The organism is Streptomyces avicenniae (assembly GCF_000719135.1).
GTDB lineage: Bacteria > Actinomycetota > Actinomycetes > Streptomycetales > Streptomycetaceae > Streptomyces > Streptomyces avicenniae.
On record NZ_JOEK01000010.1, the window covers coordinates 1 to 113,410 of the forward strand.

Genomic DNA, 113,410 nt, shown 5'->3' on the forward strand with positions numbered 1-113,410 from the left:
GCGACTACCTCGAACTCCACGGCCTGTCCGTCCAACTCGCCGAAGCCCTCGCCGAGTACTGGCACGCCCGCGTCCGCACCGAACTCGGCATCGCCGACAACGACCCCGCCGCCCTGGCCGGGATGTTCCGCACCGAGTACCAAGGCTGCCGCTACTCCCTGGGCTACCCCGCCTGCCCCGACCTGGAGGACCGCGCCAAGATCGCCGCACTCCTCGAACCCGAACGTATCGGCGTCACCCTCTCCGAGGAGTTCCAGCTCCACCCCGAACAGTCCACCGACGCCCTCGTCCTTCACCACCCCGAGGCGAGCTATTTCAACGCACGCTAGCCCGTCGCTGCTCCGTTCGGATCACATGGTCCGAGGCGGTGCGACCAGCGCCGACGTAGACTGATCGATCCGGTACAGGCCGGTCGTCCCACCCAGGGGACGGCCGGCCTTCTGGCCCCTTATGGAGGTGCGCGCGGATGACAAGCTCCTTTCCCGCCCTCGACACCAGAGCTGCCCACGGGTCCGGCCCGCAGGCCGTCCTGCTCGACATGGACGGCACGCTGGTGGACACCGAGGGATTCTGGTGGGACGCCGAGGTGGAGGTCTTCGGCGCCCTCGGACATGTGCTCGCCGAGGAGCACCGCGACATCGTGGTCGGCGGCCCCATGGCCCGCAGCGCCGGATACCTGATCGAGGTCACCGGCGCCGACATCGCCCTGGACGACGTACGCGACCTGCTGAACGCCGCCTTCCTCCGCCGCCTCGAACGCGGCGTGCCCCTCATGCCCGGCGCCCGCGACCTGCTCACCGAGCTGACCGCCCACCGCGTCCCGACGGCCCTCGTCTCGGCGTCCCACCGCACGGTCATCGAGCGGATGCTGGTCTCCCTCGGCGCCGACCACTTCGCCGCCACCGTCGCGGGCGACGAGTTGGACCGCACCAAGCCGCACCCGGACCCCTACCTCGCCGCCGCGGCCCGTCTGGGCGCGGAGCCGGGACGCTGCGTCGCCATCGAGGACACCCCCACCGGCGTCGCCTCCGCCGAGGCGGCGGGCTGCCGCGTGATCGCCGTGCCGTCCATCGCCCCCATCGGCGCCGCGCCCGGCCGGTCCGTCGTCGGGTCACTCGAAGAAGTCGATATGGCGTTCCTGCGCTCCGTCGCCGCCGCCCCCGCCCCGCGCGGCATCGGCGGCACGGCCGGAGCGCCCGTCCATCCGTGACGCTCCCCGGTGGCGCCCGCCGATCACCCGTCCGTTAGTGTCACGCAACGTGATGCCCCGACCCGTGTGGCCCGTCCCGCTGTCCGCGGCCCTCGCCGCCGTCCTCCTCCTCACCGGCTGCTGGTGGGACGGCGGCGAGGGCGGCGAGGGCGAGGCCGTGGTCATGGGCACCACGGACCCGGTCCGCACGCTCGACCCGGCCGCCGCGTACGACCCGGGCTCCTGGCTGCTCATCGGGAACGTCTTCCAGTCCCTGCTGAGCCTGCCGCCCGGCGGCACCGAGCCGCAGCCGGAGGCGGCCGACGCGTGCGGCTTCACCGACCGTGTCAGCCGGCGCTTCACCTGCCGTCTGCGCCGTGACCTGACCTTCTCCGACGGCGCCGCCCTCACCAGCCACGACGTCCGGTACTCGTTCGAACGGACCCTGCGCATCGCCGCGCCGCACGGCCCCGCCGCCCTGCTGTCCGCCGTGGAGCGCATCGACACGCCCGACGACCGCACCGTCACCTTCCACCTCAGCCGCCCCGACGCGACGTTCGCCCAGAAGATCGCCACCCCCGCCGGGGCGATCGTGGACCACCGCTCCTACCCGGCAGGCTCCCTGCGCACCGACGGCGGCACGGACGGCTCCGGCGTCTACACGCTGGAGAGCCACGACGACGCCACCGCCGTCCTCGCCCCCAACTCCCGCTACCAGGGACCGGCCGACCTACGGAACTCCGGCATGACCGTCCGCTTCTACCCCGGGGACCCGGCCGCTCTGCGGGACGCCCTCACCGCGGGCACCGTCGATCTCGCCCACCGCGGCCTGACCGCCACCGACCTCGCCGCACTGCGCGACGAGGGCCGCCTCACCTCCGTCACCGGCAGCGGCCTGGAGACCCACTTCCTGGTCCCCGACCTCGGCGGCCCCCGCACCGGCGACCCGGCCGTGCGCCGCGCCCTCGCCCTCCTCATCGACCGCGACGCCCTGGTGGAGGACGTCCTGCCGGACACCGCGGAACCCCTCCAGTCCCTCGTCCCGGCGGGCATGCTCGGCCACACCACGCCCTTCCTCGACCGCTACGGCGACCACCCCGACCCGGAACGCGCCCGCGAGGAACTGCGCGGCGCCGGTCACACCGAGCCGGTCCGGCTCACGCTGTGCGCCCCGGACGGCTCCGACCCCGACGCGACGGCCGCCGCCGACCTGATCGCCGCCCAGTTGGGGACGGACGGCCTGTTCGCCGTCACGGTGCGGGCGCTCCCCGCCGCCGACCTCACGGACGCCGCGGCGGACGGCGACTGCCCCCTCGCCCTGCGCGGCTGGAGCCCGGACTACCCGGACCCCGACAGCTTCCTCCAGCCCCTCGTCGGCGCGGGCGGCATCCTGCCCACGCCCTACGACGCGCCCCACGTCACCGACGACCTCGTCCCGGCCACCGAGCGCGCGACGGACCGCGAGCGCGCCGCCGACGGCTTCGCCGCCGTCCAGGAGGCCGTCGCCGAGGACCTGCCGCTCCTCCCGCTGTGGCAGGACCGGCAGCAGGCCGTCGCCGCCCGGGGCGTCACCGGCCTGCGCTGGGCCCTCGACAGCGCCACGGCGTTCCGCTTCTGGGAGATCGCCAAGGACACGGACCGACGCTAGGGCGACCCCTGTGAAGACGGGCCCTAGCTGCCGGGCCGCACCAGCCCGCTCTCGTACGCGAACACCGCCGCCTGCACCCGGTCGCGCAGCTCCAGCTTCGTCAGCACATGCCCCACGTGCGTCTTCACCGTGGTCTCGCTGACGAACAGGTCGGCGGCGATCTCCGCGTTCGACAGGCCACGGGCCACCAGCTTCAGCACCTCGACCTCCCGCTCGGTCAGCCGCCCCAGCGCGTCCGGCACCGGCTCCTCGCCCGAGGGCAGCCGCTCCGCGTACATGTCGAGCAGCCGCCGCGTCACACTCGGCGCGAGCATCGCCTCGCCCGCCGCCACCACCCGGATGGCCTGCACCAGCTCCGCCGCGGGCGCGTCCTTCAGCAGGAAGCCGCTCGCGCCCGCCCGCAGCGCCTCGACCACGTACTCGTCCAGGTCGAACGTCGTCAGCACCAGCACCTTCGCCGGGCCGTCGTGCCCCGGGCCGGTGATCTGCCGCGTCGCCTCCACGCCGTCCATGCGCGGCATGCGGATGTCCATCAGCACGACGTCGGGCTGGAGCGCCCGCACCTGCTCCAGCGCCTGAAGCCCGTCCCCCGCCTCGCCGACCACGGACACGTCCGCCTCGGCCTCCAGGATCATGCGGAAACCGGTGCGCAGCAGCGGCTGGTCATCGACGAGCAGCACGCGAATGGGCATGGGCCGACCTTCGTTCCAGGGACGCCGAGGGCGCGGAGCGCCGCCGACCATTCTCGCTCACGCCTCCGCGCGCGGGTCCGCCGCGCCCTCCTCCACCGGCGCGCCCTGCTCCGGCAGCAGCGGCAGCGCCGTCTGCACCGACAGCGGGTACGGCGGGGGAGTGCCGCCGAACTCCGGGCAGCGCGCCTGGTGGTCGCACCATCCGCACAGCTTGCTGCGGCTCGGCCGCCAGTCCCCGGTCTCGGTGGCCTGCCGGATCGCGTGCCACAGCGCGACGAGCTTGCGCTCCACGCCCCGCAGGTCGGCCTCCTCGGGGTCGTACGTCAGGATGTCGCCGCTGCCCAGGTAGACGAGCTGGAGCCGCTTCGGCACGGCGCCCCGCAGCCGCCACAGCACCAGGGCGTAGAACTTCATCTGGAACAGGGCGCCGTCCGTGTACCGCGGCCCGGGCGCCTTCCCCGTCTTGTAGTCCACGATGCGGACCTCGCCCGTCGGCGCCACGTCCACCCGGTCGATGACCCCGCGCAGCCGCAGCCCCGACTCCAGCCGGGTCTCCACGAACAGCTCGCGTTCCGCCGGTTCGAGACGCGTCGGGTCCTCAAGGGAGAACCAGCGCTCCACCAGCTCCTCGGCGCTCGTCAGCCACTCCGCCAGCCGCGCCGCGTCCATCCCACCGGCGGAACCGCCCCCGGCCCCGCCCTCGCCCTGCCCGCCGTCGCCCTCCGCGGCGAAGAGCGCCGTCAGCTCAGGGCGCCGCGCGAGCAGCCGCTCCCACTCCCGCGCGACCATCGCACGCGCCCGCGGTATGGCCCGCTGACCCGCCGGCGCGTCGAACACCCGCTCAAGCACCGCGTGGACGACCGTCCCACGGGTCGCCGCCGCGCTCGGCTCCTCCGGCAGTTTGTCGATGACCCGGAAGCGGTAGAGCAGGGGGCACTGCATGAAATCGGCCGCCCGTGACGGGGAGAGGGAATCCGGCGGCCTGGCGATGGGAGCGGTCATGGAGCGAACCCTACGGCGCGTCACTGACAGGTAGCCGCTTACCATCGACGGGGAGCCCGCGTGCACGACGGCAGCGCATGTCCGAACAGCCGTGCGGGCGGCCCACGGCGACGAGGGGAACTGGTGGCAGACTCCGAGAGCGACCCGACGACGGACCCGGGCGACGGCCGGAAGGCGAAGCCCACAGGTCCCACGGGCGCGCCCTCGCCCGGTGCCCAGGAGGACGCACGGCCCGGCCGGGGAGCGGGCGGCGGCTTCCTCATGGGCCGGATCCTCGGCGTGCCGATCTACGTGGCGCCCAGCTGGTTCCTGGTGGCCGCGCTCATCACCTGGTTCTTCGGCAACCAGCTCGACCGCGTCCTGCCGGAGCTGGGCGGGGGGCGCTACCTCGTCTCGCTCTTCTTCGCCGTCGCGTTCTACGCCTCGGTCCTCGTGCACGAACTGGCCCACACCGTCGCCGCCCTCCGCTTCGACCTGCCGGTGCGGCGCATCCAGCTCCAGTTCTTCGGCGGTGTCTCCGAGATCGAGAAGGAGTCGCAGACCCCCGGCCGCGAGTTCGTCCTCGCCGGGGTCGGCCCGCTGCTGTCCCTCGTCCTGTCGGGCGTCTTCTACGCGGGCATGCTCGTCACCGAGTCCGGCACGATCCCCGGCGTCCTGCTGGCGGGCCTGATGATCTCCAACCTCATCGTCGCCGCCTTCAACCTCCTCCCAGGACTGCCGCTCGACGGCGGCCGGATGCTGCGCGCCGTCATCTGGAAGCTGTCCGGCAGCCCCATGACCGGCACGGTCGCCGCCGCGTGGACCGGCAGGGCCCTCGCCGTGGCCGTCCTCGTCGGGTTCCCGCTGGCCACCTACGTCGGGACGTCGGGCGACCGCGAGGCGTTCAGCGGCATCGAGTCCCTGACGGACGCCCTGCTGGCCGCCATCCTCGCCGCCATCATCTGGACGGGCGCGGGCAACAGCCTGCGCATGGCCCGCCTCCGCGAACGGCTCCCCGTCCTCAACGCCCGCACGCTGACCCGCCGCGCCGTCCCCGTGGCCGCGGAGACGCCCCTGTCCGAGGCCCTGCGCCGCGCCAACGAGGCGGGCGCCCGCGCCCTCGTCGTCGTGGACCAGGACGGCGACCCGCTCTCCCTCGTCCGCGAGGCCGGGATCGCCGAGGTGCCGGAACACCGCAGGCCCTGGGTCCAGGTCGGCACGCTCGCGCAGGACCTGGGCGAGGGGCTGCGCGTGCCCGCCGACCTTGCGGGCGAGGGGCTGCTCGACCACCTGCGCGCCACCCCGGCGAGCGAGTACCTGGTCGTGGAGCGCACGGGCGAGATCTACGGCGTCCTGTCCACCAGCGACGTCGAGCGCGCCTTCATCGACGCGATGGCCCGTCCCGCCGCCCCCGCCCACCGGCCCGTGGACTGACGGACCACCCGCGTGGACTAGGCTTGCCGCCATGTCCGAACCGACCGGTGCCGCCCGCCGTCGCGGGCCCTTCCAGGTCGGGGACCAGGTACAGCTCACCGACCCCAAGGGCCGCCACTACACGTTCACGCTCGAAGCGGGGAAGAGCTTCCACACCCACAAGGGCGCCTTCCCGCACGACGAGCTGATCGGCGCCCCCGAGGGCACGGTCGTCCGCACCACGGGAAACGTCGAGTATCTCGCGCTGCGCCCCCTGCTCCCCGACTACGTCCTGTCCATGCCGCGCGGCGCCGCCGTCGTCTACCCCAAGGACGCGGGCCAGATCCTGGCCATGGCCGACATCTTCCCCGGCGCGCGCGTCGTGGAGGCGGGGGTCGGCTCCGGCTCGCTGAGCACCTTCCTGCTCCGCGCCATCGGCGACCAGGGCATGCTGCACTCGTACGAGCGACGCGCCGACTTCGCGGCCATCGCCCAGGAGAACGTGGCCCGCTACTTCGGCGGCCCGCACCCGGCCTGGCAGGTGACCGTCGGCGACCTCCAGGACCACCTGGACGACGCCGACGTGGACCGCGTCATCCTCGACATGCTCGCGCCCTGGGAGTGCCTGGACGCCGTCACCAAGGCCCTGGTGCCCGGCGGCATCCTGTGCGCCTACGTCGCCACCACCACCCAGCTGGCCCGCACGGTCGAGACGATCAGGGAGCACGGCACGTTCAACGAGCCGAGCGCCTGGGAGACCATGGTCCGCACCTGGCACGTCGAAGGGCTCGCCGTCCGCCCCGACCACCGCATGATCGGGCACACCGGCTTCCTCGTCACCGCCCGCAGGCTCGCCGACGGCGTGGAGCCGCCGCGCCGCCGTCGCCGCCCCGCCCCCGGCGCGTACGGCGCGGACTACACGGGGCCTGGCTCCGCGTCCGCCTGACGGCCCCGCCCGGCCCAACAGGCCGACCGGACCCCGCCGTTCCGCCGTTCCGTGAGATGTGGCACGATGCCGGTCACCTGCCGTCGCGCAGGCCCGGCACGGTGTCACCCCCTCACGACGTCCAGGAGTCCTCCGCGTGCAGCTCCCGGCAAGCCCGGCCGACCCGACCGCCTCGCGCACCCGCCCGTTCCACTGGGTGACGACCGCCCTGGCACTCGCCGCGATCACCGCCGTGGCCGCCCTGGTCGAGCCCTCCGGGGCGACCGCCCGCCCCGGCGGCCAGGACGCGGCGGGCCCGGTGGACGGCGCCGCGCCCGAGCCGGGCGCACCCGTCGCCGGACCCGACCCCGAGGGCGCCGCCTACCCCCTGGACTGCGGGCCGCTCGACGTGCTGGTCACGGACAGCGCGCAGACGGACCTCGACGGCGACGGGCGCCGCGAGACGCTCGCCGTCGTCCGCTGCGACGCCGGTTCCGGCACCCCGCCCAACGGCATGTACCTGCTCACCCTGCCCGCCACCGACGGCGCCCCCGCGACGGTCGCGGCCACCCTGGTGGACCCGGCGGAGCGGATGACCGTGGAACGGCTCGAAGCCGAGGGCGGCACCGTCTCCGTCCGCCTGCTGGGCTACTCGTCGGACGAGGTCCCGCGCTGCTGCCCCGACCTGGTGCGCGACGTGGACTGGCTCTGGGAGGACGGCCGGCTCGCGCTGCGCCCGCAGCCCGCGCCGAACAGCGTCTGACGCGCCGGGCCCGCGGGCGGCGCCGCCCGCGGGCCCGGCCGCGCCGTCAGTCCGCGTCGGGGCCGTGGATCTCCACCTGGTCGGCCACCCGGCGGACGTGGATGCACGCCCCGGGGCAGTCCTTGGCCGACTCGGCGACGTCGCGCAGCAGCGGCAGCGGCACGCGGGCGGTCGCCCCAGGGGCCGTCAGCAGCTCCGCCTCGGTGCCCGCCGGGACGGGCGGCTTCACATAGGCAAGCCCGTCGATGTCCAGCTCGAACACCTCAGGGGCGTACTGCGCGCAGATCCCGTCCCCGGTGCAGAGATCCTGATCGATCCAGACCTCGATCTCTTCGGTGTCGTTCGGCGCGGTCATCTGGCCTACCGTTCTTCCTGGGCGTGAGTCAAAGAGAGCCATCCCTTGCGGGTGTTGACCACTTACGACCATACAGCGACCTGCTTTCCCGCAGCGCAGGGTGGGTATTCCCTGGCGTGAGGGAGTGCGCAAGGGTGAAGATCGGACACACCCCGACCGTCTTTGTGATCTAGGGGTTTCGAACTGCACCGGTCCAGGTAGGGTCTGGAAGCGTCCAGCTCCCCTTGGAGGAGGTGAGGACCGTGGTATCCCAGAACGACGACAGCAACCGCGGCGTCCGACCCGGGAGGGGTCCCGACGACCCGGCCCGGCAGATCGCCGACCTTGAGCAGGAGATCACCGTCCTGCGCCGAAAGCTGGCCGACTCCCCGCGACACACGCGCATCCTGGAGGAACGCGTCGTCGAGCTGCAGACCAGTCTGGCGGGTGTCTCCGCCCAGAACGAACGGCTCGCGACCACCCTGCGGGAAGCCCGTGACCAGATCGTCGCGCTCAAGGAGGAGGTGGACCGGCTCGCCCAGCCGCCCTCCGGCTTCGGCGTCTTCCTGCTCGCCAACGAGGACGGCACCGCCGACATCTTCACCGGGGGCCGCAAGCTCCGGGTGAACGTCAGCCCGAGCATCGACCTCGGCGACCTGCGGCGTGGCCAGGAGGTCATGCTCAACGAGGCGCTCAACGTCGTGGCCGCCATGGAGTTCGAACGTGCCGGCGAGATCGTCACCCTCAAGGAGATCCTGGAGGACGGCGAGCGCGCCCTGGTGGTCGGCCACACCGACGAGGAGCGGGTCGTCAAGCTCGCCCAGCCGCTGCTCGACGCCACCCTGCGCGCGGGCGACGCCCTGCTGCTCGAACCCCGCTCCGGCTACGTCTACGAGGTCGTGCCCAAGAGCGAGGTCGAGGAGCTGGTCCTCGAAGAGGTCCCCGACATCGACTACACGCAGATCGGTGGTCTCGGCGGTCAGATCGAACTGATCCGCGACGCCGTCGAGCTGCCCTACCTGCACCCCGACCTGTTCAGGGAGCACGAGCTGCGCCCGCCCAAGGGCGTCCTGCTCTACGGCCCGCCCGGCTGCGGCAAGACACTCATCGCCAAGGCCGTCGCCAACTCGCTGGCCAAGAAGGTCGCCGAGGTCACCGGCAAGCCCGCGGGGAAGAGCTTCTTCCTCAACATCAAGGGCCCCGAGCTGCTGAACAAGTACGTCGGCGAGACCGAGCGGCACATCCGGCTGGTGTTCCAGCGGGCCAGGGAGAAGGCGAGCGAGGGCACCCCCGTCATCGTCTTCTTCGACGAGATGGACTCCCTCTTCCGCACCCGCGGATCCGGTGTCAGCTCGGACGTGGAGAACACCATCGTCCCCCAGCTGCTCTCCGAGATCGACGGCGTGGAGGGCCTGGAGAACGTCATCGTCATCGGCGCCTCGAACCGCGAGGACATGATCGACCCCGCGATCCTGCGCCCCGGCCGCCTCGACGTCAAGATCAAGATCGAGCGCCCGGACGCCGAGGCCGCGCGGGACATCTTCTCGAAGTACCTCACCCCGCGGCTCCCGCTGCACGCCGACGACCTCGGCGAGCACAACGGCAGCCGTGCCGCGGCCGTCGGCGGCATGATCCAGACCGTCGTGGAACAGATGTACGCCGAGACCGAGGAGAACCGCTTCCTTGAGGTCACGTACGCGAACGGCGACAAGGAAGTCCTCTACTTCAAGGACTTCAACTCCGGCGCGATGATCCAGAACATCGTGGACCGCGCCAAGAAAATGGCCATCAAGGATTTCCTGGACCACCAGCAGAAGGGCCTTCGCGTCTCCCATCTCCTGTCCGCCTGCGTGGACGAATTCAAGGAGAACGAGGACCTTCCCAACACCACCAACCCCGACGACTGGGCCCGGATCTCCGGCAAGAAGGGCGAGCGGATCGTCTTCATCCGCACCCTCGTCACCGGAAAGCAGGGCGGCGACACCGGCCGTTCCATCGACACGGTCGCCAACACCGGCCAGTACCTGTGACCGGCCACCACCGGTAGACGGGCGGCATCCCGCACAGGCACGCCCGCACACGTCGTCCGGCTGCGGGGCACGCGAAGGCGTGCCCCGCAGCCGGTGCATTCCGAGTCAGTCCTGATCCGCGACGGTCCTGATCCCGGGACGAGTCCAGAAGGAAACCGGCGGCGATCCGCGCGCCGGGCCCGGTGTCGCCTACGCTCGTCAGCGAAGGACGGCACCGGGCCGGTGCCGGTGCGCCGCCGGGCAAGGAGGGCCGCATGACAGTACGGCGAGTGATGGGCATCGAGACCGAGTACGGCGTCTCCGTCCCCGGCCACCCGAACGCCAACGCCATGCTCACCTCCTCCCAGGTGGTGAACGCCTACGCGGCGGCCATGCACCGCGCCCGGCGTGCCCGCTGGGACTTCGAGGAGGAGAACCCGCTGCGCGACGCCAGGGGCTTCGACCTGGCCAGGGACAACGCGGACGCCAGCCAGCTGACCGACGAGGACATCGGCCTGGCCAACGTCATCCTCACCAACGGCGCCAGGCTCTACGTGGACCACGCGCACCCCGAGTACAGCTCACCCGAGACGACCGGGCCGCTGGACGCCCTCCTGTGGGACAAGGCCGGTGAACGGATCATGGCCGAGGCCGCCCGCCGGGCCGCCGAGGTCCCCGGCGCCCAGCCGATCCACCTGTACAAGAACAACACCGACAACAAGGGCGCCTCCTACGGCACCCACGAGAACTACCTGATGAAGCGCGAGACGCCGTTCTCCGAGATCGTGCGGCACCTCACGCCCTTCTTCGTCTCCCGCCAGGTCGTCTGCGGCGCGGGCCGCGTCGGCATCGGCCAGGACGGCGGCGAGCACGGCTTCCAGCTGAGCCAGCGCGCCGACTACTTCGAGGTCGAGGTCGGCCTGGAGACGACACTCAAGCGGCCCATCATCAACACCCGCGACGAGCCGCACGCCGACGCCGAGCGCTACCGCAGGCTCCATGTCATCATCGGCGACGCCAACCTCGCCGAGGTCTCCACCTACCTCAAGCTGGGCACCACCGCGCTCGTCCTGTCGATGATCGAGGACGGCTTCATCACCGTCGATCTCGCCGTGGACCAGCCGGTCCGCACGCTCCACCGCGTCAGCCACGACCCCGGGCTCACCCAGCTGGTGACGCTGCGCAGCGGCCGGACGCTGACCGCCGTCCAGCTCCAGATGGAGTACTGCGAGCTGGCCCGCAAGTACGTGGAGGAGCGCTGGGGCACCGACGCCGACGCCCAGACCGCCGACGTCCTCTCCCGCTGGGAGGACGTCCTCAACCGGCTGGAGAACGACCCGATGAGCCTGGCCGGCCAGCTCGACTGGGTGGCCAAGCGGGAGCTGATGGAGGGCTACCGCCGCCGTGACGGCCTCGGCTGGGACGCGGCGCGCCTGCACCTCGTGGACCTCCAGTACGCGGACGTCCGGCCCGACAAGGGCCTGTACAACCGGCTGGCGGCCCGTGGGCGCATGACCAGGCTCCTCGACGAGGAGGACGTCCTGCGCGCCAGGATCAGCCCGCCGGACGACACCCGCGCCTACTTCCGTGGCCGGTGCCTGGAGCAGTACGCCGACGACGTCGCCGCCGCCTCCTGGGACTCCGTGATCTTCGACCTCCCCGGCCGTGACTCGCTGCAACGCGTGCCGACCATGGACCCGCTGCGCGGCACCCGCGAGCACGTGAAGGACCTCCTCGACCGCTGTCCGACGGCGGACGATCTCGTCCGTGCCCTCTCCGGCGGCTGATTTCCCGCCGATCCGGGAATCATCAGGGTGGTCCCCTGACGTTGAGGGTGTTCCGGGGGAAATCCCGCGGGGAAAGTCCCCCGGGTATCCCCGGGAAAAGTGAAAGGGCCGATGTCAGCCCCGCCTAGTAGGGTCTGATCGTGACACGTCGAAGCTGAGCAGGGGTGAGGGAGATGGCGACCAAAGACACCGGCGGCGGCCAGCAGAAGGCGTCGCGCAACAGCGAGGAAGTCGAGGAGCAGTCCCAGGACGCGGAGGTCTCCGAGGAGCTCAAGGAGCGCCAGGAGGCCCTGACGGACGACGTGGACTCGGTGCTCGACGAGATCGACGAGGTGCTGGAGTCCAACGCTGAGGACTTCGTCCGCAGCTTCGTCCAGAAGGGCGGCCAGTAGGCGCCCCCGCCGCGCCGCGCGGCTTCCGCGGCCGATGTGGATCACCACCGCCGGACGGGTAGGGTCCGTGCCATAGCCTGCCGCTGCCCCGGCCGCACCGCCGGCCGGGGCGGCGGACCGTCCTCCACATGGAAGGAACCCTGTGGCAGCCAACTCCCACGAGCAGGGGCGACTCCCGGCGGCCTTCCTCCGGCCGGGCTCCTCCTCGTTCCTCGACTTCCTGACCGACCACGCCCCGGAGCGCCTGCCGGGACACCGCGCGCTGCCGCCGGTCGAGGGGGCGGTCGAGGCGGTGCACGGCACCACGATCGTCGCCGCCACGTTCACCGGCGGCGTCGTCCTCGCCGGTGACCGCCGCGCCACCATGGGCAACATGATCGCCCAGCGCGACATCGAGAAGGTCTTCCCCGCCGACGAGTACTCCGCCGTCGGCATCGCCGGTACCGCCGGGCTCGCCGTCGAGCTGGTCAAGCTCTTCCAGCTGGAGCTGGAGCACTTCGAGAAGGTCGAGGGCCACACGCTCTCCCTCGAAGGCAAGGCCAACCGGCTGTCCACCATGATCCGCGGCAACCTCGGCATGGCCATGCAGGGCCTGGCCGTCGTCCCGCTCTTCGCCGGGTACGACCTGGAGCGCGGCGCGGCCCGCATCTTCTCCTACGACGTCACCGGCGGCCGGTCCGAGGAGCACGGCTTCGCGGCCATCGGCTCCGGCTCGCTGTTCGCCCGCGGATCCCTGAAGAAGCTGCACCGCCCCGACCTGTCCGAGGAACAGGCGGCCACCGTGGCCGTCCAGGCGCTCTACGACGCCGCCGACGACGATTCCGCGACCGGCGGACCCGACTTCGCACGCCGCATCTACCCGATCGTCACGGTCATCACCGAGGACGGCTACCGCCGCCTCGGCGGGACCGAGGTCGGCGAGATCGCCCGCGCGGTGTACGACGGGCGGCTCCAACTGCCCGACGGGCCGCAGGCCCCGGCTGTGTAGATTGCGGTGCCGGGCCCGTCCGGCACCGGGCGAAGCGCCAGATCCCGGAATTCCCACGGACGTCGAAGGGACGAGTAGCCGGTGTCCACACCGTTCTATGTCTCACCCCAGCAGGCCATGGCGGACCGCGCCGAGTACGCCCGCAAGGGCATCGCGCGCGGACGCAGCCTGGTGGTGCTCCAGTACGCCGACGGCATCGTGTTCGTCGCCGAGAACCCGTCGCGCGCCCTGCACAAGGTGAGCGAGATCTACGACCGCATCGCCTTCGCGGCGACCGGCAAGTACAACGAGTACGAGAGCCTGCGCATCGGCGGCACCCGCTACGCCGACCTGCGCGGCTTCACCTACGACCGCACCGACGTCACGGCCCGGGGGCTGGCCAACCTCTACGCGCAGACGCTGGGCAACATCTTCTCCAGCGCCGCCGAGAAGCCCTACGAGGTGGAGCTTCTCGTCGCCGAGGTCGGCGAGACCCCGGAGGACGACGAGATCTACCGCCTGCCGCACGACGGCTCGATCATCGACGAGCACGGCTCCGTCGCGGTCGGCGGCAACGCCGACCAGATCAGCAGCTATCTCGGCCAGCGGCACCGCGAGGGCATGGACCTGGGCGAGGTGCTGCGCCTCGCGGTGGACTCGCTCACCCGTGAGGCGGGCGGCGGCGAGCGTGAGCTGACCGCCGATCAGCTGGAGGTCGCCGTCCTCGACCGGACCAGGCCGCAGACCCGCAAGTTCAAGCGCGTGCCCGTGCGGCAGCTCGCGTCCCTGCTGGAGCGGAACGGTTCTTCCGAGGCCGCGGCCGAGGACACGTCCGACAGCGCCACGGACGACACGAGCGGCGACTGACGCACGCCGCGCCCCGGGGAGCCCGCTCCCCGGGGCGCGCGCCTGTCACGCGGGCTGCGGCGCCTGGGCCGTCGAGCCGCGCGTGGCCAGCGTCACCGGCAGCACCGTCGTCCCCCGCCGCTCACCGGCGAGCACCGCGAGCAGCGCCCGCAGCCCGGCGGCGCCCAGCTCCTCGGCGGGCAGCCGCACCGTCGTCAGCTCCGGCTCCACCGCCGTGGCGAGCGCCAGGTCGTCGAAGCCCGTCACCGACACGTCCTCCGGCACCCGCAGGCCCAGGCGGCGCACCGCCTTGCACGCCCCGGCCGCCATCGTGTCGTCGTCGCAGACCAGCGCCGTCGGGCGGGGGAGCGCCGACAGGGCGCGCTCGGCCGCGGCCAGCCCTCCCGCGACGCTGATCGGGCCGCGCTCCGCCGCGACCAGACGCGCCCCTGGGACGGCCGACAGCCCGGCACGCAGGGCGCGTTCCCGCACCTCGAACGTCCAGGACGGCACGTCGGCGGCGACGTGCGCCACATGCCGGTGGCCCAGCGTCAGCAGATGGTCCGTCACCAGCCGCATCCCGGCGCCGATGTCGGGGTTGACGGTCGCGCCCGCCGGACCGTCACGCGGCTCGCTGTCCAGCATGACGAGCGGCAGCCCGTCCCCGCTCAGCTGCGCCAGCGCCTCCACGGCCATCGAGGACGCCAGGACGCCGTCCAGCGTCGCCCCGGCCGAGGCGAAGGGGTCGGGGGCCGCGCCGACGCCCTCGGGCGAGGGGTAGAGGACGACGCCCACGTCCGCCTCGGCCGCCACCCGCGCCGCCCCGGCGTGCACGCGGGCGAAGAACTCGTTGGTCAGCGCCGGGACGACGACCAGCACCGTCCGCGTCCTGCCGAGCCGCAGGCTGCGGGCAGCGAGGTTCGGCCGGTAGCCCAGCTCGCGCGCCGCGGTCCGCACCTCCGCCACACGGGCGGGGGAGACGCGTCCGCGCCACTGCTCGCGCAGCACCAGCGACACCGTCGCCTGGGACACCCCCGCGAGCCGCGCGACGTCCCGGCTCGTGGGCCGGACGGCGCCGTCACGGCCCGCGTCGCTCCCCGTCTCGCCCACAGCCTCCGCGCCTCCCTGCCGGTGTCCTGAATCCGCCGTCCACCAGAACGCTCATCGTACGTACAATCGACGACGTTATACGTAACACGTCACCTCATCGACCGCTCCGACGATCCACCGACAGGGGTTTGCACATGGCCACGGGCTACGGGGAACTGCTGCGCGTCCGCCATGTGACGCGCCTGCTCGTGGGCACGCTCATAGGGCGCCTGCCGAACGGCACCGCGCCCCTCGGCATCGTCCTGTTCGTCCGCGCCGAGGGCGGCGGCTACACCCTGGCCGGGCTGCTCGCCGCCGTGTACGGGGTGGCCACCGCCGTCGGGCAGCCCCTGCTCGGCCGGCTCGTGGACCTCCACGGGCAGCTGCGCGTCATGCTGCCCGCCGCCCTGGTGTCCGCCCTCGGCATGATCGTCTTCGCGGCCGTGGGCACCGACCCGGCGCCCCTGGCATGGACGGCCGTCGCGGTCGCCGGTCTCGCCACCCCGCCGCTCGAAGGCGGCCTGCGCGCCCTGTGGCCCACCGTCATCCGGCACGGCGGCGGGGTGCAGCGTGCCTACGCGCTCGACGCCGTCGCGCAGGAGGTGATGTTCGCGGGTGGGCCGCTCGTCGTCCTGCTGCTCGTCGCCGCCTGGTCCGAGGCCGCCGCCCTGCTGGTCGTCAACCTCATCGGCGTCCTCGGGGCGCTCTCCGTGGTCCTGTCCGCCCCGTCCCGGCGCTGGCGCGGCGCCGCGCGGGAGGCGCACTGGCTGGGCGCGCTGCGCTCACGCGGGCTGCTCGCGCTCCTCGCCTGCTTCTTCTTCGTCGGCACCGCCCTCGGCGCCATCTCGGTCGCGGACGTCGCCTACGCCGACGGCCACGGGGACCAGCTGATCGCCACCTGGCTCACCTCGGGGCTCGGCGTGGGCGCCCTGCTCGGCGGCCTGGTCTACGGCGCCGTCCGCTGGAGCGGGCCTCCCGAGCCACGGCTGCGGCTGCTGGCCACCGCCCTGGCCGCCGGATACCTGCCCCTGGCGCTCGTCCCCGACAGCCTGGTCGTCATGACGCTGCTCAGCGTGCTCTCCGGGGTGTTCCTCGCACCCCTGCTGGCCTGTGCCTTCGTCGTCATCGACCGGCACGCGCCCACCGGCACGGTCACCGAGGCGTTCTCCTGGCTCGTGACCGCCTTCGGCGTCGGCGCCGCCGCGGGCACCGCCGTCGCCGGGCCGGTCGTCGAGCGGGGCGACGCCGCCGCGGGCTTCGCCGTCTCGGGCGCGGCCGGGTGCGTCGCGCTGCTGGTGCTGCTCGCCTCGGCGCGCGTTCTCGCAGTTCCCGGGCGCCCCACCGGTCCTGGCGGGGAAACGCGAAATGATCGAAACGCCGCACTCGAACCCGGTTTCAGAAGTAAGCATCAGGCGTAATGTTCAGTCATGGATCGCCGAATCTTCGGGTTGGAGAACGAGTACGGGGTCACCTGTACGTTCCGCGGTCAGCGACGGCTGTCCCCGGACGAGGTGGCGAGGTACCTCTTCCGCCGCGTCGTGTCATGGGGGCGCAGCAGCAACGTGTTCCTGCGCAACGGCGCCCGGCTGTACCTGGACGTCGGCTCGCACCCCGAGTACGCGACGCCCGAGTGCGACAACGTCACCGAACTCATCACCCACGACAAAGCGGGTGAACGCATTCTCGAGGGACTCCTGGTGGACGCCGAGCGCCGCCTGCACGAGGAGGGCATCGCCGGCGACGTCTACCTCTTCAAGAACAACACCGACTCCGCGGGCAACTCCTACGGCTGCCACGAGAACTACCTCGTGGCACGGCACGGCGAGTTCTCCCGCCTCGCGGACGTGCTGATCCCCTTCCTCGTCACCCGCCAGATGATCTGCGGCGCGGGCAAGGTCCTCCAGACGCCGCGCGGCGCGGTCTTCTGCGTCAGCCAGCGCGCCGAGCACATCTGGGAGGGCGTCAGCTCGGCCACGACGCGCTCCCGCCCCATCATCAACACGCGCGACGAGCCGCACGCCGACGCCGAGCGCTACCGCAGGCTCCATGTCATCGTCGGCGACTCCAACATGTCCGAGACGACCATGCTGCTCAAGGTCGGCGCCACCGACCTGGTGCTCCGCATGATCGAGGCGGGCACCGTCATGCGCGACCTCACGCTGGAGAACCCCATCCGGGCCATCCGCGAGGTCAGCCACGACACCACGGGCCAGCGCAAGGTCCGCCTCGCGACCGGCCGTGAGGCGTCCGCCCTGGAGATCCAGCAGGAGTACTACGAGAAGGCCCTCGACTTCTGCGAACGCCGCGGCATGCGCACCGGCGTCACCGAGCAGGTCCTCGAACTCTGGGGCAGGACGCTGGAGGCGATCCGCGCCGAGGAACTCGACAAGATCAACACCGAGATCGACTGGGTCATGAAGTACCAGCTCATCGAGCGGTACCGCGCCAAGCACAACCTGACCATGTCCCACCCGAGGGTCGCGCAGATAGACCTCGCCTACCACGACATCCACCGCCGCCGCGGGCTCTACTACCTGCTGGAGCGCAGGGGCCAGGCCCAGCGGGTGTGCAACGACCTGAAGATCTTCCAGGGCAAGTCGGTCCCCCCGCAGACGACGCGGGCCCGGCTGCGCGGCGACTTCATCCGCCGCGCGCAGGAACAGCGCCGCGACTTCACCGTGGACTGGGTGCACCTCAAGCTCAACGACCAGGCCCAGCGGACGGTGCTGTGCAAGGACCCGTTCCGTTCGGTGGACGAGCGCGTCGAGAAACTGATCGCCGGGATGTGACGGTTCCGGGCGCGCGCGGCCGGAACGCGCGCGCCCGGAGGCCGTAGGCTGGGGCGGACCAGCGGGTTCCGCCCCGACACGCCCTCGACGCCCCGGTTGGACATATGACCCCCACCCCACGAGCGAGCCGCCTCGTCGCCGCCCTCGCCGTACCCGCCCTCCTCCTCGGCCTGGCCGCCTGCGGCTCGGACGACAGCTCCGACGACTCACCCGAGACCCCCGCGGCCTCGGGGCCGGTGGCCACCGCCTCCGGCGAGTTCGGCGAGGAGCCCGAGCTGGTCATCGAGGAGGACGCGACCGTCGGCGACGACGTGATCAGCGACGTTCTCGCGCCAGGTGACGGCGCGGAGGTCGCCGAGGGCGACTACCTGCGCCTCGACGCCGTGGCGCAGACCGTCTCGGACGGCCGCGAGCTGGTCAACACCTGGGCCGACCCGAACGAGGCCGCCGCCGGTTCCGCCCCCGAGCTGCCCGACGGCCTGCGCCGTCAGGTCATCGCCCAGGCCGGGGTGGACTCCGTCTTCCTCGCCGCGGTCACCGACCCGATGGTCGGCGCGACGGTCGGCAGCCGCGTCCAGGTGCAGGGGCCCGCGGCCGATCTCCTCGGCCAGGGCGCCGCGAGCCTCGGCCTCCCGGAGGACGAGGGCGTCGTGTGGGTCTTCGACATCGTCGGCGCGACGGCCGTGGACCCGGGCGCGGGCGCCGAGGGCGAGCAGGCCCCGGCGGAGGACGGCCTCCCCGCGGTGGAGGCCGTGGAGGGCGAGGGCCCGACGATCACCATCCCCGAGGGACAGGACCCGCCCGCCGAGCTCCAGCAGCAGATCCTCATCGAGGGGGACGGCGCCGAGGTCGAGGCGGGTCAGGCCCTCGTCGTCCAGTACACCGGTGTGAACTGGGCGGACGGCGAGCCGTTCGACTCCTCGTGGGACCGTGACGCCCCCTCCGCCTTCCAGATCGGCACCGGCCAGGTCGTGGCGGGCTGGGACGAGGGCCTCGTCGGCAAGCACGTCGGCGACCGCGTCCTGCTGGTGATCCCGCCGGACCTCGGTTACGGGGAGCAGGGCAACCAGTCCATCCCCGGCGGCTCCACCCTCGTCTTCGTCGTGGACATCGTCGGCGCCGTCTGAGCGTCGCACGGCGAGCCGCATCTCCCGCGTATCCTGCGGGTTCGAGCAAGCGCGCTAGGAGTGATCTTCACGTGAACATCGACAAGCCCGAGGTGGACTTCCCCGGCGGCGAGCCCCCGGCCGACCTGGAGATCAAGGACATCTGGGAGGGCGAGGGCGAGGTCGCCCAGGCCGGCGCGCAGGTGTCCGTGCACTACGTCGGCGTCGCCTTCAGCACCGGCGAGGAGTTCGACGCCAGCTGGAACCGCGGCACGCCGCTGCGCTTCCAGCTCGGCGCGGGACAGGTCATCCCCGGCTGGGACCGCGGCGTCCAGGGCATGCGGGTCGGCGGTCGCCGTCAGCTGGTGATCCCGCCGCACCTCGCCTACGGCGACGCGGGCGCCGGGGGCCGGATCAAGCCGGGCGAGACGCTGATCTTCGTCTGCGACCTGGTCTCGGTCTGATCTCCACAAGCGGTACCGTGGGCCCATTCCCCTTACGGGGGACGGGCCCACGGCGCTTTCCGGCGCGGGCGCGACTCGGGCTCGCGGACGAGAAGGGGCGGCGCGCGATGGCGATTGCCAAGGCCGAGCGGCTGATGAACCTGGCCCTGTGCCTGCTGGGCACCGGCCGCCCGCTGAGCAAACGCGAACTGCGCGACTCCATCGAGGCGTACCGCGAGGTCGGCTCCGAGGACGCCTTCAACCGCATGTTCGAGCGGGACAAGGACGACCTGCGCGAGCTGGGCCTCGTCATCGAGACCGTCGAGAGCATCGACGGCGACACCGGCTACCTCGCCCGCCGCGACCACAACCAGCTCCCGCCCCTCACGCTGGACGCCGAGGAGGCCGCCGCGCTCGGCCTGGCCGCCCGCGTCTGGCAGCAGGCGCGCCTCGCGGGCGCGGCGAGCGGCGCCCTCCAGAAGCTGCGGGCCGCGGGGATGCCGCTGGCGCAGGAGGAGCTGGAGGCGTACAGCGCCATCGAGCCGCGCGTCCCGGCCGGTGAGGCGGCGTTCGAGCCGCTGATGATCGCCTGCCGCGACCGGCGCCCCGTCACCTTCGACTACCGCAGGTCGAACGCGGCGCGGCCGGTGAGCCGTCAGGTCGAGCCCTGGGCCCTGGAGTGCTGGCGCGGCCACTGGTACCTCGCGGGCTGGGACCGCGACCGGCAGGCGGAGCGCGTCTTCCGCCTCTCCCGCATCACCGGCCGCGTCAAGTCCCGTGCGGGCGCCTTCACGGCCGAGGTGCCCGACCACGTCGCCCTGCGGGAGTCCGTCGCCCGCTGGGCCGGTGAGACCCCCACGGGACAGGCCCGCATCCGGCTGCGCACCGGCGCGGGATACCCGCTGCGCGCACGGGCGACCGCCGTCACGGAGGCGCCCTCGGGCGCCGGGTGGGACGACCTGGAGATTCCCTACGGGCACGGCCTCGGCGCCTGGCTCGCCGAGTTCGGACCCGACGTGATCGTGCTGGAGCCCGCCGAACTGCGGGCCGACGTCATCGACCGGCTGCGCGCCGTCGCCAAGGGCTGAGGAAGGACGCCGCCATGGCCACCACAGCCATCGACAGGACCCGCAGGATGCTGTCGCTCGTCACCTATCTGAGGGAACGCCCCGGCGCGCGGGTGGACGAGGTCGCCCGCGCCTTCGGGATCACCGAGGACGAGCTGATCTCCGACCTCAACGTCCTGCCCATGTGCGGGACCAGCTTTCGCGGCGGTGACCTGCTCGACATCGACACCGACGGCGAGCACATCTGGTGGTACAACGCGGAGGCCGTCGGCTCCGGCACCGGCCAGCCGCTGCGGCTCGCCGCCGACGAGGCCACCGCCCTGCTGGTCGCCGCCCGTGCCGTCGCCACCCTCCCCGGTCTGCGGGACGGCGACCGCGACGCCCTGCTGCGGGCCACGGCCAAGCTGGAGGCCGCGGCGGGCGAGGCGGCCGGGGCCAGCTCGCGCCTGTCGGTCACCTTCGAGTCCGAGGGCGGCGTCTTCGCCGACGTGGACCGGGCCATCACCGAACGGCGCCGCCTGCGCATCCGCTACTACTCGCCGGGCCGTGACGAGCTGACCGACCGGGAGATCGACCCCATCCGGCTGTTCGCCGTCGGCCACACCTACGTCGAGGCGTGGTGCCACCGGTCGGAGGCGCGGCGTACCTTCCGCCTCGACCGCGTGGCCAGGATCGAACTGCTCGACACCCCCGCCGACCCGCCGCCCGTCGAGCCGCGTGACCTCAGCGAAGGTCTCGTGCAGCCCGCGCCGACCGACCCCGAGGTGGTCGTCGAGGTGGGCCCAGGCGGGCGCTGGGTCGCCGAGTACTACCCGCACGACTCCGCCGAGGAACTGCCGGACGGCGGGCTGCGCGTCACGCTGCGCACGCCCGACCCCGCCACGCTGCGGCGGCTGGCGCTGCGGCTCGGCGGGGACGGCCGGATCGTCGCGCCGTCCGCCCTCGCCGACAGCGCGCGGGAGGCGGCCCGTGCGGCGCTCGACCACTACGCGACGGCGGCGGGGGAGGGGCGCTGACGTGTTCTGGCCGATGTTCCAGTTGACCCTGGCGTTCCTCGGCGTCGCCGTCCTGGGCGTCCTCGGGGTCCGCGTCGGCGTCGAGGCCCGTCGTTTCGCCCGCGCCGTGGCCGCCTCGTCCGAGCGGATCGGCGCCGCGGCCGAGACCCTCGAACGGTCCGCCGCACCCCTCGTGGCCAGGGGCGGAGCCGTTCACCGCACGTTCGGCCGTGCGTCCGGGAGGGACGGGGACGGCGAATAGATCGTCGCGCAGGCATTGATTTGTGTTCACCCCCGCGAGTTAAGATTGCCACTCGTGCGGCCGGTCCGGAATGTCGAGGTCCCGCACGGCAGCCGAATCCCCCGGAAGAAAGAAGACGAGACCATGGGCTCGCTCTCCGCATGGCACATCCTGCTCGTCGTCCTCGTCGTGGTGGTCGTCTTCGGCTCCAAGCGCCTGCCCGACACCGCACGCGCGCTCGGCAAGTCCCTCCGCATCCTGAAGAGCGAGACGGCGGCCATGAAGAACGACGGCCGCGCCGCCGACACGGCCGAGACCGCCGCCTCCCCGGCCGAGCAGCCGACCGCCGCCCGTACCATCCAGGCCGCCCCCGGTGACGTCACCAGCGCCCGGCCGGTCGAGGAGCCCAGGAGCACCACCCAGCAGGGCTGACGCCCGGCCGCCGGCCGGGACGTGTTCGGAGTGAGTGTGGTCAGGCGGCTCGGCGGACACCGGCCGCCGTAGGAGATGAGGACCTGGCGTGCCCAAGGCACCGCAGAAGACCAAGGACCCCGAGGGACGGATGTCCCTGACCGAGCATCTGCGCGAACTGCGCAACCGGCTCGGGATCTCGGTCGCCGGCATCCTGGTGGTCACCATCGTCGCGATGTTCTTCGCCAAGGACATCATGGACTTCCTCTCCGATCCGGTCCCGGTCTGCGAATCGTTCGAGGACCCCGCGGCGCGCGACCGCCGCTGTGCCGTCCTGGCGCAGAACGGTCTGACCGTCCCGTTCGGCACCTACCTGAGGGTGTCGCTGCTCGTCGGCCTCATCGCGGCGTCCCCGATCTGGCTCTACCAGGCGTGGGCGTTCATCGCGCCAGGGCTGCACAAGAACGAGAAGAAGTACACGCGGGCCGTCGTCGCCGTGGGCGTGCCGCTGTTCCTGGCGGGCTCCGCGTTCGCGTACTGGCTGCTCGGCCGCGCCGTGCCCGTCCTGCTGAGCTTCAGCGCGCCTGGGGCGCAGAACTACGTGTCGATGGAGGAGATCCTCGACCTGACGGTCAGGATGGCGCTCGCCTTCGGTCTCTCCTTCGAACTGCCGCTTGTGCTGGTCCTGCTGAACCTCGGCGGCATCGTCTCCGGCAAGCGGATGCTCAGCTGGTGGCGCTGGATGGTCGTCGGCATCGCCATCTTCGCGGCGGCCATCACCCCGACCGACCTGATGTCGATGGTGGCCCTCCAGGTGCCGGTCACCGCCTTCTACTTCATCGCCTGCGTCATCGCCGTGCTCAACGACCGGCGCAAGGCACGCAGGGAGGACGAGGAGGAGTTGGACGACGACGAGGCGTCGCCGCTCGACCTGACCCCGGCCGCCGTCGAGCCGGTGGAGCGGGTCTCCTCCTCCCGGCTGGACGACAGGCCCTCGCGCCTGAACGGCTTCGATGACATCACCTGACCCGCGCGCCCGTCCGCGACGGGACGCGCGTGGCCGGTGACACGACCGTCCTGGTCAACCCGGCGGCGGGCCGGGGGCACGGCCGCTCCGCCGCCCGCCGGGCCGTCGGCGCCCTGGAGGCGGCGGGACTGACCGTCCACACCCTCGTCGGCCAGGACGCCGCCGACGCCCTCCGGCTGGCCCGCCGCGCCGTCGCGGACGGCACCCGCGCCCTCATAGCCGTCGGCGGCGACGGCGTGGCCTCGCTCGCCCTCCAGGCGGTCGCCGGGACGGACACGCCGCTCGGCCTCGTCGCCGCGGGCACGGGCAACGACCTCGCGCGCGCCTGCGGCCTCCCGATCGGCGACCCGGCGGCGGGAGGCCGCGTCCTGGCCGCCGCGCTGACGGCGGGCGCGTACCGGCGCATCGACCTCGGCCGCATCGGCGGCACCTGGTTCGGCGGCGTGCTCGCCACCGGCTTCGACTCCCGCGTCACCGAGCGGGGCAACCGTATGAGCCGCCCGCGCGGCAGGCTCCGCTACGACCTGGCGACGCTCGCCGAACTGGCGACGCTGCGCACCCTCCCGTACCGCATACGGCTCGACGACGGCCCGTGGCGCGAGATGGACGCCACGCTCGTCGCCGTCGGCAACGGGTCGAGCTACGGCGGCGGGCTGCGGATATGCCCGGCCGCCGCGCTGGACGACGGGCTGCTCGACGTCACGGTCGTCGGCCCGTGCAGCCGCACGACGCTGGTCCGCGTCTTCCCGCGCGTCTTCCGGGGCACCCATGTGTCGCACCCGGCGGTCACCGTCCACCGGGCCGCGCGCGTCACCCTGGAGGCGCCGGGCGTCACCGGCTACGCGGACGGGGAGCCGGTGGGGCCGCTGCCGCTGACGGCCCGCTGCGTCCCCGGGGCCCTGCGGCTGCTGGCGCCCCCGCCGTGAGCCCAGCCCGCCGGTAAAGATCGCCGCACTGTCACAGGCGGCCGGTAGGCTCGACCGCACAATGACCGACGACATGTCCCCCGCAGAGCGTTACTCCGCCGCTCGCAGGCGAGCCATCGAGCAGGCCACCGCGCTCACCCCGTTCCGTGAGCTGTACGACTTCGAGCTCGACGCGTTCCAGATCGAGGCGTGCCAGGCCCTGGAGGACGGCAAGGGCGTCCTCGTCGCCGCCCCGACCGGCTCGGGCAAGACGATCGTCGGCGAGTTCGCCGTCCATCTCGCCCTGACCCAGGGCGGCAAGTGCTTCTACACCACGCCCATCAAGGCGCTGTCGAACCAGAAGTACACCGACCTGGTCAAGCGCTACGGCGCGGACCAGGTCGGCCTCCTCACCGGCGACAACAGCGTGAACTCCGACGCCCCGGTCGTCGTCATGACCACCGAGGTCCTGCGGAACATGCTCTACGCCGGTTCCCAGGCGCTGAACGGCCTCGCCTACGTGGTCATGGACGAGGTGCACTACCTCTCCGACCGCTTCCGCGGCGCGGTCTGGGAGGAGGTCATCATCCACCTGCCGGAGTCGGTGACGCTGGTCTCCCTGTCCGCGACCGTCTCCAACGCCGAGGAGTTCGGCGACTGGCTGGACACCGTGCGCGGCGACACCCGCGTCATCGTCTCCGAGCACCGGCCGGTCCCGCTGTGGCAGCACGTCCTGGCCGGGCGCCGGATGATGGACCTGTTCGAGGAGTCGGGGGACAAGCGCGAGGTCAACCCGGACCTGCTCCGGCTGGTCCGCTCCGACCAGGGGCGCGGCTGGGGCAGGGACCGCGCCCGTGGCGCCCGTGACCGCAGGCGGGAGGCCGACCGGGAGCGTGAGCGGCGCCAGCGGGCCCGCGTCTTCACGCCGAGCCGGGCCGAGGTCATCGACCGGCTCGACTCCGAGGGCCTGCTGCCCGCCATCACGTTCATCTTCAGCCGCGCCGGGTGCGAGGCCGCCGTCCAGCAGTGCCTCCACGCGGGGCTGCGGCTGAACGACCCGGCGGCCCGCGTCCGGGTGCGGGAGATCGTCGAGCGGCGCACCGCGGCCATCCCCGACGAGGACCTGCACGTCCTCGGGTACTTCGAGTGGCTCGAAGGGCTGGAGCGGGGCATCGCGGCGCACCACGCGGGGATGCTGCCCGCGTTCAAGGAGATCGTCGAGGAACTGTTCGTCCACGGGCTGGTCAAGGCGGTCTTCGCCACCGAGACGCTGGCGCTCGGCATCAACATGCCCGCGCGCTCCGTCGTCCTGGAGAAGCTGGTCAAGTGGAACGGCGAGCAGCACGCCGACGTCACGCCGGGCGAGTACACCCAGCTGACCGGCCGGGCCGGGCGGCGCGGGATCGACGTCGAGGGGCACGCGGTCGTCCTGTGGCAGCAGGGGATGGACCCGGGGGCCGTCGCGGGCCTGGCCGGGGCGCGGACCTATCCGCTGCGGTCCTCGTTCCGCCCGTCGTACAACATGGCGGTCAACCTCGTCGCGCAGTTCGGGCGGCACCGCTCCCGCGAGCTGCTGGAGACGTCCTTCGCGCAGTTCCAGGCGGACCGGGCGGTCGTCGGCATCGCGCGCGAGGTGCGCAAGAACGAGGAGGGCCTGCTCGGCTACCGCGAGGCCATGACCTGCCACCTGGGCGACTTCGACGCGTACGCCAGGCTGCGGCGTGACCTGAAGGACCGTGAGAACGAGCTGGCCAAGCAGGGCGCGGCCCAGCGCCGCGCCGCGGCGGCTGCCTCCCTGGAGCAGCTGCGACCCGGCGACATCATCCATGTGCCCACCGGCAAGTTCGCGGGGCTCGCGCTCGTGCTGGACCCGGGTTCAGGACCGCCCGGTGGGCGTCCGCGCGGCCCGCGCGGCGGCTTCGACCCGTACGAGGGGCCCCGTCCGCTGGTGCTGACGGTGGAGCGGCAGGTCAAGCGGCTCGCGATGATCGACTTCCCCGCGCCGGTGGAGCCGCTGGACCGGATGCGCATCCCCCGGTCGTTCAACCCGCGCAGCCCGCAGTCGCGGCGCGACCTCGCCTCGGCGCTGCGCACGAAGGCGGGGCACCGCGACCCCGGACGGCACCGCAAGGAGCGCGCGAGCGCCGCCGACGACACCGAGATCGCGCGGCTGCGCGCCGCCATCCGCTCCCACCCCTGCCACGGCTGCGACGAGCGCGAGGACCACGCCCGCTGGGCGGAGCGGTACCACCGGCTGCGCCGTGACACGCGGCAGCTGGAGCGGCGCATCGAGGGCCGTACCAACACGATCGCCCGCACCTTCGACCAGGTCTCCGCGCTGCTCACCGAGCTGGGCTACCTCCAGGGGGATGAGGTCACCGACGACGGGCGGCGTCTCGGCCGTCTGTACGGCGAGCTGGACCTGCTGGCCAGCGAGTGCCTGCGGGACAAGGTCTGGGAGGGGCTCGACCCGTCCCAGCTGGCCGCCTGTGCCTCCGCGCTCGTCTTCGAGGCGCGCAACGCGGACGACGCCGCCGCGCCCGAGGTGCCCGGCGGTGAGGCGCGCCGCGCGCTCGGGGACATGGTGCGGATCTGGGGGCGGCTCGACGCGCTGGAGGAGCAGTACCGGATCAGCCATGTCACGGGGGTGGGGCAGCGGGAGCCGGACCTCGGGTTCGCCTGGCCGGTCCACCGCTGGGCGCAGGGCGAGGGGCTCGACGTCGTCCTGCGGGACGCAGGGATGCCCGCCGGGGACTTCGTGCGCTGGTGCAAGCAGGTCATCGACGTGCTCGGCCAGATCGCCAACGCGGCCCCGGCGGGCGGCACCGTCGCCAGGAACGCGCGCAGGGCCGTGGACCGGCTGCTGCGCGGTGTGGTGGCGTACAGCTCGGTGGGCTGACCGCCCGCCGGGGGTGCGGGGTCAGCGGACGTCGGGCGCGTCGGCCGCTGCGCCGACCTCGGCCAGGAGCGCGAAGCCGTACCGGTCGAGGGGCGCGGCGCTGGCCGACAGGAGGACGACACCTGTCCCGGCGGCGCGGTCGAGTCCGAGCCAGGACCTGAAGCCGCCGGTGCCGCCGTTGTGCCAGGTGACGTCCCGGTCCTTCATGCGCACGGTGATCCAGGCGGCGCCGATGCGGGCGCCGGAACCGAAGGGCGCGACCGGCTCCAGCGCGGCGACGCCGGGGGCGCTGCCGTCGAGCAGCGCCGCCGTGAGGCGGGCCATGCCGGTGAGCGTGGCGCGTACGCCGCCGGCGGGGCCCACCGCCTCGCCGGTCCACGGCTCCCGTGGCCGCCCCCGGCGGCTTCTTCCGGTGAGGGCGCCCGGCCTGAGCTGGTCGGCCGTCGCCGGTACGTAGAAGTCGTCGCAGCCCAGGGGGTCCGTGACACGCCGCCTGAGGAGAGCGGCGTAGGGGGTGTCGGCCGCCGCGGCGAGGGCGTGGCCGAGCAGTTCGAAGCCGAGGTTGGAGTAGCGGGGCCGCGGCTTGCCCAGCGGGACGCCCCTGGCCTGGTCGAGGAGTTGGTCGAGGTCCTCGCCGTAGGGGTTCGTGCCGTGCCGCCACAGGGCGAGCGTCCTGCGCGTGGGGTGGGCGGAGCGGGGGAGCCCCGGCAGGCCGGAGCGGTGGGTGCTCAGCGACTCCAGTGTCACCCGCGCCGCCGGGGCGTCGCGCAGCGGCAGCAGGTCGCCCAGCGTCGTCCCGTCGCCGATCTCGCCGCGCGTCCGCGCCTCGGCGTACAGCAGGCCGGTGAGGCCCTTCGACAGCGAGCCGATCTCGAAGTCGCCGTCGGGCCCCGTGCCGCGGTACGCCGTCGTGAGGTTCCCCGACGAGACGACGGCCGCCGCGGCCACGGGGTGGCGGGAGCCCGGCAGGGCGCCGAGCCAGGCGGCCGATCCGTCCTCGACACCCGCCGCGCCGGTCATGACCGGCCCCCCAGCAGGCCACGGCCGCTGTGCTTCTTGTGGACGGCCTGTTTCGAGACACCCAGGGCCGCCGCGATCTGCGGCCAGGTGGCTCCCTCGTTCCGTGCGCGGCGCACGAGTACGGCCTCGGCGCGTTCGAGTTCGGCGCGCAGCCGTGCCATCGCCGCCAGGGCCACCAGCGGGTCCCTGTCGGCCGTCGCCGCGGCGATGCCGGTCAGTCCTTCGTCGCTCATGCGGTCAACCGTAGTTGACCGCCACCGCTGTGGTCAACCTTGGTTGACCGCAGGTCGGTCCGGTCGGCGCTCCAGGGTGCTCAGCAGGCGGGTCAGTGAACCGCCCAGGCCCCAGCGGGCGTTGAGCGTGTCGAGGGCGGCCGGGTCGCGTGGCGTGGTGGGCAGGGCCGGGTCGTACGCGGGCAGGGGCAGGCCGGTCGCCACCCGGACGACGCGCGGGGCGACCTCCAGGTAGGCGGCGGCGGCCGTGAGCCGTTTGCGCTGGGCCGGGGTGAGCGGCGCCGCCGGGTCGTCCAGGGCGGCGGCGATGCCCGCCAGGTCGCCGAACTGCGCCAGCAGTCGCGCGGCGGTCTTCTCGCCGATGCCGGGGACGCCGGGCAGGCCGTCGCTCGGGTCGCCCCGCAGCAGGGCGAGGTCGGCGTACCCGGGGCCGTCCACGCCGTACCGGTCGCGCAGCGCCGTCTCGTCGAAGGCGGTCAGCGTCGCCATGCCCTTGACGGGGTAGAGCACGCGCACGCCGCGCCGGTCGTCGATGAGCTGGAACAGGTCACGGTCGCCGGTGACGATGTCCACGGGACCGGCGGCGGCGACGGCGAGGGTGCCGATCACGTCGTCCGCCTCGTGCTCGGGCACGCCGACGCGGGCGATGCCGAGGGCGTCGAGGACGGCCTCGATCACCGGCACCTGGGGGGAGAGCGTGTCGGGCACGGTCTCGGCGTCCGGGCCCTCCCCGTGCGCCTCGGCGACGCGGTGGGCCTTGTAGGTGGGGATCAGCGCGACGCGCCAGGCGGGGCGCCAATCGGCGTCCATGCAGGCGACGAGGTCGTCGGGCCGGTGGTCGGCGACGAGGCGCGCGATGAAGTCGAGCAGGCCGCGCACGGCGTTGACGGGCGTGCCGTCGGGGGCGCGCACGGACTCGGGCACGCCGAAGTACGCGCGGAAGTAGAGCGAGGCGGTGTCGAGCAGCATCAGGCGTCTGGTCACACCCCGGATCATGCCGCACGCCTCGGACATCCCACGGGCACCCCCTTGGCCAAAAAAATAGTTTGATAGGCTAAGTATTAACGTTTTCTTGACGCATGCTTGACCCACCATCTGCGTGTCGAGCTGCCCGGACGCCGAGGAGGAGACATTTCCATGCCGACGACCCCGACGCCCCCTGCCACCACCGTCAGCGGCGGGTGACCGTATGGGACACGCCGACACGCTGCTCGCGATGGGCGGCGCCTTCGTGGCCGCCGCGTTCCTCGCCCGTCTCGGCAGCCGCATAGGGCTGCCGACGATCCCCCTGTTCATCCTGGCCGGGATACTCCTCGGCCCGAACACCCCCGGCTACGTCCTCCTGGAGGACCCGCACGACCTGGAGATGCTCTCCGCGCTCGGCCTGGTGCTGCTGCTGTTCTACCTGGGCCTCGAATTCCACATGGACGACCTGCGGACCGGCGGCAGGAAGATGGCCGTCGCCGGATCGACGTACCTCGCGCTGAACGTCGGCGCGGGGCTCGGGTTCGGGTTCGCGCTGGGCTGGGGCACCTCCGAGGCGCTGGTGCTCGCCGGTGTCCTCGGCATCTCGTCCTCGGCCATCGTCACCAAGATCCTCGTGGACCTGGGGCGCATCGGCAATCCGGAGACGCGTCCCATCCTCGGCATCATCGTGGTGGAGGACATCTTCCTCGCGCTGTACCTCGCCGCCCTCCAGCCGATCATCTCCGGCGCGGACGGGGTCGGGGCGATGCTCACCGACATGGGGAAGGCGTTCGGCTTCCTGGTCGTCCTCGCGGTGGCCGCGCGCTGGGGCACCGGCGTCATCGGCAGGCTGTTCGCCACCAAGGACAACGAACTGCTCGTCATCTCCTTCCTCGGCGCCGCCGTCCTGGTCTCGGGGATCGCCGAGACGTTCGGGGTCGCGGACGCCATCGCCGCGTTCATGGTCGGCCTGATCCTGGGCAACACCGGCTCGGGCGACCGCATCCGCGAGCTGGTCCATCCGCTGCGGGACGCGTTCGGCGCCATCTTCTTCTTCGGCTTCGGCCTGTCCATCGACCCGGGCGACCTGCCGTCGGTCATCTGGCCCGTGCTCATCGCGATTGTCGTCACGGTGACGATGAACCTGCTCGCCGGTCTGCTCACCGCCCGGATCTACGGCTTCGGTGCCGGGCCCACGGCCAACGTCGCGACGACGCTGCTGGCCAGGGGCGAGTTCGCGCTCATCCTGGCGACCATGGCGGCGGCGGCCGGGCTCGACGCGCGCCTGTCGCCGTTCATCGCCGGATACGTGCTGATCCTCGCGGTCGTCGCGCCGCTGATCGCGGGCCGCTCCCACTGGCTGGCGCGCGTCCTGCCGGGCCATGGCCCGGAGCCGTCGCCGCCCGCCGCCGTCGGCGAGGCCGTGCCCGAGCCGGACACCGAGTGCGGCGCGGAACCCGAGCCCTCGGCCACGAGCCGCTGAGGACGGGCCCGGGGCGCCGTGGCAGGGGAGGGGGCCCTGCCACGGCGCCCCGGGCGGCGGCGCATCATGGGGGAAAGGCACCGAGCGGACTGCGGGGACGGGCATGGGTGAGACGAAGGTGGACGGCATGCGGCTGGACGTCTGGTCCGACGTGATCTGCCCGTGGTGCGGGCTCGGCAGGCACCGGCTCGCCGAGGCGCTGCGCCGGTTCGAGCACCGGGACGAGGTCACCGTCGTCCACCGCTCCTTCCAGCTCGACCCCTCCGCCCCCGTCGGCACGACGCTCCCGGTGGCCGAGGCCCTGGCCGCCAAGATGGGCGCCTCGCCCGCCCAGGCCAGGGAGATGACCTCCCGGGTCGAGGAACTGGCCCGCGCCGAGGGGCTCACGCCCTACGTCGTCGGCGACAACGAGACGGGCAGCACCGCCCTCGTCCACGAGTTCCTGGCCCACGCCGGTGCGGAAGGGCAGCACGCCCAGGCGTGGGACGCGGTGTTCGACAGCTACTTCGGGCGCGCCGAGTCCGTCTTCACCGTCGAGGCACTGGTGTCCCTCGGGGAACGCCTCGGCCTCGACGCGGCGGACACCCGCGCCGCCCTCACCGACCGCCGGTACCGCGCCCAGGTCGAGGCCGAGGCGCGGCACGCCGCACGGCTCGGCGCGACCGGGGTGCCGTTCACGGTCATCGACGAACGCTTCGCCGTCATGGGCGCCCAGGACGCCGACACCCTGCTCGACGTCCTGCGGCAGGCGTGGGCAGCCGCGCACCCCGAGGCGCGCCCGGTGGTGGTCGCCGACACCGCCGAGGCGTGCGGGCCCGACGGCTGCGCCGTGCCGGACGACCACGCGGCGCACGGCTGACGCGCCGTCAACCGCGCCCGCCCGTACCGGATCCCGTGCGGAAAGCCCGGTTCCTCACCGGACGCGCGGTTCGGCGCCCCCGCAGCCCTGAGGCGGACTGGCCGGTCAGGGCACTGCTGTGAGAAATTCACTCCATCGAGGGCACGACGTACCGGGGGAACGTACGCGTGCCGGGGTGGACAAGGAGCGTGACGAACATGGCGACGCCTGCCGGCTGGTACCCCGACCCCGGTCACGCGGGGCCGCCCCCACCCGCCGAGCGCTGGTGGGACGGGCAGACGTGGACCGCCCACACCCGCCCGCCGGACGCGACGATCCCGGCCCCCGCGCCCGTACCACAACCGACGTACGCGCAACCGCCGATCGGCCCGTACGCCGCCGCCCCGCCCTACGGCTACGGCTACCCGCAGGGCCCTCCGACGCCCCGCACGCCGCGCAGCCGCTCCGTCGTCGTCCTGGCCGCCGTCCTCGTCGTCGCCCTGGTCGTCGCCGCCGTCGGCTACGTGACGCTCTCCGGCGACGGAGACGGTGACGGCGGCCGGGACGAGGCGGACGGCACGCGGGGCACCGTGACCACCGCCCAGGCCGGTGGCGTCGCCCTGCCGCTCCTCGACGGCTGGACCGAGGCCGACGTCGAGGGGGGCGTCATGATCAGCGCCGACCCGTACCCCTGCCCCGGGGACACCGAGCAGCAGTGCATCGGCGGCGCCGCCTCCCTCGGCGTCCTGCCGCAGGCCACCGACAGCCCGGAGGAACTGGCGCGCGCCGACATCGAACTGCACGCCGAGGACGGCTACGGCTCCGACGAGCTCTACAGCGGCGTGACAGGCGTCGAGGAGACCGACGCCGAGGAGGTCACCGTCCTCGGCCAGGACGGATTCCGCGTCCGGGCCAGGGTTGAGACCGGCGTGGGGATGGACGCGGTGGTCGAGTCCGTCGCCTTCCCCGCGCCGGACGGCAGCGGACTCGCCCTGCTGCGCCTCGCGTTCGACGTCCGGGACACCGCGCCGCCGGTCGAGGACATGGCGCGCGTTCTGTCCGGACTGCGCGCGTCCGGCTCCGGGCCCGGTACCGAAGTATGAGGTGACAACCGTAAAGTGACCCCGTCAAGCGTCGGCAGCGGACGCCGGGGGCCGGGGAGTGGGCGGATGAACACCGAACAGGGCCCGTGGCGTTCGGAGTCACCGCGGCCTCTCCCACCCCGCCCGGCAGCCCCGCCCGCCACCACCCGGCCGAGCGTACCGGCGTCCCGCCAGGCGCCGCTCCCCGCCGACCGGCCGGACGACGCCCCTCCGAGACCGGCCGTCCCCCCACCGCCCGCCGTACCGCCGCCGCCCGCGGAGCCCCCACCCCCCGGCACGTTCGGCCCCGTCCTGCGCTCCGGCACGCTCCGCCTGCCCAGCCGCACGCTGCGCATCGCCGGAGTCGTCGCCTGCCTGGTCCTCGGCACCGGGCTGCTGGGCGGCGCCGCCGCGGGCACCTGGCTCGGCCCCGACGCCGCCGCCGACACCGCGGCGCACCTCTTCACCGAGAGCCGCGACCTGTGGCGCGACCTCCCCGTGGACGACCTCTTCCCGCCCGAGATCACCGGCGAGGGCGCTGGCCCCGGCGGCGCCGACCGCACGTGGACGCGCATCGCCGTCGCGCCCGACAGCGGCTGCGCCGACGCCTTCGACCCGCTCCTCGCCGACGTCCTCGAACCCGTCGGCTGCCACCGCCTCGTCCGCGCCACCTACACCGACGAGACGCAGACCACCGTCACCACCGTCGGCCTCCTCTTCACCACGGCCGACGCCGCGGACATGGCGGCCCTCGAAGCCCGCTTCACCGAGGAGGACCTCGCCGCACGCCCCGACCTCCTGCCCCGCCCCTACGCGGCGCCCGGCACGGCCGCCGAGGACTTCGGCGACGCCCAGCGCGCCTCCTGGTCCGTCCGCGTCGCCACCGAGATACCCGTCGTCCGCTGGACCGTCACCGGCTTCGCCGACGGCCGCGCGTTCCCCGACCCCGAGCCCGCCGCCGAGGCCACGGCCGAGGACGCGGACAGCACCGTCGCCCTCGCCGGTCTCGGCCACGACGCCCAAGGGCTGGCGGACGCCCTCGACACCCGGCTGCGCGAAGCGGCCGACCGGTACGCCCCGGAGCCGCGATGACCCGCCCCGCCCGCCTCGCCGCCGCCCTGACGGCCGCCGCCGTGCTCACCCCGGCCCTCGCCGTCGCCACCCCCGCCCGCGCCGACTCGATCCGCGAGCAGCAGCAGTGGGCCCTCGACGCCATCCACGCCCCCGACGCCTGGGAGACGACACGCGGCGAGGGCATCACCGTCGCCGTCCTCGACACCGGCGTGGACGCCGACCACCCCGACCTCGCCGGAGCCGTCCTCCCGGGCCACGACCTCGTCGGCCTCGGCGCCTCGCCAGGCGACGACACCTGGGCCGCGCACGGCACCGCCATGGCCGGGATCATCGCCGGACGCGGCCACGGCCCCGACAACGGCAGCGGCGTCATCGGCGTCGCCCCCGCCGCCCGCATCCTGCCCGTCCGCGTCCTGCTGGAGGACGACGACCCGGAACGCGACGAGGCACGCCGCACCCGCACCGGCGCGCTCGCCGAAGGCATCCGCTGGGCCGCCGACCAGGGCGCCGACGTCATCAACCTCTCGCTCGGCGACGACAGCGACTCGGCCCGCCCCGACCCCGAGCAGGACGCGGCCGTCCGCTACGCGCTCGACCAGGGCGCCGTCGTCGTCGCCTCCGCGGGCAACGGAGGCGACGAGGGCGACCCCGTCTCGTACCCCGCCGGATACCCGGGCGTCATCGCCGTCGCCGCCGTGGACCGCAGCGGGGCCACCACCGACTTCTCCACCCGCCGCTGGTACACCACGGTCAGCGCCCCAGGCAAGGACGTCATCGTCGCCGACCCGGACGGCCGCTACTACGCGGGATGGGGCACGTCCGCCGCCGCCGCGTTCGTCTCCGGCTCCGTCGCCCTGCTGCGCGCCGCCTACCCGGACCTCACTCCCGCGCAGGTGCGTGACCTCCTCGCGGACACCGCCCAGAACCCGCCGCCCGGCGGGCGTGACGACACCTTCGGCAGCGGCGTCGTGGACCCGGCCGCCGCGATCGAGGCCGCGGCCGAACTCGTCGCCGCGCCCCTCGAACCGGCCGCCGAGCCCTACACCGCCCGCTACTTCGGCCCCGGGCCCCGCCCGGTCACCGGCGGCGACACCTCCTGGCTCGCCCCGGCCGCCGGGGCCGCGGGCACGCTCTTCATGGTCGGCGCCGCCGTGCTGACGGCCCGCCTCCGCCGCAGGACGGGCGCGCCGTGGTGGCGGCCCGACCAGTGGTGAACGACCCCTGGCGGGCTCAGACGCCGCTACGGCCCGCGCCGTCCGCGGCGAGCGCCCGCACCGCCGCCTCCGACACCGCCTCCACGGCCGCTATCCCCGCCTCGCGCGACGCGTGACCGTCCGAGACGACCGCTATCAGATACCGCTCACCGCCGGACGTCACACGGCCGATGCTGTTGATGTCCCACAGGCCCGTCTGCGTGCGCGGGAGCCAGCCGTTCTTCAGCTCGAACGCGTCCCCGTCCGCCGCCGCCGACACGCCCCACCGCTGCCCGTCGGCCACGCTCTCCATCAGGCCCCTGATGTAGAGGCGCGACTCCGCCGTCAGCGCCGAGTCCGTGCCGTAGACGGCCGCGAGCAGCGCCAGCTGGTCACGGCTCGTCGTCTGCGTCAGCCCCCAGTGCCCCCCCGGGCCCCCCGACGTCTCGACCAGACCGAGACGCGCGTTCGCCGCGTCGAGCCCGTCCGCGCCGCCTATCGTCTCCCACAGCGCGTCGGCCGCCGGGTTGTCGCTCTCCCGGATCATCACCTCGGCCTGCCCGCGCTCCATCGGCGTCAGCGCGCGGCCCTCGTCCTGCGCCCGCAACAGCAGCGCGGCCAGGATGTCCACCTTCGCGATGCTGGCCGTGTCGAAGTGCTCCTCGCCGTACACGGCGCTGCGCCCGCTGCCGAGCGCCCGCACCGAGACCGACAGACGCGCCCCCTCGGCCGCGCCCTCCGCGAGCAGCGGGGATATCTCCCGGGCCAGGCGCAGGTCGGACACGACGGCGGACTGGACGTCGTCGTCGGTCACGCCGCGGGAGGGCGGCACCTGCACGTGGTCCAGCCCGTCACCCGGCCCCGACCCGCCGTCCAGCGTGTCGGCAGCCTCCGCCGCACCCACCGTGGACCGCACCGCCTCCCGCGCCGAGTCGCTCGCGGACACCCCCGCGAGAAGAGTCGTGGCCAGCGCCGTGTTCAGCACCAGGGCAGGTGTGAACCGGCGTGGCGCACCAGGGGACTTCCTGCTCATGAGCGCACGGTATCCCGCACACCTGCCCGAGTCATCTCCGCGCACGTGAAGAACGCGTAACCAGGGGTGACGAACCCCACAGACCGTACGGCCGCCCGTGCCCCGCCCGACCCTGCGGCGGCACCCCCCGCGCCACCCCGGTTACCCTCGCCGCGTGGCACTCAAGAACATCCCCCAGCCCGCCTTCGCCGGTGACGACGGCTCCGCCGACCCCACCGTGCGCGACGCCCTCGACGCCTGGTCCCGCGACCCCGCCGCCGAGCCCGCGCTCCTCACCGCACTGGCCGACGCCCGTCTGCTCGTGCCGGTCGTCGCCGTGCTCGGCGAGGCGGAGGAGGGCCCCGACGGGCTGCGCCGCGAGAAGCACAGCGACATGGCCGTGCTCACGCTCGCCCTGCCGGACGGCCGCCGCGCCCTGCCGGTCTTCACCGCCACCGCCACGCTCGCCCGCTGGCGCCCCGACGCGCGGCCCGTCGCCGTCACCACAGGGCAGGCCCTGCGCGCCGCCGTCCAGGAGAACGCGGGCGCGCTCGTCCTCGACGTCGCGGGCCCCGTCACGTACGAGCTGTCGGGGCCCGCCCTGCGGGCGGTGCTCACCGGCGCCGCCGCCGACCCCGGCGCGAGCCCGGCCGCCACCGAGGCCGTCGCCTCCGCCGTCGCCGCCGTCCTGCGCGCCGAGCCCGCCGTACGGGCCGCCCGCCTCGTCCCCGGCGGGCAGGCGGACGGCACCCTCGCCCTCGCGCTCGACCCCGGCGCGCCGACGGGGGAGGCGGCCACCCGCCTCGCCCGCGCGCTCGCCGCCGACACCGTCCTGCGCGTCCATCTCGTCCGCGGGCTCCAGCTCGCCGTCCTGCCGCCGGGGGCGCCGTTCCCCGGGGAGCCGACCTACCGCAGGGAGTGAGGGAGGCGCGCGCCGTTCACCCGCACGGCCGCGCCGAGGTGCGACCCGCCCGGCGCCGCCCGAGACTGCCACAGAAACCAACTGTCGGCAGCAGGAGGGCGCCATGTCCACGGAGACCGAAGCGCAGCCGCTCGCGGCCGAGCTGGTCGGAAGCATGTTCCTCGTCTTGTTCGCCGTCGGCTCGGCGGTCCTGGCCGGTGAGTTCATCGGCAGCCTCGGCATCGCCCTGGCCTTCGGCTTCACCCTGCTCGGCGTCGTCTACATGTTCGGGACGCTGTCCGGGGCGCACATCAACCCGGCCGTGACGCTCGGGATGCTCCTGGCGGGACGCATGGAGACGCGCACGGCCGTCGCCTACTGGATCGCCCAGTTCGTCGGCGCGGCCATCGGCGCGGCGCTGCTCTTCCTGGTGGCCAAGCAGGTGCCAGGACTCGGCACGCACGCGGCCTTCGGCAGCAACGGCTTCGACGACCGCTCGGCCGTCGGCCTGTCGCTCGGCGGCGCGTTCGTGATCGAGGCGCTGCTCACGTTCCTGCTCGTCTTCGTCTACCTGTCCGTGACGCACGGCGTCACCGTGCGGTCGTTCGACGGCATCCCGCTCGGCCTGACCCTGGCGCTCGTGAACCTGGTGGGCATCCCGCTCACCGGCGCGGGGGTGAACCCGGCGCGCAGCCTGATGCCCGCGATCTTCGCGACGGGCTCGGCGCTGTCCCAGGTGTGGCTGTTCATCGTCGCCCCGCTGGTGGGCGCGGCGATCGCGGTGGTGGTGCACCGGATCGTGCACGCGCAGGACGAGGAGTGGCTGAACGACTGGTCGTGGCTGCGGACTAGCCGATCACGGGACCGGTGAGCTTCTCGCCCGGCCCCTGGCCCGGCGCGTCCGGCACCGCCGACGCCTCGCGGAAGGCGAGCTGGAGCGTCTTCAGGCCGTCCCGCAGCGGGGCGGCGTGGTACGAGCCGACCTCGGGGGCGGCGGCCGTCACCAGCCCGGCGAGGGCGATGATCAGCTTGCGCGCCTCGTCCAGGTCCTTGTGCTGCTCGCCGTCCTCGGCGAGGCCGAGCTGCACGGCGGCCGAACTCATCAGGTGCACGGCGAGGGTCGTGATCACCTCGACGGCGGGCACGTCCGCGATGTCGCGGGTCAGGCCCTCGACGTCGGGGGCGGCGTGCGAAGGGTCGGCGGAGGCGGCGGTGTCGCTCATGCGCACCACCTTAAGCGCTGCCCCACGTCCCCCGGGCGGCGTACGGTGGCCGCCACGGACCAGGGCGTCTCCCACGGACGGCCCCCACGCCGGGCCGGGCGCGGGGGCTCGCCCGGTGGTGTAATCTGGAAGGGACCGGCCGGACACTCGTGTGCCCGGCCCGCAAGTGGAGGCTCCACGCTCCCACCTCACCGGCCCCCCGGGTCGGTAGGTCACTGGTCGAGATCGCGCCCCGCGTCCACGCGGCGGTGCTCCCGGTCTGTTGGAGCCCCGCATGCGTGCCGTCCGGGGCGTTTTTTCATGCCGCGCGACCTGATCTGGCCGTGCGGCGGCGATGGCTCCAGGCGGCGGCCCACACGAACGATCCGGCACGGCTGTCCGCCAGGCATCCGTGCGGCGCAACCGAGGAGGCCCCATCAGCGCCGAGCCACGTATCAACGACCGGATTCGCGTCCCCGAGGTGCGACTCGTCGGTCCCAGCGGCGAGCAGGTCGGCATCGTGCCGCTTGCTAAGGCCCTGGAGCTTGCCCAGGAGTACGACCTGGACCTGGTGGAGGTGGCGGCCACCGCCCGCCCGCCGGTGTGCAAGCTCATGGACTACGGCAAGTTCAAGTACGAGTCGGCCATGAAGGCCCGTGAGGCGCGCAAGAACCAGGCGCACACGGTCATCAAGGAGATGAAGCTCCGGCCGAAGATCGATCCGCACGACTACGACACCAAGAAGGGTCATGTCGTCCGGTTCCTGAAGCAGGGGGACAAGGTCAAGATCACGATCATGTTCCGCGGTCGTGAGCAGTCCCGCCCCGAGCTGGGCTTCCGGCTGCTTCAGCGGCTTGCCGAGGACGTGCAGGATCTGGGCTTCGTGGAGTCCAACCCCAAGCAGGACGGCCGGAACATGATCATGGTTCTCGGCCCGCACAAGAAGAAGACCGAGGCCATGGCCGAGGCGCGGGAGGCCCAGGCCATCCGCAAGGCGGAGCGCCAGGCGGCCGAGCGTGAGCACCAGCAGGCCGAGCGCGAGCAGCAGCAGGGCAGGGCGTCGGCCTGACGACGGGTCGGCACGCACGCCGCCGCCGCGGGGGACCGCGGTGGCGCCGCAGGTAACAGGACGAGGAGAGAACGGCGACATGCCGAAGAACAAGACGCACAGCGGTGCCGGTAAGCGCTTCAAGGTCACCGGCTCCGGCAAGGTGATGCGCCAGCGCGCCGGTCGCCGTCACTACCTGGAGCACAAGTCCTCCACGCTCACCCGCCGCCTCGCCGGCACCACGGAGACGGCTCCGGCCGACGCCAAGAGGATCAAGAAGCTTCTCGGCATGTGAGACGGGCGCGACCGGCGGCACCACCGGCCGCCGCGCGCCCCGCACCGACCGGGACCCATCCGTTTCCGGGCCGCGCGCACGATCCGCGGCCCCGCTGCAAGGAGTACACACGTGGCACGCGTCAAGAGGGCGGTCAACGCCCACAAGAAGCGCCGGGCGGTCCTTGAGCAGGCCAGCGGTTACCGCGGCCAGCGTTCTCGGCTTTACCGCAAGGCGAAGGAGCAGGTCACCCACTCCCTCGTCTACAACTACAACGACCGCAAGAAGCGCAAGGGCGACTTCCGGCAGCTGTGGATCCAGCGGATCAACGCCGCCGCCCGCGCCAACGGCATCACGTACAACCGCTTCATCCAGGGCCTGAAGGCCGCTGAGATCGAGGTGGACCGCAAGATGCTCGCCGAGCTGGCGGTGAACGACCCGAACGCGTTCGCGGTCCTGGTGGAGACGGCCCAGAAGGCCCTGCCCAGCGACGTGAACGCCCCCCGGGCCGCCGCCTGAGCCGACGGCTCCCGCGTCATCGCTCGTCCCACGGACCCGCAGGCCAGGTGGCCTGCGGGTCCCGTGCTGTCCCGCCCCGACCTGCCCGGCCGCGTCCGACCCCGCAGGTTCCGTATCCCGAGAAGGTGAGCGCGTGCCCATGGGTCCAGCCGCCGAGCTGATCTCCCCCCGCTCCCCGCGCGTCACCGCCGCGAGGCGGCTGGCGAAACGCAGCTTCCGCGGCAAGGAACGGCGCTTCCTCGCCGAGGGGCCGCAGGCGGTCCGGGAGGCGGTCGGGCACCGCTCCGGGGGGCGGCCGACCCTCGTGGAACTGTTCGCCACCCCCGAGGCCGCCGAGCGGCACGGCGACCTCGTGGGTGCCGTGCGCGCGCAGGGCGTCCCCGTCCACCTCGCGGACGACGACGTCGTCGCGGGGATCTCGCAGACGGTCACGCCCCAGGGGCTCGTCGGCGTCTGCCGCTTCCTCGACCTGCCGCTCGACGACGTCCTCGCCGCGCGTCCGCGCCTCGTGGCCGTCCTCGCGCACGTCCGCGACCCCGGCAACGCCGGGACGGTCCTGCGCTGCGCCGACGCCGCGGGCGCCGACGCCGTCGTCCTCACCGACGCCTCGGTCGATCCCTACAACCCGAAGGCCGTCCGCGCCTCGGTCGGCAGCCTCTTCCACCTGCCGGTCGCCGTCGGCGTGCCGGTGGAGGACGCCGTCCGCGGCCTGGCCGCCGCAGGGGTGCGGGTCCTGGCGGGTGACGGCGGCGGCGACCGCGACCTCGACGCCGAGCTGGACGCCGGGACCATGGGCGGCCCGACCGCCTGGATCTTCGGCAACGAGGCGTGGGGGCTGCCCGAGGAGACACGGGCGCTGGCCGACGCCGTCGTCCGGGTGCCGCTCCACGGCCGCGCCGAGAGCCTGAACCTCGCGACCGCAGCCGCCGTCTGCCTCTACGCCTCCGCCCGCGCCCAGCGCGCCCCCGGCGGCTGCCGCGCGACCGGCTGAACCCCCGCCCTACCGCCCGTCCCCGGCGCGGGCGCCCCGCACACGGGGAGCCCTGGTACGCCCGGTCCTAGTAGGCTGACCGGCACTGGGAGAGGGGCTCACGGGGATGCATTCCGCTGCCGGTGCCGGGGAGTCGGACCTCCGGCCCGATGATCTTCCCGACGGACTCGTCGTCGCCGACGGTGACGGCCTGGTCACCTGCTTCAACGCCGAGGCCGCGCGGCTCACCGGCCGCCCGGCGTCCGGAGCGCTGGGCACACCCATCGAGCACGCGCTGCCCCTGGAGGACCCCGAGGGCCGCCGCTGGTGGCGGCTGACCGACCCGTACCACGGCCTCGCCACCCGCTCGGGACAGCCGGAACGCAACCTCGTCCTCCCCGACGGGCGGGAGGTCCTGGTGGCCGCCCGCTACGTCCGCGCCCGCCCCGCGGGACCGGTGCGCCGCCTCGTCGTCACCCTGCGCGGCACCGAGGCCAGGCGGCGCTCGGAACGCCACAACGCCGAACTCATCGCCACCGTCGCCCACGAACTGCGCTCCCCCCTCACCTCGGTCAAGGGCTTCACCGCGACCATGCTCGACAAGTGGGAACGCTTCACCGACGACCAGAAGCGCCTGATGCTCCAGACCGTGGACGGCGACGCCGACCGCGTCACACGCCTCATCACCGAGCTGCTGGACGTCTCCCGCATCGCCTCGGGCCGCCTGGAGCTGCGCCGCCAGCCCGTACGCCTCGACGAGGCCGTCCGCCGCCACGTCACCACCCTGGTCAACGGCGGCTGCCGCCCCGACCGCTTCGCCCTGCACGTGGACGGCCGCCTGCCCGGCCTGTGGGCGGATCCGGACAAGATGGACCAGGTCCTCGGCAACCTCCTGGAAAACGCGGTGCGCCACGGCGCCGGGACCGTCACGATCGAGATGCGGCCCGTCCCCGCCGCCGAGACGCGACAGAACCAGGAAGGAACCGCCGTCACCGTGAGCGACGAAGGCCCCGGCATCCCGGAAGAGGTCATGCACCGCGTCTTCACGCGCTTCTGGCGCGGCGGCGACCGGGCGGGCACCGGGCTCGGGCTGTACATCGTCAAGGGCATCGTCGAGGCCCACGGCGGCACGGTCACCGTCGGCCGCTCCGACCGGGGCGGCGCCCGCTTCCGATTCGTCCTGCCCGCGGGCACCCCGGCGTTCTTCTCCTGAAGGCCGCCCCCACCGGTCCCGCGGGCCGCCACCGCGTTCTGAAGTCACCACGCACCCGCTTAGACTCGGTCACCGGGCACCCCGGGGCGCGCAGCGGGGCGTCAACCACACGGAAGCACGGGAAGAGATGTCGGCACCCAACAAGTCGTACGACCCAGTCGAGGTCGAGGCACTGAAACCGGAACGGATCGACGCCGCGCGGGACGAGGCGCTGGCGGCGATCGCCGCCGCCGACGGCCTCGACGCGCTGCGCGAGGTCAGGACCGCCCACTCCGGCGACCGCTCGCCGCTCGCCCTCGCCAACCGCGAGATCGGCGCCCTGCCGCCGCAGGCCAAGGCGGACGCAGGCAGGCGTGTCGGCCAGGCCAGGGGCGCGGTCTCCAAGGCGTTCGCCGCCCGGCAGGAACAGCTGGAGCGCGAGCGGGACGAGCGCGTGCTGGTCGAGGAGGCGGTGGACGTCACGCTGCCGTGGGACCGCGTGCCCGCCGGTGCCCGCCACCCCCTCACGACCCTCTCCGAGCGCGTCGAGGACATCTTCGTCGCCATGGGCTACGAGGTCGCCGAGGGGCCCGAGGTCGAGGCCGACTGGTTCAACTTCGACGCCCTGAACATCGGCCCCGACCACCCGGCCCGCACCACGCAGGACACCTTCTTCGTCGCCGACGACCGCGAGGGCGCCGCCCCCGACGCCTCCGGGCTCGTCCTGCGCACGCACACCTCGCCGGTGCAGATCCGCTCCATGCTGACGCGCGAGCTCCCGCTCTACCTGATCTGTCCCGGCCGCGTCTACCGGACCGACGAGCTGGACGCCACGCACACGCCGGTGTTCAACCAGGTCGAGCTGATCGCCATCGACGAGGGCCTGACCATGTCGGACCTCAAGGGCACCCTCGACCACATGGTGCAGTCGCTCTTCGGGCCAGGCACCCACACCCGGCTGCGCCCCAACCACTTCCCCTTCACCGAGCCGTCCGCCGAGATGGACATGCTGTGCTTCCGCTGCCGCGGCGCGTCCGTCGGCAACCCGGACCGGCCCTGCCGCACCTGTTCCAGCGAGGGCTGGATCGAACTCGGCGGCTGCGGCGTGATCAACCCGCGCGTCCTGGTCGCCTGCGGTATCGACCCGGACAGGTACAGCGGCTTCGCCGCCGGTTTCGGCCTGGAGCGGATGCTGATGTTCCGCCACAACATCGTGGACATGCGAGACATGATCGAGGGTGACGTCCGCTTCACCCGGCCGTTCGGGATGGAGATCTGATGCGCGCCCCGCTCTCCTGGCTGCGCGAGTACGTGGACCTGCCGGACGGGACCACGGGCCGTGACGTCGCCACCCGCCTCATCGCGGCGGGGCTTGAGGTCGAGACCGTCGAGCGCCTCGGCGACGACCTCACCGGGCCGCTGGTCGTCGGCCGCGTCCTGGCCGTCGAGGAACTGACCGGCTTCAAGAAGCCGATCCGCTGGTGCCAGGTCGATGTCGGCGCCGCCAACGGCACCGGCGAGCCGCAGAACATCGTCTGCGGCGCCACCAACTTCCGCCCGGGCGACCACGTCGTCGTCATCCTGCCGGGCGGCGTGCTGCCCGGCGGCTTCGCGATCTCCGCCCGCAAGACCTACGGCAAGGTCTCCGAGGGCATGATCTGCTCCGCCCGCGAGCTGGGCCTCGGCGACGACCACGACGGGATCATCGTCCTGCCGCCGGGACACGAGCCGGGCACCGACGCCATCGCCCTGCTGGAGCTGGTGGACGAGGTCCTCGACATCGCCGTGACCCCCGACCGCGGCTACTGCCTGTCGATGCGCGGCCTCGCCCGCGAGACGGCCACCGCGTACGGCCTGCCGCTGCGCGACCCGGCGCTGCTCGACGTGCCCGCGCCCAACGCGGACGGCTACCCGGCCCGCGTCGAGGACCCCGAGGCGTGCGACAGGCTCGTCCTGCGCGGGGTCACCGGGGTGCGGCCAGACGCCGTCTCCCCGCTGTGGCTCACCCGCCGCCTCCAGAAGGCCGGGATGCGCCCCATCTCCCTGGCCGTGGACATCACCAACTACGTGATGCTGGAGATCGGCCAGCCGCTCCACGCCTACGACCACGCCCGCCTCAGCGGCCCGATCGGCGTGCGGCGCGCGACCGCCGGGGAGCGGCTGACGACGCTGGACGACGTCAAGCGCGTCCTCGACGCCGAGGACCTCGTCATCACCGACGACTCGGGCCCCGTCGCGCTCGCGGGCGTCATGGGCGGCGCCGACACGGAGATCGCCGAGACGGCCGAGCAGCCGCTCGTCGGCCAGCCGCAGGGCACGACCGGGATCGTCCTGGAGGCCGCGCACTTCGCGCCGGTCCCCGTCGCCCGCTCGGCGCGCCGTCACAAGCTGGCCAGCGAGGCGTCCCGCCGCTTCGAGCGCGGCGTCGATCCCGAGGCCGCGCCCGCCGCCGCGCAGCGCGCCGTGGACCTGCTGGTCCTGCTGGCGGGCGGCACCGCCCACCCCGGCGTCACCGAGGTCGGCGGCCCGGGCACGCCCACCCGGATCACCGTCCCCGCCGACCACCCCGACGCGGTCGCCGGTGTGACGTACGGCCGCGAGACCGTCGTACGGCGCCTCCAGGAGGTCGGCTGCACGGTCACGGGCAGCGACGTCCTGACCGTCACCCCGCCCAGCTGGCGGCCCGACCTGACCGACCCGAACGACCTCGCCGAGGAGGTCATCCGGCTGGAGGGCTACGAAGCCCTCCCGTCCCGGCTGCCCAGGCCCCCGGCCGGGCGCGGGCTCACCGGACGCCAGCGGCTCCACCGCAGGACCGGCCGCGCCCTGGCGGGCGCGGGCTACGTCGAGGCACCGAACTACCCGTTCACCGGCCCGGCGCAGTACGACGCGCTCGGCCTGGCGGCCGACGACCCGCGCCGCAGGACCGTCCGTCTCGTCAACCCGCTCGACGACACCGAGTCCGGGCTGCGCACCACGCTGCTCCCCGGCCTCCTGGAGGCCCTGCGCCGCAACCACGGGCGCGGCGCGCAGGACCTCGCCCTCTTCGAGACCGGCCTCGTCTTCCTGGCGGAAGGCGACGAGCCCGCAGCCTTCCGGCCCGCGGTGACCGCCCGGCCCTCCGACGAGGAGATCGCCGCGCTGAACTCCGCGCTGCCCCGGCAGCCCCGCCGGGTCGCGGTCGTCCTGGCCGGGGGGCGCGAGCAGAACGGCTGGTGGGGCCCCGCCCGCCCGGCGACCTGGGCCGACGCGGTCGAGGCCGCCCGTACGGTCGCCCGCGCCGCGGGGGCGGAACTCCACGTGGAGAACGCCACGTACGCCCCCTGGCACCCCGGGCGCTGCGCCGCCCTGTCGGTTGACCTGGACGGCGAGCGCACGCTCGTCGGCCATGCCGGTGAGCTGCACCCGCGCGTCGTCAAGGCCCTCGGGCTGCCCGACCGTACCTGCGCCATGGAGGCCGACCTCGACCTGCTGGAGCGGGCCGGGGCCGGGGTCGTGGAGGCGCCGCGGATCGCGTCGTTCCCGGTGGCGACCCAGGACGTGGCGCTGGTCGTGGACGCCGACGTGCCGTCCGCCGAGGTGGAGGCCGCGCTGCGGGACGGCGCCGGTGAACTGCTGGAGTCCCTGCGGCTGTTCGACGTCTTCACCGGTGAGCAGCTGGGCACGGGACGCAAGTCCCTCGCCTACGCGCTGCGGTTCCGCGCCGCCGACCGCACGCTCACAGCGGACGAGCTGACCGCCGCGCGTGAGGCGGCCGTCGCCGCGGCGGCGGAGCGCACGGGCGCGAGCCTGCGCGCCTGACGCACCGTCACGACGCCGCCCCGCCGGGCCTGTTCCGGCGGGGCGGCGGCATGTCGGGCGGGGGAAGGCCCCGTCCCGGCGCGGGGCGTGCGGAACTAGAGTGACCTCCGTGGCCGTGGCCCTGTCCGCGCCCGTACGCCCGGGGGAGCCGACGCCGTCTCGCCCGCGGGCCGCAGGCCGCAGGCCGTACGTCCGACCGTTCACCCGCGCGTCCCGGAGGGTCCGCCCATGACCGAGTCCCGCACCATCCTGATCACCGGCGCCACCGACGGCCTCGGGAGAGCCCTGGCGCTCGACCTCGCGGCCGACGGCTTCCGCCTCGTCCTGCACGGCCGGGACAGGGGGCGGCTCGACCGGCTCGCGGCCGAGGTCGCCGGGCTCGGCGCGCCCCGGCCCCGTACGGTCCTCGCGGACTTCGCGGACCTCGGCCAGGTCCGCCGGATGGCCGAGGAGGTGCGGGCGGGCACCGGCCGTCTCGACGTGCTGGTGAACAACGCGGGCATCGGCGGCGGCGAGCCCGACGGCGTGACCCGCCGTACCAGCGTGGACGGCCACGAGCTGCGCTTCGCGGTGAACCACCTGGCCGGATTCCTCCTCACCCTCGAACTCCTGCCGCTGCTGCGGGACTCGGCCCCCGCGCGCGTGGTCAACGTCGCCTCGCTCGGGCAGCACGCGCTCGACTTCGACGACCTCATGCTGGAGGACGGGTACGAGGGGGCACGCGCCTACCGGCAGAGCAAGCTGGCCCAGATCATGACCGGCTTCCACCTCGCCGCGCGGGTGCCCGCCGACGAGGTCACGTTCACCAGCCTGCACCCCGGCACGTACATGCCGACCAAGCTGGTGCGTGACTGGATCGGGCGCAGCGTGGACAGCGTGGAGTCGGGTGTCGCGGCCACGCGCCGCCTCGCCGTCGGGGACGAGGTGGCCGGGGTGACGGGGCATTTCTTCGACCGCACAGAGGACGTGCGGGCGAACGAGCAGGCGTACGACGCCGCGGCGCGTGAGCGCCTGTGGGAGCGCAGCGTGCAGCTCACCGGAGCCCCGCAGCTCGTCTAGCCCGTGCCCCGCGGCGAGGTGACGCGGGGGCGGACGGGGGCAGGGGGTCGGGGCCGCGCGCCCGGCCCGGCCCCCGCTGCCGCCGCGCCGCCTCACGCGCGTGGACGCGGAACGGGCGTCAGGCACCCGCCGTATGCAGCCGCGGAAGGCGTGGTGCGGACTGTGCGGGCACGCCGTCAACCGGCGGGCGGCATCGACGTTCTCCGGTCCGATCGTCCCGAGCTGTGGCGAGGAAGTCATGGCGTCACTCTACGAACACGCACTGACAGCGACGGGTCACGGCAAGGGCCGGGCCGCGGCGCGGGTGGTGAGGGGGCGCATCAGGTCGCCGTACCGGGAGAGCCTGGCGGGCAGGTCGGGCAGCCGGACGTCCAGCTCCGCAGGGTCCGTGCAGTCGGCGACCTCCTCCCAGGTCAGCGGGGCGGAGACCGTCGCCGTGGGCCGTGCCCGCAGCGTGTACGGGGCGGCCGTCGTCTTGCGCGCGGCGTTCTGGCTGTGGTCGATGAAGACCTTCCCCGGTCGCTCCTGCTTGGCCATGACGGCGATGGCCAGTCCTGGCAGCCCGGCCGCCGCCTCGACGGCGACACCCTTCGCGTACGCCGACGCCCGTTCCGAGGGCACGGGGCGCAGCGCGCACAGCAGGTGCAGCCCCTTCGAGCCCGACGTCTTGACGTACGCGGTGAGGCCGTCCGCCGCGAGCCGGTCGCGCAGCCACAGCGCGACGCGGCAGCACTCCACGACCGTCGCGGGCGCGCCGGGGTCGAGGTCGAACACGAGCCGGTCCGCCGTCCCCGGCGCGGGCGTCCGCCACTGCGGCGTGTGCAGCTCGGCGACCAGGTTCGCCACCCACACGAGGGCGGGCAGGTCCTGGACCATGAGCTGCCGCAGCGTCCCGCCCCCCGAGCGGGGGACCTCCGTGGTGTTCACCCAGTCGGGGGTGCCTGGCGGGACGTTCTTCGTGAAGAAACGCTGCCCCCGCGGGCCGTCCGGGTAGCGCAGCAGGCTCAGCGGCCGGTCCCTCAGATGGGGGAGGAGCACGGCGCCGTGCGAGGCGTAGTGGTGCAGCACCTCGCCCTTGGTGGTGCCGTCCGGATAGAGCACCTTGTCGAGGTTGGACAGCGGCAGACGGCGGCCCTCGACCGTGACGACAGGCATACCCTGAGAGTGCACGAAAGGGGTGAACGTTGCGAACCATCTGGAAGGGTGCCATCTCCTTCGGTCTGGTCACCATCCCCGTCAAGGTCGTCAGCGCCACCGAGAACCACGCGGTCTCCTTCCGCCAGATCCACACCGCCGACGAGGGCCGCATCCGGTACCGCAAGGTCTGCGAACTCGACGGCGAGGAGGTCTCGGGCGAGGAGATCGGCAAGGGCTACGTCACGGCGGACGGTTCGCTCGTCCAGCTCACCGACGACGACCTCGCCCTGCTGCCGCTGCCCAGCGCGCGGACCGTGGAGATCCTCGGGTTCGTGCCGGTCGGCAGCATCGACCCGTACCAGCTCGACAAGTCGTACTACCTGACGGCGGACACGGGCGCGGCCAAGCCGTACGTCCTCCTGCGCGAGGCCCTGCGCCGCGCGGACAAGGGCGCGATCGCCAAGCTGGCGATGCGCGGCCGGGAGACGCTGGCGCTGGTCCGTGCCCTGGACGACGAGGTGCTCGGCATGCACACCCTGCTGTGGCCCGACGAGATCCGCTCGGCGTCCGGCCTCGCGCCGACCGAGCGGGTCACCGTGCGGGACGCCGAACTGGACCTCGCCGACACCCTCATGGACACCCTCGGCGAGGTGGACATGGCGAGCCTGCACGACGAGTACCGCGAGGCCGTCGAGACGCTGGCGGACGCCAAGCTGGCCGGTGTCGAACCGGAGCAGGCGAAGGAGGCCGAGGGCGGACGCGGCAAGGTCGTGGACCTGATGGCGGCGCTGGAGGACAGCGTCCGCACGGCGCGCGCCGGGCGCGGCGAGGACGACGACGGGGCCGGGGCCGGGGAGGACGCGACGGTGCACCCGATCGGCGGCGAGGGGGGCGGGGACGGCGAGGACGAGGGGAAGCCCGCGCGGAAGCGCGCGCCCGCGAAGAAGGGTGCCGCGAAGAAGACGGCGGCAGGGAAGTCGGGGGCCGCGAAGTCGGGGACCAGGAAGGCCGCGGCGAAGAAGGCCCCCGCCAAGAAGACCGCCGAGAAGAAGTCCGCCACGCGGCGCCGGGCCTCCTGACGGCGCGAGCCTGACCGCCCGCGCGCCGTCAGGGGTACGCGTAGAAGCCCGCGCCCGACTTCCGGCCCAGGTGCCCCGCGGCGACCATCCGCAGCAGGAGCGGCGGCGGCGCGTACAGCGGCTCCTTGTGCTCCTGGTACATCGACTCGGCGATGGACGCGACCGTGTCGAGCCCGATCAGGTCCGCGAGCTTCAGCGGGCCCTGCGGATGGGCGCAGCCCAGCTCCATGCCCCGGTCGATGTCGTCCCGGCTCGCCGCCCCCGCCTCGAACATCCGCACCGCGGAGAGCAGATAGGGGACGAGCAGCCCGTTCACCACGAAGCCCGACCGGTCCTGTGCCCGGATCGCGTGCTTGCCCAGCACCTCCGTCACGAGCCGCTCCGCCCGCTCCACGGTCTCCTCCGACGTCGTGAGCGCGGGCACCAGCTCCACCAGCCGCTGGACCTGCGCCGGGTTGAAGAAGTGGACGCCGAGCACCTGTGCGGGGCGGCTCGTCGCGACGGCCAGGTTGACCAGCGGGATCGCGGAGGTGTTGGAGGCGAGGATCGCGTCGGGGCGGGTCACGACCTGGTCGAGGACGTGGAAGATCTCCGTCTTCACCTGCTCGTTCTCCACCACCGCCTCGACGACCAGGTCACGGTCCGCGAACTCGCCGAGGTCCGTGGTGAACGACAGCCGCTCCAGGGCCGCGTCGCGCTGCGCCGCCGTCGCCTTGCCGCGCTCGACCGCGCGGCCCAGGGAGTTGACCAGCCGCGTGCGGCCCAGTTCCAGCGCCTCGCCCGTCGTCTCGGCGACACGGACGTCGAGTCCCGCCCGCGCGCACACCTCCGCGATGCCCGCGCCCATCTGACCGCAGCCGACGACGCCGACGCGCGTGATCCCGTCCGCCGGGGTGTTCCCCTGGCCGTTCCCCAGGCCGTCCACAGGTGTGCCCCTTCGCTGTTCGTCCCGTTCGTCCTTGCAGGAGACCGTACCCCCGGCGCGCGGGCGGGGGGAGCCGGGGCGTGCCCGGCCGGTCGGGAGGATGTCCTCGCCTTGAGAGGTGTGTCACCCGGGTAGGACGCGGGCAAGTCCGTCACGCTGTGCGGAGTACACGTCACCTCATGGATTGACAGGGGGAAGTGATGCGCCACTTCACGCGTCGCAGTCTCGGCTTCTCGGCCATCGGCACCGTGACCGGACTGCTGACGCTCCATCAGGCGGAGGCGGCCGACCGGTTGCGGCGGCCGGTCACGGCGGACGCGCGCGGCGCGGCACCCGCCGTGGACCAGACCCGCGGCATGTGGATCGCCACCGTCACGAACATCGACTGGCCGCGCTCCACCGGCCTGTCGGCCGACGCGGCACAGGCGGAACTGGACGCGCTGCTGGACGCGGCGGTCGCCAGGGGGCTCAACACCGTGGTGCTCCAGGTGCGTCCGACCGCCGACGCCTTCTGGCCCTCGCCGCACGAGCCGTGGTCGGAGTGGCTCACCGGCGTGCAGGGGCGCGACCCCGGCTGGGACCCGCTGGGGTACGCGGTGACCGAGGCGCACGCCCGAGGGCTGCGCCTGCACGCGTGGTTCAACCCGTACCGCGTCGCGTTCCACGACGATCCGGCGCGGCTGGCGGCCGGGCATCCGGCGCGCGAGAACCCGGGGTGGACCGTGCGGTACGGCGGGCGGCTGTACTACGACCCGGGCATCCCGGCGGTGCGGGCCTTCGTGCAGGACGCGATGGCGGACGCGGTCGAACGGTACGCGATCGACGGCGTGCACTGGGACGACTACTTCTACCCCTACCCGGTCGCGGGCGAGGAGTTCGACGACGACGCCACGTTCGCCGAGCACGGCGGCGGGTTCACCGACCGGGGTGACTGGCGGCGCCACAACATCGACCTGCTCGTGCGGGAGATGGCGGCGCGGGTCCAGGAGATCAGGCCGGGCGCGGCGTTCGGCGTCAGCCCGTTCGCCGTGTGGCGCAACAGCTCGACGGATCCGCGGGGTTCTGACACGCGCGGCGGGGTGCAGACGTACGACGACCTGTACGCGGACGTGCGCACCTGGGTCCTCGAAGGCTGGATCGACTACGTCGTGCCGCAGGTGTACTGGCACATCGGCAACGAGGCGGCGGACTACGCGACGCTCGTGGAGTGGTGGTCGGACGTGGCGGACGGCACCGGCGTCGAGCTGTGGATCGGCGAGGCCGCCTACAAGGCGGGCGACCCGGCGCAGGGCGCCGCGTGGCAGGACCCGGCGGAGCTGTCGCGCCACCTGACGCTGTGCGCCGACCATCCCCAGGTGAGCGGCAACGTCTTCTACTCGGCCAAGCACGTCGCCTCCGACCCGATCGGTGCGCTGAGCCGCGTCTACGAGGACCACTACCGGCCGCGTGCGTGACGACGCGTACGCGGCTGCCCGTCAGTCGCGTGCGCGCTGGGTGTCGGCGATGCAGAACGGGACGCCCAGTACCAGGCCCAGGGTGGAGGCTGGAGGGTTTTCGCCGCGCAGGAGGACCGACCACAGCAGGGTGAGCAGGGGCTGGGCGAGTTGGAGCTGACTCGCGCGGGTGATGCACGCGAGGGCCAGCCCGCGGTGCCAGAGGGCCAGCCCAACGATGCTCGCTCCTACGACCAGCCACAGCACGCCGACCACGGCGCGCGGGAGACTCAGCAGCAGCGCCCATGCGTTGACCTGCCAGCCGGGGAGTTCCCGGGTCAGCCGGGCGCCCTCACCGTACGCGGCGGCGCGGATGACAACGCCGCAGAACAGGTACAGGTCGCCGGTGGTCGGCGTGCCCCCGCTCTGCGCGGCGGTGAAGCCGACCACCAGCGCCGCGCCCGCCACGGCCGCGACCCAGAAGGCGGGGGAGGGGCGGTGGTGGGCGCGCGCCGTCGCGTAGCCGACCGTGGCCAGTGGCAGGAGTCCCACGAGGGCGGCGGCGTGGGAGGTGTCGGGGGTCCGGAGCGCCAGCGTGCTCAGCAAGGGGAAGCCCGTGACCGACCCGGCCGCCGCCGCGGCGGCCTCGCGCGTACGGCGTGCAGGCAGGCACGGGCAGGTGACGCTGACGGCGGAGCGGACGGGCGAGATCCCCCGCTCCATCGACGCGGACGGCGTCCTCGCCACCCTCGCGTCACCGCCCGCCGGGGCCGTCGAGCTGAGCGGCGGTCACCTCCCGGCGGCGCTGCGGCCCGAACATGCCCTCGCCGGACGGCGGCCCGGCGCCTGGGACCGGCCCCCGGTCGAAGGGCTCGCAGAGCTGCGCGCCCTCGCGTCCCCAGGTGCACCCCGCCCTCGTGGAGTCACCGGTCTATCCGGGCACGCTGGCCGTCGCCCGCGCGTCCGGCCTGCGGCCCGTCCCCGTGCCGGTGGACGCTCAGGGCATCCTGCCCGATCCGCTCCAGCGGGCGTTCGCCGCGAGCGGCGGGTGCATTCGTCGTCGAGGACGACTACGCGCGCCTGCTCACCCACGAGTACGCCCCGCCCCCGCTGGCCGCCGACGACCCCGAGGGCACCGTCGTCCACATCCGCTCGCTCGCCAAGGCCACCTCGCCCAGCTTCCGCGTCGGCGCCGTCGCCACATGCGGACCGGTCGCCGAGCGGCTGCGCGCCATCCAGACCGTCGAGAGCTTCTTCGTCGCGCGTCCGCTCCAGGAAGCAGCGCTCGACCTCGTCGGCGGACTCTCCTGGCCGCGCCACCTCAAGGCGGTCGCCCGCGAACTGCGGCTGCGGCGCGAGGCGCTGCGCTGGCCACCGGGACGCCTCCGGGCGTGACCCCGCCGCTTCTGCCGCACGGCGGCTTCCACACGCGGCTCCGCCTGCCCGACGCCACCTGACGTGCGGCCATCATCTGTCGGCTGAGCCCGGCGGCGCGTCCCTGCCCGAGAACAGCACCAGCAGCAGGCCACCGGCGAACAGCAGCAGGACAGGCCAGGCCGGATGCCCGCCCGGCGCGAACCCCACGGCTGCGAAACGCGCCAGCGCGCCCGCCGCCACGGCCGTGCCCACAGCGAGCAGCACGGGGGATCGGCGCCGTAGCGTGCCGATCCCTGGGGGCAGATGTCGCAGGGGGCGTTCCGCCCACAGCACGACGCGTACAAGCGGCAGCAGCAGTACGGCCAGTAGCGCGACCCAGCCGACACGCAGGGCCAGCCACGCACCCGAGCCGATGGACGGCTGCGGCACGATCCCGGCCGGGTAGAGCGCCACCGCGACGGCGATCACCGGGGCCATGTGCCACAGGTACAGCGTCATCACAGCCGTGTTGGCGCGGGAGACGCGGCGCCAGAGGACAGGCCGGGTGAGGAGCCGGGCCAGCGCGGGCTCGGCCGTCAGCAGCAGACCGGTCTGCGCGGCGGCGAACGCCAGCAGTGCAACGGACGGCGGGGACGTGTTCTCCACCCGGGTGCCCGCACCGATCATCGCCACAGGGAACGGCCCCCAGACCAGCAGCGCCGTCAGCAGTGCGACGCCTCCCGCGCCCAGCGCCGCGCACCGTGCGCGGGGACGCGTCAGTGACCCGTCGTGCCACGCGAAACCCCACAGGTACATCGCCCCCCACACCAGGAGGTAGTTGGCGCCGCCCACCACGGGCACCCCGGGGCCCACCACCAGGACGTCCACCACCACCGCGACCCCCGCCACCAGCGCCGCGAAGCGCAGCCCCCACCGCAGATGCAGCGCGTACAGCGCCGGGGTGAGCGCGATCAGCACCAGGTACACCGGCAGGAACCACAGGTGCAGCGCGACGAACCAGCCCGCCTGCCTCAGTTCGTCCCGCTGCGCCACCCCCGTGGCCGCCACCACGCAGACGACCCCCATGGCGACCACGACATAGACGGCCGTCGGCCACAGCAGCCCCAGCACACGGACGCGCACCCACGCCGCCCCGCGTTCACCTCGCTGCCGCCGCGCCGACCACGAGACGGCGTTCGCGTAGCCGCCCACCACGAAGAACACCGGCATGACCTGGAGCACCAGCGTCACCCACGGCGCCCAGCCCACGTACCGCAGCGCGTCCCGGCCGGAGAGGCGGCCGTCGTGGTACGTGACGTCCGTCAGCAGCCAGTGCCCGACGACCACGGCGCCGATCGCGGTCACCCGCAGCAGGTCGGCCGGTCTGTTGCGGCCCCTGCCACTCGTCACGACGCCTCCGGTGCGACGGGCGCACGTGCGCGCGCAGGCCCCCGTCCAGTGCACCGCGCCGAGGCTCCCGCGGCGAGTGCGCCGCCCCCAGGAGGGTGACGGGCGGGGACCGTGGCCCGTGTACGCGCAGGTCACACGGTGTGTGCGAGAACTTGCGCGAGTTTTACGTCAGCGCTGTAGTCGCCTTCATCGAATGCTCGTACGATCCGTCCATGCTGGTCACGCTCATCGCCGCTGCCCGCAGTGCACCCCTGCTCGACACCCCCTTCGGCGACGACCGCCCGCTCGACATCACGGCCTGGCAGGTACTCGAACGCGCCATCCCCGCGCTCGTCCCCCTGACCGCCGCCGAGCTGCGCTACTGCTCCCCGACCCCGGCCAGCCGCCAGACGGGCGACGCCCTGGGCCTCGCCCCGCTCGCCCAGCCCGCGCTGCGTGAGTGCGACATGGGCCGCTGGCGCGGCCTCACCCTGCGCGAGGCCACGGGACGCGAGCCCGCCGCCGTCGAGGCGTGGTTCGCCGACCCCCGTTCCGCACCGCACGGCGGCGAGCCGCTGCTCTCGTTCGTCTCCCGCGTCGGCGGCTGGCTCGACACGCGCCCGATCGACCACGACGGGCACGTCGTCGCCGTCGCCGAGTCGTCCGTCATCCGGGCGGCCATGCTCTACGCGCTCGGCGCGCCACCGCAGTCGTACTGGCGCACCGAGGTCCATCCGCTGTCGGTCGTCAGCCTGACCGGGGGGCGGGGGCGCTGGAGTCTGCGCATCGGGTGACGACCGGCTCGCGCGCGTCGGGGGCCGTGTCCCCGTAGAGCGCGGTCACGGCAGCCGCGGCGTCCGCCAGCAGCCGCCGCGCCTCGGGCGGGTCGAGGACCTCGACCTCCGGGCCGAACTGGAGGAGCTGCCGGATCGCGCCGGGCGCCTCGTACGCCAGCGACACCGCGCACCAGCCGTCCTCGTCCGGGGCCTCCGGCCGCTCGGTCACCCAGGCCGCGGCGATCCGCAGGAACAGGTCCACGCGCGAGTGCCGCACCCGGGCACGCACCCGCAGGGCGGCGTGACGTTCCTCCACGCGGCGACGCAACCCCTCCCACGCGTCGGCCAGCTCCACGCCCACCCGGCGCTGCACCGGGGCGTCCAGCACCCTCGCCGCCCGCACACGGTCCGCGCGGAACAGGCGCGCACGCCGCCGCCGGTCGGCGACCAGGTACCACACGCCCGCCTTGGCCACGAGGCCGTACGGATCGACCGTGTACGTGACGGCCTCCGCCGTACCGCTGTGCTGGTAGCGGATCCGCAGCCGCCGGTCGGCGAAGACCGCGTCGAGCAGCGCCCCGAGATCCGCCTCGTCGTCGCTGCGCCCTCCCAGCCAGCGCTCGGGATCGACGAGGATGCGCCTGCTGGTCAGCTCGGCGGCGGGCCGGTGGGGGCCGGGCAGGGCCGCCATCACCTTGCGCAGCGCCGAGCCGAGCGCGTGGTCGAGGCCGAGGGCCGCGTGCGTCCGCCCGGCCGTCAGGACGAACAGGGCGCGCGCCTCGTCCTGCGTCAGCCCCGTCACGTCGGTGCGGTAGCCGGGGAGCAGCGCGATGCCGCCGTGCCGTCCGCGCTCCGCGTACACCGGCACACCGGCGGCCGACAGGGACGCGACGTCGCGGTAGATCGTCCGTACGGAGACCTCAAGGCGCCGCGCCAGCTCGGCGGCGGACACCTGCCCCCGGGTCTGGAGCAGCAGGAGGACGGACAGCAGACGGTCGGACTTCACGCCACCAGGATGCCGTACACAAAGCTGACGGGAACTGTCAGGTTTCGCGGGGACGCTGGTCCCAGTTCCACCACCAGTGAAAGGCCGTGAACCGCTCATGAACGATGCCGTCCCCGCACTCCGCGCCCGCGTCGCCGGGCCCGTCCTGACCCCGGGGGAGGAGGGCTACGACGCCGAACGCGCCGGGTTCAACTCCGCCGTGGACGACCGGCCCGCCGTCGTCGTCGGCGCGACGGGTCCTGACGACGTCCGCGCGGCCGTCGCGTACGCCAGGGACGCCGGGCTGCCGGTCGCCGTCCGCTCCACCGGGCACGGCGCGGGCGTCGCCGCGGACGGCGCCGTGCTCATCACGACGCGGCGCATGACCGGCGTCCGCGTCGATCCCGAGCGCGGCGCCGCCCGCGTGGAGGCCGGTGTGCGCTGGGCCGAGGTCGCCGAGGCCGCCGCGCCGTACGGGCTCGCGCCGCTCAGCGGCTCGGCCCCGGGTGTAGGCGTCGTCGGCTACACGCTCGGCGGCGGCATGCCGCTGCTCGGCCGCACCTACGGCTGGGCCGCCGACCGCGTGCGCGCGATCGACGTCGTGACGCCTGACGGCCGCGCACGGCACGTCACGCCCGGCAGCGAACCCGACCTGTTCTGGGCCCTGCGCGGCGCGCGGGACAACTTCGGCGTCGTCACCGCCCTCGACATCGAGCTGCTGCGCCTGTCCACCCTGTGGGGCGGCGGGCTGTACCTCGACGCCTCCGCGCCCGGCCGGGCCGCGGCGCTCACGGACGCCTACCGGCGGTGGACGGGCGACGTGCCCGAGGAGATGAACTCGTCGCTCGCCCTCGTGCCGCTGCCCGACGTCCCCGGGCTGCCCGAGCCGCTGCGCGGGCGGTACGTGGCCCACATCCGCATCGCGTTCGTCGGCGAACCGGCCGCGGGGGAACGTCTCGTCGCCCCGCTGCGCGCGCTCGGCCCCCTGCTCATCGACTCCCTGGCCGAACTGCCCTACACCGCCGCGGGGTCGATCCACAACGATCCCCCCACGCCGATGCCGTGGAACGGCGACATCGCCCTGCTCGACGGCCTGGAGGAGGCGGACGTCGCCGCCGTGACCCGGCTCGCCGGCCCAGAGGCGCCGCTGCCCGTCATCACCGAACTGCGCCACCTGGGCGGCGCCCTGGCCCGGCCGGGCGCGGCCCCGAGCGCGGTCGGGCACCGTACGGCCGCCTGGTCGCTCGGCGTCCTCTCGCGCGTGAGCCCCGCGACCGAGGAGGTGGCGGGGCAGGCGCACCGCGCGGTCCTGGACGCGGTGGCGCCGCGGACGCTCGGACGGTTCCTCACCTTCATGGGGTCGGGGCGCCTCGCCGCGCCCGACGCCGTGCGGACCGCGTACGAGGCGGGGACGTACGACCGGCTCGGCGCGCTCAAGGCCGCCTGGGACCCGGGGAACACCTTCCGCCTCGGGCACCCGGTGACCCCGGGGAGCTGACCGGCGGCGGGCGCGGGGCAGCGCTCTGGCCGGGGCGGCGCGTACGGCCGTATTCTTGTGCGGAGTTCGCCTGTATGTCCGGGTGGGCTCCCCACAACTGAATGCGTGTACGGGGGAGGGAAGCCGGTGCGAGTCCGGCGCTGACCTGCAACCGTGAGCGGCTGCCCGGACGGGCGCCGCGAGTCGGGACACTCACCGTGCGACGCGGACTTCTCTCACTGTCATGGATTGCAGCGCGGAGCCCTCGGCCACCCGGCCAGTCGGCCCCTGGCGCCTCGTACCTCCCGTACGACGACGCGTCAGGGGCCCGCCGTGCCAGGGCACCCGGGCCGCCCCGGCTGCCCAACGGGAAAGGCACGCGATGTCCCGCGCCACCGTCAGAGCCGTCGTCGTCGGCGTGCTCGTCGCGGTGCTCCACCTGCTGCTGCCCCTCCCCGCGACCGCCGGGGGCGGCCCCCTGGCGGCGCGGCCCTCGGCGGCCGGGACACCCGGCTTCTGCCCGGGCGACTCGGGCGTCAGCGTCGTCGTGGACTTCCGCGAACTGGGCGGCGGGCGCGTCGTCCGCTGCGCCCCCGGCCGCCAGGAGGACGGCCTGAGCGCGCTGCGCAACGCGGGCTTCGACGTCGCGGGGACCGCCCGTTGGGGCGACTCGTTCGTCTGCCGGATCAACGGCCGCCCTGGCGCGGACAGCGAGGCGTGCGCCGACACACCGCCCGCCACCGCGTACTGGTCGTACTGGCACGCGGAGAACGGCGGACCGTGGCGCTACAGCCAGCGCGGCGCGCTCAACCGGACGCCGCCACAGGGGAGCATCGAGGGCTGGTCGTTCCAACTCGACATGGGTGAGGGGCAGTCGGCCGCGCCGGGGGTCGCGCCGTTGCGACCGGACGCGCCCACCACGCCGCCAGGTGACGGCGGCGGCGACGCGCCCGGTGCCCCGTCCACACCGCAGCCTCCGCGGGACCCGGCACCCGACCCCGACCCGGGCCAGGACGCGGGCGGCGACCCCGCGCCGTCCGGCGCCCCCGAGGAACCGGACGAACCCGACCCCACGCCCGAGGAAGAGCCGACGACGCCGCGCCCCGAGTCCACCGCTTCGGCCGAGCCCACCCCGGGCCAGGACCCCGACGCCGGCGGCGCATCCCCCACCACTCCCGAGGAAACGCCCGGATGGGCCGGGGAGGACACCGCCTACACCGACACACGGGCCGACGACGCCGGTTCCTCCGGCCCCTCCCCACTGACCCTCGCCGTCCTCGGGCTGCTCGCCGCGCTCGGCGCGGGGGCCGCCGTCACCGCCCGGCGCAGGCGCCGCGCCGCCTCACCGGCCGACGACGCGTGACCCGGACCGGTCAGCTGCCGCGCGCGCTGCACCCGGGCGCGTGGTGGCTCTGGGCGATCGGCCTCGCCGTCGTGGCGGGACGGACGACCAACCCCCTCCTGCTCGCCCTGCTCCTCGTGGTCGTCGGACACGTCGTCGTGCGCCGCCGCACGGACGCGCCCTGGGCGCTCTCCTTCCGGATGTACCTGATCTTCGGCGCCGTCATCGTGGTCCTGCGCGTCGCCTTCCGGATCGTCCTGGGCGGCGGCCAGGGGGAGCACATCCTCTTCACGCTCCCGGAGATCCCCCTCCCCGACGCGGCGGCGGGCATCCGGCTGTTCGGGCCGGTCGCCGCCGAGGAGATCCTCGGCGGCCTCTACGACGGACTCCAGCTCGCCACCATGGTCGTCTGCGTCGGCGCGGCCAACGTCCTCGCCAACCCCAAGCGCATGCTCAAGGCGATGCCAGGCGCCCTCCACGAGATCGGGACCTCCGTCGTCGTCGCCCTCACCGTCGCCCCCCAACTCATCGAGAGCGTGCAGCGCGTCCGCCGCGCCCGTCGGCTCCGCGGCGCGCGCGAACGGGGACGACGGGCACTGCGCGGCATCCTCATCCCGGTGCTCGAAGACGCCCTGGCGCGCTCCCTCGCCCTGGCCGCCGCCATGGCGTCCCGGGGCTACGGCCGGACGGGACCAGCCACCGGGCGCGCCCGCCTCACCGTCGGCACCCTCGTCATCGGCGGCCTGCTCGGGATCGCCGTCGGGCTCTACGGCATCCTCGACACCGGCGCGCCCGGCTACCTCGGGCCGCCGATGCTCCTCACCGGCACCGCCGTCGCGATGCTCGGCTTCGCCCTGGGCGGGCGGGGCGTGCGCCGGACCGGGTACCGCCCCGACCACTGGCGCACCGGGGAACTGCTCACCGTCGCCGCCGGGCTCACCGCCGCCGCGCTCATGCACACGGCGTCCAGGACCGACTCCGCCGTCCTGTTTCCCGCCCTCTCCCCTCTGAGCTGGCCCGACGTCACGCTCCTCCCGCTGCTCGCCGTCCTCGCCGGGCTGCTGCCCGCCTACCTGTCGCCGCCCCCGCCTCCCACACCGGCGGCCGGGCCGCCGACCCCCGCCTCCGCCCCGGACACCGCCGCACCCGCCGCACACCCGCAGCACAAGGAGGCCGCCGCGTGATCCGCTTCGACCAGGTCGGCTTCACGTACCACGGCGCGCAGACGCCGACCCTGACCGGCGTAGACCTGCGTATCGGCGAGGGCGAGCTGTGCCTCGTCGCGGGACGCACCGGTGTCGGCAAGTCCACACTCCTGGGCGCCGTCAACGGACTCGTCCCCCGCTTCACCGGCGGCCTGCTCACCGGCACCGTGTCCGTCGCCGACCGGTCCACCGCGTCCGCTCCGCCCCAGGAGTTCGCCCACCTCGTCGGCACCGTCGGCCAGGACCCCCTCGCCGGGTTCGTCACCGACACCGTCGAGGAGGAACTCGCCTACGGCATGGAACAGCTCGCCGTCCCACCCGCGACGATGCGCAAGCGCGTCGAGGAGACGCTCGACCTCCTCGGCATCGCGGACCTGCGCCACCGCGCCCTGCGCACCCTCTCCGGCGGTCAGCAGCAACGCGTGGCCATCGGCTCCGTCCTCACCGCCCACCCTCCGGTCCTCGTCCTCGACGAACCCACCTCCGCCCTCGACCCGACCGCCGCCGAGGAAGTCCTCGCCGCCGTACTACGGCTCGTCCACGACCTCGGCACCACGGTGCTGATCGCCGAACACCGCATGGAACGCGTCCTCCAGTACGCGGACCGCCTCCTCCATCTCCCCGGCGACGGCACCGTCCTCGACGGCACCCCCGCCGCTCTCATGCCCGCGCTCGCCGACGCGGACGTCGCCCCACCCGTCGTCCACCTCGGGCGCATCGCGGGCTGGCACCCGCTGCCCCTGTCCGTGCGCGACGCCCGCCGCCACGCACCGGCACTCCGCGCCCGGCTCGCCGACCACCGGCCACCCGCGCCGCGCCACAGCCCCGCTGAACCCGAGCCCCTCCTCACCGCTCGCCGGATCACCGTCACCTACGGCCGCACCGTCGCCGTGCGCGAGGTGGACCTCACCCTCCACACCGGCGAAGTCACCGCGCTCATGGGCCGCAACGGCTCGGGCAAGTCCTCCCTCCTGTGGGCCCTCCAGGGCTCAGGCCCCCGCCGCTCCGGCACCGTCACCGTCTCGGGAAGCGACGGCGACCCCGGTCACCTGCCCGCCCACCGCGCCAGGTCACTGGTCGGCCTCGTCCCGCAGAGCGCCGCTGACCTGCTCTATCTCCAGACGGTGGACGCCGAGTGCGCCCAGTCCGACCAGGAATCGGACGCCGCCCCGGGCACCTGCCGCGCTCTGCTGGACCGGCTCGCCCCCGGGGTCCCCGGCGACCGTCACCCGCGCGACCTCTCGGAGGGCCAGCGGCTCGCCCTGGTCCTGGCGATCCAGCTCACCGCCGCCCCGGCCGTCATGCTGCTGGACGAGCCCACCCGCGGCCTCGACTACCGGGCCAAGCGCGCCTTCGGCCGCGTCGTCCGTGACCTCGCCGCCCGAGGACACAGCGTGGTCACCGCGACGCACGACGTCGAGTTCGTCGCCGCCACCGCCGACCGCGTCACGGTCCTCGCCGAGGGGGAGACCGTGGCCGACGGCCCCACCGCGGACGTCGTCTGCTCCTCCCCGTCGCTCGCCCCCCAGGTGGCCAAGGTGCTCCGCCCCCAACCGTGGCTGACCCCCGACCAGGTCGCCGCGGCCCTCACCCCGGTGGAGGCGCGCCCATGACCACACCGGCCACGCCCGCACAGCCCGCGCTCAACCAACTCGCCACCACACAGCGGGTCAACGTCCTGCGGATCGGACCGCGCACCGCCGTCGTCCTGACCCTGGCCAGCCTCATCGGGCTCGCCATGTTCTGCTGGCCACTCCTCTCCCCACCCGAACCCCAGGCCATCGCCCACAGCGGCCACGCGCCGCTGCTCTTCGCCCTCCTCCTCCCCGTCGTGCTCGCCGTCGTCCTGGCCGAGATCACGGAGGGCGGCCTCGACCCGAAGGCCCTCGCCCTCCTCGGCGTCCTTGCCGCAGTCAACGCCGCCCTCCGCCCTCTCGGCGCGGGCACCGCCGGTATCGAGACCGTCTTCTTCCTCCTCATCCTGGCCGGGCGGGTCTTCGGCCCGGGCTTCGGCTTCGCGCTCGGCACCCTCTCCCTCTTCGCCTCCGCCCTGCTGACCGCCGGTGTCGGGCCCTGGCTCCCGTTCCAGATGATGGCGGCGGGCTGGGTCGGCCTCGGCGCCGGTCTCCTCCCACGCCGCGCGCACGGCCGCGCGGAGATCGTCCTGCTCTCCTGCTACGGGGTCGTGGCCGCCTACGCCTTCGGCCTGGTGATGAACCTCTGGTTCTGGCCCTACGCCACCGGCGACGCCACCGAACTGTCCATCGACCCCGAGGCGGGCATCCTCACCAACCTGCACACCTTCGGCATCTACACCCTGATGACCTCCACCCTTGGTTGGGACACCGGACGGGCCGTCACCACCGCCGCCGCCATCGCCGTCCTCGGCCCTGCCGTACTCACGACACTGCGCCGCGCAGCCCGCCGTGCCGCCTTCGACGCCCCCGTCACCTTCGCGACCCCACCCACCGGGGCCGAGCCGCCTACCGAGCCGTTCCCCGTCGCACCGACGACCTCCGCCGCCCCGTCCGTGCCCATCACGACGACTGCTGCCTCACCTCCCCGGGCCGCGGCCCGCCCCGCCCACCGTCCTCGCCCGACCCCTCCCGCACGGTCTCCCGACGCCGGTTGACGCCCCGCGACAGCTCGGCGCGCCGAGCCCGGCCGCACGGCAGCACTCCGGGCCGCCCCTTCCTCCCACACCGTTCCGCCCCGCCGGGTGCGGCGCATCCGGTCCGTGTGACCTCGTCCGAAGGGCAGGCCCGCGGGAGGGGCACCGACGGAGCGGGAGCCGGTACGTTCCTGGGGGCTTCGCCCCACTTCTTCACCGATGTCTTCATGCCGTCGAGTCTGCCGGTTACCCAGCGTGTCCGTGTGAAGTTATCCACAGCTGGGCCGGTAAGGAAGACAGTCTGATGAGCGGGGGCGAGGCGGCGGGCCAGCCGCCCTTGCGATCGGCCAAGGAAGGCCCCGGGCCGGGCCCGGCCGCGCCCCCGCCTCCGTGCTGCCGGGCAGCCCGCCGTGCGACCCGACGCCCCAGGTCAGTGCCATGATGCGGTTGGTGGGGGACGGCCCTCGTCGCGACGCCGGACCGCCCGCCGGGGCGTGAACGCCTTCCTCCTCGTCGCGACGTCAGTTCCGCCCGGTACCCTGCCCGGCATGACAGGACAACCGAGCACGCCGGCGGGCTGGTACGCAGATCCACAGGGCACCCCGAACCAGCTCCGCTGGTGGGACGGGAGCACGTGGACCGACCACACCCACGCCGGAGCGGCGTCAAAGCAGCCAGGCACCCCCCAGGCCCAGCCCCAGCAGGCCCCCCAGCCGCAACACCCGTCCCAGCCGCCGCACGCCGCCCCCGGCTACGCGCAGCCGCAGGCCCAGTCAGGCATCGGCGCCGCACCCGCCGGTGTGAGCGGCGGCTCCCTGTTCACCGAGCCCGTACTCGTCGTGAACCAGAAGACCAAGCTGATCGAGGTCACCAACGAGTACAGCGTCTTCGACCAGCACGGCCGGACGATAGGCACGGTCACCCAGGTCGGCCAGAGCACCCTGCGCAAGGTCGCACGTGTCCTGACCAGCTTCGACCAGTTCATGACGCACCGGCTGGAGATACGCGACGCCCACGGGCAGCCCCAGCTGATGCTCACCCGCCCGGCCAAGTTCATCAAGTCCCGGGTGGTCGTCGCCCGCCCCGACGGGCAGCCGGTGGGCGAGATAGTCCAGCAGAACGCGATCGGCAAGATCCACTTCTCGATCGAGGCCGGTGGCCAGAAGATCGGCGCGCTCCAGGCCGAGAACTGGCGCGCGTGGAACTTCAGCGTCACGGACCACACCGGCGGCGAGGTGGCCCGTATCACCAAGACCTGGGAAGGTCTGGCGAAGACGATGTTCACCACGGCCGACAACTACGTCCTCCAGATCCACCGCCAGCTGTCCGACCCGCTGCTGAGCCTCGTCGTCGCCACCGCCCTGACCGTGGACACGGCCCTCAAGCAGGACTCGCGGGGACTCGGCTGACCGGTGCCGCCGACTGGCCCCACCCGGCCGACCGCGCCCGCCCCCCTCCACGAGCGCCGGTCGGCCCCGCCGCGCACCTGGCTCCCGCGAGGGCCGCGCCCCCTCGGACGCCCCCGTTCCTGCCCTGACGGCGGTGTGACCGGATGACCGGGGCAGGCGCCGGTCCATGCCGCAGGACGGCCCGCCGCGGTGACTGCCGCCCGCACGGTCGGAGCCCCACGGCAGATCGTGCACGCACTCCACGGTGAGAGGTCGCGCCACGACGCACGGCGGCTGACAGCGCGGCCCGGCACGCCCGCTGCGGCACGTGCGTACCCGCGCGCCCGGGCCGCGGTGGCGATCGAGGCGCGCACCATGTCGAGAGCCGTCGGCGGGGGGCAGGCCGTCCACCGGGGGCAGGGCTCGGCGCAGCCGTTGTACTCCGGCATGCCACCCGTGACGGGGGCGACGCGTGGGGCGCCTCGTGCCGGACTCACCGTCCGGCCCGGAGGCCGGGCTGCCCGAACCGGCGTGCCGATTTCTCGACATGGCGGCCCCCGGCGGCCAGCCCTTTCCGGTTCGCCAACCGAAGTCGTCGGCCTGAGAACCGTCAGGAAGGCGACCGCGATGACGAGGGCACCCGCCGCACCGCGTCGAGCTCACGCCCCGATCCGACCTGGAAGGACCGCTCGGGGAGTACGACGGCCCTTGAGCGCCGCCGTAGAGCAGCCGAGGCCCGTCGTGCCCGTTCCGTGACGCGATCAGCACCGGCCCCCCACCCGCGGGCCCTAGCGTTGAGTCCATGATCGTATGGCTCAACGGCACCCACGGGGCAGGCAAGACGACGACCGCCGCACTCGTGCAGCAACTGCTCCCGGACTCCCGGGTGTTCGACGCCGAGAAGGTCGGCGAGACACTCATGGACATCACGCCGGGGCTGCCCGAGACGGACAACTTCCAGCACTGGCCGCCGTGGCGCCCGCTCGTCGTGGAGACCGCCCGCCGCGTCCTCGACTACACCGGCGGCACCCTGGTGATGCCGATGACCGTCCTGGTCGAGCAGTACTGGCGCGAGATCAGCGCGGGTCTCGCCCGGCACGCCGTTCCGGTGCGGCACTTCGTCCTCCACGCCGACCAGGAGACGCTGAGAAGCCGGATCGAGCGGGACACCGTTCTCGGCCCCAACTCCCCGTTCCGCCTGAAGTACCTGGAGCCCTACGCAGAGGCGGCCCGCACGTGGCTGCACGCCGAGGCCGAGGTCGTCAACACCACCCGTCTCACGCCCGCCGAGGTGGCCCAGGCGATCGCCGAGGCCGTCAAGGCGTGAGGCCCGCGGGCCGCCGCGCCCGCCGTGCCTCGCGGAGAGCTGCCCAGGCGTCCGCGAGGGCGCCGACGTGGCCGAGCTTGTCCGGGTTGTTCACCGTGTGGATCGTCCAGAGCCGCCCGTCGCCCACGCCGAGCGCCCACGCGCCGAGGACCCCGCCCTCCCGGTCGCGGAGGATCGCGCCCGGCTGCCCGTTCACCTGCCTCGGCTCCACGACGCCGCCGCCCCCGACGACCAGCGGCACGAACGCCCCGAGCACCCGGCCCACCCGGTCGGCGCCGAGGACGACATGCCGGAACCGCGGAGCCTTGCCGCCGCTGTCACCGATCATCGTGACGTCGGCGGCCAGCAGCTCCGTCAGCGCATCGACATCGCCCTCCCGGAACGCTCCGAAGAACCGTTCGGCGAGCCTTTCGCGCTCCTTCCGATCGGCCTCGAACCGGGGACGCCCGGCCTCCATGTGACGGCGGGCCCGCACCGCGAGCTGGTGGCACGCCGCCTCCGACCGCCCCACGGCCGACGCGATCTCGGGGAAGCCGAAGGCGAACACGTCCCGCAACACGAAGACCGCCCGCTCCAGCGGGGTCAGCCGCTCCAGCAGGAGCAGGGCCGCCATCGACAGCGAGTCCGCCAGCTCCGCCGACCGCGCCGGATCCTCGTACGGGTCGGTCAGCAGCGGTTCGGGGAGCCACGGCCCGACGTACTCCTCGCGGCGTACGCGGGCCGAGCGCAGCACGTCGATCGAGATCCGGGTGACCACGGTGGACAGGAACGCCTTCGCCGACCCGGGCCGGGTGGAGGTGGCCTGGTAGCGCAGCCAGGTCTCCTGGACCGCGTCCTCCGCCTCGGCCACGCTGCCCAGGATGCGGTAGGCGATCGAGAACAGCAGTGGCCGCAGCTCCTGGAACTCCTCGGTCTTCGTCACGTCGGCTCCTCCTCGAAGCTCCCCCACCGCCGCCCCCGCCGCACGACGCTGCCCTGGGACCGCCGTCACCAGGGCACCGGGCCCTCCTCGCCGAAGAAGCCGGCGGTCGGTCCGTCCGCCCCGAGGGTGGCCAGGCGTACCACGACCGCCGCGCCCCGCGCGACCGTGAGGAAACCGGTGTGGTTGTTGCTGTCCGTGGCGACGTACCCGGGGGCGGCGGCGTTGACGAGAACACCGTCCTTGCGCAGTTCATCGGCGTACTGCACGGTCAGCGCGTTGAGGGCGCTCTTGGACGGCGAGTACGCAGCGGACGGCAACAGCGCGGCGAAGGGTCCGTCCGGATCACTGGCGAGGGTGAGCGACGCGGCGTGACTGCTGACGTTGACGACGCGCGGCGCCGGTGACCGCCGCAACAGCGGCACCATGGCGTTCGTCACCGCGATCACGCCGAAGACATTGGTCTCGAAAACCTCCCGGACCATGTCGAGGTTGACGGAGCTGGGTATCTGGTCGTGGGCGTCCTGCGGCGAGATCTGTCCTGAGCCGGTGACACCGGCGTTGTTGACCAGTACGTCGAGGTGGCCGAAGCGCTCCTCGACCTGCCGCGCGGCCTCACGGACGGTTGCCTGGTCGGTGACGTCCAAGGTGACCGCGTATGCGTCGCCGCCCGCCACGCGCAGCGCCGCCGCGGCCTCCTCGCCGCGCCGCGGGTCCCTGGCGCCGACCAGGACCGTCATGTCCAGCGCGGCGAGTTGCTCGGCGATCCCGCGGCCGATGCCCTTGTTCGCGCCGGTGACCAGCGCGACCCTCCGGTGCGCGGTTCTCCCGCTCATGACAGGCTCCTTGTCGTCGAGGTCGTCGAGGCGAGTTCTTCTCCGAACCGCCTTCGCGCCTTGGGACGAGACGGCCCGGCCGGTTCTGACATGTGGAGTGGGGAACGGGACGGCCCGGCCACGCGTCCAGGCGAGGGGTCCTCCGTTCGGCTGATTGCATAAAACTGTCGAGTTGCGTATAGTCATGCCATCGGTGACGAGGAGGCGATGACCGTGCGTGCTGCGGTGGCGGGAGCGAGTGGCTACGCGGGAGGCGAGATCCTGCGTCTGCTGCTCCAGCATCCGGAGATCGAGATCGGCGCGCTCACGGCGAACGCCAGCGCCGGGCAGCCGCTCGGCGTGAGCCAGCCCCATCTGCTGCCCCTGGCCGACCGGGTCCTGGAGTCCACGTCGGCCGAGACCCTTGCCGGGCACGACGTCGTCTTCCTCGCCCTGCCCCACGGCCAGTCCGCCGCGGTGGCGGAGCAGGTGGGAGACAGCGTCCTGGTGGTGGACTGCGGCGCCGACTTCCGCCTCACGGACCCCGCCGACTGGGAACGCTTCTACGGCTCCCCGCACGCCGGTACGTGGCCGTACGGGCTCCCCGAACTGCCCGGCGCGCGCGAGCGCCTGCGCGGCACACGGCGCATCGCCGTCCCCGGCTGCTACCCGACCGCCGTCAGCCTCGCGCTCTTCCCCGCGTACGCCGCCGGTCTCGTCGAGCCCGAGGCCGTCGTCGTCGCCGCGTCCGGCACGTCCGGCGCCGGACGTGCCGCCAAGCCCCACCTCCTCGGCAGCGAGGTCATGGGGTCGATGAGCCCGTACGGCGTCGGCGGACTGCACCGGCACACGCCGGAGATGATCCAGAACCTCTCCGCCGTCGCCGGGGAGCGCGTCACCGTCTCGTTCACGCCCACCCTGGCACCCATGCCACGCGGCATCCTCGCCACCTGCAGCGCCAAGGCGAAGCCAGGTCTGACGGACGCCGCCCTGCGCGAGGCGTACGCCAAGGCGCTGGCCGACGAGCCCTTCGTCCGGCTGCTGCCCGAGGGACGCTGGCCGACCACGGCCGCCGTCGTCGGCTCCAACGCCGCGCTGCTCCAAGTGGCGTACGACGAGACCGCGGGCCGCGTCATCGCGATCAGCGCGATCGACAACCTCACCAAGGGCACCGCGGGCGGCGCCCTCCAGAGCATGAACGTCGCCCTCGGGCTGCCGGAGGACCTGGGCCTGCCGCTCACCGGGGTCGCCCCGTGAGCGTCACCGCCGCGCGGGGCTTCACGGCCGCGGGCGTCACCGCCGGGATCAAGCCGGACGGCGTCCCCGACCTGGCCCTCGTCGTGAACGAGGGGCCGAGCGCGGCGGCGGCGGGGGTCGTCACCGCCAACCGCGTCAAGGCCGCCCCGGTCCTGTGGACCGAGCAGGTGCTCGCCGCGGGCCAGGTGACCGCCGTCGTCCTCAACTCGGGCGGGGCCAACGCCTGCACCGGCCCGCTCGGCTTCCAGGACACCCACGCCACCGCCGAGCGGGCCGCCGTCGCCCTCGGCCTCAACGCGGCCGAGGTCGCCGTCGCCTCCACCGGCCCCATCGGCACCCGCCTGCCCATGGACCGGCTCCTGCCCGGCATCGACAGCGCCGCCGCCGCCCGCTCCCCGCACGGCGGGGAGAAGGCCGCCATCGCCATCAAGACCACCGACACCACCCACAAGACGGCCACCGCGGACGGCGACGGCTGGACGGTCGGCGGCATGGCCAAGGGCGCGGGCATGCTCGCCCCCTCCCTCGCCACCCTGCTCGTGGTCCTCACCACCGACGCCGCCCTCGACGCCGCAGCCCTCGACCGCGCCCTGCGTGCCGCCACCCGTACGACCTTCGACCGCATCGACTCCGACGGCTGCATGTCCACCAACGACACCGCCCTCTTGCTGGCGTCGGGCGCCTCCGGGATCACGCCCGACGAGAAGACGTTCGCCGAGGCGGTGCGCGCCGTCTGCGCCGACCTCGCCCGCCAGCTCGTCCAGGACGCCGAAGGGGCGTCCAAGGACATCCGCGTCGAGGTCACCGGCGCCGCCACCGAGGACGACGCCGTCCAGGTCGGCCGGGCCGTCGCCCGCAGCAACCTGCTCAAGTGCGCCGTCCACGGCGAGGATCCCGCCTGGGGCCGCGTCATGGCGGCCATCGGCACCACGTCGGCCGCGTTCGAGCCCCACCGGCTGGCGGTCGCCTTCAACGGCGTCTGGCTCTGCCGCGACGGCCACGCCACCGACGACCCCGGCCCCGTGGACATGCGCTTCCGCGAGGTCCGCATCACCGCCGACCTCGGCGCGGGCGACGCCTCCGCGGAGATCCTGACCAACGACCTGACCGCCGACTACGTCCACGAGAACGGCGCCCACTCCTCATGACCGCTGCCGGTTCCACCCGCAAACACACCGCGCTGCCCAAGGCCCGCATCCTCATCGAGGCACTGCCCTGGCTCACCCGCCACCACGGCCGGACGGTCGTCATCAAATTCGGCGGCAACGCCATGGTGGACGAGGAGCTGAAGGCCGCCTTCGCACAGGACGTCGTCTTCCTGCGCCACGCCGGACTGCGCCCCGTCGTCGTCCACGGCGGCGGCCCCCAGATCAACGCACAGCTCGACCGGGTCGGCCTCGTCTCCGAGTTCAAGGCCGGACTGCGCGTCACCTCACCCGAGGCCATGGACGTCGTCCGTATGGTGCTCGCCGGTCAGGTCCAGCGCGAACTGGTCGGACTGCTCAACCAGCACGGCCCCTTCGCCGTCGGCATGACCGGTGAGGACGCCCACCTGATGACGGCCACCAAGCGCTACGCCGACATCGACGGCGAACGCGTGGACCTCGGGCGTGTCGGGGACATCACCGCCATGGACACCGGAGCCGTCGAGGCGCTCCTGGCGGACGGCCGCATCCCGGTGATCTCCTCCATCGCCCGGAGCCAGGACGACGACCACGTCTACAACATCAACGCCGACACCGCCGCCGCCGCCATCGCCGCGGGGCTCGGCGCAGAGACGCTGATGGTCCTCACCGACGTCGAGGGGCTGTACGCCGACTGGCCCGCGAGCGACGAGGTGATCAGCCGCCTGACCGTGAGCGAGCTGGAGACACTGCTGCCCGACCTGTCCAGCGGCATGGTGCCGAAGATGGAGGGCTGCCTGCACGCCGTACGGCACGGCGTGCGCACCGCCCGCGTCATCGACGGCCGGGTGCCCCACGCCATCCTGCTGGAGATCTTCACCGACGAGGGGGTCGGGACGATGGTCGTGCCCGACGACACAGGGACCGCCGCGCCGAACGCGACGACCGAAGGGAAGCCGTCATGAGCAACGAGTTGCTGACCGCGCGCTGGCGGGGCGCGCTGATGAACAACTACGGCACCCCGCGCGTCCCCCTCGTCCGCGGCGAGGGCGCCAGGCTGTGGGACGCCAACGGCACCGAGTACATCGACTTCCTCGCCGGTATCGCGGTCAACTCCCTGGGCACCGCCCACCCCGCCGTCGTCCGCGCCGTGACCGAACAGGTCGGCACGCTGGGCCACGTCTCCAACCTCTTCATCGCCGAGCCCCCCGTCGCCCTGGCGGAGCGGCTGCTCGCCCTCGCCGGCCGTCCCGGGCGCGCGTACTTCTGCAACTCGGGCACCGAGGCGCTCGAAGCGGCCTTCAAGCTCGGCCGCCTCACCGGCCGCACGCACATGGTCGCCGCCGAGGGCGGCTTCCACGGCCGCACCATGGGCGCGCTCGCCCTCACCGGCCAGCCCGCGAAGCAGCAGGGCTTCCACCCGCTGCCCGGCCCCGTCACCCACGTCCCGTACGGCGACACCGACGCGCTGCGTGCCGCCGTCACCGAGGACACGGCCCTGGTCGTCCTCGAACCGGTCCAGGGCGAGAACGGCGCCGTCGTCCCGCCGGAGGGCTACCTGACCGCCGCCCGCGAGATCACCCGGGCCACCGGCACGCTGCTCGTCCTCGACGAGGTCCAGACCGGCATCGGGCGTACCGGGCACTGGTTCGCCTGCCAGGCCGAAGGCGTCGAGCCCGACGTCATCACCCTCGCCAAGGGCCTGGCCGCGGGGATGCCGATCGGAGCCGTCCTCGCGTTCGGCGAGGCCGCCGACCTGATCGGCCCCGGCGGGCACGGCTCGACGTTCGGCGGCAACCCCGTGTCCTGCGCCGCGGCGCTCGCCGTCATCGACACCATCGAGTCGGAAGGGCTGCTGGCACGCGTCAAGCAGACCGGCGAGCGGCTGCGCGAGGGAATCTGGAATCTCGGCCACCCCCTCGTGGACAGCGTCAGGGGAGAGGGCCTGCTGCTGGGTATCGTGCTCACCGAGCCCGTCTCGGCCCGCGTGCAGCAGACCGCGCAGGACGCGGGCTTCCTCGTGAACGCGGCGGTGCCCGACGCCGTCCGGCTCGCCCCGCCGCTGATCATCGGCGACGCCGAGGTGGACGCGCTCCTCAGGGCCCTGCCCGGCATCCTCGACCGGGCGGACGCCGCGGCCCGCGCGGCGGACGGCAGATGACCCGAAGGGGGAGCATGAGCGACGCACGGCAGCCGACGGGGGAGCCCACACGCCCGGCGGTACCGCAGACCCGCGCGGCCCGGCACCGCAGGATCGTGGACATCCTGAACCGGCTGCCGGTCCGGTCACAGAGCCAGCTGGCCAAGCTGCTCCTGGACGACGGACTCAGCGTGACCCAGGCGACCCTCAGCCGCGACCTGGACGAACTCGGTGCCGTCAAGATCCGCAGCTCCGAGGGTGAGCTGATCTACGCCGTGCCGAGCGAGGGCGGGTTCCGCACCCCCCGCGCGCCGCTCGGCGAGTCGGCCAAGGAGGAACGGATGGCCCGCCTCGCCGGTGAACTCCTCATCTCCGCCGAGGCGTCCGCCAACCTCGTCGTCCTGCGCACCCCGCCGGGCGCCGCCCAGTTCCTCGCCTCGGCCATCGACCAGGCCGAGGTGCACGAGATCCTGGGCACGATCGCGGGCGACGACACGGTGCTCCTCATCAGCCGCGACCCGGTGGGCGGCCAGTCCCTGGCCGACCATCTGCTGCGGCTGGCGCAGAAGGACAAGGACCTGACGGACGAGCACGACCCACCCGGCAGGAACGCCCACTGACGCCCGTCACCCGACCCCGGCGGCGCCGGACGGACGGCCTGCCCCGTCCGTCCGGCACCGGCGTCAGTGGTCGCGCCTGGCCGCCAGCCGTGCCAGCGCCGCCAGCGTCCCGGCCGCGGGCTCCACCGGCGCGGCCGACGCCAGACTCTCCAGCGCGAGCCGCAACTCCTCGTCCGCGGACTCCTCGGCCCAGGTCCGCCCGCCCGCCTCGTCCACCAGGGCGGCGAGCGCCGTCACCTCGACCGGGTCGGGCGCGCTGTTCCGCTCCCGCGGCGGCTTGGCGTACAGCTCCGCGAGGCGCCGCCCTGCCGCCGTGTCCGAGTCGAGCGCGGCGACGACCGGCAGCGACTTCTTGCGGACCGCGAGGTCGGCACCGGCCGGTTTCCCCGTCACCGCGGGGTCGCCCCAGATCCCCAGCAGGTCGTCGGCGAGCTGGAAGGCCATGCCCAGATGGGTGCCGAAGCGCCGCAGCGCCTCCACCTGCCGCTCGCTCCCGCCGCCCCACAGCGCGCCCAGCGCGCAGGAACAGCCCAGCAGCGACGCCGTCTTCCGCTCCGTCATGGCCAGGCACTCGGCGAGCGACACCCGCTCCCGCTCCTCGAAGCCGATGTCCGCCTGCTCACCCTCGATCAGCTGGGTCGTCGCCTCCATGAGCCAGCGCAACCCGGTCACCGTCCGCGGCTCCGCCACCTCGTCGCACAGCACGCGTCCCGCGTGCACCAGCAGGGCGTCACCGGCGAGCAGCGCGGCGGGGGAGCCGAAGACCGTCCAGGCCGTCGCCCGGTGCCGCCGCGTGGTGTCCCCGTCGAGGATGTCGTCGTGCAGCAGCGAGAAGTTGTGCACCAGCTCGACCGCGACGGCCGGGCCGACGGCGTCCTCCGCCCGGCCTCCGACCGCCTCCGCGCTGGTGACGACCAGTGCGGGCCGCAGCGCCTTGCCCGCGGAGCCCTCGGAGGGCAGACCCGCCCCGTCGGTCCAGCCGAAGTGGTACGACGCGACGCGGGCGAGGGGATCAGGCAGCTGCTCCACCCAGTCCCGCAGTGCCGGGTCCACCAGCGTGCGACTGCGCCGCAGCGCCGACTGGGCTGCCTGCCCTACCCCGGCGTCCGGTGCTGTGGTCATGACGTGCGCCCTCCGCTTCTGGACCGGGTGTTCGCGGCCCAGGCGACAGCTTGGCCGCTCCGCCGGTGCGCCGGAACGGCGCATCCCGCGACCCTTCTCACGCCCCTCGCGCCTCCGTCACACGCCTGCCCGGCCCGGCCGAGCCCCTGACCAGCGCGTCCCTTCCCGCGGCGCGTACGCGAACACGGCGCATCGTACGGCTGAAAATCACCCGTACGGGTGAGCTTGTCCGTCAGATCGGCGGCTGGTGCAGGCCGAAGCGTGACCCCTGGTCGTCCCGGCACAGGACGAAGCGGCCGAACCGTGCCTGCGTGCCGGGATCGCCGTCGAGCGCCGTGCTGTCCACGGAGCCGCCGAGCGTCTGCACCTTCGTCAGCGCCGCGTCCATGTTCTCGACGAGGAAGAAGACGACCGGCCGCGCGCCCTGGTCCCCGCCGTGGAGCCCGCCGGGCACCCCGAGCCCCGAGATCATCACGCCGTCCTGCGCGGGGCCGGGCGCGAAGCTCCACCCGAAGAGCCCCGCGTAGAACGTACGGGCCAGCGTGACGTCCGCCACGCCCAGCTCGACGAACGCGACCTCACCAGGCATGCGAAGGTTCCTCTCCACCGACGGCTGCGCGGACCTGAGTCACCATAACCAGCGGCACGTCCACCGGTCCGCGGCGCGCGCGGCGGGCCGCGGGCCGATCAGCCCGGGGGCGTCGGAGGCAGGGGGAGCGGCAGGGCGGGGAGACCGTCGAGGCTGGTGGCGATGTGGTCCTTGCCCTGGAAGTACGCGTCCAGGGTCTCGTCCGTCTCCCGGGAGAAGCGCGAGGCGTGCAGGGGACGGTCGGTCTCGTACGTCATGAAGGGGACGGCGAAGCCGCAGGAGTCGCGGATCAGTTCGGCGGTGACCACGATGATGGCGCGCAGGCCGTGGTCGGCCGGGTCGATGCCGGAGAAGTGCTTGAGCAGGTCGGCCCAGCGGGGGTCGTCGCGGAACACCGGTTCGCCGGTGCCGTGCACGCGGACGATGGTGGGCGGTCCCTCGAAGGCGCACCACATGAGGGTGATCCGCCCGTTCTCGCGGAGATGGGCGATGGTCTCGGCGTTGCTGCCCGCGAAGTCGAGGTACGCGAGCGTCAGGTCGTCCAGGACGGCGAGCGAGCCCGTCAGGCCCTTGGGCGACAGGTTGACCGTGCCGCCGCCGTCCAGCGGTGCGGTGGCCGTGAAGAAGATGCGCTGTGCCTCGATGAAGCTGCGGAGCCTGCCGGATATGCCCTCGTAGGTCTTCCCCATGAGGCGATTATGCCCGCACACCGGTCCGGATTGACGAATCATGCGGACTCCTGCATACTTATTCGCGACAGTGCATGGATGCCGAGGAGACAGCCCGTGACCGACCGCGTCGTACGCGTGCCGCCGTGACGCGTGACAGTGCCCTCGCCTTCGCCGAGGCGACCCAGAACGTGGGCGGTGACCTCACGACGACCCCGCACGGGGGGCGCGCCGTCGCCACCGGCCGTCGCTCCGACCCGTCCCTCTATGATTTCGGTCTCGCCACCTACGACACCGGCGACACCTCCGACCAGTCCCTTTCCAAGGGTTTCATCGAGATCTTCGGCCTCTCCGGCAAGATCGCGGCCAAGCGGGAGCAGACCCGATGAGCGGTTCCGACGTACGTCTCTGGGGCGGCAGGTTCGCCGACGGACCAGCCGCCGCGCTTGAGGCACTGAGCGCGTCCGTCCACTTCGACTGGCGCCTCGCGCCCTACGACATCGCCGGATCACGCGCCCACGCGCGTGTCCTGCACGGCGCCGGGCTGCTGAGCGCCGACGAGCTGGCGGCCATGCTGGCGGGCCTCGACCGGCTCGCCGCCGACGTGGCGGACGGGTCGTTCACCGGCACCGTCGCCGACGAGGACGTCCACACCGCGCTGGAGCGCGGCCTGCTGGAGCGGCTCGGCCCGGGCCTCGGGGGCAAACTCCGCGCCGGACGGTCGCGCAACGACCAGGTCGCGACGCTCTTCCGCATGTACCTGCGCGACCACGCGCGGATCCTCGCCGGTCTCGTCGCCGACGTGCAGGAGGCGCTGATCGCGCTGGCCGACGCCCACCCCGGCCTCGCCATGCCCGGGCGCACCCACTTCCAGCACGCCCAGCCGGTGCTGTTCGCCCACCATGTCCTGGCGCACGTCCAGGCACTCTCCCGGGACGCCGAACGGCTCCAGCAGTGGGACGCGCGCACCGCGGTCTCGCCCTACGGCTCCGGCGCCCTGGCGGGCTCGTCGCTCGGTCTCGACCCGGAGGCCGTCGCCGCCGACCTGGGCTTCGAGGGCGGCTCGGTGGCCAACTCGATCGACGGCACGGCATCCCGTGACTTCGTCGCCGAGTTCGCGTTCATCACCGCCATGATCGGCGTGGACATCTCCCGCATCGCCGAGGAGATCATCGTCTGGAACACGAAGGAATTCTCCTTCGTGACGTTGCACGACGCGTTCTCCACCGGCAGTTCGATCATGCCGCAGAAGAAGAACCCGGACATCGCCGAGCTGGCGCGCGGCAAGTCGGGGCGGCTGATCGGCAACCTGACCGGCCTCCTCGCCACCCTGAAGGCCCTGCCGCTCGCCTACAACCGCGACCTCCAGGAGGACAAGGAGCCGGTCTTCGACTCCTGCGACCAACTGGAGGTCCTGCTGCCCGCGTTCACCGGCATGCTGGCCACCCTCACGGTCAACACCGACCGGCTCGAAGCGCTGGCCCCCGCGGGCTTCTCCCTCGCCACCGACATCGCCGAATGGCTGGTCAAGCAGGGGGTGCCCTTCCGCGACGCGCACGAGATCGCCGGCGAGTGCGTCAAGAGCTGCGAGGCCGAGGGCATCGAGCTGGACGAGCTGACGGACGAGCAGTTCGCCAAGATCTCCCCGCACCTGACGCCCGAGGTCCGCACGGTGCTCACCGTCCAGGGATCCCTGGCGGCACGCTCCGCGCGGGGCGGCACGGCACCCTCCGCCGTCGCCGTGCAGCTCGGCGAGGTGAGGAACGGCCTGGCCCGACAGCGTGAGTGGGTCGCCGCGCGCCCCTTGGCGGTCATCCCCGGCGCCTGAGCCGACCCGGGCGGCCTGTGTCACTCCACGGGGTAGCGCAGGCCGATCCGGTCGCGGACGGCGTCCAGGGTCCGCATCACGGCCAGCGAGCCGTCGAGCGGCACCAGCGGCGACTCCGTCTCGCCCGCCCGCAGGCAGCGTGCCACCTCGGCCGCCTCGTGGACGAACGAGTCGGCCGGGCCCGTCCCGGTGAACTCCTCCGGGTCGCGGCCCTCCCGGTGCAGCGTGAAATGCCGGGGGTGGAAGAACCCGCGGGAGAAGGTGATGCGCCCCGCGGACCCCGTCACGACGGCCGTCCGCGCAGTGTCCGCGATCAGCGAGCACGTCAGCGCGGCCATGGGCCCCGACGGGTAGCCGAGCAGCACCCCCGTGTGGGTGTCCACGCCGCCGCGCAGCCGCGCCCAGGCGGTGATCTCAGAGGGCTCGCCGAGCAGGAGCTGCGCGAACGCGACCGGGTACACGCCGAGGTCGAGCAGCGCCCCGCCGCCGAGCGACGGATCGAGCAGCCGGTGCGACGGGTCGGGCGGCAGGTCCACACCGAAGTCCGCGTGGACCGCGCGTACCTCGCCGATGGCGCCCTCGCGCACCAGCTCGGTCATCCGCCGGACGGCCGGGTTGCAGTACATCCACATCGCTTCCATCAGGAAGACGCCGCGGTCCCGCGCCACGGTGACCAGCGACTCGGCCTGCGCCGCGTCGAGGGTGAACGGCTTCTCGCACAGCACCGGCCTGCCCGCGTCGAGGCACAGCCGCGCCGCGTCGTGGTGGGCGCTGTGCGGCGTGGCCACGTACGCCACGTCCACGGCCGGGTCGGCGGCCAGTTCCGCCCAGCTGCCGTACGCCGCCGGAATGTCGTGCTCGGCGGCGAAGGCGGCGGCCTTCTCCCTGGTCCGCGAGGCCACGGCCACCACCTCGGCGTCCGGTTCGTCCGCCAGATCACGCGCGAACTTCGCCGCGATCCCTCCCGTCGCGATGACGCCCCATCGCACCGGACGCCCCGTCAGATCCCCGGTTCCGCCGTTCACACGCTCTCCTTCGCACGGCCCCCTGATGGTCCGTGGTGCTGATTGTCAGTGGGTGCTCCTACAGTCTCGATCATCGTAAGGAAACGCGATCACCAGGAGTCACTGATGGGGTGGATCAGCGCGGGCGACTACGACGTCGCCCTCGATGACGGGGGCAGGGTCATCTGCCGCAACAAGGCGGGACGCCGCTTGAAGTCCGTGCCGGGCAAGCTCGCCGACGACCCGGCCGTCGTCCAGCTCCGCCAGCTGACCGAGTGGCTCGCGCGCCACGAGCGCGAGTGCGTCGCGACCGTGGAGCGCTGGATGATCCGCTCCCTGCCGGTCCCCACCGACGTGCTGGTCCGCGTCTGGCCCGACCCGGCCTGGCAGGCGGCGCTGCGCGACCTGGTCGTCACCGACCCGTCGGGGAGCGTCGCCGGGTTCCTGCGCGGCGCCGACGCGGAGCGCGGCGTCGGCCTCGTGGACCTCGACGGCGACACGGTGCGCACCACGGCGTCCGTCCTCCACATCCCGCACCCCGTCCTCCTCGACGACCTGGAGGAGCTGCGGGAGTTCGCCACCGAGCTGGACCTGCGCCAGGGCATCGGTCAGCTCCACCGTGAGGTGTGGCACCGCGAGGAGACCAGCCCGGACGCCACGGCCGTCACCACCTACGCGGGCGGCCGGTACGCACAGCTGCGGTTCCTCACCGGCCGCGCCGTCTCGCTCGGCTACCGGGTGCGCGGCGGCCAGGCCGTCTGCGCCGTCCACGAGGACGGCCGCACCCTGGAGGCCCGCGTCTGGCTGGGCGACTTCGACGGCTGGTCCGAGACCGAGACCGGCGCGCTGACCTGGAACACCACGGACGGCACCCGCGTACGCCCCGCCGAGACCGGGCCGGTCGCCTGGTCGGAAGGCATGCGGATGGCCGCCGCCCTGTACGCCGGCCGGGACACGGAGACCACGGAGGACGCACGATGAGCACCACCCCTTCCCTCGACGCCGGAGCGATCCTCCCCCCGGACACGCCGGACGCCACGGACGGCGCCGCGGGCGGCACGGGCAACGCGGACGCCCTCACCGCCCGCACCTACCGTCACCCCGCGCTGGAGGAGCGCGCCGTGGTCCGCCTCGTCGCGGAGACCCTCGGCGAGGCCGAGGACCTGGCGCTCGGCTACCTCGGGCTCGCCCGCGACCCCGACACCCCCCTCGTCGGCCGGGTCAGGCGCGAGACGCTCGGCTTCCCCGCCTGGGCCCTCGTCAACGACCCGGCCAACGGCCACCACGCCCTCGCCCTCGTCCAGGACATCGAGCGTCTGTCCCGCATGGCCGCCGCCCGCGCCGGGGCCGCCAAGGACGCCTTCGAGGCGCTGGGCGACCAACTCGGCAGGTCCGCGCCGCACTTCCTGCCGACGTTCTACGAACAGGCCGCGCGCGTCTTCCTCGGCCACGACAACACCCGCTACGCCGCGACGTTCTTCGGCAAGGCGCGCGCCGCCGAGCGCATGCACGGCCTGGAGGTGGACGAGGAGCGGCACCGCGCCGTCTTCCTGGAGTTCGCCTACGCGGGCGCCCTCACCGTCAGCGCGCTCAAGGAGCACGTGCGGGACCTCGTGCAGCGCCTCGACCCCACCGAGGCGTGGGAGCAGTTCCGCCGCCTCACCGTCGAGCGCTGCGCCGCCGGGCTGCCGCCCTACTCCTCGCTGCCGGGGGACGTCCGCAAGCTGCTGCGCGCGACGGGCCTCGACGTCGCGGCGGAGGAACGCGCCCTGCTCGGCGAACTGCTCGCGTCCCCCGCCATCGACTGGGCCCCGCGCACCTTCTGGACCGGCTACCACGACCACCTCGCCGCCCTCGCGGCCGAACAGCCGGAGATCCGCGCCCGGTTCCTCACCATCACGCCGTCCGGCCTGGCCTCGGGCGAGGAACTGGGCGACGACGTCTGGCTCGCCCTCCTCGCCGCCACCGGCGCCGACGCCCTGCTCACCGGCGACGCCCCGGCCTCCGGCACCGCCGCGGCCGACGACCCCGCCGACAGCCCGGCGGACTGGCTCGGCCGCTGGGCCAAGCACCTCAGCTCCGGGTGGCGCTCCCCGCGCCGCTCCGCGCGCACCTACGCCCTCGTCCGCCGCATGGCGCCCCGGCTCCGCGCCGACGGCCGCCGCGTCGTCGTGTGCAACGGCCGCCGATGGGGCGCCGGTGTGGACCTCGAACTCCTCGACGTCTGCCTCACGGAGGGCATACCGGTCGCCGACCCGCCGCAGGACCTGAACCTGTCGCTCGACGGATGGTTCGACGCCCCGGCCGACGAACGGCGCGACCTCACCGCCGTCGTCGCCGACAGCCGATTCGTGTCCCTGCTGCGGGAGGCGGTCGGTCAGACGGGCCGCGACCACCGCAGCGATCGGCAGAAGATCGTGGCCGCGCACCCCGTGCTCCGTGAGCTCCTGCGGGACTGGCTCGGCGCCGCGGCGGAGACCTTCCTCGCGGCCCGCGGGCTGCCGTCCGCCCGCAAGGCCATCGACACCCTGCTGCCGTTCGCGCCGGTGGCCGCCGACGTCGCGCCCGACGTCACCGCCGCGCTGGCCGCCCACGACCTCGCCCCCCTCGTCACCGCCACGCTGCGGACCGGCATCGTGGACGAACTGGGCTGGCCCGCCCTGGAAGAGGCCCTGCGCCTCTTCCCCGAGGCCGACTTCGGCAGGGGAGCCAAGAGCCTGGTCGTCTGCGAGGCGTGGCCCGCCCTCGTGGTCGGCAACGTCCTCAAGGCCGTCGTGGTCGGCCCCGACCGCATCCTGTTGGAGCACGACGTCCGCATCCCTGACCAGCTGAGCTGGGAACAGCCGTCCTTCCACTGGACCGACGGCGAACTGCTCGTCACCTGGTGGCACGACGGCGCCCAGCGCGCCTACTGGTCGGCGCGCCCCACCGAGATCTTCGAACTGACCGCCGGGAACGCACGGAACAGCGGCTCGGACGTCTCCCTGCCCCTCCCGGACGGCGGGCGCACCACCGGCGGCCGTCCGTTCCGCGCGGGCGACACCGCGATGGGGGCGCAGCGCCGGGTCGCCGGTGACGGCACGGGCTTCTGGCGGCTGGAGCACCACGACGGCGCACCCGCCACCTGGCACGAGTTCGACCCGGCCACCGGCGAAGGCGGCCGCGCGTCCCTGCCCGCGTTCTTCGCCCAGGGCATCGCCGAAGGCGGCAGCCTCCACCCCGACCTCTGCTCACTGATGCCGTTGGCGCCGGGGTACGAGCACACGCCGCTCGGCACGGACGGCCGCCTCCTCGGCGCCTGGGTACGCAGGGACGAGGACGCCCCGACCCTGACCGCAGGGAGCGTTGACGGCCGCACCGCCACCGTCGGCGGCGCGCCCACCGGCCGCTCCCAGCACCCCCGCGTCCTGCCCGTCGGCCGCCTGGGCCTGCCGGGCGACGCGTCCCCCGTGCTCCTCGCGGGAGCGACCGCCGGTCTGGCGCCCGACGGCGCCGACCTCTCGCGCGACATCACGGCCACATTCGAACCGGCCAAGAAGGGCGGCCAGTTCGCCGCCGGGACGCCGCTGGTGCCCCCGCTGACCTTCTGGCACGCCCTGCTGCCCAGGGACGAGGCCGGTTCCGGCGTCCTGCGCGCCATGACGGACGAGACGGCCCGGCGGCTGGTGTCGGCCGTCTCCGCCGCGGGCGACGAGCAGGACCGTCTGCTGCGCGAAGCCGCCGAGGCCGGGCGTGAACGCCCCGCCGAGGAGAGCGCCGCCGCACGCGCCGTCGCGCTGGACTCCGCCGTCACCTCCGTGCTCGCCGGGGTGAGCGACCCCGCGCTGCGCAAGGGCCTCGCGGGGATCGCCGCCTTCGCCGAACGGCTGGACGCCTCGGTGAAGCGGCTCGTCAGCCCGGCGCCCGACGGCCCCGGCACCAGGGTCGCGTCGATGTTCGAGGACCACGAGCCGCCGCACGGCACCAACGCGACGCTCCACGCCGCCCTCGCCGGGCTGTCCACACCGGGCGGGTACTGGACCAGTGGCTCCTGGTCCGTCATCCAGCAGATCCTGGCCACCTCGCACATCCTGGCGGGCAAGCCGACCACCGGGAAGCCGTTGCCCGCGCGCCTGCTCGCCGAGACGCTGCCCGGCGGCTGGACCACCGACGCCGCCACGGCACCGGCCGGGAGCCACGACTGGCCCGGGACGCTCGCCCACCTCCCCGCGCTCGCCTACCGCGCCACCACCGCCACGCTCCCGGACGAGGAGCGCGAAGCCCTCCTGCTGCTGTTGACCGCGTTCGCGGACGGCCCGCTCAGCGGCGACAGCCCGCTCCGCGTCGTCGAGCTGACCACCCCAGGCACCACCCACACACGCGGCGGCCAGGTCCTGCGCCACGGCGAGCGCACCGTCGTCGTCCTCGGCACGCGCACCGTGAACCGGGCACAGAACAGGACGACCTGGTTCGCGCTCGACCACGACCCCGCCGCCGCCTTCGGCGCCGTGGCCCACTTCACGGTCGGCGCGGAGCAGATCCTGCCCGCCAGGCCGTCCGGGGAGTGGCTCGGCGAGATCGTGCGGCTGATCCGGCGCAACGGCCCCGCGCCGTGGGACCCCGAGGCCGCGACGCGGCTCGCCGGGGCCACCGGCCTCGGCCCGGCCCAGGCGGCGCTGCTCCTCGCCGCCCTGCCCGCCGAGACCCCGGCGCCCCTGCTCGCGGTCCTCGGCACCAAGGCGGGCGTCACCGGCGTGGCGGCGCAGCTCCTCCAGGCGCTCCCCGCCGAGGCACCCGGGGAGGTCGTGGCCGCCCTGCTGCCCGAACGGGCCGAGGACCTGTGGCGGACCGGCGCGGACACGGACGCCGCGGCCCGCGTCTGGCGCACCCGCCTCGGCGACCGGCACCTCGTGCCCGAGGACGTCGCGCTGGAGATGCGGCTCAACGCCACGGCCGCGGCCGTCCTCAACCCGACCCTCACCCGGTGGCTCAGCCGCACCACCCGTCAGACGCTGAACACGCACAGCCGTCCCACGCCCGACGACCCCTCGGCGCTCCCCGCGTACGGCATCGTGCCCGTCGCCGTCGGCTCGCTCGCGGCACTCGCCTACGCCCTGCCCGACACCCACCCCGTACGGGCCGCCCTGCCCGGCGCCCTCGACGCGCTGCGCAACCGGCTCGCGGACCCCGGGCTCGTCATGGACATCGACATCGAGTGGACCGAGAAGGGCGGTCCCACGGCGAAGCAGCTCCGCGAGATCCACGGCCTTCCCGAGGACGGCGGCGCGGGCACCGACGGGATGGTGCGCATCGGCGACGCCTTCGTCGCCTTCCCCTGGTACGGCTCCACGGAGGCGACCTGGCTGCGCCCGGCCGGAGTGAAGGGCCCCGACGACCCCGCGCTCGGGCTGATCGAGGGCATCGTCGGCCCGCGCTGCCGCAGCCATCTCATCGCCCTGCGGGCGCTGCTGGGCGACGACCTGTCGCGCGCCGTGCGCGCGGGCACGGACGCCGCCGGGGAGGGGTACGCCCAGGACCCCGCCCGCAGCGTGCCCGGCCTCGTCGCCGAGGTCGCCGCCGCGCACGGACTCGGCGACGACGCCGCCGTCCTCTACCTGCAACTGCTCGCCCTGCCCGACCCCACGGACCGCAACCGTGCCCGCTGGACGGGCTGGCGCCCCGCGCGCGCCAAGCGCGCCGCCGCCGAACTGGCCGAGACGCCGCTCGTCGTGACGGCGCAGCGCTCCCGCGCCGGACGCCGCCTCTTCCTCCCCGGCGGCTGGGCCGACCTCAAGGCCCCCGCCCTGCCGGTGGAGACGTGGAAGGGCGGTCTCTACCCCCTGCCCGCGACGGCGCGCGCCGTCCCGCACATCCCCGTCGCCGAGCTGTTCCACCGCGCCTGGCAGCGCGTGGGCGACGGCGACGCCCCCGCCTACGAAGAACTCGTCACCCGCGCCACCAGGAAGGCCCGCCGATGACCACCGCCCCTCACCCGGCCGCGACCGCCGCGGCCCGTCAGATCACCCCGCCAGAGGAGCGCTACGCCGACGAACTCGCCTTCCTCGCCGCGTACGACACGGGCCCCCGCCCGCCCGGCTGGCGGCTCACGCCCCGCGCCGTCGTCACGTTCGTGATGGGCAGCGACGGCCGTACGCTCTCCCTGCCCGACCCGGCGGACGCCCCCGCGGGCACGGCGGCGCGCGCCGAGATCAGCGCCAAGTTCGTCGGGGACCGCGCCCTGGTCGAACGCTGCGTCATCACCCTGGCGGGCGAACGGGGCCTGCTGCTCGTCGGCGAGCCCGGCACCGCGAAGTCGATGCTGTCCGAACTGCTCGCCGCCGCCGTCTGCGGCACCAGCGGGCTCACCGTCCAGGGCACCGCGGGCACCACCGAGGACCAGCTCAAGTACGGCTGGAACTACGCCCTGCTGCTCGCCCAGGGCCCCACGCGCGAAGCGCTCGTGCCGTCCCCCGTCCTCACGGCGATGACGACGGGCGCCGTCGCCCGCGTCGAGGAGATCACCCGCTGCCTGCCCGAGGTGCAGGACGCCCTGGTGTCGCTGCTGTCCGAACGGCGCGTCGCCGTCCCCGAGCTGGCGGGGAGCGACCACGCCCAGCTCCACGCCGCGGGCGGCTTCACCCTGATCGCCACGGCCAACCTCCGCGACAAGGGCGTCTCCGAGATGTCCGCCGCCCTCAAGCGCCGCTTCAACTTCGAGACCATCGGCCCGATCGCCGACCCCGACGCCGAGACGCGGCTCGTACGCCGCCAGTCCCGCGCGGCCGTGGCGCGGTCAGGCGCCCCGTACCATGTGGACGACGCCGTCCTCGAAGCGCTGGTCACGGCCTTCCGCGACCTGCGCGAGGGCCGCTCCGCCGAGGGCTGGGAGGTCGAGCGGCCCAGCACCGTCATGAGCACGGCCGAGGCGGTGTCCGTCGCCGGTTCCCTGGCGCTGGCCGCCGCCTACTTCCCCTCGGAACGCGACGTCCTCGGCCTGCTCCCCGGGCACCTGCTCGGCGTCGTCCGCAAGGACGAGCCCGCCGACGCCGCCCGCCTGCGCGGCTACTGGGACGCCGTCGTGCGGCGCCGCGCCGAACAGGGCGCCGCTACCTGGCGCACCCTGTGGGACCTGCGCCCCGTGCTGGAGGACTGACCGGCCATGACCGCCCCACCACAGCAGCTGCCCGACGGCGTGACGGTGCCGGAGGACGCCCTGCGCGACCTCACCGATCCGGACGGCCCCTACCTGATCGGCGTCCGGCACCACGCGCCGTCGCTCGCCGCGGCCGTGCCGCACCTGCTGGACGCCGCCGCGCCGGACGTCCTGCTCGTCGAACTGCCCGCCGAGCTCCAGGACCGGCTCGGCTGGCTCGCCCACGACGACACGCGCGCGCCCGTCGCCCTGGCGGCGGTGCCGCAGGGCGAGGCGAGCCCCGACCCGGCGTTCTACCCGTTCGCCGACTTCTCCCCCGAGCTGGCCGCCCTGCGCTGGGCGGCCCGCCGGGGGGTCCCCGCCGTCGCCGCCGACCTGCCGCTCGCCGACCCGGCCTGGCGGCGCCCACCCGGCGGCCACCCGCCCGAGTCGCCCACGGACGCGACGGCCCGCCCCGGGCTGCGCCACGCCCTGCGCGCCCGCCTCACCGGCCGCGCGGGCGACGACCTGTGGGACCGGCTGGTCGAGGTCGGCGCCCCCGGCTCCCCGCCGGAGAGCCTGCGCCGCGCCGCCCTCCTCACCGGCTGGGCCCTGCGCCACGACGCCGCGCACGGCCACGGCGTCGAGGCGCTCGACCTGCGGCGCGAGCAGTGGATGCGCCAGCGCATCGCCGAGGCGACGGCGAAGGGGCAGCGCGCGGCGGCGGTCGTCGGCGCCTTCCACACGCCCGCCCTGACGCCGCGCGCGATGAAGGGGCACGACGCCCCGGAGCCGGTCCCGGCCGCGCCGTGGACCGTCTCCCTCATCCCGTACACCTACGCCCTCCTCGACGCGCGCTCCGGCTATCCGGCGGGCATCCGCGACCCGGAGTGGCAGCAGCAGGTCCTGGAGGCGTCGGGCGACCCCGCCGCCCTCCACGACGCGCTGACCCGCACCGCCGTACGGATCTGCGCCCGCCTGCGTGCCCAGGACCACCCGTCGGGCCCGGCCGACGCCGTGGAGATCACCCGCCTGGCCACCGACCTGGCCGCCCTGCGCGGCCTGCCCGCCCCCGGACGCGGCGAGCTGATCGAGGCCGTGCAGACCGCCCTCGCGCAGGGCGAGCCGCTGGGACGCGGGCGCGCCGTCTCCCGCGCGCTGGAGGACGTCCTCATCGGCACCCGCACGGGCAGCCCCGCCCCTGGCGCCCCGCGCGGCGGCCTGGCCCCCGCCGTCGAGGCCGAGCTGACCGAACTCGGCCTGCCCGCCCCGCCCGACACGCCGTCCGAGGCGCGCGACCTGCGCCTCGACCCCGCCCGCACACCGCTGGACCGCAGGCGCGACGTCCTGCTGCGCCGCCTGGCCGTCTGCGGCGTCCCCTACGCCGAGGAGCAGTCCGTCACGGGCCCCGGCGGCACCGAGGCCCTGACCACCCGCTGGCAGATCCGCTGGACCCCGGCCACCGCCGCGATGCTCGCCGCGGCGACCGTCCGTGGCGTCACCGCGGCCCAGGCGGCGGAGGGCGCGCTGCGGGAACGCCATCGCGCCGAACGGGACGCGGGCGGCCCCACGGCGTCCCAGGTCCTCACCGGTCTCGGCCAGGCGGCCGGGTGCGACCTCGGCACGCTCACCGCAGAACGGCTCGGCGAGCTGCGCGCCGTCCTCCCCACCTCGGGCACGCTGCCCGAACTCCTCGCCGCCCTCGCCCTCCTCGACCGCCTGACCGCGGCGGGCCGCGTGCCCGGCGACGCCACCGGCCCGCACGGCACCGCCGAGCTGCTCACCACGGCGGCCGTCCGCCAGATCGAGGGCCTGACCGGCTCCACCGATCCTGCCGACGCCCACGCCCTGGTCGAACTCGCCCATCGCGCCGACGTGTTCGGCGGCCTGCGGCTCACCACCGAGCTGGCCGCCCTCGCCGCCGACGGCTCCCCGCTGATGCGCGGGGCCGCCGGAGCCGTACGCGTCCTCCTCGGTCACGGCACACCGGAGGCGCTGGGCGACCTGGTCGCCTCCTGGGTGGACGCGGCGACCACCCCGGCCGCGCGCACCGCGCTCACCGGCCGTCTCACCGGCCTGCTCACCGCCGCGGGGCCGCTCCTGGAAGCCGCGCCCGCCGCGCTCGCGCCGCTGCTCGACCGGATCACCGACCTGCCCGACCGGCAGTTCCTCGACCGGCTCCCCGCCCTGCGCGGCGGCTTCGACACCCTGAGCCCCGCCGCCCGCGACCGCCTGCTCGCCGTGGTCGAGGACCGGCTGGGCGACCGGATCGCGCCGCTCGCCGCCACCGACGCGGCCACGGCGGAGCGGTGGACCCGCGCCGACCTCACGGCACGGGACGCCCTCGCCGCCCTCGGCCTGCTGCCCGCCCCCGCCGACCCCGTCCCGCGCGACGCCTCCCCGCACGAAGCCTTCCCGAAGGACACGTCCCCGCGCGCCGCCGAGACGCCGCCCGCCGCCGAGTCCGCGCTGCCGCCCGCCGACCGCTGGCGCCTCGTCCTCGGCCGCCGCTCCGACCAGCTCTCGGCCGGAGCCGCACCCCTGGCCACCGCGCTCGACGAGCTGTACGGCGCCGGTCGCGGCGAGGGCGCGCGCGGCGACCTCGGTCACGGCCGGGGCGGCGGCCGGGAGGCCCCGTTCCCCGGCATCCGGGCGTGGTCGGACGAGCTGGCCGCCCTGTTCGGCCCCGGCATCCGCGAGGAGGTCCTCGCCGCCGCGGCCGAGGCGGGACGGCCCGACGCGGCGCTCGCCCTCGACCCCGAGCACGTGCGCCCGTCCGTCGAACTCCTCCACACGGTGCTCCAGCACGCCGGAGGGCTGCCCGAGGCGCGGCTCGCCGCCCTGCGGCCCCTGGTCCGCCGCCTCGTGGACGAGCTGACCCGCGAACTGTCCACCCGCCTGCGCCCCGCCCTGACCGGCACCACGCTGCCCCGACCCAGCCGCAGGCCGGGCGGCGCCCTCGACCTCGCCGCCACGCTCCGGGCCAACCTGCCCACCGCACGCCGCGAATCCGACGGCACGGTCCGCATCGTCCCCGAGCACCCCGTGTTCCGCACCCGCGCCAAACGCTCCGCCGACTGGCGGCTGATCATCCTCACCGACGTCTCGGGCTCCATGGAGCCCTCCACCATCTGGTCGGCGCTCACCGCCTCCGTCCTCGCCGGGGTCCCCGCGCTCAGCACGCACTTCCTCGCCTTCTCGACCGAGGTCGTCGATCTCACGGGCCACGTGCACGACCCCCTCTCGCTCCTCCTCGAAGTGCGGGTCGGTGGCGGCACGCACATCGCCGCCGCGCTCCGCCACGCCCGCACGCTCGTCACCGCCCCCTCCCGCACGCTCACCGTCGTCATCAGCGACTTCGAGGAGGGCTACCCCCTCGGTCCCCTCCTCGCCGAGGTCCGCGCCCTCGCCGACACCGGCGGGCACCTCCTCGGCGTCGCCGGGCTCGACGACGCGGGCAGACCCCGCTACTCCACGGCCGTCGCCGGGCAACTGGTCTCCGCCGGTATGCCCGTCGCCGCCCTCAGCCCTCTCGAACTCGCCCGCTGGGTAGGGGAGAAGATCCGATGACCGGCACTCCGCCGCTGCCCCCCGTCGCGCCCGCCGTGACCGCCGCCCTCGTCGGCGCGCTCAGCCCGCGCCTGCGCAAACGCCTCGACGCCGCCGCGGCCAAGCTCACCGCCCGCCCCCTCACGCGCGACGGCGACACGGTCCGCGTCCAGGTGGACGACGAGACCGCGCTCGCCCTCCACGCCCCCACGGGGTCGGTGCTCTCGGCCGACGACATCCGCTGCGACTGCCTCCTCGCGCCCGCCTGCGTGCACCGGGCCGCCATCGCCACGGCCGCCCCCGTCGCGGACGACGCCCCGCCGCAGGCCCCGGGGGAGTCCGCCGCCGCACAGCCCGCCACCGGCCCCGGCACCGCCGAGCCTCCCGGCGGGACGGTCACACCCGAGCAACTTGCCGCCGCGCAGGCCCTGTGGAGCGCCGCCGCCTCCGCGCTCGAAGCCGGGATCGACGGCGCGGGCGCCGTCCTCCAGGCCGAACTCCTCGGCGCCGCCCACACGGCACGCCTCGCCGCGCTTCCCCGCCCCGCCACAGCGGCCATCACCGTCGTCGGGCGCCTGCGCGCCGCCCGCGCCGCCGACCCCGCCCACCGTCTCACCGACCTGACCACGGCCCTCGGCGAACTCCTCCACACGACCCACGGCCTCGCACGCCCCGAGGCCCCCGACGCCGCCGCACTCCGCGGCACCGCCCGCAGGACGTACAACCCCGGCGGATCCCTGCGCCTCTACGGCCTGTTCACCGAGCCGGTACGCGCCGACAGCGGCCACGCGGGGGCCGTCACCTGGACGGCGGACGCGGACGGCCGCCTCTACAACGTCCCCGACGTCATGCCGGGCGGCGCGGAGCGCGCGGCCACCGCCGTCACCCGCACGATCCGGCTCGGCGACACCGCCCTCACCCACCGGGAGCTGTCCCGCGCCGGACTCTCCCTCTCCGGCGCGACCGTCACCCCGGACGGACGCCTCGGCGCCGGAGCGGCCGTCCGCGCCGTCCGCGCGACCGGGGCCGCCTGGGACGAGGAGCCGCTCGCCCAGCTGTGGTCGGCGCCCCCCGCCGCCCAGGCCGCCCGCGCCCTCGACGCGCTGGCGCTCCCCGAGCCGCAGCGCCCGCCGGGCGCCGACCTGCTCTTCCTCGACGTCACGGTCGTCGGCGCCCTGCGCGAGACCGGCCGGGAGGTACTGCTCGCCGACTGCGGCGGCCTCGGCGTACGGCTCGTCGCGGCCGACGACCACCCCGCCCTCGCCCACCGCGACAACCTGCGGCTGCTGGCCATGGTCCCCGGCCTCGCCCTGCGCGTCGTCGGACGCCTCGTCCCTGCGGCGCACCCCCGGCTGCGCCTCCTGGCGGTCGGCCGCCCCCCGGGCCACGAGACCGTCCTGCGCACGCCCCCCGGCTCGGGCCACACGGACCTGGGCCACGACCGCCTGCAACGCGGCGACCTGCCGCCGGGGCGCCCCGTACCGGCGGGAACAGTCGTCCACGAGCCCGCCGAGGCGCCCCTCCACCTCCTGCGCCGCAGAACGGACCAGGCCGCCGCGGCGGGCCGCCGCACCCTCGCCCTCCCCGGCCGCGACGGCGGCGACGGCCGCCGCCTGCGCACGGCGGGCCTGCGCACCGGCGCCGCCCTCCTCGACGAACTGCACCGCGCCGCCGCCGACCGGGGCCGGGACGTCTTCGGGCGCCTCCTGCCCGCCGACGCCGACCGGTTCGCCCGCGCCTGGCTGGCCGTGGCGCTCTACACCGACAGCGCCGCCAGGACGCTGTGCGCCGCCGCGTGGCACGGGCCAGGCGGGCAGGAGGGCGCCGACTGACGCCCGACAACTCCTTGCGAGGCCCCCCGGCGGCCCACCAGCATCACCCCCATGCCCCCACCGCCCACGCCCCCCGCGAACCCCCCGACCGAGCGGTTCACGACCGTGCGCGGCGTCCGCCTCGCCCACCTCGACCACGGTGGTCCCGGCACGCCGCTCCTCGCCCTGCACGGCCACTTCGGCCGCGCCCGTACGTTCTCCCCACTCGCCGCCGCCCTCGCCCCGCACCGCCGCGTCATCGCGCTCGAACAGCGCGCCCACGGCCACAGCGGGAGCGACGGCGACGTCACCCCCGACGCGTACGCCGACGACGCCGCCGCGTTCCTGCGCGCGCTCGGCCTCGGCCCGGTGGACGTCCTCGGCCACTCCATGGGCGGTGTCACGGCCTTCCGGCTCGCCGCACGCGCACCCGACCTCGTGCGCACCCTCGTCGTGGAGGAAGGCGGCGCCGACAACCGGCCGCCCCTGGTCCCGCACCCCGTCCTCGACACCCGCGCCTGGCCGCGGCGCGCCCCGTCCCTCGACGCGCTGCGCCGCGCCATCGCGGCACAGGGCGTCCCCGACCCCGCCTACTTCCTGGAGAGCGCCGTCGAACACCCCGACGGCTGGGGCCTGCTCCTCGACCACGACGAGCTGTACGCCTCGCAGACCGCCCTCGTCGGCGACCACTGGCCCGACTGGCTGGCCTCCTCCTGCCCCGCCCTGCTGCTGCACGGCCGGGCGAGCACCGTCCTGCCGACCGCGCTGGCCCGCGAGATGGCGGCCCGCCGCCCCCGCACCCTTCTGCGCGAGTTCCCCGCAGCGGGACACTGGCTGCACGACGACGACCCCGACGGCTTCGCCCACGCGGTCGCCCGGTTCCTCGACACCGCGACGACGGCCGCCCCGCCCCCGGCCCGACGGGTACGGTGAGTCCTCCCTCCGCCCCACCCCACCGGCACCCGAGCAGCGCAGAGGTCACCGCCATGGCGTTCTCCCGTTTCCGCCCCGATGCCACCCCCGCCGCCCGCATCGGCCTCGGCCTCGCCGCCGTCGGCCGCCCCGGGTACATCAACCTGGGGCGTGACGGCGACCTCCCCGCCGACCGCTCACCGCAGGCCCTGCGCGCCCGCGCCCACGCCCTGCTCGACGCGGCCCACGCCCACGGCGTCCGCTACGTGGACGCCGCCCGCTCCTACGGCCGCGCCGAGGAGTTCCTCGCCGCCTGGCTGGCGTCCCGCCCCGAGGCCGCGCGCGACATGACGGTCGGCAGCAAGTGGGGCTACACGTACACGGCCGACTGGCGCACGGACGCCGCCGTGCACGAGATCAAGGACCACTCGGCCGCCGCGTTCGACCGGCAGTGGTCCGAGAGCGAACACCTCCTCGGCGGGCACCTCGACCTCTACCAGATCCACTCCGTCACCCCCGCGAGCCAGGTCCTGGCCGACCAGGAGGTCCGCTCACGGCTGGCGCGGCTCGCGGCCGGGGGAGTGACCGTCGGCCTGTCCACGAGCGGCCCCGACCAGGCGGACGCCATCCGCGCCGCGCTTGAGGTGACGGTGGACGGCCGCCCGCTGTTCGCCACCGTCCAGGCGACCTACAACGTGCTGGAGACGTCGGCGGGCGACGCGCTCGCCGAGGCGCACGACGCGGGCCTCACCGTCATCGTCAAGGAGGCGCTGGCCAACGGCAGGCTGGCGGGGGACGTCGCCCCGCGCGAGCTGCACTTCGTCGCCGAGGAGACCGGCACGACCCCCGACGCGGTCGCCCTCGCCTTCGTGCTGAGTCAGCCGTGGACGGGCCTGGTGCTGTCGGGCGCGGCGAGCACGGGCCAGCTCGCGGCCAACCTCGCCGCCGCCCGCATCCGTCTCGACGACGGGCAGCAGAACATGCTCACCCGACCGGCGCAGCCGGGGGCCAGCTACTGGCACGCGCGCGCCGACCTGCCCTGGCACTGACGGCGCGGCGGCGCGCCGCCGCCTCGGCTCAGGCGGCCTTCGCCTTGGTGGCGTACATGTCCACGTACTCCTGGCCGGACAGGCGCATGACCTCGGTCATGACCTCGTCGGTGACGGCGCGCAGCACGTAGCGGTCGCGGTCCATGCCCTCGTAGCGCGAGAAGTCCAGCGGCTGGCCGAAGCGGACGGTGATGCGGCCCCCGCCGATCCTCGGCAGCCCCTTGCCGCCCGGCTGCACCCGGTCGGTCCCGATCATCGCGAACGGCACGACCGGCGCGCCGGTCATCAGCGTGAGGCGGGCGATGCCCGTACGGCCCCGGTACAGCCGCCCGTCGGGCGAGCGCGTGCCCTCGGGGTAGATGCCGAACATCCGCCCCTCCTCCAGGATGCGGCGCCCGGTCATCAGCGCGGCGACGCCGCCGTGCCCGCCGTCCCGGTCCACCGGGACCATGCCGACCGCGGTGAAGAACCACGCCATGGCCCGCCCCTTGAGGCCACGGCCGCGGACGTACTCCTCCTTGCCGATGAAGAAGACCTGGCGCTTGCTGATCAGCGGAAGGATCACGGAGTCGATGAACGTCAGGTGGTTGCCCGCGAGGATCACCGGTCCCTCACCGGGGACGCGCTCGATGCCCTCGACCCGGGGGCGGAACAGCAGCTTCAGCAGCGGGCCGACCAGCACCTTGAGCAGGATGAATCGGGACAACTTCCCCTCCGGGTCTTTCCGTGTGTCGCGGGACACCGTGTGCCACCAGGACGATACTCGCGCTTCGGGTCGCCTCGCGCACGGGGTTCACACACCGGATACTCAGATTTGATCTGACGTGTCCGGAACGCCCCGGTTCCGCACGGTCCGTCCGCGTGTCCCGCCCCGGGGTCCCGGCCCGGCGGGGACACCCCCACGGAGGCGCACGGAGACAGCATGACACCAGACCGGACCGCCCGCCGCGGCCCCCGCCGCCGGGCCGTGCTCGGGGCCGCGCTGGCCGGGACCGCCGTGTCCCTCACCGCCGCCCCCGCCGCCGATCCCGCGGACGCCACCCGGCGACGGCCCCGCGCCCCGCGCGACGGCGGCCTGCCCGACCTGCGCGCCCCCGCCGTCGTCGCGCACCGCGGCGCCTGCGGCTACCGCCCCGAGCACACGGCGGGCGCGTACCGCCTCGGCCTCGACCTCGGCGCCGACATGATCGAACAGGACGTCGTCCCCACCAAGGACGGCCGCCTCGTCTGCCGTCACGAGAACGAGATCGGCGGCACGACGGACGTCGCCGACCACCCCCGGTTCGCCGACCGCCGCACCACCAAGACCGTGGACGGCGCACGCGTCACCGGCTGGTTCACCGAGGACTTCACGCTCGCCGAGCTGAAGACCCTCCGTGCCACGGAACGCCTCCCGGACCGCCGCCCGCACAACACGCTCTACGACGGCCGCTGGTCAGTCCCCACCTACGACGAGGTCCTCGACTGGGCCGCCGAGCAGGGGGAGCGGCGCGGGCGGCCCGTCCGCCTGTGCACCGAGACGAAGCACTCCACCTACTTCCGCTCCCTCGGCCTCGGCGTCGAGGAACCGCTCGCCGACCTCCTGCGCCGCCACGGCCTCGACCACGCCGACTCCCGGGTCGTCCTCCAGTCGTTCGAACCGGCCAGCGTCCGGCGCCTCGCGCGCCTCGTGGACAACCCCCGCATCCTCCTGCTCGCCGAGGCCGACAGCCGCCCCGCCGACCTCGCGGCGGACGACGACCCGCGCACGACCGCCGACCTGATCACCCCCGAAGGGCTGCGCCGCATAGCCCGCTACGCGCAGGGCATCGGCCCGACCCTCGACCTCGTCGTCCCGCGCGGCGACGACGACCGCCTCGGGCGCCCGTCCTCCCTCGTGGACGACGCCCACGACGCCGGGCTCCTCGTCTACGGCTACACCCTGCGCAACGAGAACGCCTTCCTGCCCGCCGACTTCCGCCGCGGCGACGACCCGCGCGGCCACGGCGACGTCTTCGGCGCCGCCCGCGCCTACTTCCGCACCGGACTCGACGCCGTCTTCGCCGACCACCCCGACACCGCGCTGCTCGCCGCGGGGGACTTCAGGCGCCGTGCCGAGTCATGAATCTCACAGGCGAGTTGGCCGCTCACCATTCCCCCCGCCCGCGCACTCCAGCACAATGCTGACGGCGCAGGTCCCGGCCCGCGCCGTCAGGGCTGTCGCCGACCGGATGCGCGACCCTCAACTCCACGCCCGGTCGGCCCATACACCTCGCTTGGGAGGCGTGCACACACCATGGGCATGAGCGTCACGATCGACAGGGCGTCCGACGCCGACGCCGAGCAGATCCTCAAACTCCAGTACCTCTGCTACCAGCCTGAGGCCGAGTTGCAGGGGGACTACACCATCGCTCCACTGACCCAGACGCTGGCCGAACTCCAGGCCGAGCTGCGCGAGACGTGCATTCTCGTCGCCAGGCTCGGCGCCGAGGTCGTCGGCTCGGTACGGGGCACCGTCGATGCCGACGGGACCGCCACCGTCAGCCGCATCATCGTCCACCCCCGGATGCAGCGCCACGGCCTGGGCGGACGGCTCCTCGCCGCCGTCGAGGACCGTCTCACGGCCGAACGCGCCGCCGCCCGCTACCGGTTGCGCACCAGCCGCCGCGGCGCGGAGAACCTGCGGCTCTACCGCAGGCTGGGGTACGTGCCGGTGACCACCGAGGACGTCGCGCGCCACCTGGGCCGGGTGACCCTGGAGAAGGAGGTCACGCTGGCCGCCACGGCGTAGCATCCTTTCCGTGCCGAGGGCCCGCCGACCGCGAACGGCGGGCCCTCGGTCGTACGCCCACGCACGACCCGGCCACGCACCGTTCCGCTACGCCGCGGCCCGCGCCCTGCGCAGCCACAGCAGCCCCGCCACCGGCAGCAGCAGCGGCAGGAACAGGTAGCCGTAGCCGTACCCCGACCAGACGGTGGTGTCGGGGAACTCCGACGAGTCGAGCAGCGTCCACGTGCCGACGACCAGCACGCCCGCCAGCTCCGCCGCGCAGCAGCCGAACGCCAGCCGCCGCGCCCGCTCGCCGCCGCGCACCAGCGACACCGTGATCAGCGCGTACACCACGGCCGCCAGCGCCGAGAGCAGATACGCCACCGGCGCCTCGTCGAACCGCGCCGACAGCTGGTAGGCGGAACGCGACGCCGCCGCCACCGTGAACACCCCGTAGACCGTCACCAGCAGACGGCCAGGGCCCGTCCGCAGCCCGGCGCGCCCCGCCGCCGTCGCCCGCTCAGCCACCGCCGACACCTCCGGCCCACACGTCCGCGACCCTGATCTGGAGCGCGGCGAGCACGAGCGCCCCCGCCGCCACCGTCGCCGAGCCCCAGCGCGTCCGCTCGCCCAGCGAGACGATCGCCACGACCGGCAGGCACAGCGCCACCGCGACGAGGTAGGAGACGAAGACGGCCGTCCCGTCCCCCGCGGGCCGCTCGCCCCGCGCCAGCTGCACCAGCCCGACGGTCAGCTGCGCCAGCGTCAGCAGCAGCACGATCCCCATGCCCAGGTAGTGCCAGTCCTTGACGGCCTGGTTCCGGAAGGCCGCGTAACCGCACCACGCGGTCAGCAGCAGCGCGGCCACGGCGACCGCGACCGTCAGCGGGGCAATCATGCCGCCGACTCTACGACGCGCCCCCACGCCGCCCGCCCCCGGGTCCCGCGCCACCCCCGCCGCCCGACGTGGCGTTGGCCACAGCGCCCCGACCTGGGACGTAACCGGGCCGGAACGTCTGTTTTACTTGACGCCATGACCACGACGAGCACGCGTCAGCAGACGACCGAGGCAGCTGTCATGCCCGGTGCTCGTTGTCTGTGTCGAATGTGCGACCGCTGAGGGACCGCCGCTTCTCCTGCGTCACCGGCGCGTGACCGCTTCCCGCGCCCGCCCTCGCACCTTGCCCCCGTACGCACGGCCACGCCGTGCCCCGGTGCGCATCCGCACGCCCGCCGGGGTCCCGACAGTGACGGAATCCAGTGATCACCACCACGGACCTCACCAAGGTCTACCGCTCGCGTGACCGCGAGGTCACCGCGCTCGACGGCGTGAACCTCCACGTACGCCCCGGCCAGGTGTTCGGCGTCATCGGACGCAGCGGCGCCGGGAAGTCCACCCTCATCCGCTGCCTGAACCTGCTGGAGCGCCCCACCTCCGGCACCGTGACCGTGGACGGACAGGACCTCACCGCGCTCGACCGCCGCAGCTCGCACCGCGCGGGCCGTCCCCTGCGCGAGGCCCGTACCCACATCGGCATGATCTTCCAGCACTTCAACCTCCTCACCTCCCGCACGGTGCGCGGCAACGTCGAGCTGCCCCTGGAGATCCTGGGCCTCGGCCGCCGCGAACGCGCCCGCAAGGCACTCGAACTCCTCGACCTCGTCGGCCTCGCCGACAAGGCACGCGCCTACCCGAGCCAGCTCTCCGGCGGCCAGAAGCAGCGCGTCGGCATAGCCCGTGCCCTGGCGGGCGACCCCAAGGTGCTGCTCTCCGACGAGGCGACCTCCGCGCTCGACCCGGAGACCACCCGCTCCGTCCTGCGCCTGCTGCGCGACCTCAACAGGCAGCTCGGCCTCACCGTCCTGCTGATCACGCACGAGATGGACGTCGTCAAGGCCGTCTGCGACTCCGCCGCCCTGATGGAGGGCGGCCGGGTCACCGAGTCGGGCACCGTCGCCGACCTGCTGGCGACCCCGGGCTCCCGCCTCGCGCACGAACTGTTCCCGCTCACCGGTTCGCCCGCCCCCGGCGGCACGGTCGTGGACCTCACCTTCGACGGCGAGTCCACCGGCAGGCCCGTCATCTCCCAGCTGTCCCGCACGTTCGACCTCGACGTCTCCATCCTCGGCGCCGCCATGGACACGGTCGGCGGCCACCAGGTCGGCCGGATGCGGATCGCGCTGCCCGGCGACGCCGCGCAGACCGCCGCGGCCGTCGCGTTCCTGCGCGACCGCGGCCTCACCGTCGAACTGCCCGCCGTCACCGCCGACACCCCCGTGTCCGCCGACGCCCCCGCGACCGCCCCCGGCGAAGGAGCCGTCCGATGACCTGGGAAGAGATGCGGCCCCTGCTCGAACAGGGCATCGTCGATACGCTCTACATGACCTTCTGGTCCACGCTCATCGCCCTCGCGGGCGGCCTGCCGCTCGGCGTCCTGCTGGTCCTCACCGACCGCGGCGGCCCGCTGCGCAACGTCGTGGTCAACAAGGTGATCGGCGTCGTCGTGAACATCGGCCGCTCCCTGCCGTTCATCATCCTGGTCGTCGCCCTGATCCCCCTGACCCGCTCGCTCGTCGGCACCGCCATCGGCCCCACGGCCGCCATCGTGCCGCTGGCCATCGGCGCCATCCCGTTCTACGCGCGGCTCGTCGAGACCGCCGTGCGCGAGGTGGACCACGGGCTGATCGAGGCGGCGCACGCCATGGGCGGCGGCACGTGGACCGTCGTCCTCAAGGTGATGCTGCCGCAGTCGCTGCCGTCCCTGGTCGCCGGACTGACCACCACCTTCGTCGCCGTCATCGGCTACTCCGCCATGGCGGGCGCCGTCGGCGGCGGCGGCCTCGGCAACCTCGCCCTCGTCTACGGCTACCAGCGCTTCGAGGAGGGCTTCACCCTGGTCACGGTCGCCGTCCTGGTCGTCATCGTGACGGTCTTCCAACTCCTCGGCGACGGCGCCGTCCGTCTCCTCACCCGCCGCGAACGCGCCTCCTCATGACGCCGCCGCGCCCCGACCCCACGGAACACCCCACCCGCACACGACCCGCGAACCCCGCGGTCACGTCCCGTCGAAAGGCACTTTTCGTGCGTACCTCCGTCAGAACCACCGCTCTCGTCTCCGCCGCCACCGCCCTCGCGCTGGCCCTCACCGCCTGCGGCACCGACTCCGACCCGGAGACCGCCGACGCGGACAGCGGCGAGACCCCCGCGGCGTCCGAGCCCCTGACCGTCGCCGCCAACCCGGTCCCGCACGCCGCGATCCTCGAATTCGTGCGGGACAACCTGGCGGAGGAGGCCGGACTCGACCTGCGCATCCAGGAGTTCACCGACTACGTCCTGCCCAACACCGCCGTCGAGAGCGGCGAGGTGGACGCCAACTTCTTCCAGCACAAGCCCTACCTGGACGACTTCAACGCCAACCAGGGCACCCACATCGTCCCGGTCATCAACGTCCACCTGGAGCCGCTCGGCCTCTACTCCAACACCCTCACCGACGCCGCCGAGCTGGCCGAGGGCGACACCGTCGCCGTCCCCAACGACGCCACCAACGAGGGCCGCGCCCTCAAGCTCCTGGCCGACAACGGCGTCATCGAGCTGAACGAGGGCGTCGGCGCCGACGCCACCCTCGCCGACATCGCCGACGACCGCGGCCTGGAGTTCCAGGAACTGGAGGCAGCCACCCTGCCCCGCGCCCTCGACGACGTCGATGCCGCCGTCATCAACGGCAACTACGCGCTGGAGGCGGACCTCGCGCCCGCCGAGGACGCGCTCGTCCTGGAGGCGGCCGAGGGCAACCCGTACGCCAACTTCCTCGCCGTCAAGGAGGGCGCGGAGGACGACCCCCGCGTCCAGCTCCTCGCGGAACTCCTCAACTCCGACGAGGTGCGGCAGTTCATCGAGGACACGTACGACGGCTCCGTCGTCCCGGCCTTCGGCACCCCCGCCGCCTGACCCACGGCAGCACCACCCCACCGGGCCCCGGCACACGCCGGGGCCCGGCGCCGTGTCCGCCCCGGCCATGCTGCATGCTGTCCCCTCAGACCCCAGGCCATGGAGAGATGACGCATGACTCGCACCTTCCCCGACATCTCCATCAGCACGGAACGCCTCGTGCTGCGCCCGTTCGAGGAAGAGGACATGCGTGAACTCGTGGACATGATGAACGACGAGCTGACCGTCGCCTGGACGTCCGTCCCCCACCCGTACACGCTCGACGAGGCGCGCCTGTGGACCACCCGCGTCGCCCCGGCGGAACGGACCGGTGGCCGCGGCATCGTCCTCGCCGTCATGGAACACCTCACCCACCGCCTCGTCGGCGTCGTCCACCTCAGCAACACCAACTGGCGCGCCCGCTCCAGCGAGGTCGGCTACGTCGTCGGCCCCTGGGCACGCGGCGAGGGGTACGCGGCCGAGGCCGTCCTCGCCGTCGTCCAGTGGCTGTTCGGCGACCAGCGCTTCGAACGCCTCGAACTGCGCACCGCCGCGGGCAACACCGCCTCCCAGCAGGTCGCCCAGAAGATCGGCTGCATCAGCGAGGGCATCCTGCGCAACGCGGCCATAGTCCGCTCCCGTACCGAGGACGGTGGTTGGACCGACATCCGCACCGACCTCATCGTCTGGGGCCTCCTGCCGGAAGACCTGGAGGACGCCCCGGTGGCCTGATCCCGCGCGGTACGCTCGTCCCGCACCCCCCCACCACCCGCGACGAGTCCGGGAGCTATCCGACCATGGCCGACCGCGTCACCGTGATCGGGTGGGACGGCACCCCGCTGGCACCCGGAGCGCGCGCCGCCCTGCGCGCCGCCACCCTCGTCGCCGGCGCGCCCCGCCACCTCGACCTCCCCGACGTGCCCCCGCGCGCCGCGCGCGTCCCCCTCGGCAGCGTGGCCCTCGCGGCGCAGCACATCGCCGCCCACCGCGGCAGCGCCGTCGTCCTCGCCGACGGCGACCCCGGCTTCTTCGGCGTCGTCCGCGCCCTGCGCGACCCGGCGCACGGCCTGGAGGTCGAGGTCGTCCCCGCCGTCTCCGCCGTCGCGACCGCCTTCGCCCGCGCCGGGATGCCCTGGGACGACGCCCGCGTCGTCGTCGCCAGCCGCCGCACGCTGCGCCGCGCCGTCAACGTCTGCCGGGCCCACCCGAAGGTCGCCGTCCTCACCGCGCCCGGCGCGGGACCGGCGGAGATCGCCCTGCTGCTCGGCCCCGTGCACCGGACGTTCGTCATCTGCGAGGCGCTGGGCACCGACCGCGAACGCGTCTCCGTCCTCACCTCGGACACCGTCTCGCAGCGCCAATGGACGGACCCCAACGTCGTCATCGTCATAGGCGGCGGCGGCATCGCCCGGCGCGGCACCGAGAGTTGGCTCGCCGGTGAGGACCCGGGCGTCCGCGCCGAGCCGCGCGGCTGGGGCCTGCCGCCCGCCGCCTACCTCCCGCCCGCGCAGCCCGGCCCGCGCCCGTCCGGCCCGCCGCGCACCGGCGCCCCCGCGCACGACGACCCGGGGAGCAGCCCGCGCCTGCGCGCCCTTCACCTCGCCGCGCTCGGCCCGCGCTCCGGCGACCTGCTGTGGGACGTGGGCACGGGCGACGGCCTCCTCGCCGCCGACGCCGCGCGCCTCGGCGCCGCCGTCGTCGCCATCGACCGCGACGGCCGCGCCTGCGCCCGCACCGAGGCCACGGCGCGCCACCTCGGGGTGAACATCCATGTCGCGCACGGCGCCGCGCCCCAGATCCTCCGTGACCTGCCGGAGCCGGACCTCATCCGCGTCGGCGGAGGCGGCGACCGCGTGCTGACCGCCTGCGCGGACCGCCGCGCGGCCCGCATCGTCACGCACGCCACCACCCGCGACGAGGCGGAGGCGGCGGGCCGCGTGCTGTCCGGCGCCGGTTACACCGTCGAGTGCACGCTGCTCCAGACCGTCGAGTTGACGACGGACGACTGGGCAGAACGCGAACGGGCCGTCGTCTTCTCCCTGTCGGGCGCCAGGCCCACCGATCCGCGCCGCCCGCACACGCACCCGTGACCAGGTGACGGTCCCATCCCGGGTAGGCTGATGGACCGTTGTGCCGTCGGCGGACCTGACGTGTTCGTCCGACATGTCCGGGGTGGGAAGGAGCACGTGCGATGGGCGAGGTGGACGCGTGACGGAGCCCGGCCGACTTCCCGACGGGGGAGTGCAGGAGCAGCCGGGCGGCGTGCCCGGACTAGGGGATCAGCCGGTGATGTCCCCGGCGCCGTTCCCCTTCCCCGGCGACCCGGACGAGGCGGCCGAGGCGGAGGACCAGGAGGACGAGGACCTGCTCATGCCGGGGACGACCGGCGCGTGGGGCGAGGCCGCGGCGGGACCGCGTCCCGTGACCCAGGCGGTCCCGCACCCCGTGGCCGCGCGGCCCTCGGCGACGCCGACCGAGCCCGAGTACCTGGACGTGGCCGCCGCCGAGGCGGCGCAGGCCGGATGGCAGCAGCCCGTCGAACGGCTGCCTGAGCACGAGGCGGTCCCCGTGGCGGCGCCCGAGCAGGCCGCCGTGCCCGTGCCCGTGCCGCTCGCGGCCGTGCCCGAAGTCCCCGCGGAGCAGCCCGTCCTGGACGCGCCCGTCACGCCGGAGCCCGTCGAGCCCCCCGTGCCTGCCGAGACCCCTGTGCCCGTCGCGCCCGTCGTGGCACCGGCCGAGCCCGTGGCGTCCGAGCCCGTCGCGCCGGAAACCCCGGCACCCCTCGCGCTGGTCCCCGAGACGGCCGCGCCCGAAACGCCCGTCCCCGTCGCAGAGGTGGCGGCCGTCGCTGACGTGGCGGTCCCCGAGGCACCGCTCCCCGCCCCGGCCGAGACGCCCGTCCCTGCCGAGGCCACCGCCACGCCCGAGCCCGAGCCCGTCGCTCCGCCCCCGGCGGCCGAGGAGGCACCGGCCCCCGAGGCCGTCCCCGACGCCGCGCAGCCGGTCGTCGCGCACGAGGAACCGGCCGCGCAGGCCGTGCCCGCCGCGCAGGACGCGCCCCCCACCGACGCCGAACCGCCCGCGCCCGCACCGGAGTCGGCGCCGCCCGTCGCCGAACAGCCGGAGCCGCAGCCGGAACCCGCGCCCGACCCCGAGCAGCCGCAGCCCGCGCCCGTCGCCGAACTGCCCGCTCCCGCGCCCGACGCCGAGCCCGCCCCGGTCCACGACCCGGCCGCGCAGACCGTCCTGCTCCCCTCGCCCCGCGCCCCCGAGCCCGCCCCGCAGGCCGCGCCCCCGCCGCCCGCCGCCGCGCCGCCCGCCCCCGGCTACTCCGAGCCCGACCGCGACGCCGTCCACCGCGTCATGCGTGAACGCCGCGACGTCCCCGACGGCTTCCGCCCCGACCCCATCCCGGACGACGTCCTCCTGCGCGTCCTCGAAGCGGCCCACACCGCCCCCAGCGCGGGCCTGTCCCAGCCCTGGGACTTCGTCATCATCCGCTCGCCCGAGACCCGCCGCGCCGTCCACACCCTGGCCGGGCAGCAGCGCGACGCCTACGCCAAGTCCCTCCCCAAGGCGCGCGCCAAGCAGTTCAAGGAGCTGAGCGTCGAGGCCATCCTCGACACCCCCGTCAACATCGTCGTCACCGCCGACCCCACGCGCGGCGGACGCCAGACCCTCGGCCGCAGCACCCAGCCGCAGCTCGCGCCGCACTCGTCCGCCCTCGCGGTCGAGAACCTCTGGCTCGCCGCCCGCGCCGAGGGACTCGGCGTCGGCTGGGTCGGCTTCTTCGACGAGCGCGAACTCGTCCGCGCCCTCGACCTCCCCGGCCACCTGGAGATCGTCGCGTACCTGTGCGTCGGCTACGTGGACGCCTTCCCCGGCGACGACCGCGCCCCCGACGCCCCCACCCGGCGGCCCCTCTCCTGGGTCGTGCACGAGGAGTCGTACGGCCGCCGCGCCCTGCCGGGCGCCGAGCCGCACGACCTGCTGAGCGAGACCCTCGCCGAGATCCGCCCGCTCGACGCCCAGGCCCTCGGCGAGGCGTGGGAGCGCCAGAAGCGCATGACCAAGCCCGCCGGGGCGCTCGGCGCGCTGGAGATCATCTCGGCCCAGCTGTGCGGCCTGTCCCGCAGCTGCCCCCCGCCCGTGCCCGAGCCCGCCGCCGTCGCCGTCTTCGCGGGCGACCACGGCGTCCACGCCCAGGGCGTCACCCCCTGGCCCCAGGAGGTGACCACCCAGATGGTGGCCAACTTCCTCGGCGGCGGCGCGGTCTGCAACGCGTTCGCCAGCCAGGTCGGCGCCGAGGTCTGCGTGATCGACGTCGGCGTCCGCGGCGAACTGCCGCCGGGCGCCGGGCTCATGCCCCGCCGTGTCAGGGCGGGCACCGCCGACTTCACGGCGGGTCCCGCGATGACCCGCGAGGAGGCGCTGCGGGCCGTCGAGGTCGGCATCGAGACGGCCCGCGACCTCGTCGCCGCCGGGAACAGGGCCCTGCTCACCGGCGAGATGGGCATCGCCAACACGACCGTCTCCGCCGCCCTGGTGGCCGCCTTCACCGGCGCCGACCCCTCCGAGGTCACCGGCCGCGGCACCGGGATCGACGACGAGACGCACGCCCGCAAGGTCGAGGTCGTCCGCCGCGCGCTGCAACTGCACCAGCCCGACCCCGCCGACCCCCTCGGCACCCTCGCCGCCGTCGGCGGCCTGGAGCACGCGGCGCTGACCGGCTTCATCCTCGGCGGCGCCTCCCTGCGCGTCCCGGTGATCCTGGACGGGGTGACGGCGGGCGCCGCCGCGCTGGTCGCCCGCGTGATCTCGCCCGAGGCCGTCGCCGTCTGCATCGCGGGTCACCGCAGCGCCGAGCCGGGACACCTCGCCGCGCTGACGGCGCTCGGCCTGCGCCCGCTCGTCGATCTCGACCTGCGGCTCGGCGAGGGCACCGGCGCCCTGCTCGCCCTGCCCGTCGTGCAGAGCGCCGCCCGCGCCATGCGCGAGGTCGCCACCTTCGACTCGGCGGGCGTCACCGACAAGAACTGACCCGCGCCCCCCGCCGTAAGGTGGGGGGAACCGAGCCGCTCCGACGCCGCAGCGGCGTCCGGCCTGCCCCGAGCCGTCAAGGAGCCGCACCACCGATGTCCGACCACTCCGCCTACCCCGTGGGCCTGCGCCTCGCGGGCCGCCGCGTCGTCGTCCTCGGCGGCGGCACCGTGGCCCAGCGGCGGCTGCCCGCGCTGCTCGCCGCGGGCGCCGACGTCCTCCTGGTCGCCCCGGCCGTCACCCCCTCCGTCCAGGCCATGGCCGAGGCGGGGGAGCTGCGCTGGGAGCGGCGCGGCTACCGCCCGGGCGACCTCGCCGACGCGTGGTACGCCCTCGTCGCGACCGACGCCCCGGAGGTGAACGCCGCCGCGTCCGCCGAGGCCGACGAGCGCCGCGTGTGGTGCGTCCGCAGCGACAGCGCCAAGGACGCCACGGCCTGGACGCCCGCCACCGGCCACAGCGACGGCGTGACCGTCGCCGTCCTCACCGGCCGCGACCCCCGCCGCTCCGCCGCCGTCCGCGACGCCGTCGTGGAGGGGCTGCGCGACGGCTCCCTCGCCGCCCGCCCGCACCGCGACCGGCTCGCGGGCGTCGCCCTCGTCGGCGGCGGCCCCGGCGACCCCGACCTCATCACCGTCCGGGGCCGCAGGCTGCTCGCCGAGGCGGACGTGGTCGTCGCCGACCGCCTCGGCCCGCGCGACCTCCTCGGCGAACTGCCGCCGCACGTCGAGGTCATCGACGCGGCGAAGATCCCCTACGGCCGTGCCATGGCGCAGGACGCCATCAACGACACGCTGATCGAGCACGCCCGCGCGGGCCGCCGCGTCGTCCGTCTCAAGGGCGGCGACCCGTTCGTCTTCGGCCGCGGCATGGAGGAGGCGTCCGCGCTCGCCGCCGCCGGGGTCCCCGTCACGGTGGTGCCCGGCGTCACCAGCGCCATCGCCGTTCCCGCCGTCGCGGGCATCCCGGTGACGCACCGGGGCGTGGCGCACGAGTTCACCGTCGTCAGCGGTCACGTGGCGCCCGACGACCCGCGCTCCCTCGTGGACTGGAAGGCGCTCGCCGCCCTGCGCGGCACCCTCGTCGTCCTCATGGCCGTCGAGCGGATCGGCGCCATCGCCGACACGCTGATGCGCCACGGCCGCCCCGCCGCGACGCCCGCCGCCGTCGTCCAGGAGGGCACGACGCCCGCCCAGCGCCGCGTGGACGCGCCACTGTCCGAGATCGCCCGCCGGGTCGCTGACGAGGGCATACGGCCGCCCGCCATCGTGGTCATCGGCGACGTCGTGGCGGTGACCGCGTGACGACCACACCCGTCCCCGTCCCGGTGTCCGACGCGGCCGACCCCCGGCTGGCCGACTACACGGCGCTGACCGACGTCGCCCTGCGCCGCCGCAAGGAACCGGCCGAGGGCCTGTTCATGGCCGAGGGCGAGAAGGTCATCCGCCGCGCCCTGCGCGCCGGTTACCCGATGCGCTCCATGCTGCTGACGCCCCGCTGGGCCGACGCGATGCGGGACGTCGTCGAGACCTCGGGCGCGCCCGTGTACCTGGTCGAGCCCGAGACGGCGGAACGCGTCACCGGCTACCACGTCCACCGCGGCGCCCTCGCCGCCATGGGCCGCAGGCCGCTGCCGACCGCCGCGGAACTGCTGGCAGGGGCCCGCCGCCTGGCCGTCCTCGAAGCCGTCAACGACCACACGAACGTCGGCGCCGTCTTCCGGGGCGCCGCCGCCCTCGGCCTCGACGGCGTCCTGCTCTCCCCGGACTGCGCCGACCCGCTGTACCGCCGCTCGGTCAAGGTCTCCATGGGCGCCGTCTTCTCCCTGCCCTACGCGCGCCTCGACCGCTGGCCCCACGGCCTCGGCGACGTCACGGCCGCCGGTTTCCGCCTGCTCGCGCTCACCCCCGACGCGCGCGCCCGCGACATCGCCGAGGTCGCCGCCGAGTGCCGCACGGAACGGGTCGCGCTCCTGCTCGGCGCGGAGGGCGACGGCCTCACCCCCCGGGCGCTCGCGGCGGCCGACACCCTGGTCCGCATCCCCATGTCGCACGGCGTGGACTCGCTGAACGTCGCCGCGGCGGCGGCCGTCGCGTTCTACGCCGTCACCGCCGCCTGACCGGCCCGCGCCCCGCTACACCGGCCCCTGGCAGCCCTGCGCGGCGGCGATGCCGAGCGCCACGAACAGCGTGACGGTCACGAACACCACGAGCCGCTGCCGCAGCAGCCGCCTGTCCACACCGCGCTTCCGCGCCCCCGGGCGCGGTCTCGGCCTGGGCCGCTCGGGGCGGCGCGGCCCCGGCGCGGGCGCGGGACGGTCGGGCCGCACCCGCGCCGCCGCCGGTACGCGCTGCCCCACGCCGCGTGCCTCACGGGTCGCGATCTCCTTCAGCCGCAGCGACAGCTGGAGGGTACTCGGCCGTTCCTTCGGCGACTTGGACAGGCAGGAGCGCAGCAGGGGCGCCAGCGCGGCCGGGACGCCGTCGAGTTGCGGCTCCTCGTGCACCACCCGGTAGAGCATGACCTCGGAACTGCCCTGCCCGAACGGCGAGTCGCCCAGCGCCGCGTAGGCCAGCGTCGCGCCGAGCGAGAACACGTCGGAGGCCGGGGTGACGCCCTGTCCGCGCACCTGCTCGGGCGCCAGGAAGCCGGGGGAGCCCACCGCCGTGCCGACGTGCGTGAGCGTGCTCGCCCCGGTGGACCAGGCGATGCCGAAGTCGATGATCCGGGGGCCCTTGGGCGACAGGAGGATGTTGGAGGGCTTGAGGTCCCGGTGGACGACGCCCGCCTCGTGCACCGCCACCAGGCCCTCCGCGAGCGCCGCACCGATCGCGGCGGTCTCGGCGGCGGACAGCGGCCCGACCTCGGCCACCTTGTCGTGCAGCGAGGGGCCCGGCACGTACTGCGTGGCGAACCACGGCTTCGGCGCATCGAGATCGGCGGCCACCAGCCGGGCCGTGCAGCCGCCGCGGATGCGCCGCGCGGCCGACACCTCCCGGGCGAACCGGGAGCGGAACTCCTGGTCCTCCGCGAGATCCGGCCGGATCACCTTGAGTGCCACCCGCTGTCCGCGCCGGTCCGAGCCGAGGTAGACCACCCCCATGCCACCCGCGCCCAGGCGCCGGTGGAGCCGGAACGCGCCGATGACTCGCGGGTCCTCGCGCCGGAGCCGCATCATCGCCATGTCCACCTCGCTGCCCCGTCCTTGTGATGAGCCACAGCTTACGGACTGTGCGGGCCGAGCAGTGAGAAGGCCGCGCGCGGGGATGTCACCGGTCGGCGCGCGTGGCGCCGGGAGCGGCGCCGACGGGGGGCGACGAGCCGTCCCCTGGGGGAAAACCCGGGCTCACGTCGCGGCACCTCCACCCTGGGGTGTAGCCCCGTGCCCCGGCATCCTCCTGCGGGAGGCCCCCAGGTCGGTACGCCGGGCTGACGCCGGGTGCGGCCCCCGCCGCCTACTGTGGTGATCAAGCGGCGGGCGCAGTACTCGTCCCCCGAGGTCACCCGCCCGCCGCCCTCAACATGACGACAGGAGAGACGAGATGGCCCAGACGGCACTCCGGCCCAGCAGCCGCACGAGCGCCCGGCGTCATCCGCTGGTGGCCACCGCCATGGTGCTGCCGCTGGCTCTCGCCCTGGCCGTCATGACTGGCGGCGTCGAAGCCGTCGTCACACAGGCGTCGTCCGTGGCCGGCTTGCTGGGGCGCTGAGCGGCGCCCCAGGCCCGAGAGAGCGGCTCGGGCCGGGGACACCGGCGAAAACCCCGTGGGGACGGGGGTACGGCGGACGGCATATGTGCCCGGGACAGCTGGGGAGCTGTCCCGGGCACAGCGTATGCCCGGAAGGCCCACCGCGGGGCCATGTTCCGCACATTCGTTCACGAACGGTCCGGCGCGTGCACCGAACCGGCAGAAGACAGACACAGAAGGGCCGGAGAGCGAACGCTCTCCGGCCCTTCTGTGTCTGTGGTGCGCGATACTGGGATTGAACCAGTGACCTCTTCCGTGTCAGGGAAGCGCTCTCCCGCTGAGCTAATCGCGCGGGCGGATCCCGAAGGATCCCGTGGACGATACTGGGATTGAACCAGTGACCTCTTCCGTGTCAGGGAAGCGCTCTCCCGCTGAGCTAATCGTCCTCCGAGGTGGAGACGGGATTTGAACCCGTGTAGACGGCTTTGCAGGCCGTTGCCTCGCCTCTCGGCCACTCCACCGCACAGGGGCGGTACCCCCATCGAGCGGACGACGAGACTCGAACTCGCGACCCCCACCTTGGCAAGGTGGTGCTCTACCAACTGAGCTACGTCCGCACTTGGTACTTCCCTGGTCACTTCCGTGTTCCGGGGACGTCATGAACTCTAGCGGATTCACCGGCCAGCTCAAACTCGGTACCCGGCAGCCGCCTAGACTCGCACGCGTGCCCGACTTCTCCCCGATGGCCCGCCTCGGCGGATTCCTCGCCACCGGACTGCGTGACGTGACCCGTGACCCGGCCGCCCTCGACTCCACCGGCTGGTGGGCCGTGGTCGCGGGCGACGACGGCGCGCCCCTGTGCGCGCGGTTCGCCGACGTACGCCCCGCCCCGCCGCCCGCCGTGGTGCCCGGCCGCTGGCGCGGCCCCCACCGCGACGCCTGGTCCAGCTCCCTCGACCGCGCCGCGTACATGGCCGGGGTCACCCGCGTCCGCGAGCACATCGCCGCGGGCACCGTCTACCAGGTCAACCTCTGCCGCGTCCTGTCCGCGCCGCTGCCGCCAGGACCCGAGCCGGACATCGACGCCCTCACCGCCCTCCTCGCGCACGGCCACGACGCCCGCCACGCGGGCACCGTCCGGCTGCCCGCGCACGGCGTCGAGATAGCCACCGCGTCACCCGAACTCTTCCTCGGCCGCAGGGGCGACCTCGTCGAGTCGGGCCCCATCAAGGGCACCGCCCGCACCGCCGACGCGTTCCTCCCCAAGGACCGTGCCGAGAACGTGATGATCGCCGACCTGGTCCGCAACGACCTCGGCCGCGTCTGCGCACCCGGCTCCGTCACCGTCCCCGGCCTGTGCGTCCCCGAGCCGTACCCCGGGCTCGTCCACCTCGTCTCGACCGTCGCGGGCCGCCTCACGCCCGGCGCGGGCTGGCCCGCACTCCTCGACGCCGCCTTCCCGCCCGGCTCCGTCACCGGCGCGCCCAAGTCGAGCGCGCTGCGCGTCATCGCCGAGCTGGAGACGGCGCCGCGCGGCCCCTACTGCGGCGCCGTCGGCTGGGTGGACGCGGACCGTGGCACGGCCGGACTGGCCGTCGCCATCCGCACGTTCTGGCTCGACCGCTCCGCCGGTACGCCCGTCCTGCGCTTCGGCGCCGGCGCGGGCATCACCTGGGACTCCGACCCGGCGGGGGAGTGGGCCGAGACCGAACTGAAGGCCGCGCGCCTGCTCGCGATAGCGTCGGCGCCTGACGGGACGGACGGCGGTGCCCGCGTGGACGGACACCGCGACGAGCAGCGGGACGAGAGTAGGGAGCCCTCATGGCGCTGATCTGGCTGGACGGCGGGCTGCGTGACGCCGACAGCGCGCGCGTCTCCGTCCACGACCACGGACTGACGGTCGGCGACGGCGTGTTCGAGACGCTGAAGACGGTCGCGGGACGGCCGTTCGCCCTGCGCCGCCACCTCGACCGGCTCGCCGTCTCCGCCGCGGGGCTCGGGCTGCCCGAGCCCGACCGCGACGAGGTGGCCCGTGCCTGCGCCGCCGTGCTCGACGCCGTGCCGCTGCCGCTCGGCCGCCTGCGCGTCACCTACACCGGCGGCCCTGGCCCCTTCGGCTCCGACCGGGGCGACGGCCGCCCCACCCTCGTCGTCGCCCACGTCGAGACACCGCGCCGCCCTGACACGACCGCCGTCGTCACCGTCCCGTGGACGCGCAACGAACGCGGCGCCCTCGCCGGGCTCAAGACGACCTCCTACGCCGAGAACGTCATCGCGCTCGCCCGCGCCCGCCAACAGGCCGCGTCCGAGGCACTGTTCCCCAACACGGCCGGCCACCTGTGCGAGGGCACCGGCACGAACGTCTTCGTCGTCCTCGACGGCGAACTCCACACGCCGCCGCTGTCCTCCGGCTGCCTCGCCGGGGTCACGCGCGCCCTCGTCCTCGAATGGACCGGTGCCCGCGAGACCGAACTCCCCATGGACAGCCTGGAGTCGGCCGACGAGATCTTCCTGACGTCCTCGACGCGCGACGTCCAGGCCGTCCGCCGCGTGGACGGCCGCGAACTGCCCACGGCCCCTGGACCGGTGACCGCCGAGGCCCTGCGCGTGTTCACCGAGCGGTCCGCCGCCGACATCGACCCGTGACGGGCGGCGTCCCCGGGTAGGGATCACGCGATGACGACGACGCTCCGCCCGGACGGGCCCCAGACCCCCACCCCCGGCGGCGGCCGGACCCGCTCCTACCGCATCAGGGTCAACGGCCGCGACGCCGGAGGGCTCGTCCTCGCCTCCGACGGCCCACGGCCCGCCACCGGCCGGATCGTGCGCCTGACCGTGGACGAGGCGGACCGCCGCCGAGGCCGGGGCACCGTCGCGGCGCTCGCCGCGGAGGAGATCCTGCGGGACTGGGGATGCGCCGACGCGGGGGCCGTCGTCCCCGCCGACGCCACGACCGCCCTGCGCCTGGCCGCCTCCCTCGGCTGGACCGAGCGCGCCCGCACCTTCGGCAAGCCGCTCCCCGGCCAGGAGCAGCCCGGCCGGGAGCGGCCCGCGCAGGAGCCGTCAGGCCCGTTCGTGCGCGTACTGCGCGAGGAGGACACCGGCGAGACCCTCGGCACGGTCCGCATGTCCCCGACCGGTGGACCGCCCGACGGCGCCGGCGCGCACGTCCACTCACTCACCGTCGCCGAGGCCCACCGCGGCCGGGGCCACGTCCGCGCGCTGCTGCTGCTCGCCGAGGAGACCGCCCGCGCCGCAGGCCGCCCCGGCATCGGCGTCACGCTCCCGCTGCCCGCGCCGTACGGCGCCCCGGAACCCGGCGTCCCCGACCCCACGCGGGCCGACCGCCTCCTGCGCGCGCTCGGCTACCGGCCGACCGCGCACCATGTCTACAAATCGCTCCGCTGAGACAGCAACGACCCGGCGATCCCCGCGATCCGTTCCCGCAGACCCTCCTGGCTGCGCCCGCCGTCCAGCCGCTGCCCGCCGATCACGTACGTCGGCGTGCCCGTCACCCCGAGCGCCTGCCCCTCCGCGTGGTCGGCGTCCACCGCCAGCAGGTGGCGGCCGTCGATCAGCGCCGTGTCCACCTCGGCCGCGTCCATCCCCAGCTCGGCCGCCAGCTCGGTCAGCAGCCGGGGACCGCGCTCGCCCAGCTCGCCGGTGCGCGCCAGCAGCGCCGTCCAGTACGCCTCGCCGTGCCCCTGCGCGTACGCCTCCTCGGCCGCCTGGGCGGCGGCCAGCGCGTGCGGGTGGCTCGCCAGCGGAAAATGGCGCCTGCGCAGCTCCAGCGCGTCACCGAACTGTTCCCGCAGCGCCCGCACGTCGGACTCGGCGCGGTGACAGTCGGGGCACTGGAGGTCGCACCACATGTCCAGCACGACGGGCCGGGGGCTGCTCTCAGTCATGCCGCACAGTCTCCCAGACCCCGGAAGGACCCTGTCACGTGCCGGGGATCACCCGGAGATCTCCCCGATACCGCGTACGGACGATGGCTTCCCGGGCGACGGCGCGGCAGGATGGAAAGATGCTGATCGGCACCGCTTGCACCCTTCTGACCGCCGCGGGCCTCGGGATCTCCTTCCTCGTGGCACGCCGCCGCCGCTACGCCACCGCCCTGCGGCTGGCCGCGCTCTCGCTGCTCCCCGTGGGCCTGGCCATGACGGGGGTGGTCCGCTTCGTGGTCAACATGACGTTCAACCCCGTGGCCTGGGCGGGCTTCGGCGTCCTGGCGTTCGCCGTGCTGCTGTTCCTCTCCGGCCGCCTCGCGGACGGCCGCGGCCGTCCCGCCAAGGCGACGGCCCAGGCCCCGGCCCCCGCCGCCGACCTGCCCGCGGGACGCCGCACGGGCGGGCGGAAGGCCGTGCGCGGCGGCCCGGCCACGAGCGGCGCGGCCACCGGCGGAGGCGAGGACTTCTCGGACATCGAGGCCATCCTCAAGAAGCACGGCATCTGACCCCCTACCGCCGTAGCACGCCCACACGGGCGGAATCCCGGAATTCGCCGAAAGGCGCCGCAAAGAGGGCCTGTTGATCGCCCGCGGTGACGCGGCTGGGTCATGATCGCCGCGTCATGCCGTACATCACCGGGGAGCAGCACGCTCCCGACACGACCGCCCTGCCCCTCACGCCGCCGGACCCGCCCCCCGGCGATCCCGCGCAGCGGCGCGGCTGCCTGTATGCCCTGTCCCAGCCGCCGCTGATGCTCTTCCTCACCGTCATCGGCGCCCTGCTGCTCATCGCGGGGGTGCACGATCAGTTCGTCCTGTGAGACCGCCGCACGCCCCCGGCCGCACAACGCGGCGCCGCCGCGGGAGGTCCCGCGGCGGCGCCGCGCCGTGTCGTCGCCGGCCCCACACCGTCGCCCCGAGTCAGACGGCATGGGGGACCGGCGGGTCTCTAACTCTCCGCGAGGATGTGCGAGAGTTCCGAGTCGAGGTCGAAGTGACGGTGTTCCGTACCGGGCGGGACAGCGGCGTCCGTCCGCTTCAGGAACGATTCCAGTGCCCGGGCCGGGGCCTCAAGCAGTGCCTCACCCTCCGGAGAGCTCAGGGCGATGCAGACCACGCCCTGACCATGACTCCTGGAGGGCCACACCCGGACGTCTCCGGTGCCGGTGGGCCTGTGCAGCCCTTCGGCGAGGAGATCCCGGGCGAAAACCCATTCGACAGTTTCCTCGGCTCCGGTGTGAAACGTCGCATGTACGGCGTAGGGGTCCGCCGTGTCATACCGCAGCCCCGCGGGTACAGGTAGTGAGGACTCGCTCGATACGACGAGGCGCAGGTGCAGCTCGCAGCTGACCGTGGTGTTCATAAGCGCCAGGGCCTTTCGCTCAGTGTGCGCTCGGGGATTCGCACGTCGGCCAAATCGACATGCCACGTACTCGCCGGTTGTAAACGCCTCTGCCCTAATTGCGGGGGTTAATCTCATTCCAATGGGCGAATGAAGATAAGTGATATAGCAGGAGACGACTTGAACGCACGGGGGTCCGCCGACCGCTTCAGGTTCTCGACGACGTGGTCGGTGCCCGCGCCGCCCGGCGCCGTCTTCGAGGCCGTCGCGACACCGGAGGACTACCCGCGGTGGTGGCGCGAGGTCCGGGAGGTGACGCGGACGGGACCCGACGGTGGCCACTGCCGCTTCCGCTCGGCGCTGCCCGTGGACCTGCGCGTCACCGTCCGGGCGGTCCGCCGCGATCCGGCGGCCGGGGTCCTGGAGATCGCGCTCACCGGGCAGCTCGACGGCCGGATGACCTGGACCGTCACGGCGGCCGACGGGCCGGGCGGCGGCTCGCTCGTGCGCGTCGAGCAGGACACCGCCCTGCTCCACCCCCTGCTGCGCCGCCTCCCCCGCGCCGCGCGCCCCCTCCTGCGCGCCAACCACGCGTGGATGATGCGGTCGGGGGAGCGCGGCCTGCGCGCCTGGCTGCGGAAGCATTTGGACGACGGGTGACCCGCCCTGTATGGTTCTTCCCGTGCCGCAAGGCACAAGCCCACAGGGGCGATTAGCTCAGCGGGAGAGCGCTTCGTTCACACCGAAGAGGTCACTGGTTCGATCCCAGTATCGCCCACCCCTGTATGAAGGCGGCCCGGTTCCACCGTCACGGTGAGCCGGGCCGCTTTTCGTGCGTCCCCCCCGTCCGCGGGGCGGCGTGCGACCGCTTCGCCCCGGGGGTCGCCCCCTCGGTACGATGCGGAACTGCGCGGCCCCCGCCGCGCCCAGTCAGCCGTGAGTCAGGAGAGACCGGTGTCGGACGTCCGTGTGACCATCCA

General features: G+C 74.3%; 104 protein-coding genes, 5 tRNA genes, 2 pseudogenes and 1 riboswitch (1 of these 112 cut by a window edge). Of the genes and pseudogenes, 81 read left to right on the plus strand and 30 right to left on the minus strand.

The features are described from left to right. The 3 genes from IF27_RS18090 to IF27_RS18100 all read left to right on the plus strand — a co-directional run. Window positions 1-329 (plus strand): vitamin B12 dependent-methionine synthase activation domain-containing protein (locus IF27_RS18090; RefSeq protein WP_190233013.1); only part of this gene is annotated, 329 nt, incomplete at its 5' end. A 137-nt stretch (window positions 330-466) separates the two neighbouring features. Next, entirely contained in the window at window positions 467-1,210 is a 744-nt protein-coding gene (locus IF27_RS18095; RefSeq protein WP_052850696.1) for an HAD family hydrolase, read from the plus strand. Between the two features lie 52 nt (window positions 1,211-1,262). Beyond that, entirely contained in the window at window positions 1,263-2,837 is a 1,575-nt protein-coding gene (locus IF27_RS18100; RefSeq protein ID WP_052850697.1) for an ABC transporter substrate-binding protein, read from the plus strand. Window positions 2,838-2,860: 23 nt separating this feature from the next. On the opposite strand, the gene IF27_RS18105 is transcribed toward IF27_RS18100, so the two are convergent. Together IF27_RS18105 and IF27_RS18110 are read right to left on the minus strand one after the other, a co-directional pair. Further along, window positions 2,861-3,529, minus strand: coding sequence for a response regulator (locus IF27_RS18105; RefSeq protein ID WP_052850698.1), 669 nt, complete (start codon window positions 3,527-3,529; stop codon window positions 2,861-2,863). A gap of 57 nt (window positions 3,530-3,586) precedes the next feature. After that, the gene (locus IF27_RS18110) at window positions 3,587-4,531 is read right to left on the minus strand and encodes a RecB family exonuclease (RefSeq protein ID WP_223291099.1); all 945 of its coding nucleotides are present in this window, start codon (window positions 4,529-4,531) and stop codon (window positions 3,587-3,589) included. 123 nt (window positions 4,532-4,654) lie between these two features. Between IF27_RS18110 and IF27_RS18115 the strand changes: the two genes are divergently transcribed. The 3 genes from IF27_RS18115 (at window position 4,655) to IF27_RS18125 (ending at window position 7,611) form a co-directional block, all read left to right on the plus strand. Beyond that, the gene (locus IF27_RS18115) at window positions 4,655-5,944 is read left to right on the plus strand and encodes a site-2 protease family protein (RefSeq protein WP_052850700.1); all 1,290 of its coding nucleotides are present in this window, start codon (window positions 4,655-4,657) and stop codon (window positions 5,942-5,944) included. 31 nt (window positions 5,945-5,975) lie between these two features. Beyond that, a complete protein-coding gene (locus IF27_RS18120) occupies window positions 5,976-6,869 on the plus strand; it encodes a tRNA (adenine-N1)-methyltransferase (protein WP_052850701.1) in 894 nt (297 codons plus the stop codon). Window positions 6,870-7,005: 136 nt separating this feature from the next. Further along, on the plus strand, window positions 7,006-7,611 hold the full coding sequence (locus tag IF27_RS18125; protein ID WP_052850702.1) for a hypothetical protein: 606 nt from the start codon (window positions 7,006-7,008) through the stop codon (window positions 7,609-7,611). Window positions 7,612-7,657: 46 nt separating this feature from the next. Here the strand turns inward: IF27_RS18125 and IF27_RS18130 are convergent, their stop codons facing one another. After that, window positions 7,658-7,966 carry a ferredoxin gene (locus tag IF27_RS18130; protein ID WP_052850703.1) on the minus strand — a complete coding sequence of 103 codons (309 nt, stop codon included), beginning with the start codon at window positions 7,964-7,966 and terminating at the stop codon, window positions 7,658-7,660. Window positions 7,967-8,190: 224 nt separating this feature from the next. On the opposite strand from IF27_RS18130, the gene arc reads away from it, so the two are divergent. From arc to prcA, 5 genes are all read left to right on the plus strand, one after another. Then, window positions 8,191-9,975 (plus strand): proteasome ATPase, encoded by a 1,785-nt coding sequence (arc, locus tag IF27_RS18135; RefSeq protein WP_420822025.1) that lies wholly within the window; start codon window positions 8,191-8,193, stop codon window positions 9,973-9,975. A 254-nt stretch (window positions 9,976-10,229) separates the two neighbouring features. Then, window positions 10,230-11,741 carry a depupylase/deamidase Dop gene (gene dop / locus IF27_RS18140; protein ID WP_052850705.1) on the plus strand — a complete coding sequence of 504 codons (1,512 nt, stop codon included), beginning with the start codon at window positions 10,230-10,232 and terminating at the stop codon, window positions 11,739-11,741. Window positions 11,742-11,914: 173 nt separating this feature from the next. Then, complete coding sequence (locus IF27_RS18145) at window positions 11,915-12,133, plus strand: ubiquitin-like protein Pup (protein WP_052850706.1); 219 nt, start codon at window positions 11,915-11,917, stop codon at window positions 12,131-12,133. A 142-nt stretch (window positions 12,134-12,275) separates the two neighbouring features. Further along, the gene (prcB, locus tag IF27_RS18150) at window positions 12,276-13,121 is read left to right on the plus strand and encodes a proteasome subunit beta (RefSeq protein ID WP_052850707.1); all 846 of its coding nucleotides are present in this window, start codon (window positions 12,276-12,278) and stop codon (window positions 13,119-13,121) included. A gap of 81 nt (window positions 13,122-13,202) precedes the next feature. After that, entirely contained in the window at window positions 13,203-13,967 is a 765-nt protein-coding gene (gene prcA, locus IF27_RS18155) for a proteasome subunit alpha (RefSeq protein WP_052850708.1), read from the plus strand. A 45-nt stretch (window positions 13,968-14,012) separates the two neighbouring features. Here the strand turns inward: prcA and IF27_RS18160 are convergent, their stop codons facing one another. Continuing rightward, complete coding sequence (locus IF27_RS18160; protein ID WP_052850709.1) at window positions 14,013-15,056, minus strand: LacI family DNA-binding transcriptional regulator; 1,044 nt, start codon at window positions 15,054-15,056, stop codon at window positions 14,013-14,015. 134 nt (window positions 15,057-15,190) lie between these two features. On the opposite strand from IF27_RS18160, the gene IF27_RS18165 reads away from it, so the two are divergent. The 11 genes from IF27_RS18165 to IF27_RS18215 all read left to right on the plus strand — a co-directional run bounded on the left by IF27_RS18165 (window position 15,191) and on the right by IF27_RS18215 (window position 26,918). Further along, complete coding sequence (locus IF27_RS18165; RefSeq protein WP_052850710.1) at window positions 15,191-16,453, plus strand: MFS transporter; 1,263 nt, start codon at window positions 15,191-15,193, stop codon at window positions 16,451-16,453. A 9-nt stretch (window positions 16,454-16,462) separates the two neighbouring features. Next, entirely contained in the window at window positions 16,463-17,824 is a 1,362-nt protein-coding gene (gene pafA / locus IF27_RS18170; protein WP_052850711.1) for a Pup--protein ligase, read from the plus strand. 104 nt (window positions 17,825-17,928) lie between these two features. Continuing rightward, the gene (locus IF27_RS18175) at window positions 17,929-18,951 is read left to right on the plus strand and encodes an FKBP-type peptidyl-prolyl cis-trans isomerase (RefSeq protein WP_052850712.1); all 1,023 of its coding nucleotides are present in this window, start codon (window positions 17,929-17,931) and stop codon (window positions 18,949-18,951) included. Window positions 18,952-19,022: 71 nt separating this feature from the next. Continuing rightward, the gene (locus tag IF27_RS18180; protein ID WP_052850713.1) at window positions 19,023-19,394 is read left to right on the plus strand and encodes an FKBP-type peptidyl-prolyl cis-trans isomerase; all 372 of its coding nucleotides are present in this window, start codon (window positions 19,023-19,025) and stop codon (window positions 19,392-19,394) included. A gap of 107 nt (window positions 19,395-19,501) precedes the next feature. After that, window positions 19,502-20,461: a helix-turn-helix transcriptional regulator gene (locus IF27_RS18185; protein WP_052850714.1), complete on the plus strand. Its 960-nt coding sequence runs from the start codon at window positions 19,502-19,504 to the stop codon at window positions 20,459-20,461. A gap of 14 nt (window positions 20,462-20,475) precedes the next feature. Further along, window positions 20,476-21,456 (plus strand): helix-turn-helix transcriptional regulator, encoded by a 981-nt coding sequence (locus tag IF27_RS18190; protein ID WP_052850715.1) that lies wholly within the window; start codon window positions 20,476-20,478, stop codon window positions 21,454-21,456. 1 nt (window position 21,457) lies between these two features. Further along, entirely contained in the window at window positions 21,458-21,697 is a 240-nt protein-coding gene (locus IF27_RS18195) for a hypothetical protein (RefSeq protein WP_052850716.1), read from the plus strand. 123 nt (window positions 21,698-21,820) lie between these two features. Continuing rightward, complete coding sequence (gene tatA, locus IF27_RS18200) at window positions 21,821-22,108, plus strand: Sec-independent protein translocase subunit TatA (RefSeq protein WP_052850717.1); 288 nt, start codon at window positions 21,821-21,823, stop codon at window positions 22,106-22,108. 88 nt (window positions 22,109-22,196) lie between these two features. Then, complete coding sequence (gene tatC / locus IF27_RS18205; RefSeq protein WP_052850718.1) at window positions 22,197-23,114, plus strand: twin-arginine translocase subunit TatC; 918 nt, start codon at window positions 22,197-22,199, stop codon at window positions 23,112-23,114. 29 nt (window positions 23,115-23,143) lie between these two features. Next, a complete protein-coding gene (locus IF27_RS18210) occupies window positions 23,144-24,040 on the plus strand; it encodes a diacylglycerol kinase (RefSeq protein WP_052850719.1) in 897 nt (298 codons plus the stop codon). Between the two features lie 61 nt (window positions 24,041-24,101). After that, the gene (locus IF27_RS18215; protein WP_052850720.1) at window positions 24,102-26,918 is read left to right on the plus strand and encodes a DEAD/DEAH box helicase; all 2,817 of its coding nucleotides are present in this window, start codon (window positions 24,102-24,104) and stop codon (window positions 26,916-26,918) included. A 21-nt stretch (window positions 26,919-26,939) separates the two neighbouring features. Here the strand turns inward: IF27_RS18215 and IF27_RS18220 are convergent, their stop codons facing one another. Genes IF27_RS18220 through IF27_RS18230 form a run of 3 tightly spaced genes read right to left on the minus strand, consistent with a single transcriptional unit; the run spans window position 26,940 to window position 29,140 of the window. Then, window positions 26,940-27,938 (minus strand): serine hydrolase domain-containing protein, encoded by a 999-nt coding sequence (locus IF27_RS18220; protein ID WP_052850721.1) that lies wholly within the window; start codon window positions 27,936-27,938, stop codon window positions 26,940-26,942. Continuing rightward, window positions 27,935-28,171 carry a helix-turn-helix domain-containing protein gene (locus IF27_RS18225; RefSeq protein ID WP_052850722.1) on the minus strand — a complete coding sequence of 79 codons (237 nt, stop codon included), beginning with the start codon at window positions 28,169-28,171 and terminating at the stop codon, window positions 27,935-27,937. The genes IF27_RS18220 and IF27_RS18225 overlap by 4 nt, the downstream gene beginning before the upstream one ends. A gap of 33 nt (window positions 28,172-28,204) precedes the next feature. Next, complete coding sequence (locus tag IF27_RS18230; protein ID WP_190233020.1) at window positions 28,205-29,140, minus strand: 5'-3' exonuclease; 936 nt, start codon at window positions 29,138-29,140, stop codon at window positions 28,205-28,207. Window positions 29,141-29,387: 247 nt separating this feature from the next. On the opposite strand from IF27_RS18230, the gene IF27_RS18235 reads away from it, so the two are divergent. The 5 genes from IF27_RS18235 to mycP all read left to right on the plus strand — a co-directional run bounded on the left by IF27_RS18235 (window position 29,388) and on the right by mycP (window position 34,828). Further along, a complete protein-coding gene (locus tag IF27_RS18235; protein ID WP_052850876.1) occupies window positions 29,388-30,620 on the plus strand; it encodes a cation:proton antiporter in 1,233 nt (410 codons plus the stop codon). Between the two features lie 103 nt (window positions 30,621-30,723). After that, window positions 30,724-31,479: a DsbA family oxidoreductase gene (locus tag IF27_RS18240; RefSeq protein ID WP_223291100.1), complete on the plus strand. Its 756-nt coding sequence runs from the start codon at window positions 30,724-30,726 to the stop codon at window positions 31,477-31,479. A 197-nt stretch (window positions 31,480-31,676) separates the two neighbouring features. Beyond that, a complete protein-coding gene (locus tag IF27_RS18245; RefSeq protein WP_052850724.1) occupies window positions 31,677-32,561 on the plus strand; it encodes a DUF2510 domain-containing protein in 885 nt (294 codons plus the stop codon). A 66-nt stretch (window positions 32,562-32,627) separates the two neighbouring features. Continuing rightward, entirely contained in the window at window positions 32,628-33,632 is a 1,005-nt protein-coding gene (locus IF27_RS18250; protein WP_223291109.1) for a hypothetical protein, read from the plus strand. After that, the gene (mycP, locus tag IF27_RS18255) at window positions 33,629-34,828 is read left to right on the plus strand and encodes a type VII secretion-associated serine protease mycosin (RefSeq protein ID WP_052850725.1); all 1,200 of its coding nucleotides are present in this window, start codon (window positions 33,629-33,631) and stop codon (window positions 34,826-34,828) included. The genes IF27_RS18250 and mycP overlap by 4 nt, the downstream gene beginning before the upstream one ends. Before the next feature lie 16 nt (window positions 34,829-34,844). Here the strand turns inward: mycP and IF27_RS18260 are convergent, their stop codons facing one another. Further along, the gene (locus IF27_RS18260; RefSeq protein WP_110946024.1) at window positions 34,845-35,840 is read right to left on the minus strand and encodes a serine hydrolase; all 996 of its coding nucleotides are present in this window, start codon (window positions 35,838-35,840) and stop codon (window positions 34,845-34,847) included. 154 nt (window positions 35,841-35,994) lie between these two features. Here IF27_RS18260 and IF27_RS18265 point away from each other — a divergent pair, with 154 nt between their 5' ends. Together IF27_RS18265 and IF27_RS18270 are read left to right on the plus strand one after the other, a co-directional pair. Continuing rightward, window positions 35,995-36,741 (plus strand): SseB family protein, encoded by a 747-nt coding sequence (locus IF27_RS18265; protein WP_052850727.1) that lies wholly within the window; start codon window positions 35,995-35,997, stop codon window positions 36,739-36,741. A gap of 103 nt (window positions 36,742-36,844) precedes the next feature. Next, on the plus strand, window positions 36,845-37,591 hold the full coding sequence (locus IF27_RS18270) for an MIP/aquaporin family protein (protein WP_052850728.1): 747 nt from the start codon (window positions 36,845-36,847) through the stop codon (window positions 37,589-37,591). Here the strand turns inward: IF27_RS18270 and IF27_RS18275 are convergent. Next, on the minus strand, window positions 37,569-37,943 hold the full coding sequence (locus IF27_RS18275) for a DUF1844 domain-containing protein (protein ID WP_052850729.1): 375 nt from the start codon (window positions 37,941-37,943) through the stop codon (window positions 37,569-37,571). The two genes, IF27_RS18270 and IF27_RS18275, sit on opposite strands and share 23 nt — an antisense overlap. Before the next feature lie 334 nt (window positions 37,944-38,277). Here IF27_RS18275 and infC point away from each other — a divergent pair, with 334 nt between their 5' ends. The 8 genes from infC (at window position 38,278) to IF27_RS18315 (ending at window position 46,785) form a co-directional block, all read left to right on the plus strand. Further along, window positions 38,278-38,991, plus strand: a complete 714-nt coding sequence (gene infC / locus IF27_RS18280; RefSeq protein ID WP_420822026.1) for a translation initiation factor IF-3 — start codon at window positions 38,278-38,280, stop codon at window positions 38,989-38,991. 79 nt (window positions 38,992-39,070) lie between these two features. Continuing rightward, a complete protein-coding gene (gene rpmI / locus IF27_RS18285; RefSeq protein WP_052850731.1) occupies window positions 39,071-39,265 on the plus strand; it encodes a 50S ribosomal protein L35 in 195 nt (64 codons plus the stop codon). Between the two features lie 111 nt (window positions 39,266-39,376). Continuing rightward, complete coding sequence (gene rplT, locus IF27_RS18290; protein ID WP_052850732.1) at window positions 39,377-39,763, plus strand: 50S ribosomal protein L20; 387 nt, start codon at window positions 39,377-39,379, stop codon at window positions 39,761-39,763. Window positions 39,764-39,902: 139 nt separating this feature from the next. Beyond that, a complete protein-coding gene (locus IF27_RS18295) occupies window positions 39,903-40,754 on the plus strand; it encodes a TrmH family RNA methyltransferase (RefSeq protein ID WP_052850733.1) in 852 nt (283 codons plus the stop codon). A 106-nt stretch (window positions 40,755-40,860) separates the two neighbouring features. Then, window positions 40,861-41,946, plus strand: a complete 1,086-nt coding sequence (locus IF27_RS18300; protein WP_052850734.1) for a sensor histidine kinase — start codon at window positions 40,861-40,863, stop codon at window positions 41,944-41,946. A 127-nt stretch (window positions 41,947-42,073) separates the two neighbouring features. Continuing rightward, on the plus strand, window positions 42,074-43,204 hold the full coding sequence (pheS, locus tag IF27_RS18305; protein WP_052850735.1) for a phenylalanine--tRNA ligase subunit alpha: 1,131 nt from the start codon (window positions 42,074-42,076) through the stop codon (window positions 43,202-43,204). After that, complete coding sequence (gene pheT / locus IF27_RS18310) at window positions 43,204-45,726, plus strand: phenylalanine--tRNA ligase subunit beta (RefSeq protein ID WP_052850736.1); 2,523 nt, start codon at window positions 43,204-43,206, stop codon at window positions 45,724-45,726. The genes pheS and pheT overlap by 1 nt, the downstream gene beginning before the upstream one ends. 228 nt (window positions 45,727-45,954) lie before the next feature. Further along, window positions 45,955-46,785, plus strand: coding sequence for an SDR family NAD(P)-dependent oxidoreductase (locus IF27_RS18315; protein WP_052850737.1), 831 nt, complete (start codon window positions 45,955-45,957; stop codon window positions 46,783-46,785). A 276-nt stretch (window positions 46,786-47,061) separates the two neighbouring features. Here the strand turns inward: IF27_RS18315 and ligD are convergent, their stop codons facing one another. Then, window positions 47,062-47,940, minus strand: coding sequence for a non-homologous end-joining DNA ligase (gene ligD, locus IF27_RS18320; RefSeq protein WP_052850738.1), 879 nt, complete (start codon window positions 47,938-47,940; stop codon window positions 47,062-47,064). 29 nt (window positions 47,941-47,969) lie between these two features. On the opposite strand from ligD, the gene ku reads away from it, so the two are divergent. Beyond that, the gene (gene ku, locus IF27_RS18325; protein ID WP_052850739.1) at window positions 47,970-49,001 is read left to right on the plus strand and encodes a non-homologous end joining protein Ku; all 1,032 of its coding nucleotides are present in this window, start codon (window positions 47,970-47,972) and stop codon (window positions 48,999-49,001) included. A gap of 28 nt (window positions 49,002-49,029) precedes the next feature. Here ku and IF27_RS18330 read toward each other — a convergent pair whose 3' ends face one another. Further along, complete coding sequence (locus tag IF27_RS18330; protein WP_223291101.1) at window positions 49,030-49,926, minus strand: 3-hydroxybutyryl-CoA dehydrogenase; 897 nt, start codon at window positions 49,924-49,926, stop codon at window positions 49,030-49,032. 200 nt (window positions 49,927-50,126) lie between these two features. Here IF27_RS18330 and IF27_RS18335 point away from each other — a divergent pair, with 200 nt between their 5' ends. Next, a complete protein-coding gene (locus IF27_RS18335; protein ID WP_052850740.1) occupies window positions 50,127-51,380 on the plus strand; it encodes a glycoside hydrolase family 10-like protein in 1,254 nt (417 codons plus the stop codon). Window positions 51,381-51,401: 21 nt separating this feature from the next. On the opposite strand, the gene IF27_RS18340 is transcribed toward IF27_RS18335, so the two are convergent. Next, a complete protein-coding gene (locus tag IF27_RS18340; RefSeq protein ID WP_420822027.1) occupies window positions 51,402-51,911 on the minus strand; it encodes a hypothetical protein in 510 nt (169 codons plus the stop codon). A 19-nt stretch (window positions 51,912-51,930) separates the two neighbouring features. Here IF27_RS18340 and IF27_RS31595 point away from each other — a divergent pair. Further along, window positions 51,931-52,813 (plus strand): annotated as a pseudogene (locus IF27_RS31595) (aminotransferase-like domain-containing protein); the annotation flags it as partial. 13 nt (window positions 52,814-52,826) lie between these two features. Here IF27_RS31595 and IF27_RS18345 read toward each other — a convergent pair. After that, on the minus strand, window positions 52,827-54,125 hold the full coding sequence (locus IF27_RS18345) for an acyltransferase family protein (protein WP_052850742.1): 1,299 nt from the start codon (window positions 54,123-54,125) through the stop codon (window positions 52,827-52,829). 212 nt (window positions 54,126-54,337) lie between these two features. Here IF27_RS18345 and IF27_RS18350 point away from each other — a divergent pair, with 212 nt between their 5' ends. Next, window positions 54,338-54,898: a histidine phosphatase family protein gene (locus IF27_RS18350; protein WP_052850743.1), complete on the plus strand. Its 561-nt coding sequence runs from the start codon at window positions 54,338-54,340 to the stop codon at window positions 54,896-54,898. Here the strand turns inward: IF27_RS18350 and IF27_RS18355 are convergent. After that, window positions 54,852-55,886, minus strand: coding sequence for a helix-turn-helix transcriptional regulator (locus tag IF27_RS18355; RefSeq protein ID WP_052850744.1), 1,035 nt, complete (start codon window positions 55,884-55,886; stop codon window positions 54,852-54,854). The two genes, IF27_RS18350 and IF27_RS18355, sit on opposite strands and share 47 nt — an antisense overlap. A 97-nt stretch (window positions 55,887-55,983) precedes the next feature. On the opposite strand from IF27_RS18355, the gene IF27_RS18360 reads away from it, so the two are divergent. The 7 genes from IF27_RS18360 to IF27_RS18390 all read left to right on the plus strand — a co-directional run bounded on the left by IF27_RS18360 (window position 55,984) and on the right by IF27_RS18390 (window position 65,215). Then, window positions 55,984-57,363: an FAD-binding oxidoreductase gene (locus IF27_RS18360; protein ID WP_052850745.1), complete on the plus strand. Its 1,380-nt coding sequence runs from the start codon at window positions 55,984-55,986 to the stop codon at window positions 57,361-57,363. Between the two features lie 94 nt (window positions 57,364-57,457). Continuing rightward, a riboswitch (cobalamin riboswitch) is annotated at window positions 57,458-57,577 on the plus strand. A gap of 147 nt (window positions 57,578-57,724) precedes the next feature. Next, the gene (locus IF27_RS31600; RefSeq protein WP_052850746.1) at window positions 57,725-58,705 is read left to right on the plus strand and encodes a hypothetical protein; all 981 of its coding nucleotides are present in this window, start codon (window positions 57,725-57,727) and stop codon (window positions 58,703-58,705) included. Further along, entirely contained in the window at window positions 58,702-59,868 is a 1,167-nt protein-coding gene (locus IF27_RS18370; protein ID WP_223291102.1) for a CbiQ family ECF transporter T component, read from the plus strand. Before IF27_RS31600 ends, IF27_RS18370 begins: the two co-directional genes overlap by 4 nt. Continuing rightward, complete coding sequence (locus IF27_RS18375) at window positions 59,865-61,502, plus strand: ABC transporter ATP-binding protein (protein ID WP_052850747.1); 1,638 nt, start codon at window positions 59,865-59,867, stop codon at window positions 61,500-61,502. Before IF27_RS18370 ends, IF27_RS18375 begins: the two co-directional genes overlap by 4 nt. Continuing rightward, a complete protein-coding gene (locus IF27_RS18380) occupies window positions 61,499-62,521 on the plus strand; it encodes an ECF transporter S component (RefSeq protein WP_110946027.1) in 1,023 nt (340 codons plus the stop codon). The genes IF27_RS18375 and IF27_RS18380 overlap by 4 nt, the downstream gene beginning before the upstream one ends. Before the next feature lie 527 nt (window positions 62,522-63,048). Further along, window positions 63,049-63,909 carry an LURP-one-related family protein gene (locus IF27_RS18385; RefSeq protein ID WP_052850880.1) on the plus strand — a complete coding sequence of 287 codons (861 nt, stop codon included), beginning with the start codon at window positions 63,049-63,051 and terminating at the stop codon, window positions 63,907-63,909. A gap of 781 nt (window positions 63,910-64,690) precedes the next feature. After that, on the plus strand, window positions 64,691-65,215 hold the full coding sequence (locus IF27_RS18390) for an AAA family ATPase (protein WP_052850748.1): 525 nt from the start codon (window positions 64,691-64,693) through the stop codon (window positions 65,213-65,215). On the opposite strand, the gene IF27_RS18395 is transcribed toward IF27_RS18390, so the two are convergent. Further along, complete coding sequence (locus IF27_RS18395; protein WP_052850749.1) at window positions 65,205-66,137, minus strand: RNA polymerase sigma-70 factor; 933 nt, start codon at window positions 66,135-66,137, stop codon at window positions 65,205-65,207. The two genes, IF27_RS18390 and IF27_RS18395, sit on opposite strands and share 11 nt — an antisense overlap. A 65-nt stretch (window positions 66,138-66,202) precedes the next feature. Beyond that, entirely contained in the window at window positions 66,203-66,970 is a 768-nt protein-coding gene (locus IF27_RS18400) for an SDR family oxidoreductase (RefSeq protein ID WP_052850750.1), read from the minus strand. Between the two features lie 207 nt (window positions 66,971-67,177). Between IF27_RS18400 and argC the strand changes: the two genes are divergently transcribed. From argC to IF27_RS18425, 5 genes are read left to right on the plus strand one after another with little or no spacing between them, the layout of a single operon-like run. Further along, window positions 67,178-68,206 (plus strand): N-acetyl-gamma-glutamyl-phosphate reductase, encoded by a 1,029-nt coding sequence (gene argC / locus IF27_RS18405; protein WP_052850751.1) that lies wholly within the window; start codon window positions 67,178-67,180, stop codon window positions 68,204-68,206. Next, window positions 68,203-69,354, plus strand: a complete 1,152-nt coding sequence (gene argJ, locus IF27_RS18410; protein ID WP_052850752.1) for a bifunctional glutamate N-acetyltransferase/amino-acid acetyltransferase ArgJ — start codon at window positions 68,203-68,205, stop codon at window positions 69,352-69,354. The genes argC and argJ overlap by 4 nt, the downstream gene beginning before the upstream one ends. After that, a complete protein-coding gene (argB, locus tag IF27_RS18415) occupies window positions 69,351-70,295 on the plus strand; it encodes an acetylglutamate kinase (protein WP_052850753.1) in 945 nt (314 codons plus the stop codon). The genes argJ and argB overlap by 4 nt, the downstream gene beginning before the upstream one ends. After that, a complete protein-coding gene (locus IF27_RS18420; protein WP_052850754.1) occupies window positions 70,292-71,491 on the plus strand; it encodes an acetylornithine transaminase in 1,200 nt (399 codons plus the stop codon). Before argB ends, IF27_RS18420 begins: the two co-directional genes overlap by 4 nt. Window positions 71,492-71,505: 14 nt before the next feature. Continuing rightward, window positions 71,506-72,090, plus strand: a complete 585-nt coding sequence (locus tag IF27_RS18425) for an arginine repressor (RefSeq protein WP_110946028.1) — start codon at window positions 71,506-71,508, stop codon at window positions 72,088-72,090. 63 nt (window positions 72,091-72,153) lie between these two features. Here the strand turns inward: IF27_RS18425 and IF27_RS18430 are convergent, their stop codons facing one another. The 3 genes from IF27_RS18430 to IF27_RS18440 all read right to left on the minus strand — a co-directional run bounded on the left by IF27_RS18430 (window position 72,154) and on the right by IF27_RS18440 (window position 74,490). Next, a complete protein-coding gene (locus tag IF27_RS18430) occupies window positions 72,154-73,212 on the minus strand; it encodes a polyprenyl synthetase family protein (protein ID WP_052850756.1) in 1,059 nt (352 codons plus the stop codon). Window positions 73,213-73,444: 232 nt separating this feature from the next. Then, window positions 73,445-73,801 carry a VOC family protein gene (locus IF27_RS18435; RefSeq protein WP_052850757.1) on the minus strand — a complete coding sequence of 119 codons (357 nt, stop codon included), beginning with the start codon at window positions 73,799-73,801 and terminating at the stop codon, window positions 73,445-73,447. A 98-nt stretch (window positions 73,802-73,899) separates the two neighbouring features. Then, the gene (locus tag IF27_RS18440; RefSeq protein ID WP_052850758.1) at window positions 73,900-74,490 is read right to left on the minus strand and encodes a pyridoxamine 5'-phosphate oxidase family protein; all 591 of its coding nucleotides are present in this window, start codon (window positions 74,488-74,490) and stop codon (window positions 73,900-73,902) included. A 155-nt stretch (window positions 74,491-74,645) separates the two neighbouring features. Between IF27_RS18440 and IF27_RS18445 the strand changes: the two are divergent. Further along, window positions 74,646-74,858, plus strand: a pseudogene (locus IF27_RS18445) (argininosuccinate synthase); the annotation flags it as partial. After that, window positions 74,855-76,297 (plus strand): argininosuccinate lyase, encoded by a 1,443-nt coding sequence (gene argH, locus IF27_RS18450; protein WP_052850760.1) that lies wholly within the window; start codon window positions 74,855-74,857, stop codon window positions 76,295-76,297. The pseudogene IF27_RS18445 and the gene argH, both read left to right, overlap by 4 nt. Window positions 76,298-76,317: 20 nt before the next feature. Here argH and IF27_RS18455 read toward each other — a convergent pair whose 3' ends face one another. Next, window positions 76,318-77,322: a Gfo/Idh/MocA family protein gene (locus tag IF27_RS18455; protein WP_223291103.1), complete on the minus strand. Its 1,005-nt coding sequence runs from the start codon at window positions 77,320-77,322 to the stop codon at window positions 76,318-76,320. Between the two features lie 105 nt (window positions 77,323-77,427). Here IF27_RS18455 and IF27_RS18460 point away from each other — a divergent pair, with 105 nt between their 5' ends. Genes IF27_RS18460 through IF27_RS18490 form a run of 7 tightly spaced genes read left to right on the plus strand, consistent with a single transcriptional unit; the run spans window position 77,428 to window position 91,733 of the window. Beyond that, entirely contained in the window at window positions 77,428-78,282 is an 855-nt protein-coding gene (locus IF27_RS18460) for a DUF4132 domain-containing protein (protein ID WP_052850761.1), read from the plus strand. Continuing rightward, the gene (locus IF27_RS31170; protein WP_052850762.1) at window positions 78,279-83,258 is read left to right on the plus strand and encodes a hypothetical protein; all 4,980 of its coding nucleotides are present in this window, start codon (window positions 78,279-78,281) and stop codon (window positions 83,256-83,258) included. Before IF27_RS18460 ends, IF27_RS31170 begins: the two co-directional genes overlap by 4 nt. Continuing rightward, complete coding sequence (locus IF27_RS18470; RefSeq protein WP_052850763.1) at window positions 83,255-84,433, plus strand: ATP-binding protein; 1,179 nt, start codon at window positions 83,255-83,257, stop codon at window positions 84,431-84,433. Before IF27_RS31170 ends, IF27_RS18470 begins: the two co-directional genes overlap by 4 nt. A gap of 6 nt (window positions 84,434-84,439) precedes the next feature. Then, a complete protein-coding gene (locus tag IF27_RS18475; protein ID WP_052850764.1) occupies window positions 84,440-87,982 on the plus strand; it encodes a DUF5682 family protein in 3,543 nt (1,180 codons plus the stop codon). Beyond that, the gene (locus tag IF27_RS18480; RefSeq protein ID WP_052850765.1) at window positions 87,979-89,793 is read left to right on the plus strand and encodes a hypothetical protein; all 1,815 of its coding nucleotides are present in this window, start codon (window positions 87,979-87,981) and stop codon (window positions 89,791-89,793) included. Before IF27_RS18475 ends, IF27_RS18480 begins: the two co-directional genes overlap by 4 nt. Before the next feature lie 51 nt (window positions 89,794-89,844). After that, complete coding sequence (locus tag IF27_RS18485) at window positions 89,845-90,705, plus strand: alpha/beta fold hydrolase (protein WP_052850766.1); 861 nt, start codon at window positions 89,845-89,847, stop codon at window positions 90,703-90,705. A 53-nt stretch (window positions 90,706-90,758) separates the two neighbouring features. Next, window positions 90,759-91,733: an aldo/keto reductase gene (locus tag IF27_RS18490; RefSeq protein WP_052850767.1), complete on the plus strand. Its 975-nt coding sequence runs from the start codon at window positions 90,759-90,761 to the stop codon at window positions 91,731-91,733. Between the two features lie 28 nt (window positions 91,734-91,761). Here the strand turns inward: IF27_RS18490 and IF27_RS18495 are convergent, their stop codons facing one another. Continuing rightward, complete coding sequence (locus IF27_RS18495; protein ID WP_052850768.1) at window positions 91,762-92,439, minus strand: lysophospholipid acyltransferase family protein; 678 nt, start codon at window positions 92,437-92,439, stop codon at window positions 91,762-91,764. Between the two features lie 216 nt (window positions 92,440-92,655). On the opposite strand from IF27_RS18495, the gene IF27_RS18500 reads away from it, so the two are divergent. Together IF27_RS18500 and IF27_RS18505 are read left to right on the plus strand one after the other, a co-directional pair. After that, on the plus strand, window positions 92,656-93,837 hold the full coding sequence (locus IF27_RS18500; RefSeq protein ID WP_052850769.1) for a glycerophosphodiester phosphodiesterase: 1,182 nt from the start codon (window positions 92,656-92,658) through the stop codon (window positions 93,835-93,837). Window positions 93,838-94,008: 171 nt separating this feature from the next. After that, complete coding sequence (locus IF27_RS18505) at window positions 94,009-94,503, plus strand: GNAT family N-acetyltransferase (RefSeq protein WP_052850770.1); 495 nt, start codon at window positions 94,009-94,011, stop codon at window positions 94,501-94,503. Between the two features lie 87 nt (window positions 94,504-94,590). On the opposite strand, the gene IF27_RS18510 is transcribed toward IF27_RS18505, so the two are convergent. Beyond that, a complete protein-coding gene (locus IF27_RS18510; RefSeq protein ID WP_052850771.1) occupies window positions 94,591-95,010 on the minus strand; it encodes a hypothetical protein in 420 nt (139 codons plus the stop codon). Then, entirely contained in the window at window positions 95,003-95,380 is a 378-nt protein-coding gene (locus IF27_RS18515) for a hypothetical protein (RefSeq protein ID WP_052850772.1), read from the minus strand. Before IF27_RS18515 ends, IF27_RS18510 begins: the two co-directional genes overlap by 8 nt. 362 nt (window positions 95,381-95,742) lie before the next feature. Between IF27_RS18515 and IF27_RS18520 the strand changes: the two genes are divergently transcribed. From IF27_RS18520 to IF27_RS18555, 8 genes are all read left to right on the plus strand, one after another. Next, window positions 95,743-96,810, plus strand: a complete 1,068-nt coding sequence (locus IF27_RS18520) for a methionine ABC transporter ATP-binding protein (RefSeq protein WP_052850773.1) — start codon at window positions 95,743-95,745, stop codon at window positions 96,808-96,810. After that, window positions 96,807-97,478: a methionine ABC transporter permease gene (locus IF27_RS18525; RefSeq protein ID WP_052850774.1), complete on the plus strand. Its 672-nt coding sequence runs from the start codon at window positions 96,807-96,809 to the stop codon at window positions 97,476-97,478. The genes IF27_RS18520 and IF27_RS18525 overlap by 4 nt, the downstream gene beginning before the upstream one ends. Before the next feature lie 86 nt (window positions 97,479-97,564). Further along, on the plus strand, window positions 97,565-98,431 hold the full coding sequence (locus IF27_RS18530; protein ID WP_052850775.1) for a MetQ/NlpA family ABC transporter substrate-binding protein: 867 nt from the start codon (window positions 97,565-97,567) through the stop codon (window positions 98,429-98,431). Window positions 98,432-98,545: 114 nt separating this feature from the next. Continuing rightward, a complete protein-coding gene (locus tag IF27_RS18535; protein ID WP_052850776.1) occupies window positions 98,546-99,142 on the plus strand; it encodes a GNAT family N-acetyltransferase in 597 nt (198 codons plus the stop codon). 65 nt (window positions 99,143-99,207) lie between these two features. Beyond that, on the plus strand, window positions 99,208-100,500 hold the full coding sequence (cbiE, locus tag IF27_RS18540; protein ID WP_052850777.1) for a precorrin-6y C5,15-methyltransferase (decarboxylating) subunit CbiE: 1,293 nt from the start codon (window positions 99,208-99,210) through the stop codon (window positions 100,498-100,500). 118 nt (window positions 100,501-100,618) lie between these two features. Then, window positions 100,619-103,450, plus strand: a complete 2,832-nt coding sequence (gene cobT / locus IF27_RS18545; RefSeq protein ID WP_052850778.1) for a nicotinate-nucleotide--dimethylbenzimidazole phosphoribosyltransferase — start codon at window positions 100,619-100,621, stop codon at window positions 103,448-103,450. A 95-nt stretch (window positions 103,451-103,545) separates the two neighbouring features. Beyond that, window positions 103,546-104,754, plus strand: coding sequence for a uroporphyrinogen-III C-methyltransferase (gene cobA, locus IF27_RS18550; protein WP_052850779.1), 1,209 nt, complete (start codon window positions 103,546-103,548; stop codon window positions 104,752-104,754). After that, complete coding sequence (locus IF27_RS18555; protein ID WP_052850780.1) at window positions 104,751-105,569, plus strand: TrmH family RNA methyltransferase; 819 nt, start codon at window positions 104,751-104,753, stop codon at window positions 105,567-105,569. Before cobA ends, IF27_RS18555 begins: the two co-directional genes overlap by 4 nt. A 15-nt stretch (window positions 105,570-105,584) precedes the next feature. Here IF27_RS18555 and IF27_RS18560 read toward each other — a convergent pair whose 3' ends face one another. After that, window positions 105,585-106,634: a serine/threonine-protein kinase gene (locus IF27_RS18560; protein ID WP_052850882.1), complete on the minus strand. Its 1,050-nt coding sequence runs from the start codon at window positions 106,632-106,634 to the stop codon at window positions 105,585-105,587. Between the two features lie 358 nt (window positions 106,635-106,992). On the opposite strand from IF27_RS18560, the gene IF27_RS31175 reads away from it, so the two are divergent. Next, complete coding sequence (locus tag IF27_RS31175) at window positions 106,993-107,160, plus strand: hypothetical protein (protein WP_190233015.1); 168 nt, start codon at window positions 106,993-106,995, stop codon at window positions 107,158-107,160. A 256-nt stretch (window positions 107,161-107,416) separates the two neighbouring features. Here the strand turns inward: IF27_RS31175 and IF27_RS18565 are convergent. The 4 genes from IF27_RS18565 to IF27_RS18580 form a co-directional block, all read right to left on the minus strand. After that, window positions 107,417-107,491 (minus strand) — tRNA-Val (locus IF27_RS18565). 22 nt (window positions 107,492-107,513) lie between these two features. Beyond that, window positions 107,514-107,585 (minus strand) — tRNA-Val (locus IF27_RS18570). Between the two features lie 4 nt (window positions 107,586-107,589). After that, a tRNA-Cys gene (locus IF27_RS18575) sits at window positions 107,590-107,660 on the minus strand. Window positions 107,661-107,683: 23 nt separating this feature from the next. Continuing rightward, a tRNA-Gly gene (locus IF27_RS18580) sits at window positions 107,684-107,756 on the minus strand. Window positions 107,757-107,863: 107 nt separating this feature from the next. On the opposite strand from IF27_RS18580, the gene IF27_RS18585 reads away from it, so the two are divergent. From IF27_RS18585 to IF27_RS18595, 3 genes are read left to right on the plus strand one after another with little or no spacing between them, the layout of a single operon-like run. Beyond that, entirely contained in the window at window positions 107,864-108,970 is a 1,107-nt protein-coding gene (locus IF27_RS18585; protein ID WP_052850781.1) for a chorismate-binding protein, read from the plus strand. Next, on the plus strand, window positions 108,961-109,785 hold the full coding sequence (locus tag IF27_RS18590) for an aminotransferase class IV (protein ID WP_052850782.1): 825 nt from the start codon (window positions 108,961-108,963) through the stop codon (window positions 109,783-109,785). Before IF27_RS18585 ends, IF27_RS18590 begins: the two co-directional genes overlap by 10 nt. Before the next feature lie 30 nt (window positions 109,786-109,815). After that, complete coding sequence (locus IF27_RS18595) at window positions 109,816-110,547, plus strand: GNAT family N-acetyltransferase (RefSeq protein WP_052850783.1); 732 nt, start codon at window positions 109,816-109,818, stop codon at window positions 110,545-110,547. Here IF27_RS18595 and IF27_RS18600 read toward each other — a convergent pair. Continuing rightward, window positions 110,529-111,047 (minus strand): DsbA family protein, encoded by a 519-nt coding sequence (locus IF27_RS18600; RefSeq protein ID WP_052850784.1) that lies wholly within the window; start codon window positions 111,045-111,047, stop codon window positions 110,529-110,531. The two genes, IF27_RS18595 and IF27_RS18600, sit on opposite strands and share 19 nt — an antisense overlap. A 119-nt stretch (window positions 111,048-111,166) precedes the next feature. Between IF27_RS18600 and IF27_RS18605 the strand changes: the two genes are divergently transcribed. Both IF27_RS18605 and IF27_RS18610 read left to right on the plus strand, forming a co-directional pair. Continuing rightward, the gene (locus IF27_RS18605; RefSeq protein WP_052850785.1) at window positions 111,167-111,595 is read left to right on the plus strand and encodes a hypothetical protein; all 429 of its coding nucleotides are present in this window, start codon (window positions 111,167-111,169) and stop codon (window positions 111,593-111,595) included. A gap of 116 nt (window positions 111,596-111,711) precedes the next feature. Continuing rightward, the gene (locus IF27_RS18610) at window positions 111,712-111,909 is read left to right on the plus strand and encodes a hypothetical protein (RefSeq protein ID WP_052850786.1); all 198 of its coding nucleotides are present in this window, start codon (window positions 111,712-111,714) and stop codon (window positions 111,907-111,909) included. Between the two features lie 128 nt (window positions 111,910-112,037). Here IF27_RS18610 and IF27_RS18615 read toward each other — a convergent pair whose 3' ends face one another. After that, window positions 112,038-112,451 (minus strand): SsgA family sporulation/cell division regulator, encoded by a 414-nt coding sequence (locus IF27_RS18615; protein ID WP_052850787.1) that lies wholly within the window; start codon window positions 112,449-112,451, stop codon window positions 112,038-112,040. 159 nt (window positions 112,452-112,610) lie between these two features. On the opposite strand from IF27_RS18615, the gene IF27_RS18620 reads away from it, so the two are divergent. From IF27_RS18620 to thrS, 3 genes are all read left to right on the plus strand, one after another. Continuing rightward, window positions 112,611-113,090, plus strand: coding sequence for an SRPBCC family protein (locus tag IF27_RS18620; protein ID WP_223291104.1), 480 nt, complete (start codon window positions 112,611-112,613; stop codon window positions 113,088-113,090). A gap of 46 nt (window positions 113,091-113,136) precedes the next feature. Beyond that, window positions 113,137-113,208 (plus strand) — tRNA-Val (locus IF27_RS18625). A 176-nt stretch (window positions 113,209-113,384) separates the two neighbouring features. Continuing rightward, a protein-coding gene (gene thrS, locus IF27_RS18630; RefSeq protein WP_052850789.1) for a threonine--tRNA ligase crosses the window boundary here: on the plus strand, window positions 113,385-113,410 show its 5' portion. 1,954 nt of this gene lie beyond the right edge of the window; 26 of the gene's 1,980 nt are visible here — the first part of the coding sequence; it begins with the start codon at window positions 113,385-113,387; its stop codon lies beyond the right edge, outside the window.

What these genes read in the sequence shown, in the direction of transcription:
- IF27_RS18110 (WP_223291099.1), bottom strand. Translation starts at nt 4,531, where the DNA reads ATGACCGCTCCCATCGCCAGGCCGCCGGATTCCCTCTCCCCGTCACGG.
- IF27_RS18165 (WP_052850710.1), top strand. Translation starts at nt 15,191, where the DNA reads ATGGCCACGGGCTACGGGGAACTGCTGCGCGTCCGCCATGTGACGCGC.
- IF27_RS18235 (WP_052850876.1), top strand. Translation starts at nt 29,388, where the DNA reads ATGGGCGGCGCCTTCGTGGCCGCCGCGTTCCTCGCCCGTCTCGGCAGC.
- IF27_RS18600 (WP_052850784.1), bottom strand. Translation starts at nt 111,047, where the DNA reads ATGACTGAGAGCAGCCCCCGGCCCGTCGTGCTGGACATGTGGTGCGAC.
- IF27_RS18470 (WP_052850763.1), top strand. Translation starts at nt 83,255, where the DNA reads ATGACCACCGCCCCTCACCCGGCCGCGACCGCCGCGGCCCGTCAGATC.
- IF27_RS18295 (WP_052850733.1), top strand. Translation starts at nt 39,903, where the DNA reads ATGGGTCCAGCCGCCGAGCTGATCTCCCCCCGCTCCCCGCGCGTCACC.
- IF27_RS18270 (WP_052850728.1), top strand. Translation starts at nt 36,845, where the DNA reads ATGTCCACGGAGACCGAAGCGCAGCCGCTCGCGGCCGAGCTGGTCGGA.
- IF27_RS18605 (WP_052850785.1), top strand. Translation starts at nt 111,167, where the DNA reads ATGCTGATCGGCACCGCTTGCACCCTTCTGACCGCCGCGGGCCTCGGG.
- IF27_RS18435 (WP_052850757.1), bottom strand. Translation starts at nt 73,801, where the DNA reads ATGCCTGGTGAGGTCGCGTTCGTCGAGCTGGGCGTGGCGGACGTCACG.
- IF27_RS18215 (WP_052850720.1), top strand. Translation starts at nt 24,102, where the DNA reads ATGACCGACGACATGTCCCCCGCAGAGCGTTACTCCGCCGCTCGCAGG.
- IF27_RS18475 (WP_052850764.1), top strand. Translation starts at nt 84,440, where the DNA reads ATGACCGCCCCACCACAGCAGCTGCCCGACGGCGTGACGGTGCCGGAG.
- IF27_RS18560 (WP_052850882.1), bottom strand. Translation starts at nt 106,634, where the DNA reads ATGGCGATGATGCGGCTCCGGCGCGAGGACCCGCGAGTCATCGGCGCG.
- IF27_RS18485 (WP_052850766.1), top strand. Translation starts at nt 89,845, where the DNA reads ATGCCCCCACCGCCCACGCCCCCCGCGAACCCCCCGACCGAGCGGTTC.
- IF27_RS18315 (WP_052850737.1), top strand. Translation starts at nt 45,955, where the DNA reads ATGACCGAGTCCCGCACCATCCTGATCACCGGCGCCACCGACGGCCTC.
- cbiE (WP_052850777.1), top strand. Translation starts at nt 99,208, where the DNA reads ATGGCCGACCGCGTCACCGTGATCGGGTGGGACGGCACCCCGCTGGCA.
- IF27_RS18130 (WP_052850703.1), bottom strand. Translation starts at nt 7,966, where the DNA reads ATGACCGCGCCGAACGACACCGAAGAGATCGAGGTCTGGATCGATCAG.
- IF27_RS18460 (WP_052850761.1), top strand. Translation starts at nt 77,428, where the DNA reads ATGGGGTGGATCAGCGCGGGCGACTACGACGTCGCCCTCGATGACGGG.
- IF27_RS31170 (WP_052850762.1), top strand. Translation starts at nt 78,279, where the DNA reads ATGAGCACCACCCCTTCCCTCGACGCCGGAGCGATCCTCCCCCCGGAC.
- IF27_RS18525 (WP_052850774.1), top strand. Translation starts at nt 96,807, where the DNA reads ATGACCTGGGAAGAGATGCGGCCCCTGCTCGAACAGGGCATCGTCGAT.
- IF27_RS18095 (WP_052850696.1), top strand. Translation starts at nt 467, where the DNA reads ATGACAAGCTCCTTTCCCGCCCTCGACACCAGAGCTGCCCACGGGTCC.
- IF27_RS18380 (WP_110946027.1), top strand. Translation starts at nt 61,499, where the DNA reads ATGACCACACCGGCCACGCCCGCACAGCCCGCGCTCAACCAACTCGCC.
- rpmI (WP_052850731.1), top strand. Translation starts at nt 39,071, where the DNA reads ATGCCGAAGAACAAGACGCACAGCGGTGCCGGTAAGCGCTTCAAGGTC.
- IF27_RS18385 (WP_052850880.1), top strand. Translation starts at nt 63,049, where the DNA reads ATGACAGGACAACCGAGCACGCCGGCGGGCTGGTACGCAGATCCACAG.
- IF27_RS18120 (WP_052850701.1), top strand. Translation starts at nt 5,976, where the DNA reads ATGTCCGAACCGACCGGTGCCGCCCGCCGTCGCGGGCCCTTCCAGGTC.
- pafA (WP_052850711.1), top strand. Translation starts at nt 16,463, where the DNA reads ATGGATCGCCGAATCTTCGGGTTGGAGAACGAGTACGGGGTCACCTGT.
- IF27_RS18240 (WP_223291100.1), top strand. Translation starts at nt 30,724, where the DNA reads ATGGGTGAGACGAAGGTGGACGGCATGCGGCTGGACGTCTGGTCCGAC.
- IF27_RS18500 (WP_052850769.1), top strand. Translation starts at nt 92,656, where the DNA reads ATGACACCAGACCGGACCGCCCGCCGCGGCCCCCGCCGCCGGGCCGTG.
- pheS (WP_052850735.1), top strand. Translation starts at nt 42,074, where the DNA reads ATGTCGGCACCCAACAAGTCGTACGACCCAGTCGAGGTCGAGGCACTG.
- IF27_RS18145 (WP_052850706.1), top strand. Translation starts at nt 11,915, where the DNA reads ATGGCGACCAAAGACACCGGCGGCGGCCAGCAGAAGGCGTCGCGCAAC.
- IF27_RS18300 (WP_052850734.1), top strand. Translation starts at nt 40,861, where the DNA reads ATGCATTCCGCTGCCGGTGCCGGGGAGTCGGACCTCCGGCCCGATGAT.
- IF27_RS18260 (WP_110946024.1), bottom strand. Translation starts at nt 35,840, where the DNA reads ATGAGCAGGAAGTCCCCTGGTGCGCCACGCCGGTTCACACCTGCCCTG.
- IF27_RS18360 (WP_052850745.1), top strand. Translation starts at nt 55,984, where the DNA reads ATGAACGATGCCGTCCCCGCACTCCGCGCCCGCGTCGCCGGGCCCGTC.
- IF27_RS31600 (WP_052850746.1), top strand. Translation starts at nt 57,725, where the DNA reads ATGTCCCGCGCCACCGTCAGAGCCGTCGTCGTCGGCGTGCTCGTCGCG.
- infC (WP_420822026.1), top strand. Translation starts at nt 38,278, where the DNA reads ATGGCTCCAGGCGGCGGCCCACACGAACGATCCGGCACGGCTGTCCGC.
- argC (WP_052850751.1), top strand. Translation starts at nt 67,178, where the DNA reads ATGACCGTGCGTGCTGCGGTGGCGGGAGCGAGTGGCTACGCGGGAGGC.
- IF27_RS18190 (WP_052850715.1), top strand. Translation starts at nt 20,476, where the DNA reads ATGGCCACCACAGCCATCGACAGGACCCGCAGGATGCTGTCGCTCGTC.
- IF27_RS18335 (WP_052850740.1), top strand. Translation starts at nt 50,127, where the DNA reads ATGCGCCACTTCACGCGTCGCAGTCTCGGCTTCTCGGCCATCGGCACC.
- IF27_RS18275 (WP_052850729.1), bottom strand. Translation starts at nt 37,943, where the DNA reads ATGAGCGACACCGCCGCCTCCGCCGACCCTTCGCACGCCGCCCCCGAC.
- IF27_RS18490 (WP_052850767.1), top strand. Translation starts at nt 90,759, where the DNA reads ATGGCGTTCTCCCGTTTCCGCCCCGATGCCACCCCCGCCGCCCGCATC.
- IF27_RS18420 (WP_052850754.1), top strand. Translation starts at nt 70,292, where the DNA reads ATGAGCAACGAGTTGCTGACCGCGCGCTGGCGGGGCGCGCTGATGAAC.
- IF27_RS18535 (WP_052850776.1), top strand. Translation starts at nt 98,546, where the DNA reads ATGACTCGCACCTTCCCCGACATCTCCATCAGCACGGAACGCCTCGTG.
- pheT (WP_052850736.1), top strand. Translation starts at nt 43,204, where the DNA reads ATGCGCGCCCCGCTCTCCTGGCTGCGCGAGTACGTGGACCTGCCGGAC.
- IF27_RS31175 (WP_190233015.1), top strand. Translation starts at nt 106,993, where the DNA reads ATGGCCCAGACGGCACTCCGGCCCAGCAGCCGCACGAGCGCCCGGCGT.
- IF27_RS18220 (WP_052850721.1), bottom strand. Translation starts at nt 27,938, where the DNA reads ATGACCGGCGCGGCGGGTGTCGAGGACGGATCGGCCGCCTGGCTCGGC.
- IF27_RS18245 (WP_052850724.1), top strand. Translation starts at nt 31,677, where the DNA reads ATGGCGACGCCTGCCGGCTGGTACCCCGACCCCGGTCACGCGGGGCCG.
- IF27_RS18390 (WP_052850748.1), top strand. Translation starts at nt 64,691, where the DNA reads ATGATCGTATGGCTCAACGGCACCCACGGGGCAGGCAAGACGACGACC.
- IF27_RS18225 (WP_052850722.1), bottom strand. Translation starts at nt 28,171, where the DNA reads ATGAGCGACGAAGGACTGACCGGCATCGCCGCGGCGACGGCCGACAGG.
- IF27_RS18100 (WP_052850697.1), top strand. Translation starts at nt 1,263, where the DNA reads ATGCCCCGACCCGTGTGGCCCGTCCCGCTGTCCGCGGCCCTCGCCGCC.
- argB (WP_052850753.1), top strand. Translation starts at nt 69,351, where the DNA reads ATGACCGCTGCCGGTTCCACCCGCAAACACACCGCGCTGCCCAAGGCC.
- ligD (WP_052850738.1), bottom strand. Translation starts at nt 47,940, where the DNA reads ATGCCTGTCGTCACGGTCGAGGGCCGCCGTCTGCCGCTGTCCAACCTC.
- IF27_RS18105 (WP_052850698.1), bottom strand. Translation starts at nt 3,529, where the DNA reads ATGCCCATTCGCGTGCTGCTCGTCGATGACCAGCCGCTGCTGCGCACC.
- IF27_RS18590 (WP_052850782.1), top strand. Translation starts at nt 108,961, where the DNA reads ATGGCGCTGATCTGGCTGGACGGCGGGCTGCGTGACGCCGACAGCGCG.
- IF27_RS18175 (WP_052850712.1), top strand. Translation starts at nt 17,929, where the DNA reads ATGACCCCCACCCCACGAGCGAGCCGCCTCGTCGCCGCCCTCGCCGTA.
- IF27_RS18185 (WP_052850714.1), top strand. Translation starts at nt 19,502, where the DNA reads ATGGCGATTGCCAAGGCCGAGCGGCTGATGAACCTGGCCCTGTGCCTG.
- IF27_RS18425 (WP_110946028.1), top strand. Translation starts at nt 71,506, where the DNA reads ATGAGCGACGCACGGCAGCCGACGGGGGAGCCCACACGCCCGGCGGTA.
- IF27_RS18350 (WP_052850743.1), top strand. Translation starts at nt 54,338, where the DNA reads ATGCTGGTCACGCTCATCGCCGCTGCCCGCAGTGCACCCCTGCTCGAC.
- IF27_RS18505 (WP_052850770.1), top strand. Translation starts at nt 94,009, where the DNA reads ATGGGCATGAGCGTCACGATCGACAGGGCGTCCGACGCCGACGCCGAG.
- IF27_RS18400 (WP_052850750.1), bottom strand. Translation starts at nt 66,970, where the DNA reads ATGAGCGGGAGAACCGCGCACCGGAGGGTCGCGCTGGTCACCGGCGCG.
- IF27_RS18615 (WP_052850787.1), bottom strand. Translation starts at nt 112,451, where the DNA reads ATGAACACCACGGTCAGCTGCGAGCTGCACCTGCGCCTCGTCGTATCG.
- IF27_RS18440 (WP_052850758.1), bottom strand. Translation starts at nt 74,490, where the DNA reads ATGGGGAAGACCTACGAGGGCATATCCGGCAGGCTCCGCAGCTTCATC.
- argH (WP_052850760.1), top strand. Translation starts at nt 74,855, where the DNA reads ATGAGCGGTTCCGACGTACGTCTCTGGGGCGGCAGGTTCGCCGACGGA.
- IF27_RS18515 (WP_052850772.1), bottom strand. Translation starts at nt 95,380, where the DNA reads ATGATTGCCCCGCTGACGGTCGCGGTCGCCGTGGCCGCGCTGCTGCTG.
- IF27_RS18430 (WP_052850756.1), bottom strand. Translation starts at nt 73,212, where the DNA reads ATGACCACAGCACCGGACGCCGGGGTAGGGCAGGCAGCCCAGTCGGCG.
- tatA (WP_052850717.1), top strand. Translation starts at nt 21,821, where the DNA reads ATGGGCTCGCTCTCCGCATGGCACATCCTGCTCGTCGTCCTCGTCGTG.
- cobA (WP_052850779.1), top strand. Translation starts at nt 103,546, where the DNA reads ATGTCCGACCACTCCGCCTACCCCGTGGGCCTGCGCCTCGCGGGCCGC.
- dop (WP_052850705.1), top strand. Translation starts at nt 10,230, where the DNA reads ATGACAGTACGGCGAGTGATGGGCATCGAGACCGAGTACGGCGTCTCC.
- IF27_RS18480 (WP_052850765.1), top strand. Translation starts at nt 87,979, where the DNA reads ATGACCGGCACTCCGCCGCTGCCCCCCGTCGCGCCCGCCGTGACCGCC.
- mycP (WP_052850725.1), top strand. Translation starts at nt 33,629, where the DNA reads ATGACCCGCCCCGCCCGCCTCGCCGCCGCCCTGACGGCCGCCGCCGTG.
- IF27_RS18230 (WP_190233020.1), bottom strand. Translation starts at nt 29,140, where the DNA reads ATGCTGCTCGACACCGCCTCGCTCTACTTCCGCGCGTACTTCGGCGTG.
- IF27_RS18250 (WP_223291109.1), top strand. Translation starts at nt 32,628, where the DNA reads ATGAACACCGAACAGGGCCCGTGGCGTTCGGAGTCACCGCGGCCTCTC.
- IF27_RS18610 (WP_052850786.1), top strand. Translation starts at nt 111,712, where the DNA reads ATGCCGTACATCACCGGGGAGCAGCACGCTCCCGACACGACCGCCCTG.
- IF27_RS18595 (WP_052850783.1), top strand. Translation starts at nt 109,816, where the DNA reads ATGACGACGACGCTCCGCCCGGACGGGCCCCAGACCCCCACCCCCGGC.